Origin of the sequence: Shewanella sp. ZOR0012, assembly GCF_000798835.1 — a bacterium.
GTDB lineage: Bacteria > Pseudomonadota > Gammaproteobacteria > Enterobacterales > Shewanellaceae > Shewanella > Shewanella xiamenensis.
Genome location: NZ_JTLE01000094.1, coordinates 3,933,283 through 4,048,625, shown reverse-complemented (window position 1 = coordinate 4,048,625; position 115,343 = coordinate 3,933,283). Strand labels below are relative to the sequence as shown.

Below are 115,343 nucleotides of genomic sequence, written 5' to 3'. Positions count from 1 at the left end.
GAACCATGGGATAAAGGTTGGGACAATGATGCAATCAGCAAGGCGATTGCAGCTGGTCCAAAAGAAACGACGGATGTCATTGTTGTCGGAGCGGGAAGCGCAGGGTTTAATGCTGCTATCGCAGCGAAAAAAGCAGGAGCGCAAGTAGTATTACTCGAAAAAGGCCCATTTAGTGGTGGTAACTCTATGCTTGCAGCTGGCGGTTACAATGCAGTAGGAACTGCTCAGCAAAAAGAACATAAAGTGGATGATAAAATTGAATGGTTTGTTGAAGACACAATGAAAGGTGGTCGCTATGCCAATGATCCAAAGTTAGTGCAAATATTAGCTGAGCAATCTGCTGATGGTATTAAATGGTTAGAATCTTTAGGTGCAAACATGGATGACTTAAAACGCTCAGGTGGCGCAAGAGTTGACCGCACCCATAGACCCACAGGAGGTTTAAGCGTTGGTCCACATATCATTGATGTATTGAGAAAAGCTTCAGTAAAAGAAGGGGTCGATACTCGGCTTAATTCTAAAGTTGTCAAACTTGTGATTGATGAAGACCAAAAAATTGTCGGCGTAGTCGTCCATGGAAAACATTCTGGCCACTATATGATTGCTGCTAAATCAGTTGTTCTAGCAACCGGTGGATATGGTTTTAATAAGGAAATGGTCGCATTTTATCGTCCAACGTTTAAAGGGATGACTAGTTCTAATAACATTACTTCCACTGGTGATGGTATTGAGCTTGCCAAAGCAATCGGAGCGAGTATGACCGATATTGATTGGGTACAAGCTCATCCAACTGTGGGAAAAGATAGCCGCATTTTAATCTCCGAAACTGTTCGAGGGGTAGGTGCAATTATGGTTAATAAAGATGGTAATCGTTTTGTCAGTGAATTAACGACTCGCGATAAAGCATCCGATGCCATTCTTAAACAGCCTGAACAATATGCTTGGTTAGTCTTTGATAATGAGCTTTATAAAAAAGCTAAAATGGTTCAGGGATATGACCATTTAGATATGCTTGAAAAAGCAAATACAGTTTCTGAACTTGCTAAAATTACAGGCATGAAAGAAAGCTCATTAGAAAAAACGGTTTCAAACTACAATCGTTATTTTAAACAAGGTAAAGATGAAGAGTTTGCTCGCGAACAAATGCCATTGCCACTAGAAAAGGCGCCTTTTTATGCCGTAAAAGTGGCTCCTGGTATCCACCATACTATGGGTGGTGTCGCCATTGATACCAAAGCTGAAGTGCTCGATATTCAAAGTAAACCATTAGTCGGCTTGTTTGCTGCTGGCGAAGTCACAGGTGGTGTACATGGGTATAATCGCTTAGGTGGCAATGCCGTTGCAGACACTGTGATTTTTGGAAAAATTGCAGGCACTAATGCGGCAAAACATGCGTTAGAAACTAAGTAACTCAAGCTCAGATGTACTAGTTCAGAGAGGCGTGGGAATCGCCTCTCGTCACATCTCATCGCAAGCTTTATTCATCATGATTATTGGCAATCAATTTATTGCCTGACTTCAAAAGCTCCCCAGCTATTTTTGAGAGGTTAATTTAACCTCTCTTTTTTTACTTGCTGGTATCAATTGGCTCGAAGGATTTGACTAAATCATCCATCGCTTTCATCTGCTTCAGATAATTTTCTAACTGGTGCAAAGGTAACGCACATGGACCATCACACTTAGCGTTATCTGGATCTGGGTGAGCTTCGATAAACAGACCTGCTAAGCCTAATGCCATGCCACTACGGGCTAATTCAGTCGCCTGAGCACGACGGCCTCCCGCTGAATCAGCACGGCCACCTGGGCGTTGCAATGCGTGGGTGGCGTCGAAAATCACCGGATAACCCGATTGCTTCATCTCGTCCATACCCAGCATATCTACTACTAGGTTGTTGTAACCGAAGCATGAACCACGTTCACACAGGATAATTTCATCATTACCCGCTTCATTAAACTTAGTGATGATATGGCGCATTTCGTGGGGGGCTAAAAACTGCGGCTTTTTCACGTTGATGATAGCGCCCGTTTTCGCCATCGCGACAACAAGGTCTGTTTGGCGCGCTAAGAAAGCTGGTAATTGAATAATATCAACCACTTCAGCTACAGGCGCACATTGGTAAGGCTCATGCACATCGGTAATGAGTGGTAGATTGAAGGTCTTTTTGATTTCTTCAAAAATCTTTAAGCCTTCTTCCATGCCTGGACCACGGTAAGAGTTGACAGAAGAGCGATTAGCCTTATCGAACGATGCCTTGAAAACATAGGGGATCCCCAGTTTTTGAGTCACTTCGGCATAGGTTTCAGCAATCGACATCGCGAGATCGCGAGACTCAAGCACATTCATGCCACCGAATAGCACAAAAGGTTTATCGTTTGCAATTTCGATTGAACCTAACTTTATGATTTTATTACTCATCGCAACATCTCTCTCAAATACTAGACTCTGTCCAGCGGAAAACTGAATATTGGCACTAGAGCGACTATACCGCAACTAGCTGTAAAATTTGGCCACAAATCCAAGCCATATACGTTCCTAACACATAACCAAATACGGCCAACAGCACCCCGACGGGAGCTAATGCAGGGTGAAACGCAGCAGCCACAACGGGCGCTGATGCCGCGCCGCCCACGTTAGCCTGACTACCTACCGCCATATAAAATAATGGCGCTTTAATTAGCTTAGCAATCAATAACATAAAGCTAGCGTGTACAATCATCCAAATAATACCCACTAAAAAATATAATGGTGTATCAAGGACTTTGCTTACATCCATATGCAAACCAATGGTCGCCACTAGAATATACAGGAAAGCCGATGCAACCTTAGATGCCCCCGCTGCCTCCAAATGGCGCAAAGGACTAAAAGACATTGCTAAACCTATGGTGGTCACAATCACCACTAACCAGAAGAACTTCGAGGTAAAACTGTAGTCCTCGGTCCAAGGATAATTGGCCTCAAAATACGGGCCGAGGAAATCGGCAGCAATATGGGCTACGCCCGTAATACCAAAACCAACTGCCACGATTAGCATAAGATCACGTAGGCTTGGAATGCGCGCATTTTCAGCGTGATACTGTTCAACTTTGTTCTTTAAAGTTTCAATCGCCGTCGTATCCGCACCAGTTTTAGCATCGATTTCCTTGGCCTTTGACGCCATAAACAATAATACCGCCATCCAAATATTGGCCACAATTACATCAACTGTCACCATCACGGAGAAGATATTGCCACCGACTTCATAAATTTCTTTCATCGCCGCTTGGTTAGCACCGCCGCCAATCCAGCTACCCGCAAGGGTCGTCATACCGCGCCACACAGCATCAGGGCCATCAACACCAATCAGCGATGGCTCGATCAATGACACCAGGAGTAAAGCAATCGGGCCGCCGATGACAATACCAATGGTTCCCGTTAAAAACATGATCACAGCCTTGGGCCCAAGTCCTAAGATGGCTTTTAAATCCACACTTAAAATCAACAACACCAAACAGGCGGGTAATAAATAGCGAGAAGCTACAGGATAAAGCTGTGATGTATGGCCATCAATCACCCCAAAGGTGTTTAGCAATGAAGGCAAGAAATAGCAGAGTAATAACGCTGGGATGAAACGGTAAAACTTTTGCCAAAATGGATGACTGCTCGTACTGGTATAAAACACAAATCCCAGAATCGTCGCTAAAATCCCCAGCGCTACCGCGTCATTGGTAACTAATGCCGTACTTGCCATGTGTGTTCTCCCTGTTTGGTACAGTTGTTATTGTATTTATGCTAAAAACTGCCGTTTGCAGTTAGTGGGCAAACTTCCCATTCGCCCGGTTAGTTATTGTTTTAGAAAAACAAGAAGAGCCTGTAAGGCTCTCCTTTAAGATTTAATGATAGATTTCAGCGTGTTCACTGAGTTCTTTGAGCTGCATCTTAACGATTTCGATAACAGGATCGTGTGGGCTGTTATCGACAAAATGTTGTAGATCGGCCGCAGCAACATTAATGCATCCAAGTTGCTGCGCAATAAAAGCGCGCTCACGGTTCAAATGCACATCATCGGGATGCCACTGAAGCAACAAGTTACAACACTCCATCGCCGCCTCAAATTGATGGGAGACAATACAACCCGCCTTAAGCTCATGCAGCATGCGCGAAATCAGCTTCTTTATTGACGCAGCTTTTAAATAACTTGGCTTAAGTTCAGCCGCATTACCCAACTCACCGCGCACTAACACATGCAGCTGGTGTTTCGTCAGCTCTTTGCCCGTCAGCGGATCGTGATAACGAACAACGCCACCAACGTTACTGCGAAGCACGGTATTACCCGGTAATAGCAGGGCCTCGAGCTCTAAATCGAGCTGCTTGGCCAGTAGCATCAATACCGTTGCCAGCGTGGTGCTATTACCCTGTTTAGTGATAAGACAAGTGCCTAAGTCCGCCGCTTCGGTGCTGAAGTAGTTGTCGCGAACACAGAACCCTAAATCCTGATAAAACCAACGAAACAAAGCCTTTAAGCGTTGCTGTTGATCTACCAGATAATGACTTAATACGGCTCCAGCCAATTCAAACCAAGCCCATTTCGCCGCTTCGAGGTTTGAAAAGCCAAGGTGAGCACCTACATCCAATGCCGACTCGGGCAAAGCAATGCCATCTTGCAGAGTGTATTTACCCATTAACCCAATAATACCGCTTGTTTAAAATGCGCCAATTTAGCCGCGTAGACCAACCAACCTATAGCGCCGAGAAAGGCGAATACTTTGAAAAGTTTGTTTCTGTTGGCTTTTATTGCAATTACACCCAAGGCAATATAAGCAACGACAGCGCCAATCTTTTCGGTCAACCAAGGATCCACAAAGGGATATTGCTTGATCATAAAGCACAAAGTTAAACCAGAAAGTAGCAAGAAAGTGTCAATCACATGGGGAGCGACTTTAAAGACCTTCTTGCCCATCAGTGCTGACTGACGTAAATGCAACACAAAACGAACGACAAAAAACAGCACACTCACGGCAATTAAGGTTAAGTGCAGGTGCTTAACAGCAGGATAAAGACTGTAAAAAGTTTCCATTGTGATACTTATGGCCAGTGACAAAGGCGCTAGTTTACCCTAATCATAACGCCAGACCAATGCCTAACACTCGAGATTCACAGACGGGCCCCGTCGCGCACTTTGCAGGAAACCATGATGAATTTAATGATAATTGACGATGAGTCCACCGAGTTTGCCGACACGGTAAAGCAAAAAATCGTCGAATTTAATCAGCAGCACTGGCAAACGCTGCAACGCCAAAACCTAGGCGTAAAGTTGCAGGATGAGCAAGACACCTTACTTGCGGGCTTAAGCGGCAAGACCTTCGGCAATTGGTTCTTAATCGACTATCTGTGGGTGGATGAAGCATTACGCCAGCAAAACATCGGCTCACGCTTATTACTCGAGGCTGAAAGCAAAGCCAAACAACGCGGCTGCCAATTTGTTCTGCTCGATACCTTAGATTTTCAAGCAAAACCTTTCTATGAGCGCCACGGATATCGTGTGCAGTGGGTACAGCAAGCCTATCCCGAAACCGGCAGTAAATTCTTTATGGTCAAGGAGCTGTAGCTTCTTAAAGATAAAATGTGATTTTAAGACGTCTTGTCATGATCTTATAAAGACTAATAATCTCAGCAGATACATAGACAACAACGCCATTGACGGGTAATCAATGGCGTTTTTGGGCACTCAGCTAGATTGGAGCAAATATTAAATTCCAATCAATCCCATCCACTTACCCATAGTGCATCTATCGTTGCTGCCAAAATCCCGCACGGTAGCGACATTTTGGTAACCTAGCTCAGTGAGTTTTGCCCTGAGTTTAACTGCTTGTTCAAAACCATGCTCAAGCAATATATAACCATTGGGCTTTAAATAATCTCGAGCAGTTTTTGCAATGTAGTAAAGATCAGCAAACCCTTCATCGGCGGCAGTAAGCGCACTTTGTGGCTCAAAACGCACATCACCTTGGTGTAAATGCTCGTCGGCCTCATCGATATAGGGCGGATTGGAAACAATTAAATCAAAGTCACGGGAAGTGATAGCGCTAAACCAATCGCTTTGTAGTATCTCAACCTGTTCAAGTTTCAGATTAGTGCGATTCGCCTTTGCCAGCGCGACCGCATCTTCCACTTTATCCACCGCGGTAATTTGCCACTCGGCGCGTTCAGAAGCCAAAGCCAGTGCAATCGCGCCGGTTCCCGTTCCCAGATCGAGCACTTTTGCATGGCTTTCAAGGGGTAGGTTGAGGGCGGATTCGACGAGGATCTCAGTATCAGGACGAGGGATCAAGGTCGTGTCATTCACAATAAAGGGCAGTGACCAAAACTCACGCTCGCCAACAATGTGAGCCACAGGTACGCCTTGCTGACGCCGTTGCACCATTTGCTGGAAGCGTTTCCACTGTTCTACGCTCAAGGCTTTTTCAGGCCAAGTGTACAGATAAGCACGATTCTTATTGAGGCAATACAATAATAAAACCTCTGCATCCAAATGGGCGGATTCAGAGGTTGAAGCTAGCTGTACATAGGCCCATTGCAGGGCCTCGGCGATACAGGATTGATCAGCCAAAATTACCCCTGCTCGTCAGCGAGTGCGGCTAATAAATCTGCCTGATGTTCTTGCATCAGCGGTCCTAAAATCGCATCCAAGTCACCCTCCATCACTTCGTTTAAGCGATATAGGGTTAAGTTAATACGGTGTTCACTCACGCGGCCCTGCGGGAAGTTATAGGTACGAATCCGCTCAGAACGGTCACCACTGGCGACCAGACTACGACGAGTTGACTCTTCAGCGCTGCGGCGTTTTTCATCTTCTACGGCTTGGATACGCGCCGCTAACACGCTCATTGCTTGTGCGCGGTTTTTATGTTGCGAGCGTTGATCCTGACATTCCACCACAATCCCAGTTGGAATATGGGTAATACGAATGGCAGAATCGGTTTTGTTAACGTGCTGACCACCGGCGCCCGATGAGCGGAAGGTATCAACCTTAAGATCGGCAGGATTGATGGAAATCGCCTCAGCTTCAGGCACTTCATGCATTACTACCACAGTTACTGCGGAAGTGTGAACTCGGCCTTGGGACTCGGTTTCAGGTACACGTTGAACGCGGTGACCACCGGATTCAAATTTGAGTTTACCGTAGGCGCCTTCACCACTGACTTTAACGATGATTTCTTTAAAACCGCCATGCTCGCCTTCGTTCGAGCTCATGATCTCGAGCTGCCAACGGTTGGCTTCAGCATAACGGCTATACATACGGAATAAGTCGCCCGCGAAGATCGCCGCTTCGTCGCCACCCGCACCGGCACGAATTTCGATAAAGGCGTTAGTGTCGTCGTTAGGATCTTTTGGTAGTAACAGAATTTGCAGTTCGGCTTCGAGACGTTCAAGTTCAGCTTTAGCAGCCTTGATTTCTTCCTGCGCCATTTCACGCATTTCAGCGTCATCTTCTTCCAGCATTTCCTTAGCAGACTCGAGATCCGCCTGTGCCTGCTGGTAGGCTTTAAAGCCTGCAACTACTTCTTCTAACTGAGAATATTCTTTGGATAACGCACGAAAACGATCCTGATCGGCAATGACAGACGCATCACCAAGCAAAGCTAAGACTTCTTCGTTGCGCTCGAGCAAGCCTTCCAGCTTGCGGATAACGGATTCCTTCATTTAACTCGCTAACCTTAGTTTTTATCTAATCCGAGCGCTGTTCTTAACTGACCTAATGTATTCAAATCCCCCTGACGGCTCGCCACCGTGAGGGCTTGGGTGGGTGCGTGAATGAGTCTATTGGTCAGGCGATTGGCTAGTTCAATCAATACCTGCTCAGTGTCGCCCCCCTGCGCTAATTTATTCAGGGCGCGTTCCACTAACTCATCCTTTATCGCCATGCTCTGGCTGCGATACTCGCGAATACTATCGACCGACTCTAAAGAACGCACCCACTCCATAAAGAGGTGAGATTGTTCTTCAGTAATTAATTCAGCTTGCTCGGCGGCCTCCTTACGGGAAGCCTTATTCTGTTCAATAATGCTATGCAGGTCGTCCACTGTATACAGAAACGCATCGTCCAAATCGGCGACTTCCGGCTCAATATCCCGGGGAACTGCTATATCAACCAATAACATAGGTTGATGGCGACGCTGCTTTAGCGCTTTTTCTACCATGCCTTTACCAAGGATTGGTAGCGGGCTGGCGGTAGAGGATATCACGATATCGGCTTTAGGGAGAAAATCTGGTATCTGTGCCAGCGTAATAGCCGTAGCATTGAACTCTTCACACATGCTTTGAGCGCGCTCTAAAGTACGGTTTGCCACCACCATTGAGGCAACACCGTTATCTTTAAGATGCTTAGCTACTAGCTCTATCGTTTCACCCGCACCGATTAACAGTACCTTAGTGGTCGACAGCGAAGAGAAGATATGCTTTGCCATGCTCACGGCCGCAAAAGCGACCGATACAGCAGCGGCACCGATTTCGGTTTCGGTACGCACTTTTTTAGCAACAGAGAAAGTATTTTGGAACAAGCGGTCAATAGTTAAGGCGACAGTGCCGGCTTCTTTGGCTTTGACAAAGGCTTGTTTAACTTGACCAAGAATCTGCGGCTCACCCAGGATCAACGAGTCAAGACCCGAAGCAACGCGCATCAAATGCCTCACAGCCTCTTGTCCGTGATAATTGTAGAGGCAGGGCGCGACATCTTTATGCTCTAGGCCATGAAATTCTTCAAGCCATTCAATGATATCGGCCTCATCGCCATTGTTACAATACAACTCAGTGCGATTACAGGTCGAGACGATAACGGCTTCACCGGAGCGCGTACGACTGGCCAGACTCTTCATGGCATCATGAATTGTGTCTGGAGAGAAGGCGACTTTCTCACGCAGGTCTACCGTGGCTGTTTTATGGTTAATACCGATTGCTACAAGGCTCATCTGACTCTTTTCTAGATTCTTGGCGTCTATCTTAATAAGGGCATTCTACTGAATTGGCCCAACTAAAAACAGAATACGCTTAACAAAACCGAATAAAGGTCTAACTTCTTACCTAAATTTTCTATCAATGATAGACAATTACCGATTAGCACGACTGAAGTTATCCCAAGTGACTGCCAATGGAAATTTTTACAAATGGCATTGGTATTCTTTCCAAGCCCTCGTATCATAAGGACTTTGGTATATCAGTTATAGATGAATAATTTGAAGCGCTTCACAAAATCCATTTTCTCTTGTATCGCCTTGAGCGGACTATTGTTTTTAGGCGGCTGTGAAACACTGCCGCCTATGACCGATCTCAGCCCTATTACGGTCGATAATGCAGCCCAAGCTAAAGCGTGGGAGCTACAGGGTAAACTCGCTATCCGCACACCTGAAGATAAGCTCAGTGCCAATCTCTATTGGCGCCACAGCGAGGAACGCGACGAGCTCACACTCACGACGATGTTAGGTACTACAGTATTGACTTTGGAGGCGACGCCTCACTCGGCTCACCTACATATTGATGGCAAAGATTTTCGTGATAATAACGCCCAAGCCTTACTTGAACGCGTCAGTGGCTGGTCCATCCCGATTAACGATTTGCCCCTGTGGATCACAGGGCAAGTTGGCAGTTTAGATCGCGTTATCGCCGTTGATAGTACAGGCCAAACTAAGCAACTGCAAAATGTGCAAACGCCACCGCCTTGGTTAGTCACATTTTTAAGCTGGCAATCCCAAAGTGGCGCTAAGGTGCCTTACCAATTAACGCTCGAACGCGGTGATTTACAGCTCAAGCTTCAGCTCAATCAATGGCAAGCCTTAGGTAAACCCTCAATACTGCTCGGAGAAAAACCTTAGCATGTCCCAAGAGATTTCACGCAATTGGCCAGCTCCCGCCAAACTCAATCTGTTTTTGCATATCAACGGACGCCGCAGTGACGGTTACCATGAGTTGCAAACCCTATTTCAATTTGTTGACTGTTGCGATCAACTCGACTTTCGAGTGACTGACACACCTGAACTGATTTTGCACTCGGACATGTCAAACGTTGTCGCGGATAGCGATAACTTAATTCTGCGAGCCGCAAAATCACTGCAACAATCTACAGGTTATCGTGGCGGTGCTGAAATCTGGCTCGATAAACGTCTGCCCATGGGCGGCGGTTTAGGCGGTGGCTCCTCGGATGCAGCCACCACACTTGTCGCCTTGAATCAGTTATGGAATACCCAATTGTCTCATGATGAATTAGCGGCAATTGGATTAAAACTCGGTGCCGATATCCCTGTTTTTATTCATGGTTTCGCTGCATTTGCCGAGGGAGTTGGAGAGTGTTTACAGACGGTTAATCCCGCTGAATTATGGTATTTAATCATTGCCCCTGACGCTCATGTTTCTACCGCAGCGGTATTCCAAGATCCGCAGCTGCCGCGTAATACGCCTAAGCTTGGCATTGACACTTTACTGAGCCAATCTTGGAGAAATGATTGCCAAGAACTGGTCGTATCTAAATACCCTCAAGTTGCCAAGGCCTTAGGCTGGCTGCTAGAATATGCGCCGTCGAGAATGACCGGAACGGGCGCATGCGTGTTTGGGGAGTTTTCGTCGCAGCAGCAAGCTCTCGCAGCCTTGGCGAAATTACCGTCTGATATGCAAGGATTTGTTGCAAAAGGGATGAATATTTCGCCGCTCATAGTGCGACTCAATCGTCCATAAACTACTTTCTTCTAGAGCAACTTTTTTCACGATCGCCCACGGGTCCGCTCCCGTCCCCGCATCGTCGTTGCTCTAGCCACTAAAATATAAAGCAAACGCCTGAGGTTCATACAGTGCCCGACATCAAGCTCTTTGCTGGGAATGCCACCCCCAGTCTCGCTAAGAAGATAGCCGATCGTCTATTTTGTAAACTCGGAGACGCAGTGGTTGGTCGTTTCAGCGATGGTGAAATCAGTGTCCAAATCAACGAAAATGTACGTGGTGCCGATGTGTTTATCATCCAATCCACCTGCGCGCCGACTAACGATAACCTCATGGAACTGATCGTGATGGTTGATGCGCTACGCCGTGCATCTGCTGGTCGTATCACTGCTGTTATTCCTTACTTTGGTTATGCTCGTCAAGACCGTCGCGTCCGCAGCGCACGTGTACCTATTACGGCAAAAGTGGTTGCTGACTTCCTGTCTAGCGTCGGTGTTGACCGCGTTTTAACCTGTGATTTACACGCTGAGCAGATCCAAGGCTTCTTCGACGTTCCTGTTGATAACGTATTTGGTAGCCCAGTGCTATTAGAAGACATGGTTGCGAAGAAGTTAGATAACCCTGTGGTTGTCTCTCCTGACATCGGTGGCGTGGTTCGTGCTCGCGCAGTGGCAAAACTGTTAGACGATTCTGATTTGGCCATTATCGATAAACGTCGTCCACAGGCAAACGTTGCACAAGTCATGCACATTATCGGCGATGTTCAAGGCCGTGACTGCATTATCGTTGACGATATGATCGACACAGGCGGCACTCTGTGTAAAGCGGCTGAAGCCTTGAAAGAACATGGTGCAAACCGCGTATTTGCTTACGCAACTCACCCAGTGTTCTCTGGCAAAGCGGCTGAAAATATCACCAACTCAGTGATCGATGAAGTGATCGTCACAGATACCGTACCTTTAAGCCCTGAAATGCTGAAAGTGGCGAAAGTGACTCAACTGACGATGTCGGCGGTATTGGCGGAAGCCATTCGCCGTGTAAGCAACGAAGAGTCTATCTCTGCAATGTTCAGCCACTAATCTTACGGCACTTGCATAAAAAAACGCACCTCAAGGTGCGTTTTTTGTTTGCGCGTTTTAGCTTTGGTCTTAGTTTACATTTTAGGATTGAATCGACTTCTGCCTTATCCATCCACAAACTGCGCCTCAAAATGCTATAGAAACGCTCCCCAAGGTGCGCCTCTAGCATAATCGTTTAGATCTTAAAATGGCTCACAGCACTCACCAAATACTCGGCTCGGGTTCTTAACTCGTCCGATGCCGAAGCATTAGCATCGGCGGCATGGGAAGATTGCTCCGCAATATCGCGGATCACCACAACATTCTTATTCACTTCAGCAGCCACCATACTTTGCTCTTCAATTGCAGCAGCAATCTGCGTACTCATATCCATAATGTTTCGAACGTCATTATTGATAAGCTTTAGTAATTCCCCCGCTGCTGCGGCCTGCTCAGCACTCTCTGCACCTTGTTTTTGGCTCGCATCCATTAATTGCACAATAGAACGGGTTCGGCTTTGCAAGGTTTGAATAATATTAGCAATCTCCTGTGTCGATGTCTGGGTTCGCATCGCTAGACTACGCACCTCATCAGCCACAACAGCAAATCCACGCCCCTGCTCTCCAGCACGCGCCGCTTCAATCGCCGCATTGAGTGCGAGTAAGTTGGTTTGCTCAGCAATGCCGCGGATCACATCAAGCACACTGCCAATGGTTTCGCTATCGCGCTCAAGCTCGTCCACCACTGAAGCACTCGTATTAATTTGCTCAGATAACTGTCTAATTTTAAGAATCGTCTGCTCTACCTCAGTTTGCCCCAACTGAGCGTTATCATGGGTTTTACCCGCTTTGAGTGCCGCAAGCTCGGTCGTTTTAGCGATTTCATCAATGGTGGCGCCCATTTCGGTAATCGCGGTAGCCACCATATCAGTTTCGTTAAGTTGCTGCGCAACACCTTCAGAGGCAAGCATGGCATTCTCTGAGACACTCTTACTTGAGGTTTTGATAGTAGAGGCAGACTCAATAACCTGCTCGATAAGCTGCTGGAAACTGCCCACCATGCTATTGAAATGCTGTGCAATTTTGCCTAACTCATCTTGCGTTGATACATCGCATCTTAGGGTTAAGTTTTTACTCACTTCGATGCGTGAAATAACCTGTGTAATGCGCTCAACGGGGTTAATAATGCTACGGATTATTAGGTAAGTAATTATGCCGAGGATTAATGCAATTATCAGAAAGACAGCGATTCCAATATTCCTGCTGCTATTATCAGTCTCATCAATTGCTTTCAATGCAAGGTTATGCAGTTCATCGGCGCTAGATTCTGTTAATTTATTCGCGGCGATTAACTGTGCCATCGTGCCCTGTTTTTCATCTAAACCCAGTTGCTGCTCTTTACTAACGAGGCTTTTAAAGTCTTTTTGATATTGTTCGATCAATGCAACAATTTTATTTTGCGCATCAATATCTAAACTTGATGCCCTTAAGCTGCTATTAAACAAAGCAATATTGGCATCGAAGGTCTCGACATAGCTCATTTCACGGCGCAACATAAAATCTTTTTCATTGCGTCTAAGCTGCAACATGGCAACTTGCAAAGAAAGTTGATCGTATTCCTTCAGCATGGATTCCACATTGTGCACCGCAGTTCTTAAGGTGCCATAGAGACCTGTTTTGAGTGTTAAGCCAATTTCTTGTTGCAGTTGAACAACCTCATTAAAGGCCTGTTGATATTGATTTAAATTGCGGTCAAAACTTTCGAGGGAAGTAATAGGTACATCGTATTTTTTAAAGATTTTTTCAAGCTTAGGAATCATGTCATCAATTGAGGCATGAACTTGTTTATGTTTTTCAACATATTGAATATCTTTACGGCCAAAAAAGTCCTTTTCATTTTTACGCAGTAACAACACGTCACGCTCAAGTTCGAGCACGTTTTGCGCCGCGTGGGAGAGTTCCGACTCAACTGAATTTGTATAAAGCTGCAATCCAAACATGGCTATCACGGCCGTAACGGATACAGCAGCACTGAGTAACAATTTCGAGCGGATTAACATAAAAAGCCCCTAATAAATAACATCTCTTAAAAAGATAGTTGGGAGTCACGTCTTTTACAGTAAATATAGCCTTGACATAAAAAGTTCATCTTTCATTTATTGTTTTATCCGCTTCGGAACTTTCTCCATTTTTCGATTTACATTGACAGCCAAGTATAGTGGCAACTATGAAAGTATAATCTGTGATTTTACTTTCATAGAGTTATCATTCAGAATACCAACTGGTATAAAACCTGTAAGTTCATAAACTTAACTCTAAATTTTTGCCGCTAATTTTACTATAAAACTCGAACAAGTGATGCTAAATGAACTGATAAAAAATTTATTTTTATCGGATACAAACCTTTTGTGCTTTTCAGAGCGTCCAATCTATAAACATTCACTCAGATGACAGGAAAAGGCTGTGACGGCAGGGAGACTCCCACTCAACAATGCAATGTCAGAATTTGACCTCATCACCTTGGCTAGCCAAGGTAATAGAGCCGCATTTAAGCAGCTGTATTTACACCATCATCCAAGGATATATGCCCTATCACTGCGATTATCTGGCCAAGCCTCGCAGGCAGAAGAAATCACCCAAGAGTGCTTTATTTTGGTGTGGCAGAAATTGCCGCAATTTAGGGGAGAGAGTCAGTTCTCCACTTGGTTACACAGTATTTGTGTAAATCAGGCACTGAGCTTTATCCGTAAGCAAAAGTCGTTTTGGGCACGTTTTATCCCAATGGAGAGTGACGATGAACATTCAAGCGCCGATGAACATTATCAAGGGTTAGACAAGTTGATCCTCAAACTGCCAGAACGGGCGCGTATCGTGTTTGTACTCTGCGCGATTGAAGGCTATCAACATGAAGAAATTGCACAATTACTTGGTATTGCCGTGGGAACCAGTAAGACCCAGTACCACAGAGCCAAGCAATTACTACAGGAGATGCTGTAATGTCCTTATCTAATAATGCTCGCGAGGCCAAGCTCCAGCAGTTGATTGATGATACCCCCAAAACACTAACGCCCGAACGGGATCTTTGGCAAGGCATCGAAAAACGTATGGATAAGCCATTGGCGTCGCAACCAGCGAGTCGCCAAGCGCCGCGACTACAAGGTGCGCAATGGGCGATTGCCGCAACTATAGTGCTGGCGGTGTTCTTCGGGTTCTACACTCAAGCTCCGGTAAAAACGTCGCTCCCAGAACAAATCGCCAGCCAAGCTGCGGATGATGAGCAAGTGCTGCAAGCTCTGCTAAGCCAAATAGCCCAGACACATCAAGCCCAGGTGACGAGCCTCGCACAGACCCCAACGGTAGTCGCTTGGCAAACGAGCCGCTTTAGCGCGCCATTAGAGCAAGGCTTAGCGGAATTACGTCGTGCCGGCGAACAGATTTATCAAGCATTACAGGCTAATCCAACCGACAAACAACTTTGGCAACTCTGGCTTTGGGTGCAACAACGTGAACTCGATTTGCTACAACAAGGCCAAAAACTTCCGATTCAAAACTCAACACAAGGAAATAGCATATGAGCCATTTTACCCTCACGAAAACCAGTCTATTAGTGTCAACACTTTACCTTGGTCTTATGGGCAGCGTGTTCGCCGCTGAAAGTGTGGATAAACAGTTACCCATTAGCAGCGATACTCTGCTGCAAATAAAAATCCAACGGGGCGACGTGCAAATTCAAAGCTGGGATAAAAATGAAGTCAGCGTGACCGGCACTTTGGATGAGCTAAGCGAAGGTTTTGTCTTTGAGCAGAAAGGTAACAATCTGAATATCGAAGATAAAATGCCACGCCACTATAACGGCAGTGACAACAATGGCTCAAAGCTCACCATTAAAGTACCTAAAACCGTTAAGCTCAATGCCGATACGATTTCAGCTAATCTACAAATCAGCCAGACTCAAGGCGAGCTTGAACTCAATACCGTTAGTGGCAATATCAGCGCCGATAATTTGGGGGGTAATCCGACGCTACACACTGTCTCAGGCGATATCACCACCAAAGGATTAACAGGTAAAGTGATGTTAGATACAGTTTCTGGCGAGATTAAAGATTCTGAAAGCAAAGGCGAAATTAAATACCGCTTAGTCAGTGGCGATCTCAGCAGCCAAACCTTAGCCGACAAAGTCAACGTCGAGCAGGTTTCAGGCGAAATTAATGGCGACTTTAAAACCGCTAAAGAAGTTAATGTACGTACCGTTAGCGGCGACACCCAAGTGTCGCTAGCCAAAGTCTTTAATAAAGTTAATCTTGAAAGTGTCAGTGGCGATATGACTTTAAGCTTTGCCGATGTGCCCGATGCCAGCTTCGAGCTCAATGGCGGCCCAGGCGGCAAAATCAAAAACGGCTTGAGCCAAGATGTGCCACAAAGACAAAAATACGTACCGAATGAATCCTTAAGTTTCCAAACGGGTGCTGGTAGCGCCAGTGTGAAGATGGATACAATTAGCGGTAATCTGATCCTGAAAAAACAATAGCCTTATCAGAAAACACGAATTAGCGATAAAAATAGCAATAAAAATGCCGCTCATCAGGAGCGGCATTTTTTTAGCCAAATGGTGTTAAATCGAGGCGATTTCTTCGCTCGTCAGATAGCGCCATTCGCCTAGGGCAAGTTCGGAATCTAATTCAATTTTGCCAATACTTTCACGATGCAAGCCAACCACATGGTTGCCCACTGCGGCAAACATCCGCTTTACTTGATGATACTTACCCTCGGTAATGGTTAAACGCACCAACTGTGGCTCAATGATTTCAAGCACCGCGGGTTTTGTCAGGCCGTCCTCGTTTCTAAGCTCCACTCCAGCGGCAAAGACGCCAATCAGACTCTCATCCACAGGCTCTGCTAACGTCACTAAGTAACGCTTGCCACAGTCTTTTTTCGGCGAGGTGATCCGATGCGACCATTGACCATCGCTAGTGATCAGCACTAAACCTGTGGTATCGGCATCTAAACGGCCAGCAATGTGTAATGTTTCAGGCTTTTCGATATCCAGCAAACTCAATACCGATGGATAGGCTTCATCTATGGTCGAGCAAATCGTATCAACGGGCTTATTGAGCATAAGATAACGTTCGCCAACGAGAGAAATAGGCTCGCCGTCGAGGCATACTTGCATCCCCTCAAGCACTTTAAAGCCAGAGTCTTTGACTACAACGCCGTCACAGGTAATCTCACCACGGTGTAAGGCTTTTTTAGCTAGGGAACGTGTAAGTGAGGTACTTTCACAGATAAATTTGTCTAAACGCACTTGATGACTCAACTTCAATAAATGAAAACTGACGTATTATGAGCCCAATCAATAAAAGGACAAAGCCTAAACTAAAACGACTTCAGTACGTCGGCGTAAATAAAATAAGTACCTACTAACTCGGTAATGCTTGCATACGGTATGTTTGCTGCTTTTTAGGTCAATTTAAGTTATGGTAATTTTTAGTTACAACTGCCAGATAATAAATCCATCTTTAAAAGTGTAATCACCTTGTTTCGATTCCCACTAAAGCATTAACATACGTTGCATTGCGCCTGAAGCAATCCCATTTAGAACCCAAATAGCCCCAGATATGGGCACAATAACAAACTCGAAGGAAACGACATGAGAAAAGTACTCATTGGGGGACTGTGTGCCTCACTTATCGCGGGCCTTACTGCCTGTAATGACAAACCAGCACAAGTTAGCGCGCCCGAAACCGCTAAAACCGCCACAGCTGCCGCTGTCACTAAAGCATTGGGTTCTGGTATCGAATTTGACAACTTTGATAAATCAGTACGTCCACAGGACGATTTCTATAAATATGTTAACGGTACTTGGCTAAAAAAATCTGAAATTCCAGCCGATCGCACTAGCATTGGAGCCTTCTACGATCTGCGTGAAAAATCCCGTGACGATGTCAAAGCGATTATCGAAGAAGTCGCAGCTACGCCAAACCTAGCCGAAGGCACTGACGAGCAAAAAGTGGCCGATCTTTATCGTTCATTTATGGACACTGCCACATTAAACAAACTAGGTGTAACACCACTCAAAGGCGAGTTTGATGCCATCAACGCCTTAAAAGATAAAAACGAACTGGTTAAATACTTCGCCCATAGCCAGATCATGGGCGCAGGTACACCAATGGCGTTCTACATCGATATCGATGCGAAAAACTCTAGCCGTTACGCGACTCACCTGTATCAATACGGCCTAAGCCTGCCAGAAAAAGACTACTACTTTAACGAGTCAGAGCGTTTCGTTAATATTCGTAAAGCTTACCTTGCTCATATCGAAAAAATGTTCACGCTAGCTGGCCTTGCCAATCCAAAAGCCAGTGCAGAATCTATCCTCGCACTTGAAACCGCCATTGCCGCTAAACATTGGGATGTGGTTGAAACCCGCGATAGCACTAAATCCTATAACCTTTATCAAGTTAAAGATCTGCCAAGCTTAGCGCCAGATATCGACTGGACAGGCTACTTAGCGGCATTAGGTGCTGACAAACAAACCGATATTATCGTTAACCAACCAAGCTATATCCAAGGCCTGAACGAAGTCCTCAAAACGACCGATCTAGCAACTTGGAAAACCTACATGCAATGGCAAGTGCTGACCCACGCGGCGAGCAACTTGAGCGAAGACTTCGACAACGAAAACTTTGCCTTCTTCTCTAAAATCCTTAACGGTCAAGAAGAACAAGAACCACGTTGGAAGCGTGGTGTTGCGGCAGTCAACGGTGTATTAGGTGAAGTGGTGGGTAAAGTGTACGTGAAGCGTCACTTCGCTCCAGAAGCTAAAGAGCGTATGCAAGCACTGGTTGAAAACCTGCGCGGTGCCTACGGCGACAGCATCAAAGATCTGACTTGGATGAGCGATACCACTAAGCAAGCTGCTGCCGAAAAATTAGCGAAATTCAACCCGAAAATTGGTTATCCAAACAAGTGGGAAGATTACAGCAAACTGACCATCAAAGCCGATGATTTGATTGGTAACGCGGTTCGCGCAAGCGAAGTTGAGCACGCTAAGTCACTGGCTAAGTTAGGCGCGCCAATCGATAAAGACGAGTGGCACATGACCCCACAAACGGTTAACGCCTACTACAACCCAACCATGAACGAAATCGTGTTCCCAGCTGCCATTCTGCAACCACCATTCTTCAACATGGAAGCGGATGACGCTGTCAACTACGGTGGTATCGGTGCAGTAATTGGTCACGAAATGGGCCATGGTTTCGACGACCAAGGTGCTAAGTTCGATGGCGATGGTAATATGCGTGACTGGTGGACAGCGAAAGACTTAGAAGAATTCTCTGCCCGTGGTAAGGCGCTGATTGCACAATACGATGGTTACTATGTGTTTGACGATCTGCACGTGAACGGCAGCCTGACCTTAGGTGAAAACATCGGTGACTTATCAGGCGTGACTATTGCTTACCGCGCGTACAAAAAGTCACTCAATGGTAAAGAAGCCCCAGTTATCGATGGTCTGACTGGCGACCAACGTTTCTTCATCGGCTTCACCCAAATTTGGCGTGCAAAAGCCAAAGAAGAAGCCCTGCGTAACCGCGTAGCGACAGATCCACACTCACCAGCGGAATTCCGCGCACTGGGTGCACTGTCTAACATGCCAGAGTTTTACACCACCTATGATGTGAAACCAGGTGATGCAATGTATATCGCGCCAGAGAAACGCGTAAAAATTTGGTAATGCCAAATTAATTCAAGATTGTAGTTAACGCGACATAATCATGAAAGCGCAATGGCGCCGCTCACAATAGCGGTGCCATTTTTTTAGGTGCGAAAAATGTGAACCTAAGCCAAACATGAACAAGTCTTCATCATTGATTCAGCTTTAATTAAGCAACGTCAGCCTATGGTATCCCTGTGATGTGTATCACTCCCATAAGGAAGTAGGCCGTTATGAATAAGTTGTTTCGTACCTTTTTTATCTTTCTACTCTTATTATCGACCCGCACCGGTGTAGCCAATCCTCTAGATATCAATGACAGCAGAGCCGAACGTAGCAGCTATAGTGCAAGGCAAGCTCAAAGCCATGATCTGCAAGGGCTATATGCACTAAATACCCAAACCTTCGACACACCACGCCAATCTTTAAGCTGTTTAGATAAACTGTATTCAAATGCCCCTATTGCCCAAAATGAGCTAGGTAACTTATTGCAACGAGTCACTGCGGATACACAGGCGCAGGTGATTTTGCCCGACGTAAAAAGCTATCAACGCGCCGCCGAGAAGGTCGCCAGCAAATTTAAGGGGGATGCAAGCCAGATCACCGACCTTGCCCGCGCCAGCATTGTCAGTAACAGCATCTCTGAGCTGATGCAAAGCTATTACGCATTAAGCGAGCAAGCTCAGGTCGTAAAACAGAAAAACCGTTTCGCCGAGCCTAAAGCCTCAGGTTATCGCGACCTTAACTTACTGGTACGTTTGCCCGAAAGCGGCATGATTGCCGAAGTTCAATTACACCTTAAGGATATTGCCGACATTAAAAGCGGCCCAGAACACAAGGTTTACGAACAGGTTCAACAAATTGAAGCAAATGCGATAAAACAGCAACGTGCATTAAGTGAGTTTGAAACGGCACAGATCGCTAAGCTGCGCCAAGAGTCCCATAAGCTGTATCACAAAGCTTGGCTTAACTACAAACGCGTCGATGAAGGACTGCTGCTCACTAACTCAGTTGCTTAATCACCCGTTTGTTTTATCGCTTAACCGTTTAACGCTGTACCACTTCCACTGTTGCGCTGGCTATTTGTGAAAACAGATGCCAGCGCTTTTTTATGGCGTAACCCCAAACTCAACCAAAGCGTCACTGCTGCAAATACGCAAACAAAAGCCGAACTATCCCTGCTACAAGCTCACAGCCCTTCCCTCGCATCCAGCCTTGTTTCCCTATATAATCCCGCGCCATAAGGCGACCCTTAAGGAAATTCCATGCACGACATTATTGAGCAACTCCAAGAACGCAGCGAAACCGTACCTGTGCCACTCGAGTTACCGACATTCGAGCAGTTAGTGGAGGTTGAGGAACAGATTTTGATCCCGCTGCCACGGGAATTAAAGGAATACCTACTCCATGCCAGTGATGTGATTTATGGCGCGATTGAGCCTGTGACCGCAGCCGATCCCTATTCACACACCTATTTACCCGAAGTCACCTGCTATGCTTGGTCAATCGGCTTGCCGAGGGACTTAATCGCCATCTGCCAATTGGGCGATGACTTTTACTGTATCGATCAGGATGGCCAAGTTCACTTCTGGCAAAATGGTGACTTTACCGATACTTATTGGGAATCCTTCTGGGAATGGGTCGAAGATATTTGGCTTAAAAACAAATACTGATTTTACCGAGATTGTATTTTTATCAACTTGAGAACCGCATTATGTCTAAAAATATTGGCTTGAACGCCATCGAAATGAGCTACTTACGCCAATCACTCAGCCTCAGTGCGGCTCAAGTTGGACAACTGACCAACCACAGCGAAGCCGATGTCTTAGCGTGGGAAAATGCTGAAACACAGGCCCCTGAACAGGCACAGAAAAAGCTGTTAGATCTCGACGATATTATCGAGATGCAAGTACTGAATACCACAGACGGAATCGAAGCCTTGTTTAAGAAAGAGCCTAAACGTCACCTAGCCTTCGTGGTGTATCCAACCCAAGCCGTTTACACCCAATATAATCCTGAATTTTTAAGCTCGCTGCCGTTAACTGAGCTGTACAACACAGCGGCGTGGCGCATTAAGAAAGAATGTAAACTGGTGCTCGAAGTGGATGTTAGCTTAGTCAATCTCGATGTCGAAGCCTACAAGGCATTCCGTGAGCAAAATGGATTAAGTGAGAGCCGTGAAAGCCGTGCGAAATGGGCGGCAACTCAGCTATAAACGCTAAACGACTTAAGCAAAAAGGGCAGAAGTAAATCTTCTGCCCTTTTGTTTTTAATGCCTAAATCAGATTAAACCTGCGCCGCAGCAGCGACAGCATCCATTTTGGCCAACGCCGATTTACGCGCAGGACGCGCTGCAATTCTATCGCGATACGCCGCCAATTTAGGCGGGATCTGCTGCTCAAATAAAGTGCCCCACATCAATGTATGTGCCAGCAGAATATCGGCAACCGACAAGGTGTCACCGAGTAAAAAGTCACTATCGGGCAGCATAGCTTCGGCCAAGGCCGCCGCCTTATTAAACTCCCACACAGCGCAAGGCATGATGGAAGGATGACGCTGCGCTTCCGGCAGCGCGAATTTATGCTTGCCTAGGGTCCATAGAGGCTGCTCGAGTTCGGTAATAATAAAGCTCACCCATTGATGATGCAGACCCGATGCCGCACTGCCCGCTTCAGGTAACAACTTGCCAAACTTCTCCGCCAGATACAGGCAAATAGCCGCAGACTCAGACAACACAAGATTATCATCGGTTAACACAGGCACTTTGCCACAGGGATTGAGCGTTAAGAAAGCGGCGCTACGGTGCTCGCCCTTATTCATATCCACAAACGAAAAGGCCCACTCGGCGCCTAACTCTTCTAGCACCCAGGCGACTCGTAATGCACGGCTGCGGGGCATGCCATATAAGGTGATCATATTAACGTCCTTTTAGTGATGACTGATTAACGAGAACGAAGATACACTCTGTCGCGGCAGAGTAAAATACAAAAACGGCGCCGAAGCGCCGTTTCAAATGACTCGGCCAATGACTCATTAGAAGTTCATTGTCAGTTTGGTATAGATATAACGTCCCATAGGGTTGTGTACAGAAATCACATAACCATAGAGGTCGGTATCACCGTCACCAATCGCAAACGGTGGCTCTTCATCGAACACATTGTTCACGCCTAATGTCAGCTTAAACATCTCGTTGAAACGGTAACTACCTGACATATCAACTAATAACTGTGCATCAACCATACGAGACTTGTTGGTTTCGAAGTCTAACACGCCATCAAAGTCGATATCTGGAGTATCTTCGAATTCACCGATATAACTCAGGTTTACGTTGGCCGCGAAGTTATCCATGGTCCAGTTCGTGGTGAGTAACCAGCGATGTTGTGGGAACTTGTACTCGCCAGTGTAATCGAGACCGTCTTTTTCGAAGTTATGTAAGTAGCTGTACTCTAGACCAAACTTCAAATCACCAAAGTTATCTAACTCAAGACCATAGTGGGTTGACAGGTCAACACCCTGCACATCCTGCGAGCTTAAATTGATAAAGCTTGAGTGAATAATGCTGATAGGACCTAAGGTTTGACCCACTTGCGGTGCTAAACGCTCACACACAGTACTGTTTTGATCATTACAGTTTGCGGTGTAAATATCACCCAATGGCTGCTTATCGATCTTGTTATCTTGAGTAATGCTGTAAACATCGAATCCGATATCAAACTTCTGGCTTGGTGCCCAAATCATCCCCAAGTTCCATGTTTCTGACTCTTCGGCATCCAACTCAGAGTTACCTTGGAATTCAGTGTTATAGTCGAGCGCTTCACAATCCACACCATCGGCGGCGCAGCGATAAGTATCGATAAAGAAGCTACTTTCGCGAGATGGACCTAAACCGATTTGTGCTAATGAAGGTGCACGGAAACCCGTTGACCAAGATCCACGGCTCGTCAGCTCATCGGTAATCCCCCATTGGAACGCCACTTTAGGGTTAGTGGTTGAACCAAAATCGCTGTAGTGGTCATAACGACCTGCAAGTTGAAGCTTAAAGTTATCTGTCACTGGAATAGAGAACTCCACATAACCCGCGTATTGGTCACGAGAGGCCGCCGCAGAAACCGCTTCGGTACCGAAAATCAGCCCACGTTGGAACTGTTCATCCGGCACGTCGCTCACGCTTTCTTCACGGTATTCTACACCCGCTGCCATCATAATATCGCGGTCCGCCAGCGTGAACGCTTGACCCGAAATGTTCGCCGCATATGAAGTCATGCTCGACAAACCTTGGCGGACAAGGCTAGTCGTGATGGCATCGATCACATCCTGCGAGTTCATCGTGCCACCAAAAGGATTGTAGCGGCCAGCATCGATCTCAGCTTGTAGATAATCGGTTCTGACCCAACCTTGGCTACGATCGCCAGTTTGCATCGATTCACTGCGGCCGCGTTGTACCGAGGCTTCCCAATCCCAAGTTTTGATAGTGCCACGTAATCCAGCAACTAAACGCAGGGTATCAGACTCAATATCCCAACGGCGTGCGCCCGCATCCACAGTACGGAAACGACCGATTTCAATATCTTTGCCCCAAGGATTATTAGGGTGGGTACCCGGTACAGTTAAGGCCGCATCTTCATCCAGAGGTGTGGGCGCACCACCCGCAATAGAGGAGTTATGTTGCGCCGCTAACTCGAGGAAAGCAGTCAAATCGTCATTGAAATGGTAATCGAATTGACCAATAGCCCCGATACGTTCAGCTTCAGGGATCACTAGGTTGTAAGGGCCGTAGTCGAATAGACAACTGCCACTAGCTGTTGCGCGATCGGGCGGACAGGATGGGTCGATAGTCTTCACGCCATCAACATAAAAATAACCGGGGAAACCACGGGAAGAACGAAAATCCTCACCACCATAAGGACTTTGATCCGCAGTGCCAAAACGGCCTAAATCGGTCGCTGACAGCGTTTCGTTTTTAAAGTAATCAAGGATAATAGATGCACTGCCCTTTTCGGATTTGGTTCCCCACACAACACTCGCCGTGGTTTCATCGTAACCCGTACCAGGGGTGTCGCCGTAACCTAAGTTAACCTCAATCCCTTCGATGTCTTTTTTCAAGACAATGTTGACTACGCCCGCAATCGCATCGGAACCGTAAATCGCCGACGCACCATCTTTCAGAATATCTATTCGCTCAATCGCTGAAACCGGAATGTTGTTAATGTCGACGAAGGAGTTAGTGATACCTTCAGCAAAAGCACTTGCCGCGACACGACGACCGTTGATCAATACCAGAGTGGCGTCAGGGCCTAAGCCACGTAAACTGATCGAGGCTCCGCCGTTAGCTGTTGAGTCTTGGCTGTTACCACGGGTAGAGAAAGCACCTGCACCGTTCGCAGGCATCCGCTCGAGTAACTGCTGCAGGTTGTCAAACCCCATGTTAGCAATATCTTCTTTGCCGATGGATTGTATCGGCGACGGTCCCTCAATATCGGTACGCTTAATACGAGAACCCGTCACTTCAATTCGTTCAACTTTATCAGCACCATTTTCAGCTGCATAGCTAACATTCGGGGCAAACGCCATTGCGATCGCGATAGCACAAGCATTGGGTAGAATCTGAGGTCTTTTCATTTGCATTCCCTAACTTTAGTATTGTTGGAATTAATTTACTTTAATTCAACTTTTTATTAACAATATTCAAGGTAATGTGTTGTGAAACAAAGTCAATGGCCCACTGAAAAAAGTTAAACTTTTGTTACTAATAAAAACCATGTATTTTTCAGCACAAACATCTCAAGATAGTTAACAACTCACTGCATAAAATAGGGACGAAAATGCAAGAACAAACGATTCATGAAGCCGAATTTGAAGCCAACTTAGGCATGTATTGGTTACTCGCAGGGGCCGCTTACTTCACCCTAAGCATTGTAGGTATACCTTTGTTATTGCTTTGGTTTCCTCTTGGCTTATGGGGGACGCGTCGCTATATCAACAATATGAGCGCGCGTCTCACCAGCAAAAAACTTATTGTGCGTAGAGGCATATTAACCCGCACCGAAAATACCGTTCCCTTAGATAAAATCACCGATATCGCCTTAATCCAAGGTCCCATAATGCGCCTAATGGGATTACATAAACTCACAGTCGAAACTGCTGGACAATCGGGAACGGGTGCCTTAATCAGTTTAGTGGGCATAGTCGATGCCCCTAGTTTTAGAGCACAGATTTTGGAGCAGAAGGAGCGCTTGAGTGACAAGCATCCACAATCTGAAGCATTACCAGCTACAAACGATAATGCGCTACTCGGCCAGCTTGTCGAAATAACCGCCAGTTTAAAACGTATCGAAGGCTTACTCGCATCCAAACACGATGCTTAACAGTTAATTCGATCCAAATTTAGAATGTATGCATTAATATCAAACAGATAAATTTTCACCGATAAGGAAGTACGCACCACGCCATGGACAACTCTGAAGTTAAACCACTCTCCATCAATTGGACTGCACAGCTCGCCCTTGGCATAAAAGCCATGGGACCTGGAGTGTTGATGGCCGCCGCAGCGATTGGGGCTTCACATTTAGTATCATCCACTCGCGCCGGCGCAGAATTTGGTTGGCAATTGGCTTGGGTCATTCTTGGCGTAAATTTGCTGAAATACCCCTTCTTTGCCGCAGGTGCGCGTTACACCGCCGCCACGGGCGAAAGTTTACTGCATGGATATCTTAAGCAAGGTCGGGGTTATCTATGGCTATTCACAGGCCTCAATGTGATCGCCTCTATTGCAAGCACCGCTGGGGTCTGCATGCTAACAGCCGCCATGCTCACCCAGTTTATTCCATTACCCATAGATATTTTGGCGTTACTGGTGCTGATAAGCTCACTGTTGTTATTGATTTTAGGGCATTATTCTCTGCTCGATAAACTGACCAAAATCATTATGTTTGCCCTGACGCTCACCACTTTAATTGCGGTCGCGCTGGCATTTGATCATATGAAAGCACTGGAAAGTCAGTTTGTGTCGCCCTCACCTTGGCAGTGGGCCCATGTGGGATTTTTAGTCGCGATGATGGGCTGGATGCCTGCACCGATTGAAGTCAGCGCATGGAATTCATTGTGGTTGCTGGAAAAACAAAAGACTTCGCTGGTAACACCATCACAAGCTCTGCTCGATTTTAACTTAGGCTATATCATCACCGCCCTGCTGGCAGTGGTCTTTCTGGCATTAGGCGCTCTGGTAATGCATGGCAGCGGCGAACATTTTTCTGAATCGGGTGCCCAATTTGCAAATCAGTTAATCAACTTATATAGCCAAGTCATGGGCGGTGAAAGCAGATATTTGATTGGCATAGTGGCGTTTTTATGTATTTTCAGCACCACTGTCACCGTCATCGATGGCTATAGCCGGACCCTAAACATGGGCTGGCAACTACTCTCCAAGTCAGTAGTGTCAGAAGTACAAGCGGATAAACTTCTGACAGGCATTATGCTCGGTGTCAGTGCGTTAGGATTGTTGTTAATCCTGTTTTTTAAGGGCGCACTGCTGCCATTACTGGAGTTTGTGATGATCTTGGCCTTTATGACCACTGTCGTCTTTGCATGGTTAAATTATCGCTTAATGACCAGCAGCCAACTCCCAGAAGCAGACCGCTACGGTACAAAGATGAAATGCCTCTCTTGGATAGGCTTAAGTTATTTACTTATTTTTGCCGTACTTTTTATTTACTGGTACTGGGTAAAGGCCTAGCAGGTGTTCAACACTAGCGTGATATTAATGATTAACACCACAAATACCGCTGAATCCTGCATCTTCAGGTTGTTTGGGTATATACTATCTGCTCTTAAACCAGACTGCGCAGCCGCGCCTAGAGATGACCATGATAAACAATGATATTTTGCGCCGTTTGCGCTTCGTATTCGATTTTAGCAACGCCAAAATGATTAAGATTTTTGCCAAAGTGGGTAGAGAAGTCTCCACCGAAGAGATGATTAACTTACTGCGCAAAGAAGAGGAAGAAGGTTATAAAGCCTGTAACGATACCACCCTATGTCAGTTTTTAGATGGTCTAATCATCGAAAAGCGTGGTCTACGTGAAGGTGCTGAAATTCCTAAACCTGTATCAAAATTAAACAATAACTTAATCTTCAAAAAATTACGTGTTGCCCTCGAAATGCGTGAGGAAGATATTGTGGCCACCCTAGCGCTCGCCGAAGTGCAAATGTCTAAATCTGAATTAAGTGCCCTGTTCCGCAACCCGGACCATAAAAACTTCAAAGCCTGTGGCGATCAGATCCTGCGTAACTTTATCCGCGGCCTCTCACTGAAATATCGCGGCGTCTAATCCTGCTAGCATCAATGCAAATCTTGCTAAGATTAGCCTGAAAACTAAAAATCCGAATATCTGTAAATATTCGGATTTTTAGTTTTCATACATCAATTTAACGCAAAGCACTATGTAAATGTAACGCTAGTAAAGCTCGAAGGTTCCCCGTTTAACGGCAATGCCATTATCAACAAGTAGTTGTCCCTTACCCCAGACTTTATTAATAGCAAGCTTATGGTCTAACAAAACAAAGTCAGCATCTTTATCAAGACCAATCCCTCCTTTGCGCTTTAACTTCAAATTACGTGCGGCATTGGATGTCACTAGTGGAAGAATTTGCTCTAAGGTAAAACCACTTATGATCAATGCCTGCATCGCATTGAATAAGCTACTAACCTTACCCACCTCAACACCAATACATTCACCCGCAGAGTCAAATACGGGTAAGCTAGCATTACCGTCGGAGCTTAAGCTTATCCGACTAAGTTCAACCCCTTGCTCAAATGCAAATTTGACAGCCGACACCACTGACACTTCTCCATGATTTAAGAAATGTTGATTGGTCGATGTGGTAAAATCAATGACACCACCTTTTTTAGCAAATTCAACTCCTTGCTCTAACAGCGGTTGTGAGCGATTGATATGCGTTGGATAAAACTGAGTCAGAGGAATATCCGATTGCTGTGCAACCTGATGTAATAATTTGAGCCCCGATGCGCCATCGCCCACATGAACAAATACAATACCCGCTTTACCACTGAGCATACCCCCCACTCGACTCTGCGCTGCCACCCGTGCGAGTTCTGCAACTGAAAGTTGCGAGCCTCGGTGATCTGCAATGGCGATCTCGCCAACCCCAATCACATTATCAATCATCATTAAATCTTGAGTGACGTCACCAGTAATGGTTTTAACCGGAAACTCATATGAGCCTGTGTAACAAAAAACGCTAAGGCCTTCATAGGTTAATGCTCGCGCCTTAATCACTAACTCATTTAAACTGCGGCTTACCGCGTCCGTCCCAAGCGCGGCTACTAAGGTGGTCACTCCGGCAAGTGTGGCATCCGTTAATTGCATTTCAGGCGTTCGAGTATGATAGCCCCCCTCACCACCGCCACCAGTAATATGCACTAAAGGATCAACCAAACCAGGAATAAGGATACAGCCATCGGCATCAACTTCTTTGACCCAAGCGGCATTGGGTAATTTAATCCCTTTAGCAATTTGCAGTATGTTCGACCCACAAAATAGGACATCCTGTAGCCCCAGTAATTGTGGAGAGTAGACCAAGGCATTGCGAATTAAAGTTAACATCAGTGATATCCCATAAAAATTGCAAATAAAACCACCGCACTCGCCATAATCGTCAATAAGAGTTGAAAGCGCCAAATCAGCGCGAGCCATTGACCATAAGACAGCTTGGCTACACCTAAACAGCCCATGAGGGAGGCGGATGTAGGGATGACCAAATTGGTTAAACCATCCCCTAATTGAAAACATAAAACCGCGATTTGTCGGCTAATTCCAGCAATATCAGCCAGCGGCGCCATAATAGGCATAGTCAGTGCTGCTTGTCCGGAACCAGATGCGACGAAAAAATTCATCACAGATTGAAACAGATACATCAGCAGTGCCGCAATAGCATCAGGTAAGGAGGCGAGCCATTGACCCGCATAATGCAGCACAGTATTCAAAATGGAAGGCTGCTGCGGATCATCTCCCCCCAGCAGTAACACCACCCCTTTGGCAAAACCGACGATCATGGCAGCCGGGAGTAATTCACTCGCCCCCCGTTGGAACGCCATTGAAATTTGGTTCAAACTGCGTTTGCGCCATAAAACGCTAATTAATCCAACCAGTAAGGCTAAGGTAAAAAATTGGCTGGCAATTTGGGGAATATAATATCCCTTGGCTACCACCCCCCAAATAACCCACAGGATGACGCCAAACAAGCAAAGCAACACTATGATATCAAAGGAAGAGCATTGAGTGCTTAAGGTGCTTTGCTCAAGTTGCTCTGTTTTAATTAACAAAGGAGTACGATGTTTGTTGGCATAATGCAGAGTAAAAGCCAGTCCTACCGCGGTAAACAAACACCAAATAGCTATTCTAAGTCCCGCACCTGACATTAAAGGTACATCGGCAATCCCTTGGGCAATAGCTACGCTAAAAGGGTTCATCCAAGAGGTGGCAAAACCAATTTGGGTCGACAGATAAGTCACCATCACAACCGTTGCCGCACTGTAACCCAGAGCGTTAAATAGGGGTAATAAGACAATGCAAAATGCAATCGCTTCTTCACTCATGCCATAAACAGCACCGCTCAGTGAGAAAATAACAAAAAGCAACGGGATTAATAATATTTGACTACGTTGTAATTGGTTTATCACGGCCATGATACAGGCGGTAATAGCCCCAGTTTCCATTACCACCCCAAAGGCGCCGCCCACAATAAGAATAAAAGCAACAACCCCAACGGCAGAGCCCATTCTGTCGCCCGAGGTCATACCATCAAAGGCAAAGTTAACTAATCCCGTTTTATCGGTTGAGGAAAACAAACTCACATGGTGGGCAGTATCTTGAGCAATAAAAAATTGCTGTGGGTCAATTCGCTTAACGGTATTTCCCGCAGAGTCTATGATCTCCGTCATCGCGAACCACCCCGCGGGGACAAGGTAGCTGCTGATTGCTGCGAGTAACACAATAAAAAATAAGATAACAAAGGCGTCGGGCATTTGCCGCGCTTGGGGTGATTTCATTGAGTAATACCTTCATCAATAGGATGACAAAGGGCTGGCTTAATCGCGATTAAGCCAGCCCACAGACTGATTAAAACTTGAAGGTGTAACTCATATTCCAGCGACGGCCGAGCCAATCATGTACTGAACTGGCATAACCATTCGTGGGGGATGAAGCATAAGGCGGCTCCTCATCGGTTAAGTTACGCACTGACAACAACAAGCTATGGTGCTCACTTAGCACATATCCCACGCTAGCGCTAAACGTCAGCCAGCTATCTACGGTTTCATTATCAAACTTAAAATCACCGTCACCTAATGAGCTGATATAGTGTCCTGCGATACTGACGCTCAAATCATTCAGCTGCCAGTCAGTACCGAGATCAATAACGCTTTCAGGGCGAGCAATTTCAGAGGCGCCACTTAAACGACCGAGTAGATCTTCCTTCGGTGTAGAAGGAGTCAATTGCCGCTCAAAGGAGAAGGTTTCGGTACCCGCGAGATAAAAGCTAAACTCGCCGGCCGCATCGGTTTCAAGACGATAGTCCACTTTATAATCTAAACCATCGGTCGATTGGTTACCGACGTTAAAGTAACCCGTCCGTAAGAAGCTAATATCTCCTTGGCTATCCACAACACAGCCAAAGTTGTCTCCTAATGCTGCGATACTATCGACAATATTTGCAGGATTTTTAATGCAGGCATCTAAGGTGGTGTTAGCATCAATATCGACAATATCATCGTGATCATAACGCCAATAATCGACAGTAAATTGCAAATTGTCAGTAGCATTCCAAGACATTCCTATATTCAATGCCTCAGATTTTTCAGCCTCTAACCCTTTGTTACCAATGGTTTCTTGATCAAATTCTAGCTCTCCAAACTCAGCACCCGCGACACCGCATAGACTATTGTAGGGTTCGTCAGCGCCGCAATTAATATATTGACTGCTAAGGGAGGTTCCCGCCCCAAGCTGGGAAAGCGATGGCGCCCTGAAACCTGTGCTCCATGAAGCCCTCAGCACCAATTCATCTATTGGGCGATAACGCAGCGATACTTTAGGATTCACATCGCCACCAAAATCACTGTAATGGTCGTAACGTAAAGCTGCGATCAGATCCAAACTCTCAGTGAGTGGAAAATTAAACTCGCCATAGGCAGCATATTGGGTACGGTCTGCTGCGGCATCACTTGCCCCTAAGCCAATAATCTCGTTATTGACCGCATTAACCGACGGTTTATCGAATATGTCCTCTTTACGGAATTCACCGCCAAATACTGAACTTACAGTACCAGCAGGTAAATTAAATAACTCGCCACTAATATTAAAATCGACAGAAAGCACCTCGGACTCACCCCGTCGAACTCCGGGATCTCTTAGCGCCGCTAGCTCAGCCTCTGTATTATCACGACCTAAATTGAAGGGATTAAATTTCCCCATCGCTACAGCATCGACCAATAAATTCGCATTCATATAACCAGATATGTTTTTGATTTCATTAGTCGACTTGCCGTAGCTCAGCGCACTTTCCCAGCTCCACTCCGCCAGTTCACCACGCAGGCCCGCAAGTAAACGGTAGCTTTGTGTATCGTATTCCTGAACTCGACGCTCAGGAAAGCGTGTTCTCACCGTGATAAAATCACTGACGCTGCCATCTTTAAGATCAATATCCTTCACATATTGCGGAATAAACGCCGCGTCACCAGCTACATCAACGGTATAGCCCGCAGGTGCTTCATATGCTGAGCCCGTATTTTTTTGATACATGCCCTCAGCAAATAGCTCTAAACCATTATCCAATCGATAAATATGATTGAAAGTCGCCCCCGCATTTTCGTAATCAGGCTGAATAGCCCGCTGGATCACATAGTCATAATTACAACGGGTGCCTGCCTTTTGGGTGTCGTTACCACACCAGGTTTCGGCATAATCGCTACCATCAATTGTCATGCGAGTATTCGATTCAAACGTGACGTTGACAGGTCTATCACTGTTAAAAATGGGGTTACGGGTTGCGTAATCTAATACGACAGTGGTATTGCTTTTCTCCGTTGCAAAACCGCCCGCATAGGTCAGATTTTTACGGCTGGCATCATGATCCGAGGTATCGTCACCATATTGAGCGGTCAGCTCATGCCCAACAAAATCCTTACGTAAGATAAAGTTAATCACACCTGCAATCGCATCTGAGCCATAAATAGATGAGGCGCCGTCGGTTAATACATCAATGCGCTCAATCGCAGATAAGGGAATCGCGTTAACGTTAACAAAGGAGTCCGAGCCATTTGAAAATGAATCCACAGCAACCCGTCGACCATTGACGAGCACTAAGGTTGAGCTAGAGCCTAATCCACGCAAACTCACACCAGAGGCTCCCGCAGGAGCGCCATCCGCGCCCCCCACTCCGCCAGTTTCGGAGAAGGTTCCGGCACTCGAAGCCTGAGGTAAATCCTTGAGAAACTCACTGACCGATGCATAACCGCGTTTAGTGATTTCATCCTGACTAAAACTTTGTAAGGGATTTGCCCCTTCCATATCCACGCCCTTAAGGCGAGAACCTGTGACGGCAACCCGTTCAACCTCAGATTCTGTCGCGGGTTGATTTGGCGAACTTTTTTCTAATTCATTTGCAACTGCAACTGCGATAGGTGACAAGGCCAAGCCAAAAATTGTGCATAAAAGTACTGAACTTCTCATGGTAAGCTCCCGAAAATCATCTTATTAGAATTTTGAGACGTGGCTTTGCTGTGCGTGAGTCAATACGCATGGCATTAGTTAATGTTTTACAGAAAGCCTTTCGTCTATCAAATCATTGATAGGGGAGTTAGACAGCAGAACAAAACTCCACTAAACACAAGCGTGTTCAGTAGGTTATTCGTCCCACCATTCGGACAGATACCACGTACGATAGTGATATCGTTGGAAAAGAGTTGCTGCAGAGTTCATGTTATAAAAAACAGTCTTTTGTTATTGACCTGTTAAGAGGCTATCCGTAACATAAGCTCCGAGTCAATACATGGCGCACACTTTTTTATTGAGTGCCACCATGAACCATCCATCATCAAAATACTTACTTTTTAGATCCAAGAAGTTGCTAGCGTTTTGCTGTTTTTTTGGCGTCTTAGTTTCTCCCAACCTCAATGCGTTACCTATTTTACAACCCCAAAAACAAGCTCCTCAGCAGCTACAATTTGACCTGATGCTCGTTGGTGGAGGAATAAAGACCTGTAGTTCAATGTCACCTGAAAATTGCAAAATCAACACCGCATTTTCGCCAACCGCCAAACGTGACATTCGCTATGATTTCAGTCCATTATGGCTAGAGCGGGCTTTGGCTCACCCAAGCCTTGAGATGCTCACTCAAGCACAACAGACCAATCTACGTAATGCCAGCTTAGCCGCAGAAAAATACCCCGCGCTAATTCCCTTAAACGAATTAAAACAGAAGATTGGAAAATTCGATCCAGCGTTACTCAACTCATTGGATGATAAAACGTATTTTGCCCTACTCGATTTACTCGAAGGACAACAGCAAGCGGATGGTTCAAGTAAACAAGAGCAAGTCATACTTGATGCCAGTCGTAGTTCACAGACTATTGAACTTTATCGATTGTTTGTTCAGCAAGCCTTAAAAAAGCGTCAACAAAGGCAACCGACTGCACAGCGGCCATTAATTGCTATCGTTACGGCATCGGCCAGAGATCCCTTTGAGAGTGCTCACTTTTATCTAAGTGTGTTTGAGCAAGCGGGCGCAGAGGTGATTTGGCTACCCATTGACGCTGCTCTGCAAAAGGGAATTGCCACTGGTGAATGTAATATGCTGCCATTGTTCCGTCAGCAACTCCAAGGAAACATTGATAAACAAAGGCTATATCCTGCAAAGACTCAACGTCAACATGATTACTGCGATAATCCAAACACACTTTACAAGTTTCTTGAACAAATGGATGGATTGTTCCTCAACGGAGGCGATCAAAGTCTAACCCTAAAAGCCTGGCTAACGCCTGAGGGTCAACCAAGTGACGCCTTAACACTGGTTAAAAAGCGCTTTGCTCAGCAACAAATCATTATCGGCGGCACCAGTGCTGGCACAGCAGTCATGACCCAACATAATATGATTACCGGTGGCACCAGCGAGGGGGCACTCACCTTTGGCACGTATGCCGCAAAGGCGCCAAGTGAACGTTGTGAACTCAATAATTGTGATGGTGCAATTCCAGCTACAGCAGTGACTTACCGACCTGAAGGGGGCTTAGGATTTTTCCCCTTTGGCATTCTCGATACCCACTTTACTGAACGGGATCGCCAGCTACGCTTGCTGATCTTGGCCGCAAATACTGGTACTGAGACGGCGTTTGGAATTGATGAAAACACAGCTTTACTGGTTGATACTAAATCACAAAAACTCACAGTTTCTGGACAACATGGCGTATGGGTTATCGAACAAGTTAAGCAGAAAACCGCACACAGTTTTCACTCTCAAATAAACGCTATATCCCATTATCTCACTAAGGGATCAGTGCTCACTATGGACAAAGAGGGCAATAAAATTGCTGAATTAACAATAAGGAAAACTGCAGTAACAGCCACCTCTAATTCACCCCAAGTAACTAAGCCAGTAGTGAATAATTTTACACAATGGGTGAAGAGTGCATGCTTAGATGAAGAGCAAAACCAAGTCATGGTAAATAAAGCCAGATTAACGATTAAACCTTTGCTAAATGATAGCTGCCAGCTAGCCCAAGGCGCTGTGGGATATCAATCCATCAATTTAGTGCTCGAAATGCAGTGATTCTATTACGCAGCCTAGGCTGCGTTTTTGTTTCAATAAAGCCGTTAAACAGCCATTTACTCGGCAAAAGCATTTACAACAATTTAACAGAAGCCTGTTTTAAACAGTAAGAATTGCCTGTGCTGCAAAAAAAGCCACAAATAGCGCACGACACAGGCAACAAAGATCACATTTCGTGATAACCTTACGTGACCTATAGCACGTCTCAAGCACGTACCGAACCACTTAAACAATAACTCAAAGGTTACCCATGGACGATAATAAACGCCCCCTCTATCTTCCGTTTGCAGGACCTGCCATTCTTGAAGCTCCCTTAATTAACAAGGGCAGTGCATTTTCGGAAGAAGAGCGTATTTTCTTTAACCTCGAAGGCTTAGTACCCTACGCCATTGAAACCATTGAAGAACAGGCTTCGCGCGCCTACGATCAGTTCAGAAGTTTCAATAACGATCTCGATAAGCACATTTATCTGCGCAACATTCAAGACACCAACGAAACCCTGTTTTATCGTTTAGTGCAAAATCATATCAGCGAAATGATGCCAATTATCTACACCCCAACGGTAGGTTTGGCCTGTGAGCGCTTCTCGAAAAACTATCGCCGTAACCGTGGTCTGTTCATCTCCTACCCAAACAAAGACAGAATTGACGACATCCTCAATAACTCAACTCGCCAAAAAGTAAAAATCATCGTTGTGACCGACGGTGAGCGCATCTTAGGCTTAGGCGACCAAGGTATTGGTGGCATGGGGATCCCGATTGGTAAATTGTCACTGTACACCAGCTGTGGTGGGATCAGCCCCGCATACACACTACCCATTACCTTAGACGTAGGTACCGATAATCCACAATTGCTGGAAGATCCTATGTACATGGGTTGGCGCCATCCACGTATTGGCGGCGAAGAGTATGCCGAGTTTATCGAAGCCTTTATGCAAGCCGTGCATGTACGTTGGCCAGATACACTGATCCAATTCGAAGATTTTGCCCAAAAGAATGCGATGCCAATCCTTGAGCGTTATAAGGATCGCTACTGCTGCTTTAACGATGACATTCAAGGCACCGCCGCTGTGACTGTGGGTTCATTACTCGCCGCCTGTAAAGCCGCGGGCACAGAGCTGAACAAACAACGAGTTGCCTTCTTAGGTGCGGGTAGCGCAGGCTGCGGTATTGCCGAAGCTATCGTTGCGCAAATGGTGTCTGAAGGTATCAGCGACGAGCAAGCCCGCAGCCAAGTCTGCATGGTTGACCGTTGGGGCCTGCTGCTCGACAACATGCCGAACCTGTTGCCATTCCAACAAAAATTGGCTCAAAAATGTGCCGATATCAGCAACTGGAATAATTTTAGCGATAATATTTCACTGCTCGATGTGGTCAATAACGCTAAGCCAACGGTACTGATTGGCGTATCGGGCGCACCGGGTCTGTTTACCGAAGAAATTGTTCGTGCAATGCATAGCCACTGCGAACGTCCAATTATCTTCCCACTGTCAAACCCCACCAGCCGTGTTGAAGCGACGCCAAAAGACATTCTGCACTGGACGTCTGGCCAAGCCTTAGTGGCAACGGGTAGCCCGTTCGAGCCTGTAGTTGTCGATGGCGAGACCTATGAAATCGCGCAATGTAACAACAGCTTTATCTTCCCAGGCATTGGTTTAGGTGTACTCGCCTCGGGAGCTCGCCATGTCTCCGATGCGATGTTAATGGCATCGAGCCGCGCGCTCGCCGAATGCTCACCGTTAGCCATTAATGGCTCAGGGCCACTCCTGCCAAAACTGGAAGATATTCACTCAGTGAGTAAGCATATTGCGTTCGCCGTCGGTAAAGTGGCGATTGAGCAAGGCCTATCCTTACCTGCGAGTGATGAGCTGCTGATGCAATCTATCGAAGATAATTTCTGGAAGCCAGAGTACCGCCGTTATAAGCGTACTTCGTTCTAATTTCAGACATTATTCCAATAAAAAGCCCGTCAATCGACGGGCTTTTTATTGGGTCAAACTCACAGCTTAAGGCGCCATCACCTGTTTAAAGCTATTGAGCATAGAGCGATCGGTGCGGGCCTTTTTCAACTTACGCAGGCTTTCCTTGAGCGACTCATCGGCCAAACGGGTAAATATCCCGTTGTATTCCTTCTCGTTAATCGCTTCGTCCGTATCCGCCAGCTCAGAAATCTCCTGTGCAACACGGCTGAGTTGCAACCAAGCGTTGGCAATATAGAAACCGTGAAACTCAGCCTGTGGCATTAAATTACGCGCACTGGCGGGTAACGCATCCCACGCTTGGCTAAATTTAGTTTCTCTGTCTTCTAACAGCTCGGCACATAAACCTTGATAGGCCGCTAATAGGCTCTCGGGCAATTTCGCCATAGGTAACACTTTATTGGCAACATTGTAAGAAATCCGCTCGGCAGTTTCGCGATACTCAACTGATACTTCAGCCATAATGACTCTCTTTTATAAACAACTTAAAATTGACCGCTAATATATAAACCATAAACCCCATTATGGGCTAACGGTGTCACTGTGATCCCTTTATAGGGCTCAGTAAAATACCAACCCGCCAGTGCACCAATCGCAGCGCCGGCGAGGACATCTTCTAAATAGTGCTTATCGCTCTCGACTCGGGTATAACCCACATAAGTCGCAGCAAGATACGCCGGCAGACCATATTGCCAGCCATAACGCTGCTGAATAAACGTGGCTGCCATAAAACTATCCGAGGTATGCCCGGATGGGAAAGAATCATCACCACTGCCATCGGGTCTATCCTTATTGACACCCAGCTTAAGCCCTTCGACTATGACTCGGCTCGAAACTGTTGCTTTAAGTAATTGCCACGAGCCTTCATTCCCCTCTTCATAGAATAGGGTCGCGCCCAAAGCCGTCGCCGGCAGGAGTAAATGAACCACATCGCCCGAGGTTTCGATATCATCCGAGTTTGCCCAACTCGCTCCCGTGAACAGTAACAGTGCGGCACAGAGTAATTTTTTCAAGGGTTTTCCTTATTGGGTGAGATCCAAGGCGACGTTTATACCTTGATAGCGGAATGAATGCAAAAATTGCCAATACACAATGTAAACAATTAGTGAAAAACTTATGTTAGGATAATAGTTAGCTATCTGTTTCAAAGTGAACAGGAAATCTATCTCTTGCGATATTGCCGACGATTCTTTGCCATAGCACTACTCCTCTTCACCGGGCAAGCATACCTAGCTTTAGCTGAAGAGCCGCCACAGGTCGAACAAATATTCAAATTATTTGATAGCGGCGAGACAATGTCCCGTGAAGCCATCGAGGAAAATATTGCTTTACTAGAGCAGTACATCTCAAGTGATGATATAGAACGTATTGAAAAACTTAACCAAATCAAGTGCTGGAGCCAACCTTCAGATGATGAAGGCCAAATAACTAACGCGCTTAATTATGCCGAGCAAATGCTCTCACATATTCCATCTACCGCTTCGGCCCATTTTATTACCGATATAACCCTTTGCCATGCTTGGTTTTTACAGCTAAGTGGTGATATTAGCGGAGCTATGGAAGGTTATAATAAAGGCGTGAAAAGCGCATACGCGCATGAAGATATAAAACTCATTGCCGATGCCCGCAGTCTTCGTGGAGCACTACACTCCTATATTGGTGACTTTTCAGAGGCATTAGACGATCTTGTCACCGCCCAAGGGCTTTATGAATCATTAAATCTCACAGGCTGGGCCAATATAAACTTGACCGATATTGCCACCAGCTTTAGACGCTATGGCGACCCTGAAAGCGCAATAAAATACTATCAAAAACTCAAAGAGTTATATTTAAAAAATGGCAATATGGATCAAGTTGCTGGTGTAACTTCAGATATTGGACTCGCCCTAGATGAAATAGGGGAGCATGAGCAAGCCATAGAGAACTTTCGCTTTAGTTACCAATACTTTAAAGACCACAAGTACAAGCTTGTGGCTGCAATAAATGCAACGAATATTGCCTACAGTCTTATTCAATTAAACCGGTTACAGGAAGCGGAAAACTATTTAAAGGAGGCTGCACTCGACATTACAGAGAAAGAGCCCGGAGCTTATAGTTTTATGAAGCTTTTTATGGCAAAAATCCTTTATCAACAAGCTCTTTACCCAGAGGCGCTAACTGAACTAGCCTCAGCCGAAAATGCTTTTCGGACCATGCATAATGACCGTGGTCTTATTCAACTGTTACAACTCAAGAGTGATATCTATGCTGCGATGGGGGACTTACAGCAAGCCTACTATACTCTGCAGCAATTTGTTGATCTAACGAAGAAAGTTGATAACAACTCCACGGCTCACCAGACAACTGAATTAAAAGTAAAATTTGATACCAGTAGGATCGAGTCTGAAAACAAGCGATTGATTGATAATCAAAAATTAAAAGAGCAAGAATTAGCCTTGCTCGAAAAAAATAAGTCACTACAGCTTATCATTCTGTTGTTGACGGGCTGTATTTTGGGCATAGTGTCGCTATTTGCCTATAAGCAAGTGCACAGAAACCGCCAACTACAAACCATCGCCTTAACCGATTATCTCACCCAATTGCCTAATCGCAGGCATATATATGCCCAAGCAGAGCAGTATTTTCAGCAAGCGCTTAAACAGCAAATGCCTTTTTCGATCATCATCTTCGATGCCGATCATTTTAAAAAAATCAACGATAACTTCGGCCACGAAATTGGCGACCAAGCACTTTTAACCATAGCCCAGGCCTGCAAAGAATTTGCCGCGGACCGCAATCAAATCGGCAGGATCGGCGGTGAGGAGTTTTTGATCTTATTACCCAATACCAGCGCTGAACGTGTTTGGGAGCTGGCCCATGAATTACAAAGCTTAATCAGCCGTTACGGCACCATTAATTTACCGGAAGAGTTAAAACTGACTGTTAGTGCAGGAGTTGCCACCTTATGTCCAGAGAAAAAGCCTCAAGATGAAAGCTTTGCCCGTTTACTGAAACGGGCTGATAGCGCGCTGTACGAAGCCAAAAATGCCGGAAGAAACTGTGTTAAAGCTGCGGAACTTACCTGCTAGCTGAATTATTTTTACGCCAAAAAATCTGATTTTCGAGGGGCGGCTGCAGTGCGCCAAACCATTTTTGATAGACCTTTGCAAACTCCCCTGACTCTTTTAGCTTTTCTAACTCAACTTGCCAACGCTGCACAGTCTCGGCAGGTGTCCCCTTCGAGAAAGCAAGATAAAGATGGATTTCAGCGATAATATAAACAGGTTTAATAGCCGAGTCCTTCGCCCCAACATCTTCAAGTATATGCTTTACCGCCAGATCAGCCTGACACCAGAATCGTATCCGCGAAAACAACAGCTGTTTAGCCGATTGCTGTGGAAAACTTGCCACTAAGAGGGCATTAACTCCCTGCTGTTGCAACAGTTGTGCCCCCACAGACTCTCGATACACACCAACAATTCCCGCCGTATTCACATCCAACAAGTGATTGATGCTGATAGGATCGTCCGCTCTGGTGTAAAGAGTAATGTTACTAGTCGCGATGGGACCAATAAAATCAAAATTGGCTTCCCGCTCATCGCTAATAGATGTCGCAAACAGCAGCACATTTGCCGTTGTACTCGCGATCGAATACGCCCGCGCCCAAGGCAATACTTCAATCTTTTCTTGCTGTCCAAGGCGAGCTTGCAGCATATTCACCAGTTCCACCCCAAAACCAGTGGGTACACCATCTTGCTCAAAACTCATAGGCGGCCAAGCTTCTGTGACTAAACGCACTGGAGCCACTATCGCAAAGCTTAGCCCTGAATAACCTAAGCTCACACCTAATAACAATCGATAGCAGTACTTGGAGATGGCGGATAACATAGGCAAGACCAAAGGGGAAGTTTAATCTTAATCATAGATCTGATTTACGCACAGAAGAAAGTAACAATTGCTGTTTGGCTTAAATGCCCTAAACACTAAACTCGTCCGCAGCGGCTTAAAACTGCTATCATAGCGCCATCTTATTAAGTTCAACGCAGCTTCCATGTCAACCACAGCAACCTCTCCCGCCAATATTCCCGATGCAGCCACCCTATCCCGCCTCGCTTTACAAATTAAAAACTGGGGAAAGGCGCTCGGTTTTACCCAAATAGGGATTTGTGACACCGATTTAACCGCGGAAGAAGCTAAGTTGGAAGCGTGGTTAGATAAAGGATATCAAGGAGAAATGGCCTACATGGCCACCCATGGCATGATGCGTGCCCGCCCCCACGAATTGCACCCAGGCACAGTTCGAGTGATTTCAGCACGGATGGATTATCTACCGCCTGAGGCGGGTTTTGCCACTAACTTAGCCTCGCCGAATATGGGCTATATCTCGCGTTACGCGGGCGGTAGGGATTACCACAAACTCATCCGTGCCCGCTTAAAAAAACTGGGGGATCAAATCAGTAGCGAGCTTGTCTCTCTCGGGTTCGATGCTGCCGACTTTAGACCCTTTGTCGATTCTGCCCCAGTGCTCGAACGTCCACTCGCCGAAAAAGCTGGCATAGGCTGGACAGGTAAGCACTCACTTATCCTTAATCACGATGCTGGTAGCTGGTTCTTCCTTGGGGAATTGCTGATCAACCTGCCCTTACCCGTAGACATTCCTATCCAGGAAGACTGCAACACCTGCGTGGCCTGCATCACCTCCTGCCCGACAGGCGCCATAGTCGAGCCTTATACCGTGGATGCACGGCGCTGTATTTCTTATCTCACAATCGAATTACAGGGTGCCATTCCCGAGGAGTTTCGCCCCTTAATGGGAAATCGCATTTACGGTTGTGACGATTGTCAGTTGGTGTGTCCGGTCAATCGCGAGGCGCCGCTGACTCAGGAGAGTGATTTCCACATTCGACCTAAACTCAAGCAGCCTGAACTGCTCACCTTGTTTGCGTGGAGCGAAACCGAGTTTCTTAAACAGACCGAAGGCAGCGCCATTCGCCGTATTGGTCATCAGCGCTGGCTACGCAATATCGCCGTCGCCCTAGGCAATGCGCCGAGTTCGCCGCAAATCATCGCCGCCCTTAAACAACGTAAAGCCCAAGCAGATGTCGATGAAATGGTGAAAGAACATATCGATTGGGCCCTAGTGCGGCAACGTGCGGGCGGCTCACAAACCAATAACCGTAAAACGGAGCGACTGGTTAGGGTCATCCAAAAAGGCTTACCACGGGATGCCTAGCATCTTAGCTTAATGCCTTAATTCATACTGGCAACAATCACTTGTGTGGCATCAAAGCAGGCAAAGCATGGCTCGCCTACGTTGAGCGTTTGAATATCGGCCAGTGGCATCACCGAATAGATAATCTCTTTGCCACCAATTTCTATGGCTAGTTCAGCCTTATCGGCAAGTTCAGTCACACTCAGTAAGTGCCCACTGACGCAGTTTTGCCCCGCACTCTGGCAGGCATCACGACTAGCAGTCACCGCAGGCGCCTTAAACAACAATAGAATCGATTGGTCCAAGGCTAACTGCAGACGCTCAAAACTGGCATGGGTCACTGAGATTTGGATCTGTTGCCCCCCCGCCAATGTCACCTTCAGACTGTCATTCAAACCGAGTGGCTCAATGCTGTGGATACGCCCCGTTAATTGGTTGCGAGCACTGGTTTTAAGGGAGAAATGCGCCATCACATCTAACAAACTGTGCATGTCGACCGAATCATCCAGCAACGCTGACAACGCCATTTCCTGCACCTGCGAGGTGATGGAATACACCTTAAGTAAACGCTCACCAAACTCGGTCAGTTTGGCACCACCACCGCCCTTACCACCCTTTTCGCTGCTGACGACAGGCTCGGGCATAGTGGTATTCATCTCATTTATCGCATCCCACGCGGCCTTATAGCTGATCCCAGCCAACTTCGCGCCCTGGCTGATAGACCCAGTGTTAGCCACTTGGCGCAGCAAAGCTATCCGCCGAGGATTGGCGAAGGGTTTGTCCCCCAATGACAATGTCAATAGTGCGTGTAAGTCCATGTTCCTGCGCGCCTTAGCTTAAGTGAATGTTATTCTCCCTGATCAATCTTGAGATACCAATACGTACGGTCGGAAATATCCACCAAGGTATTGCTGTTTTGGCAGATAAATCGAGCCGAGATCACTAATTTACACATCGGGGCTTGAATGATCGATATATAGATTGGTATATAACGATCACTTTTTATCACGGAGGAACACCATGAGCTCGCTCAAACACTTTTTACGCTTTACCACAGCCTCAGTCGTTGGCTTAGCCCTCAGTTGCAGCGTCACCTTTGCCGCAGACAAAGAGCAAGTGACTGTTTTTGCTGCCGCATCCCTCACGAATGCGCTGAATGAGATTGGCCAGCTGTATGAGAAAGAACATCAAACGAAAGTGATTTTCTCCTATGCCTCCTCCTCAACACTCGCCAAACAAATCGCTAATGGTGCGCCTGCCGATCTGTTTATCTCCGCAAACCAAAAATGGATGGATTACCTTGTCGATGCCAAGGCGGTGAATGCCGATAGCCGTATTACCCTGTTAAAAAATACCTTAGTGTTGATTGCCGAAAAAAATAGCCCTGTAGACCAAGTCACCCTAAACAGTGATTGGGATATTAAGGCCGCGGTCAATGGCAGCCGTTTAGCGGTAGGTGACCCTGACCATGTCCCAGCCGGACAATACGCCAAGCAAGCACTTGAAAACCTGAACCTTTGGAAAACCGCCGAGCCACTCCTAGCGAGAGCAAACAATGTGCGCGCCGCTTTAGCATTGGTAGAACAGGGCGAAGCCCCGCTCGGTATCGTGTACTCGACCGATGCCAAAGTAGCGCAAAAGATTAAAATTGTGGCGACCTTCCCCGCCACCAGCTATAGCCCGATTGAATATCCCAGCGCCTTAACTAAGCAAGAATCAACCGCCAGCGCTAAAGACTTTAATCAATACCTTCAAAGCTCTAGTGCAAAAGCAGTATTTGAAAAATATGGCTTTGGAGTGAACTAGTGCTGAGTGATGTTCTCTTGAGTGGCTCGCTGTTTAACGGGCCACTGCTCAGCGAATACGAAACCACCGCGCTGCTGCTGAGTCTCAAAGTCTCGGCGGTTGCCGTGCTCGCCAGTTTACCCTTAGGCATTTTATGCGCTTGGTTGCTAGCGCGCGTGGAGTTTCCCGGTAAGGCTATCTTCGACAGTCTCCTACATCTCCCACTGGTGTTACCGCCCGTGGTGGTCGGTTACCTGCTGCTCATCAGCATGGGGCGTCAGGGCGTAATCGGACAATGGCTCTATAACTGGTTTGGCGTAAGTTTTAGCTTTAGCTGGCGCGGCGCGGCACTCGCCGCCGCTGTGGTCTCCTTTCCTTTAATGGTCAGAGCCATACGTCAATCCTTCGAAACCGTCGATATACGCCTCGAACAGGCGGCGCGCACCTTGGGAAGCAGCCGCTGGCGGGTATTTTTGACCATCACCCTGCCGCTCACCTCGCCCGGAATAGTGTCGGGAATGATCATCGCCTTTGCCCGCAGCCTAGGGGAATTTGGCTCGACAATTACCTTCGTCTCCAATATTCCCGGCGAAACTCGCACCATTCCGCTGGCCATGTATTCCTTTATCGAAACACCGGGGGCGGAATATCAGGCAATGCGCCTGTGTATCATCTCGATAGTGATAGCGCTGGCCTCCTTACTCGCCTCCCAATGGCTCACAAAAAAAGCCCTCAAAAGAACGGCAAGCGTATGTTAAACATCAATATTGAAAAACAACTCGGCCAACTACAACTCAAGGTGTACACCCATTTACCATTACAGGGCGTCACAGCCGTATTCGGCCGATCAGGAGCGGGCAAAACCTCCTTAGTGAATTTACTCGGCGGATTAACCACGCCAGACAAAGGCGAAATTAGCCTGGGCGATACACTATTGTTCAAGCATAAAACCGTTAATCTGCCCCCTGAAAAACGCCGAATTGGCTATGTCTTTCAAGAAGCGAGATTATTTCCCCATTACAGTGTGAAGGGCAATCTCACCTATGGGATGCGTCATAAAGCACCTGAATTGTTTGATAAAGTTGTCTCGCTACTGGGTATAGAAAAACTCTTAAGCCGCTATCCCAGCACACTGTCTGGCGGTGAAAAACAACGGGTCGCCATTGGCCGAGCCCTACTCACCTCGCCGCAAATGCTATTGATGGATGAGCCCTTAGCTTCCCTCGATTTACCCCGAAAACGCGAATTGCTGCCTTACCTACAAACCCTAGCGCAGGAATTGAAGCTACCAATCGTCTATGTGAGCCACAGCTTGGATGAAATCCTACAACTTGCCGACCATATGTTGGTGTTACATCAAGGAAAAATGATCGCCCAAGGACCGCTAACACAGGTATGGAATAGTGAACAAATGCGCCCCTGGGTACCATTGCAGGAATTAAGTTCGCTGCTGAGCGCCAGAATCGCCGACAGACATCCTGATTATCCAATGACCAGACTGTTGATGGATGACGGCAATCAGCTCTGGGTCAGCGGCCAATTGCCCCCCACCCATAAACAGTTAAAGGTACGCATTCAAGCGAACCATGTTTCGGTTTGCACTGAAGAACCTAAAGGCTCGAGTATTCGTAACTTACTAAGAGGAAACATAAAAGAGCTCTACCCCAGCGATAATGGCGAGCAAATTCAGCTAAAAATTGCACTAGGCAAAGAAGAACTGTGGGCCAACATCACCCCATGGGCTTGTGACGAGTTACAACTCGCTCCAGGAAAGGCTATCTATGCCCAAATCAAAGGCGTGACTATGACACAAATGGATATTGCCGAGTCCCACTAAGTTGCATGTTTGGAGCAAATTTAAGACACAAAAAAACCGACTCTAGGTCGGTTTGAGTCCCTTTGAAAGGGATGGTACCAGAGGACGGACTCGAACCGTCACGCTTTTAAGGGCGGCGGATTTTGAAAAGATAGTGCTTAAAACCACTTTTATTTTTCAGCAAGTTACGACATCATTATCGCACTTTGCAAATTCTTTGCAAAACCCACATCAGACGCTGACCATGAGCAAACAACTCGAACGACACGATATTTCAGACGAATTATACGTCTATAAGCAGGATAATAGCGAGCGTTGGTACGCGCGGATTAAAGTTGCTGGCAAGTGGATTGCTAAAGCCACAAAGCAAAAGGAAAAAGAGAAAGCCATAGCCATGGCTCACCGCCTACAAGTGGAATTCGAGTTCATGGATGAACATAACATTATAGTTAGCTCTAAACGTTTTCGTGACGTAGCAGATAAAGTCATTCAAGTTATGAAGGATATAATCGAAAAGGATGAAGAAAAAGACAAAGACAAACAGAATCCAAAAAAGCACAAACTAACAACCTACATTCAGGTACTTCGCAAGTACCATATCCCCTTTTTCGACCGAACTTACATCACCTCTATCGACAGTGACAAGCTACGTGAATTTGATAAATGGCGAATAGAGCAATTCGGCCGTGAGCCAGCAAAGTCGACGCTACTGAACCACAATGCTGCCATGCAGTTAGTGTTCAAAGAAGCTGTCGACAACAAGTGGATGCTGGCAGCCCAAGTGCCATCTCTATCGACTAAAGGTGCTGAGTCACAGCGACGTGCACACTTCACACCAGAAGAGTATGAAAAAGCCTTTGATGCAGTGGTTGCCTTGGAGGAAAACAGCCGTAAAGAAAAGACCAGACAAATCCGTGAATTGCTCATCGATTATATGGAATTTGCTGTCTACACAGGTATCAGGGCTGGTACTGAAATGGATAATTTAACGTGGGGCGATATCCGCTTCCAGACCAATGGCATTGCTGTTCAGTTCTTTATCACCGTCACCAAGGGCAAAACCATAAAGCATACTGGCACTCGTGAGATTGTGTGCCGTGAAGAGGTCCTGTCGAGCTTACAATCATTGCGCGAACGATTCCCAAACCGGAAGCCCACAGACAAGCTCTTCCGTTTAGCCGATGGAAACACAACTAATGAGCTAACGAAGACCTTTGAAAAGGCGTTGAAAAACGCAGGTTTAAAGAACTCCCCACATGGTGATAGGTCACTTTACTCCTTACGTCACAGTTATATCACTTGGCAACTCTTAGCGGGGGTCAATATGGAAGTCTTGGCGAAACAATGTGGTACTAGTGTTGCAATGATTGAAAAACACTATAGCCATGTAATACCTAAGATGTTCAGTAAGGAGTTGTCTGGTGTTGATCTCGGTGAAGTAACAGTCAAAAAGTCGATTAGAAAACGCAGTGATAATCACCTTAATATATTGAAAGAAAAATATAAAGAGTGGGAAATACACTACAAAAAAGTGGGTTGTATCTAACTTATCGCTTTGAGACTGACCATCAACAATGCATCCATACAGCCGAATTTGGCGCGCCATTTGTAAAAGGTAACCGAACTTATACCATGCTTACCGCACAGCCCAGTAAAAAGCGTTCCAGCATCGGCTTGTTTAAGGATCACCATGATTTAGCTATCAGTAAGTTTTGATATTTTCATACCGAATATCCGGCGTTTATAGTACGAGAAAATTCTACTTTTGACGTCAGTTAATTTGAGGGGGATTACCGCAAGCCAATTACACAGAAAATTTTATAGTCTCTGGTTGAATGAACCATCTTGATTAAACAACGTCGGTAGTGAGCCAATATTTCCCGCTACAGGGCTACATTGATAGCTGCTATCAATGACCGATGACTCTGTCTGCTTGTAAACGTCGCTCGATTGTATGAGATACATAAATCCCCCAGAAAACCACTGACCATACACAGTACAGTCAGTGAATAATTGTTTTTCAGATTTATTTATGTGTGTAAGATGCTTTTCCTACATCAACCCGTCATAGTAAGAAACTTTATTCCTCTCCCACATCAGACGCTTCAATGTATTGCCAAAGAGTACGCTTCTCGTAGAAAACAGTTTAAAAAGGCCAAGTTGAACTGGCGCAAATCTGGCGGTGCTAAACGCTCACTTTGCTGGATACCAGTAAACACGGGGGCGGCAAAATGGAAAAATAGCCAAGTGTTTTTCAATGGTCGCTATTACAGCGTGTGGGATAGCTACGGCCTGAGTCAATACCAGTTCAAAACGGCCTCATTCAACGAGGATGCTCGCGGCCGCTGGTACTTTAATGCCAGTATATACATATCAAAGCTCAGGTACAGCCAGTGTCGGTATCGACCTTGGCTGTAAAGAGGCCGCAACGGATAGCAATGGCGACGGTGTCACTGGTCGGCAATATCGCAAGCTAGAGCGGCCATTAGGCATCGCTCAACGGGCGAACAAACAACAACGAGCGAAAGCGAACCACGCCAAAATCCACAATCGTAGAAGGATGACTTGCATAAATACAGTCGCCAGCTAGTCAATGAAAACGCGGCGATTTTCGTTGGTGACGTCAATTCCCTAGGTTTGGCAAAACCAAAATGGCTAAGTCCATTTTGGATGCAGGCTGGGGAATGATCAAAACAATGCTGGAATATAAATGCGCTCACGCAGGGGTTGTTTTTGAAGAAATCAACGAAAGTTACACAACCCAAACTTGTTCGTGCTGGGGGGAAATCCCCGCCAGCAGTCCGAAAGGTAGAGCAGGTCTGCGAATAAGAGAATGGGCTTGTAGCAGTTGTGGCTCTACGCATGATAGAGATATCAAAGCAGCGAAGAACATTCTTGCGGCTGTGCATGGCCGTCTAGCGGTAGGAATCCACCTCCTTTAGGGGGGGGGGAGGATGTCAATTACTAATAACCATATTGACTAACTGGTTGCCAGTGTTTCTTAACATCATTCTCAATAAACTTTTGTTTTTCTTTAATTAAATTGGCCTCAACTAATCCTATCGCTTGATGGGCCTTTTCTTTAGTGCTGATATCTGGATAGCTAACTTGGGTCACGTTAAGTTGCTTCAATATTCCAGCGAGCAGATGACGTGCTTCGCTCGCTTGTTCGATGGCTTTATCTAAAAGCTGCTTACCTTCCTCTGGATTATGTGCATACAAACCATGTGAAGACATCGCGAAGTCCCACCGCCACTGACTGTGGCGTATCGCCATAATAGGCTCATTCATGTTATCCCATTTCGCACCAGCATCCCATGCCGCTTTGGCTTCATAGTGGGCTTTGACGAGCAGAGCTTCAACTTCGCGGGCTTTTGTTTCAATAGTTAACTTATTCGCCGCGAGTTTAGTTTCGATTTTGGTTTTGCTGCTATGGCAGCCGCTGCAGCTACTATCAAAGTGCGGTAAGGCCTTATCAACTCTATGGCTCGTAAATTCAACACCTTTTGCATCCTGCTGGGTTGGCATATGGCAAGTAATGCAAGTGACACCGACTTCGGCGTGTTTACTACGACTCCAGTGCTCAAACTCAGGATGACGTGCTTTGAGTATGGGCGTTTTTGAAATGGGGTGGATCCATTCAAAAAAGCGGCGAGTGTCGTAATATTTTTCAATATCATCGGCGGTACTACCAAAAATCCAAGGAATATTAACGACATTACTTTTTTCTGGACGGAAATAATAAGTCACATGACACTGACCGCACACCTGTGCGCCTTGCATATTTTTATCTTGTTTATCGAATGGCAAGTGAACTTTGGCCATTGCATCTTGAGCATGTGGGCGAGGTAAGGCTAATTTCTGTGTACCAGACTCATGGCAATCGCTGCAATAGACGACACTTTGGATCTCTTTGCCCAAATCGGTAAAGTTTTTGGCAGAGTACCCTTCAAATCCCAATTGTTCTATCAATCTGGGCGCATCAGGTGTTTTACAGGTCCAGCAACTGGCGGATAAGCCCTTCTCTCCTGCTTTAGGGGGCACTCCTGTACGTAAAGTCTGTGTCACATCGGCAACGGCGAAATGGTGTCCCCGTGGGCTATGGTACTCTTTTGCATAGGAAGATCCTGCCCAGAGTATGATACTGGCAGGATAATTTGCGAGCATATCCTCGCGCTCAACTTGTTCAGATGTGGCTTGCCAAGATTGATATTGATTAGGATATTTTTGTTGATTGCTGGTATCAGAAGCCGCTACAGATGTGCATGTAGCAATAACGAGAAAGCCAATCAGCTTGAGTAATATGACTGTTTTTAAATAAATTTTCACTTTGTATCCTTTTGTCAGAACATCAATATTAACCTGGGCGCCCATCAATACGGGGGCGGGTGAGAATAGGCAGGTAATGCCATACAAATAGTGCAAATGCGATAAACCAGCAAGTGCCAGCCAACCATAACCATACTTGGGAGTGGGCCGGAAACCAGATGGGCATCAATGCCCTGAGCAGTGCCGCTAATGGTAGGCAGATAAATGCCAAAATCATTTTCGGGCCTTCATAAATATTTCGGCTCGTGTGTCCGAGTGACACTCTGGAGATCATCGAAAGACACAGGGTAGCCATACAACCAATAGCAAATAGGTGAAGCAGGCTGCGATAGGCATATTCATTATCGAGATACCAACTCATGGCTAACAGGCTAAGTGGCAACATTAAATAGGCAAGATGCAAGGACCACAGCATAGGTTCCGTCAGTGTTTTATGGGGTAACCAGCGTACAAATCGGACAAGCTGCAAAAGCCCGGCAATCAACAATAAGCCTCGTGCAACTTCAAGAGGGATGAAATGAATGAGTGATTGAATAACAAGCAAGATCATAGTCACGATAAGTGGGTACTCAATCCAAGTTAAGGGTTCAGCTTTGGTTGCCTTAATGCGCATAGCAGTAAAAAACGGAATGACGCGCCCACCAACAATTGTGATAAGTAAGGCTAACCACCATAACATGGCCTGCCAAATTTGATTGGCAAGGATGAAGTCACGTTCAAATAGAGCATAATAGCTGATGTTGTTAATCACGAGTGCAACAAACAACATAATTGGAAAACCAATATTACGCCATTGCTTAACCTTATAAATACAGCGCCATAGGGTAAGGCTTGCCAAGCCAAGAAACAATGAATCAAACAATGCAGGTAAGATGAGTGGAATTTGAATAGGGAGTAAAAGTAATAATCGTGCCAGCAACCAACAACTAAAGGTCAATGCAAGTGGCCATCCCTTTAATGTGGGTTGATTTGTCCAATTTTGAACAGCAGTAAGTAAAAAACCACAAACAATTGCGATTGCAAAACCGAACAACATTTCATGTGGATGCCACCATAGGGGCAATACTTTACTCCAAAATGACGAAGGAAAAAAACTATATTGAGGAGTAAACCAAGTTATTAACCACAAAGGGATATATAACGCAGCTACTATTGCTCCCCCAAGAAAAAAAGGTCTAAAGCCAAGTCGCCATAACGCATGAGTTCGTTCGGTTTGTGTAGGATCACCAATATTTAGCATAGTTTTCAGCCTAGTAGCAGATGATAAATAAGGTGCGTTTATTATACATATTAAGTTGAGCTGTTATGACCTTCAATTCAAACAAATCTTAAATTTTGGGACCAAGATCCCAAAGACAAACAAAATCGGTGGACTATAGATCCACTCAAATAGGCACGTTGCAGATTATCGGCTGTCAGTAATCGAGTTGAAACGAGACGCAAAAGCTTCAAGGCAAATACTCTGAATCGCCACTACTTCACTAGACGACTTTCAGCCCCACAGCACAGCTGCTAAACAACATTGCGATATCGCAGTTACTTTTATATTCGAACAATCACTTTTGCATTTTAAGATGTATTAACATACAGAAATCGTGTGTTTACGTGCAGTTTTGAGCTGTTTTAGCATAAATCAAAGTGAGTTAGCTGCTATTCAGCGCTTATGTATTGAATATTGAATATTGAATATTGAATAGTGAATAAATAGTCAAATTTTGTATATTAAGTGTTCAGAAGCATTTAAGACGCATCTTAAAATGGGCAAGACTATAATGAACTCAGGATTTATTTCAATAGCTTTGCTATTAGTATTTTTCAGTACGATTCAACGCGGATCCTAGCTAGTTCTATTGCAAAATTAGATATATGAGTGGAGTAACCATCATGAATTTCAGCAATACTGCCAGCAAAATCAGACAGTCGAATTGGCGCACTACCTAGGATTATGTTTAGCCTAAGATTGATCCCGTTCTCCATCGGCTCCAATAGTGTCTTCATTTGAGGTGTATAATGTGTACTTTTGCAAGGTAACCTCGAATCTTCTGTGTACTAGCTCAGACCTGTTGTCCAAAACAGCAACCTAAGTGTGCTTTTCGCTTTGCAAGGACGAGCTGGTGCGAACCTTATCATACAGCTGAGACACGAATATGTGTCTATTCAAGACTTTGAATATATTATCGAAAATCAACGCCTTATTTTCGTTTTCACTTGCAATAACGGGACGTAATATATCAACATATTCATAAGAACAAACCAAATGCTAAGCTCTACAAAAGCATAGCCCTACTTCACGGGCCATGCTTTAAGTGAGCAAAAATTAAATCACTAGAGATTTAACTTAATGAACAGATACCTTATAAATAAAAGTATTCCCCATATCACCCCTGCAACTATGGGTATCATTGTAAAAAACACCAACAATACCTTTGAAATCTCAACATCCCTTATTCTAGTACCCAAAGAAAAACCATATAGTTCAACCACTTGAACCCCAAAAAGAAAAATAATCAAACAGGCAAATATTAAGCCAATATATGCAATGATTGCTCTCTTCTTTTTGCTTTTTTCGGACTTTGCAGCAGTAATTTGTATTTTCATTTCAATATATTATCTACACGATGTGTCATTACAAGATTTTTGCTGATGAGCTGCCTCAGCAGCATATCCAGCTCCATATGCCCCCCCTAACTTAACTTCAGCGACAGCCCTATTCGAAGGCGTTGAACTCAACGTTTTTGAATCTGCTAATACTCGCTGTGAAGATGAGCCAGTCATATTATGAGAAGCTTGAGTTGCTGTATTATTTGGTAAATTTCTACTAGCAACAGCCATGTTCGCAGCCCCTTTAGCTATTGCACCACCCACAGCTCCAACAGCAGCAGCACCTACCACTTTACCAGGACTAAACTCCCCCTTTATAGTCTGATTTGCTACCTCACCAACTCCATTAGCACCCGCTCCAACCGCCATCGTACCGAAAAAACCTCCTCCAAATGTTGTCGCCACACCGACAGCAGCACCTACACTGCCAGCCATCATCACTGAACCAAAATTAGCATTATCATTTGTAATAGCTTCTGAAATTGCACCTATCGCAAATCCGATAATTCCTGCACCAATTTGGACACCAAATTCGCCATCAGGATCCACATATTTATAGGGATTATTATTAGCGTAAGTGTATCTGTTGTAGGCATGTATGGGACTTCCGCGATCAATATGCTCCATTACATCCACAGGATCATTAATGTAAAAACGGCCTATAAGTGGGTCATAATATCGTGCCTGCATATACGTTAAACCTAAGTCTCTATCATGTACATGCCCAGTATAGCCAACACCTTCTTTGTCTCCACCTATGCGTTTACCAAAAGGTTCATAATGGCTACGACTGATAATATTGCCCGCCTCATCAGATTCAGATATCACAGAACCTAGCATATCTGTGTGCTGATATCTCACAACGGTAGCCATAAGATTAAAAGAGATTACATAAACCAAACAAAAAAATATCAAATTTTTATATTTCATATTTACTCCTAACTAACAGGCCTACAAGCTATAAGTCGCTGTTATAGTTTGATTTGAATTTGTTAGACATGTAATAGTTACATTTAACGTAAAATTCTGCCCCAAATTCAAGCTGCCAGAAGTGCCTGAAATTTCGGTCGTACCAGATATATTTGTTCCAATTAAGCGTTGAACTTCCCCCGAACAAGAACTGGCATTTTGAGTTGTCCAACTAAATCCTTTTTTATCTTGAGTACAGATTGTCTTTGTCTTTTTTGAACCAAGTATTGGTTCTTGCCTACAAACTGCTGGAGGATTAGTTCTCTCAAACTTTATATAATGACTTTCTGCATTATCGACCTCCGCAATTAATTGCTTCCCTAAGAATACATTATCACTTTTTGTCCCATTCGCAGCTTCACGATACAACAACTGACCTGCCTGGCTGTAAACAGAATAGTGAGAACCATCTGCTTTAGTTTGTTTAACTCTTCGATTATGACCATCATAAACATAGCTAATCCCTTTAGCCGAGGTCATTTGTTGGCCTAAGTTATAGGCAAGGCTATAGCGTCCGTTATTGGTCACATTACCGCGAGTATCGTATTGGTAACCATAGGCATAGGCACCCGTTAGATTGTTTAAGCGGTTAAGTGAATTGTAATTGTAGGTAATGGTTGAGTTATTTAGACTGCGGCTGAGCACATTGCCCAAACCATCATAGTTATACAGACCGGTACCCCACTTGCCATCAGCAGATTTAAGTCTATCGACTCCGTCATAAGTGAGATTATCTACATCATTGTTGCGGTCTACCCAATCGATTAGACGGGCCAAATTGTCGTTATAGTCATAACTTGGGTCGAGACTATTTTTGACTGAACCGGCTTTGATATCTGTCAATGCATCGATACGGCCTGTCGTGTCTAACGCAACATTTCTGACAATCCCATTACCATACGTGAATTGCTTAATCTGTCCGTTCGGATGGTAACTTACTCCTGAAGCATAACTTCCGGCCTTAGTTGCTTGACCCAGGGCATTAGGTGCAAAATCAACTATTGCGCCAGATGGGTATTTAAGAGAGTTCAGACCGCCTAGGTTGTTATATTCCCAGTCCAGAACAAAATTCTTTCCATCGAGTGCAAGGTTCTCTTTTTCAATTGTATTCAAACTATTGTACAAATATGTCCAGTTTACAGAACCTGCCACTAAAGAGGTGAGGTTGCCATTGCCGTCATAGCTATAGGTTTTATCGGGCGTAGTATCAGGAAAGTTTTCGGTTCTTAATTGCCCTAAGTTGTCATAACTCAATAATACCTTGTGTGTCGCAGGGACAGTACTTGCATCACAAGCCGTGGTTGAGCCGCTAATCCCTTCTGCACGCCATATCTGTTGGCGCTGTCCATTGTAACCAAATGCCGAAATCCCTGTTTCAGGGCGCACCTGCTTACACAATTGTTGATAAGCATCGTAAATTCGTGTTTCAGTCACATTACCTTGTCGAATGCTTGTCACTTGGTCAAATACGTTATAATCAATTACGACATCATCGGTATCTGGCGCCTCAATTAAAGTTGGTTTATCAAATGAGGGTTCGCCGTAGGCGAGGTATGTCGTTGTCGTTGTATTGTTTTCTCCATCAGTCACGGCAACTTTATTACCAGAAAGATATTCACGACGATTGACACTTCCGTCGCTCGTTCGAGTCTGGGTAATCACTCGCCCTAAAGCATCATATTCAGTTTCCATTCCTATCCGGTTACTTGCATCAGCGCTTGGGAAACTGGCTAATGTTTGACGATTATCATGGTCGTATGCAAATGACCGATATCTGGTCGTTGATGGGTTGGATATATCACGTTCCTGAGTCAAAATAGGCCTCAACAAACCATCATGATAAATCCGTTTTTCGTAATTCCCTTGCGAAATAGTCTGACGCAAACTGCCGACGGCAACATCACTGCCGCCAACGCCATCACCAAGACTACTAACAACAGCATAACTAATAACTTTGTCAGCCCACTTAGGATCTGCATAGTCAATCTTTGTTAACCAGCCGATAGGGTTGTAGGTGTAAGACGTTTTATTGCCATTAAAGTCTGTGACACTTTTTGTGGTGCCATCTGAATTAACTTCCAGTAAAGCCATTATGGAGTTTGAAGTACTACCATTCGCAGTGTTACATCCATTCGTCGTTGAACAAGGAAGAGTTGTTTTACGAGCTTTTCCACGGAAGTAATCTTCCAATTTTTCAAACTTATTTGAATCTAAAAACCTAGTTACAAAAACATTTCCATCCTGATGATATTCAATCTTTTTAGACAGTTTCCCATAATTATGTTCCTCACTAATCATTGGTATTGATTTATTACCAACCTCCTTAAATACATATCCAACAATCGGCTTATATACATCATTGTCAGACACCTCAACTTTTAAAGTCTGGTTTAAATGCCAATTTTTAAAGTCATTAAAAAAAGTGGTTTTTACATCTTTATTAAAACCGAATGAGTTCAACTCTCTTTTATTAATTACGCCATCAAATTCATTATATTTGTTTTCTACAACATATGAATCTTCACCTAACAATGTTGTCATTTTTGTAACCAATGCTTTATGCCTAGAAAGATCACTATCTCGCATAAATGTCAGATTCTTGCCTTTTGAACTAGAACGACTATATTCATAAAATATAGTTTTTTTCAATCCACTTTCTAATTTATCATAAAACTCAGCCGCCAGAATACTGCCAATTAAGTAGGTATTTGACTTTCTACTAATGAAGTACTTAACAATCGATTCATTTGGATCTTTTATTGTTAATGTTCTAGTGTGCTGGCGATCAATTCCATTTGGCACAGCCCCTTTCAAATAACTACCTTCTGGACCTTTTCCATCTTCTATATCAAAAACACCTAAAGTATCAGAATAATTATAAGTCCACACATATTCATTGTCATTTGATGTGATTGATTTACTCTTTAACGCAAATGAATAATGACACCGTCTTTCTGGGGAGCCGAAATCATGTCCATTTTTACTTGTCTGAATATTAGACACATCACTTCTAATGTATCCAAAAAAAAGCTTCATCTCAGAACCTTGGGGATTTTTAATCACCATAGGCTGAAGCTTAGATACATCGGGGGTAAATGCTCTGAAACAAGTGTATTGACCATCTGAGTTCCCAGCCATGTGGACGTCGGTAGAATACAGTTTATATGACCATTGCTTAGAATCAGGTTGAGTAACAATTAAGTGATTTTTCAACTCTCTTGAATACTGATCAGTTGGTATAATAGTAGTATATTTCCAAACATGACCTGAAGAATTGACGATAGTTTCATTCTCGCCTCTAGTTACATTTAACTCTCTATTATCACTACTATGGATACGTCGCAAAGATAATAAGTCAACTGCATATACACCATGAGAACTAATCTCATTCCGGTCATATTCATACTTCACCCAATTACCGAATTTATCCTCAATCTTGCTAACAAATAACGACTTTTCAACATAATACATATAAAAAGGGTCATCATCATTATGCCATCTACCTGTCATCGTTTCGGACAAAAAAACACTTAACTTAGGGTTAGATTTATTGCTTTCTATTGAGCTTGGGAAACTGCCAATTTGATCAAAATAATATATTATTCCATTAGGAGAAGTTGCTTTAAATCCATTGACTCCATTTTCTGAGGAAAAACATTCAACTTTCCAGTTTGACTTTGTTGCATATTTTGCCCCATAGTAAGAACCATTAAGTGACTCTGAGATTAATAACGATTCATCATTTACCTTGCCTGGGACGCTTAACTTAGCTTGGGAGAATGCAAATCTATTATTAATTCCTTTTATCGATGTATCTGATGTTCCATCATAAGATTGTTCACTCCCATTACAATATTGCCCAATTTTCCATGATGGTGGCAAGTTACTTTTTTCATTACCATTTTGATAAAATGATGATGAAACAGCATAACTTAGCCATATCCTAGGTATATCCTCTACCCACCCATGTATCATAGGGAAATTTGTTGTATATTTAATTTTATAATTGACATCTATAGGGAAATTCCCCGGTATATTCCCATCTTCGCGAGAGAAGCCTATAGTTCCAGATGAAATATCAAACTCATCACCAAAACCGCCATTGATATTTATCTTATCAAGATTAAAAGTTTTTACTTGTTCAGTCGGAGATGATTGATTAGCATTTGATGAAAAACCACAAAAAATAATCATTAAAATAAAAATATTCCGTATACCCACCTTATATAACCTCCATTTAAGCAATACAATTAAAACAATTATTGCCAACTGAAGATGCATTTCATAGAATATTTACAATCTTTATATAACTGTTAATAACCTGTAACTTAATTACTCTATAAGGACTTAGGTAATTGACCTATTTGATAGAAACTATATGAGTTACAATGTACTTTATTGTTCGAAAAGGTCTGTATTTTAATAACTAAGCATGCAAAAAATGAGTATTAACGCTCATTTTTGAGCTATTTGAGAAGAAGTGTACAATGGTCAAAGAAAATTCAGCACTTACGCATCAATTTTGCATAAATAGTAAACTCCCTGATGTTACATCACTAACCTAGTTTAATAACTCCTGCCTTTTCAAGAAAATCTGTACCGACAAGATATGGTCTGTGATAGCCGGAAGGAGGCGTCTCACTTGGTCTAACAAACATTAGACATTGATTGACTGGGTAGTCTCCCCGATCTTCAGTAACATCCAAAAATGCCTCAGCAGTACAATCCAATATGCTCCCATCTGGCAGCGTTAACCATACATGTGCATTTATTGGTTTGCTGTGGTTAGGGGCTATCATCTCTGATTTGATATAGTCGTAAGACATCTTGCAATATATTTCATCGTCACTCCAATACCGCTCACCTATAGTAATATGGCTGCTTATATTCAATTCTTGTTTTAGCCAGTACTGAATGATTAGATGCACTGGAACACATTTGTTTGCCAGTTCAGAGGAACATCTAAATCCATTACCATTGAGGACGTCAGCCGTTAGTTTCAATATTGAAGCACGTACATGCTCAGGACACGGTTCACTAAATTCTTTTGGGTATGAATCTAAATTTAACCCTAGTTCTAACGTTTTATCGATAGCGTTTAAAAACGTCTCCTGATAATCCAATCGTTTTATCTCCATTATTTTAATCCCAATAATGCCCCAACATCCTAGCTAATAGCGCCACGATACCTCTGTGGCGGCGTTCCAGCGTCCCCATAAGAAAGTAGTTCCTCACACAGAAAAACAGTCCCACAGCGCCTGTAACGATGCCTAGATAGTGAAATAGCCGTATGCCACGGCTATACATCATTTCCACTGCGGGATAAACACGGCTTCCCGCTTCCGCAGCAAGCCTAGACTCAAACCAGTGTGGAACAACGTAGTAGAAGATGAGGAAGGAGATGAGACTAAACAACAGTGCACCGTACCAAGGCAATCGACTACCGATAACGACCGAGTCAGAGATTATCTGGCTGGCATTGCGTCTGCGTCTGTATCGTCGTCCCATGACAATTACTCCATGTGCATAATTTTTAGAACCAAAAAGATTTACATGTTGAATATCATTATTCACTATAAATCCATCTATCAGATAGGTCTACCGCCCTCATATAATTCGAGATTCTTATATGTTTTAATGGAGACCGACCCAGTGTATATTTGTGACATTTATCAGAAGTTATTTTCTTATTTTTTAATTTTTCTCTAAGTAATTTCACCCCATCAACAGTGTTATGCTCATTAATATCTGTAACTGTAATATATGAAAATCTATGTAAAGTTCTCAAAGAACCAGTTAGCCTAGGAAAGGAAAGGACCATATTTAAAACATCAAAAATTTCACCAGATAATATGCGTATGTCATTGAAGTTGTAAGGTTTTACATCAACATATCCATCACGAGACTTTAAATATATATTACCATCAGAACCATAATATTCTAAATTAACTTCATCCACTTCTGACCTTGAAACAACAAATATACTTCCTTCCTCATCTAATTTAGTGTATAAAAATAATGCCATTTTCACTAGGTTAGCGTCTAAATAAGGATTTGATATAACGTTTAATACATAGTTGCTCTCTTGAAAATCTCGATTTAGATCCTCAATATTTTGTCCTGTCATCCCAAGACGTGTGCATTCCAACAAAAAATCGCGCTTAGAATAAAGGTCGTTCATAGCCAAACTCGGTGATGAACTTTCCGGTGTCAGTATAATCGGATTGATTTCCGTACCTATATTGCTCATTCTCCCCCCTTGATTCCGCTAACTTCTAAACCCTTTATCCCACTTAGGTAACACGTCTTTCTTGATATCCCAATCATCTAGCCTCAAAACTCTGCGTCATTGGCAGCAATGATATAACAAACACAATACGTATCCAATACAAAACACCGGATATGTATCTTGCATTAGATACCATTTATGTATTCAATGATAAAAGAACGAAATAAGTTAATTAAATACAATAACGTAATAGCGATGATGGATAACTATCTTTCAAACTAAATCTTAACTTTTAAAAAATAATCTCATTTTTATATCTTGTAACTGGCTCGTAAGCCACAGCACAACAGGGTTTGTTAGAAATCATCAAAACAAATTTGAAATACGTCATACCAAATCGCAAAGTTCTTAGGATTAGGGGGTCTCATGAAAAAAGGAAAACACCTCATGTCAAACCTAAAGCGAATGGTAAATAGCAAGGCTAAAGTAGCATCACAAGCAACTATGAAAGCTAAACCAAACAATAAACAAAAGATCGGAAAGCCTAAACCCCCATCCCCAAAGGAACATAAGTCGAAGATGGCAACCGTGGATAAACCAAAGCTTTTCTCTATAGCTGATTTCAAAAATCGTGTTGTCTCTCAAACAAAACCGTTAAAGACACGCCTTGTGTTGCCAAAGCTTGGACAAGCAATTGCTCAAACAATAGCGGTTAAAACCGAGTCACGTATTGAGTTTACGGTTGTACCTCTTTTAGTAGTTTTGAGCGTAGCTATTGCTAATCGCTTTAAAATTCAACCTGATGTAGAAAATGAACTTCACGTCATAACACCTAACTTGTCTGGCATTGTGATAGCCAATCCTGGTAATCGGAAGTCTGCACCGGTATCTGCAATTGTCAGTTTCCTTAACCTTGTAGAGCAACATGCTAACGAAAAGTATGAACTTGATTGTGAACAGTTCAAAATCGAACAATTGAAGGCAAAATCACACAATAAGGCTGTTGAAAATACAGTCCAAAAGTTGAATGCGCAACTTGTCAACCTAAATAGCCAATCAGAGGATCTAGACGTACTTCAAATCGAACATCTAAGGCAGCAGATTGATGTATTGGTCAAAAGTTATCTACCAATCCCAAAGAATCCATTGCCAAAAATCTTCTGTGTACAAACAGTAACGATGAAAGGGTGTATTGGACTTGCGGCGCCAGTTTTGGTCTACAGAGATGAAATGACACCATTGCTGACAGATATGTACTCAAGCAAAAATGCGGAATTGCGACGTTTTGTGATAGAAGGAATGGACGGTAAGAACCATTACACGAATGTCACGGCATTTAACCATACACGCACAAAGCATCCGCCAATCATTAGTCTACTTGGAACGACACAACCTTCAACCATTGCAAAATCGATCAACAACATTGAGTCAGGGAAATGGCCTGATGATGGTTATCTTGACCGCATTCAGCTCATTGCATTTCCGAGCGAGCAGGAAGTGGTTGGCCCTAGAAAAGCTAACTTGAGTTTAGATTCGGATACTGACAACTGCCTTGAAACATTTGAAAAACTACTTTCTGATTTCTATCTCCACACAAGTGTCAGTACCGATTTTGTCAACGTCACACTGGATGATGATGCCAAAAGTAACTTCAAGACATATAAAGAAAAAATCATCAAAGCACAGCAATCAAACGCAATTCCAACCAGCATCAAGAACAAGCTATCAAAATACCCCGACATGATATTAAGTCTGGCGCTTATCATAGCTGTACTTCGTCAATATGAAGCAGATCCTAACTCCCTTTTCACACTCAAAACACTTATTGGGCAAGATCTAGACATGGCTTGGAAGTTGGCAATGCATTACTTCAGTCACCAGAAAAAACTTTGGGGTTCTAAAACTCCAAAAATGCAAAATGCACTGAAAATCTTGAAAAACCTCAACAAGCTCATGGATAAAGATCGCTGCTTCACTACTCGTGATATCACTCAACGTAATTGGGATGGGATCAAAAATGACAACGACAAAGCCAAAAAGGCACTGGAAGTGCTGGTCAATGAAGGGGTTATTAAATCTGTAAATATCAACAAGAAGACCGGACGTCCCTCTGAAAAATGGCAGGTAATTGCCAATATCGTTGATTAATTCGGTTTGTGATGGGGAGGGATCCCTCCCCTCTATTTAACAGTTTACAGAGAGAATTCTAATGAAACACAAATCATCTAAATCAATCATTAATAGTACTATGTCTAATAGTTCTAAGTACTTAGACCACACTAACAATGATATTCACATTACACCAGATAACTATCTAGAAGCCATCCCTCAGTATCGTGTTAGCCATAACGCGTTTGTCTCTAAGTCTATGCACCTACGTCTAGCCGAGCATACAGCGCTAAACGTGATGGACACAAAAGCGCTGAAATACGCATTGCAACATGCCACTGTAGGTTATGTCTCTGATAGCGCGAAAGGCCTGCACCTTCAGAGTATTTTGCTTGCATTTCAATTAGCCAATCCACAGGCATGGGCGTGTTATCCCATCATCGATAAACTGCATATTACTGTGGATGTGGCTGAAGATGAGATGAATGAGCTATACCGTCAATTACCGTCTATCTATGAAAGCACCCAATTCAGGTGCTCTAAGAAAAAAACTAAGCGCCAGAATGGCCAATTCTATAGTGATGTACTGACATTCTCATTAAAGACTGATAAGACCGCACAGATACGCATTTTCTTCGGTGATAACGCTAAAAGTCGTGCCACCCAGCACAATAAGCTAAGATTTGAGCTTATTCCTGCGAGGTTTACGCCCAAACAGATTAGTGAGTTTTTCTATCAACTTAAGCGTTCTAAGTGCATTAAAGACTATAAGGCAAAGATGCAAAACGCTAAGGTCACTCGTTGTGATGTCGCCATAGATTTGTTGTGTGTTTCAACACCCTTAGTGATTGTAGATAAGCCAAAGGTTAAACATTTTAGTAACCACAGTCAGCATGAGCATAAGGAAATGCGCTTTGTTCAAACGATGTACATCTGCAAGCAAGGTGATAGCCACATCGTTGTTTATAGTAAGTCAGAAAAGTTGTTAGAGAAGTCGCATAAACAGGCCAAGAATAGGCTATCGATGCTCATTAATGAAGATGGTAACCCCTTATCCATCTCACGATATGAAAACGTCTACCGCCCCCAGCAGTCTGGAAGTACTCTGTTGCTGCAAGACCTACATAAAATGAGTCACTTGTTTAAATCTGTCGAAATCTATAACCCTGACATACTCAGCAATTTAAATGAGGCAGAACGCAAATTGGCACTTAGAGATGGTCTAATGGTTTATTTGAAAAATGAGTACGATGAAACCGCCTTTATGGCTCGGAGTGAAATGCTTCAGCGTCATGCAATGTTTATTAATCGTAAACAGTTTAAGTTGATGCAAGAGAAAGTGCTGCGTAAGTTACGAAAGTGCATCATATCGCCCAAGGCTTAGCCAAGCTAACCGTGTCAAAAACAGCGGCTGAAAATTAACCGCACTTGTGATACCATACTCTTACAGTGTGGTATCACTATTCCCTTCTGTTTCAATCCCCTAGCAACATATCAATCTATTCTTACTGGAGTTATCTATGACTACAGCGACTGCTTATGCGCTCTATTTGAGCCGTCTTGCGCCCAATAGTCAGCGCTCAATTGCTTCGCAGATGCGCAGCATTGCACAGCTAATGGACTGGCCTGACGAAGCGATAGGCAAGCAACTCAGCAGCATTAACTATCAACAAGCGATGCAGATACGCGCATTGCTAATCCACGAGCAGTGGTCGGCGCGCTCGATTAACCGAGCGATGACCGCGATTAAGAGTATCGTTAAAGTCGCGGCCTTAATGGGTGAAGCTGATATGCAGCAAGTCGCGCATATCAATAGCATCGCAAACATGAAACACGGTGCCCATCAGGGTAATCCACTGAGTGCTGAGCAAGTCACTAAGCTACTCGCCTTACTTTCCAAACGCCAAGACACTTATGGACTTCGTACATTAGCTATCTTTGCGCTGTTCCTCGGAACGGGGCTGCGCCGTAGTGAGCTTGCGGCGCTGACACTCGCCGATTATGACAGTGCAACGTCAACGATTAAGGTGGTTGCAGGTAAAGGCAACAAGAGCCGTATTCTGTTCTTACCCGATTGGGTTGAACAGCATGTCATCGCTTGGCTCAACGTGCGCAAGATGCACTCAGGACCACTCATTTGCCACTGTCGCACGACTGGCATTATGGTCCATTACCGCCCCGTGAGTCGGGATGCGCTCTATCGGTTAGTCAAAGATAAACTGGAAGCGATTGGTGTTGTGGGTGCATCACCCCATGATTTACGCCGCACCTTTATTACTCGGCTACTGGAGCAAAACGTCGATATCAACACCGTGCGCCAAATGGCTGGCCATGCGGATATCAGTACCACCACTATTTACGACAAACGCGGTGATGCGTTTATGCGTGAAGCCGCTGCCACCCTGAACTATGTGTCAGCACCGAACGAACGGGGCGGGAAAACAAGATGCTAAAGCGTGCAAAATCCCCCCGTAAATGGCGCGCCAATCATTGCCACTACCTCGCCTCGCAGTTTAGTGAAGCATTGATTTTTGCCCTCATAACTGTCGATAAGGAAGTGCCATCCTCGATACTGGGCGCAATCACAGGCGAGCAGATAGAGCCGTTTCTTCGCCTGAGCCTAGAGGATGCATCACTCAAGCTACCGAGCAAGGACCGCGCACCGCTCAACACTGCAACGGTAAAGCATAACGCGCAGTTTCTTGGTCAGTTGTTTGGCTTAATGCCGCAGATGCAACCTGTAGTTGAGTTCTTGATTGTCATCAATGCCAATGCTGGACTCAGGGAGTTAACCGAGTTCCTGATTGATGATGACTTTGATGTACTTGAACGCATGCTACAGGCTAAGACAACCCTTGATTTAGAGGTCATCCTGTCGCAGTTAGCGGTGTTCGAGCGCTATCAACTCATTGCAGAAGCGACCTTGGATGCACCTTACAGATTGCTGTTCCCAAGCGTACTGGTATCCATTTTAGTGTCGCAGAAGTTAACCAGCGCGGTCGACTTCTTAGCCCCCATGCTCAGCAAAAGCCCCGAGCCACAATTTAGTCTGTCGCAATTTGGGCATGTGAACACTGACTTACTGGCTAACTACCTTGCGGCCATTACTCAAAAGCCCTCGGTAGGCATCAATATCCTGCTCTATGGCAAAGCAGGTACAGGTAAAACGGAGCTGGCTCGGACATTGGCAAAGACGATTAAGCGTAATCTACTGGAAGTCCAAAGCCAGCAGTTAATCGAGAGCCAATACCGAAATGACAACATTGCAAAGGCAACCAGCATACGCCTTGCTCACCTGAACTTGTTACAAGGTCTACTGGCTCACAGCAATGACAGCTTGTTATTGGTCGATGAGTGTGAAGCATTATTTGTGCAAGCCGATGAACAGTATTCCAAAGAACAATTGATGCAGGCGTTAGAGCAAAACCCTGTCCCTGCCATTTGGATAACCAACCATGTTGGCTTGTTAGAACCCAGCTTTATTCGCCGTTTTAAGTTGGTGATGGAAGTCCCTGTACCCGATGAACCCTTTGCCTATGCCATCAATCAGCACTTACTAACACCGCTTAAGGTATCACAGGACTATCACCTGCTACTGGCAGAGAAGCCTAATGTCACTCCCGCCATGGTTGGTAATGCTGCTCATGTGGCGATGACACTCAAACTCAAAGGTGCAAAGGCGGAAGTCCTGATTGATGAAGTGATTGATGCCACCTTAGAAGCCTGTGGTGAAGAAGCACCACCGCCAAAGTATCAAGGGGAACTGGCGTTCGACAGCAATATGGTCAACTTCAAAGGCGGTGATGATGCGGCAAGTATGACTACCGATGATATGCTGGCCTCGATTAATCATGCGGTTAAGCAGGCCATGCCGATTAGGGTGATGCTGAGTGGTCCCCCTGGTACAGGCAAGACAGCATGGGTACATCATTTAGCCGACACCCACGGCTTTGAGCTGATGCACATCAAATGCTCTGACGTACTCAGTAAGTATGTCGGGGACAGCGAGCAGAACATCGCTAGGCTCTTCAGAGAAGCGCACAAACAGCAAAAGCTGATGCTCATTGATGAAGTCGACAGCTTGCTCAGCAAACGCGATAGCGCTCAAGCGCTGCATGAAGTGCAGCTCGTTAATGAGTTGCTGTCACAGCTTGAGTGCAACACCCTGCCCGTGTTCGCTGCAACCAATGCGCTTGCCAGTATTGATAGTGCGGTCATGCGCCGCTTTGATTTCAAGTTGGTGTGTGACTATTTAACGAGTGACCAACGCCAAGCGCTGTATCGGCAAGTCCTTGGCATTAAACGCCTGACCCATGAAGAAGTCTCAACCCTAAGCAGCCTAAACCAATTAACGCCCGGCGACTTTGCCATCTTAGCAAGACGCCAACGTTTTGAACCCAAGCGCGACCACCGCGCAACAGCCCTTGCGCTACTCACCACTGAGAACAGCCGCAAACAAGGGCAACCCCGTATCGGATTTATCCGCTAACACCACTAAAGGAAACACACCATGACCACTGTATTGAGTTCTCTCAAGGTAATCGCTCGCCCTGAAATTGCCCCTAAGCCACCTGTGCTCGGCAAACGAATGAAGCTACTCGATAAGCTAGACCAGCAATTGTCTCTAGCCGAATGCATGATTGAAGGCCGTGAATTTGAAGCCTACAAAGAGCGCTCGGTTAAAGACCCTGAGACTGGTGAGCGTAAGAAAATTCGCCGCCGTTACATCGTCCGACCTTGGTTCTATGACAGCAACGAGCACTACTACTTTGAAGTGCGGATTAGTAACAAACCCATCGAACTGGAAAAAGGTTGCCCTGCTATTGATGTGGGTGCAAAGGCCAACTTGCCAGCGGTAATTAAGGTGGTGATTGATGCGGTGGAGAAAGGCGAGTTAGACGAGCAGTTACTCGCCCCTGCACCCAAGATAGGTAAGAAGGCCACCACTGATAAGCCCACCACCGATAAAGCCAGCTCGAAAGCCAGTAAGTGACAACTCACCTCACCCACATTCCATACCAACAACAGGGGGACACGATGCCCCCTTTGTTTTGCCACTTTTGAGGGTTAAATAATGAAAACCATTAATACCGACCTACCATTACCCGTGTCACCTGTCTTTGCCAAAGCACTGGCAGAACTCGTGAAAAATATTGATAGCAACGCTGTCACCATTAACTTTCGCGACCCTGATTACAGTCCACAAACGGGCGGCTTTCATCCCGTGGAAATCAGGCTAGAGAAAGGTGCTGACCAATGGCAGTTATGCTACATCACCGACTTTTGCTATGTCGGCTATGCGGGGCAATGGGAATTAGTAAAAGAGTTGGACTTTGATTTTAGCTGCGGCGTGTTTCAGTCCATTAGTGGCTTATTAGTCATTGAAGCGGCAGCAGAGCTTTACCCAATTTGGGAGCAAAACTTCTTGTGTTACTGGCAGGAAATGGACGTTTTTAATGTCAGCATTTCGACGGACTAACCTTCAAAACACTCAAAATGTGGCATCGGCACATATCAAATCAGTTAAAGTCGGCTAGACTGAGGCTCGAGCAGGAAATGGTTTCCTCGCTTGCGCTATGCAATGCCTTAAAGAAGAAGGAGCAATTCCATGTCAGGATGGTATGAATTAAGCAAAAGCAGTAACGATCAATTTAAGTTTGTGCTTAAGGCTGGTAACGGAGAAGTCATCCTCACCAGCGAACTCTACACGGGTAAGAGTGGTGCCATGAATGGTATCGAATCCGTTCAAACCAACTCCCCTATCGAAGCCCGATATACCAAAGAAGTGGCGAAAAACGATAAGCCGTACTTCAACCTAAAAGCCGCGAACCATCAGATCATTGGCACCAGCCAAATGTATTCGAGTACCGCAGCAAGGGACAACGGGATCAAGTCGGTAATGGAAAATGGGAAAACCACGACGATTAAAGATCTAACCTAATCGGTATGTGCGGAGTGGTGGATCTTGAAGGGCATATGTGTACCAACAAAAAGCTGGACATAAAGCGGTAAGTATCTAACAATGCTGAATTTTGGACACAAAAAAACCGACTTAATGTCGGCTATTTGTATGGTACCAGAGGACGGACTCGAACCGTCACGCTTTTAAGGGCGGTGGATTTTGAATCCACTGTGTCTACCGATTTCACCACTCTGGCACAACTTTGGAGCTTCAAAAACTTTGCAAATCTTTGCATCGTCTTTGCGTGTTAATCATTTTCAATTAACATTTTTAATCAACAGCTTAGTGAATTTGATATTGTAACACAGTGAATTTTGAATCCGCTGTGTCTACCGATTTCACCACTCTGGCATTATCAATACTTAGAGCTAATAAAAACAACTAGCTGGCTTTAGTGCTGGGAATTATACCTTTGCCAAAGACAATGGCAAGCCCTTTTAAAGACCTTGTTGGCAAATTAGTTTTAACCGCTCAAAAATCCGGCGTCTATTAATTTTACCTTGCATATTGCTCGATGACTCTTAAAACAGCATCTTAATCTACTCAGCGCCATGGGAAAGTAAAAACTGCGTATATTCCTTGTCACTTTTTTGAATATGGTTAACCAACCAAGATTTTAAGAATGCCATTAACTCGTCAGCCACATCTTCACCTCTACCAACCCGCTTTTGAAAATCAAGCACTTGACCAACAAGCTGCGCATGTTTCTCCTTATGGGCAATAGTTTGTGGGTATCCAAAACGAGCAAACAACTCTTCTTCATAGGAAAAATGATTCGCGGTGTAATCCACAAGTCCTTGAACAATCCGTTTAATCGCTTCGAGGCCATAGGCTTCGCTTAAGGTACGGTGCAATTCGTTAACAAGAGAGACTAAGCGTTGATGCTGGCGGTTAATCTCCGGCATACCGATATCAAGTTCTGGCCCCCATTTTACAAATAGTTGGCTTTGGGCTTGATTAGAGGTAAATAGCTGCTTATCCACATGGAAACGATGTAGCAGTGAACCAATCTCCTGAGACATATTATAAACCTTAAGACTAGATAGATTGGTTAGATTAGTATGATGTGCATTTTTCAACGCTAATTCAGTCATCGCGTTGATATTTTTGTTAATTTCCTCTGCAACTGCATGCTGCTCTTCCGATGCAGTGGCAATTTGATGAGACATATCCGTAATGCTTTCAACGTGAGTGACAATTTCACCCAAAGATTGATGCGCTTTCTCTACCATCAAGGCGGTTTCATCGGCGATAGTGACGTTTTTTAACATCACTTCAACCCCTTGTTGAGCGCCCTTTTGTAATGCGGTTATCTGCTGTTGAATTTCGGCGGTCGCCTCTGAGGTACGTTTTGCCAAATTACGGACTTCATCGGCAACAACCGCAAATCCACGGCCATGCTCACCCGCTCGGGCACTCTCAATCGCCGCATTAAGAGCCAATAAGTTGGTTTGTTCGGCCACTTGCGAGATAGTCTCAATAATGCTGCTAATGCTATTCGTATCGGCGGCAAGGTGTTCAATCACTGCTTTTGTTTGGTGAATTTGCGAAGTCATATCGCTGATTTTATTGACAATAGCGCCCATGACTTCATCACCATGTTTAGCTGAAGTCTGCGCAATATCAGCGGCTTGCGCGGTATTAGCCGCATTGTGTGACACTTCTTGTACGGTTGAAACCATCTGGGTCATGGCCGTTGCCGCAAGCTCGGTTTGACGTTCTTGCTCCAAAACGCCTTGTTTTGCCTGCTCACTAATCGTCTTTATGTCGGTGGCGACCTTCTTCATCCATTCGCTGGTATCAACTAGAGATAGAATAGTACGACTCACATCTTCGCCCATGCGATTGATGCTGTGAACGACAGTGTGAAACACTCCCGCATCTTTCTCATCAAGCTGGTAACTCAAATCACCGTCACCCAAGTGATGAGCCGCACGCTCGAGGTGCCTCAGATTACGGATAAGTTTGTTAATGTTAAAAAATAGAATAAGGGCAAGTGCGATTAAACATAAGGTTGCAACCCAATGCGCGCTACTAAGCAAACAATAAAGGGGATATAAAAGTAAGACCATAGGAGCGAAAATAATACCATATCCCATAGTGCCCTTTTTAACAGTGGTGCTAGCCATTTTTGGCTCCTTCAAAAATGCAGTCTAACTTCAATCAATGCTAAAACGGATTAGCAAATACCTTGTTCTTGGTATCACTTAATAGTTACTACTCTTAAGACTAGTCCCGAATGAAGTAAGAAACAAAGCCCAAAAGATTGAGTTTGATAAAATTTCATCACCCGCTAAATTTGAAGTAGATCACAGGGTTAATCTTTGGTTACAAGATTGTTTTAGGACGTCGATTTTTTATTGATCAGGATCAGTATTTGCTGACAGTAAGAGCGCTAGTGTATGGATGACTTCACAAGAAAGAGGATTTCAATCATGGCATTTTGGTTAGATTTAATGTTCGGTAACCCAATTGGTTTACTTTCAATGATCGTTATCTTTAGCACTATAGGGATAATTTCTTATATCACTTGGATGTTTATCGTGAAGTCAGCGCAACAATCGTAGTTTTTGCTTCCAAATTGTTATTCTGTTCATTGTAGCTTGTAAAAATTGCACGTTGTTATGGGGGTTCCATTAACCCCCATTTTTTATGCCTGTAATTTCGCGTTAGAGCCAACGCTACACTTAAGCTGCGTGTTTACGGTTTTGAACTAAGCCATTGAGAAACTGCGGGCGCGCTTTAATCAGATGTTGCATTTCTTCTTCACTTGGTTCCCCTGCTGGTAAACGTAAAACGCCCCGATTTAAGTAGATACGTGCTTTCATCGAAATTTTATAGTCTGCTGTGGGCCCTTGGATTGCGTAATGACGTTCATTACCTAAACATTCGAGGATACACGCACTGAGCAAACTTTTTACCGCGGGTTCGTTTTGCGGCAATGTCAAAATAGTGGCTCCTTGCAAAAAGAATTCTCGTAATAATGCTCGCTCTGCACGATCCAGCAAATTAACTTTTGCTTCAATGGTCTCGGTGATGCGCTTATCACTTAAATGACGAATCGACTCATCTAATCCCAAGTTCAATAACTGAGTTAAAAAATACGCGATCGAGATAATAAGTCCAAGCCCGACAAAATGTGCGTGCTCGGGTACAAACTTATCCAGTGCCAGCAAAGTAAGAATATTTGACGGCATCGCCAATAAAACCGCACAACTCACCATTAGCCACAGCATAACCCGAAACATTACCTTCTTAGGGTTAAACAACTTCACTGAATCGAATTTGAGTTTAATCATAGTGTTATCCCAGTGACAAAAAATTGAACTTAGCCAAGACCAAGCAAGTTTGATGCCATTGCTTTGTTCAATATTGAGGGATTTTTCACTGGGATAACATGCGAAATTTTTTAAGCTTGAGTCTATGCTTATAAGCATCCAACTTGCTATCAGATAAAGATTATTTAAGATGCTGACATTCTTCAGTCAATTTATAAAAAGCCCGATTGGTAGGCACCTCACCTTGTCAATTGTGCTATTCAGCTCCTTAATCACGCTAATGACGACAGCCTACCAACTCATTAGCGATTATCGGGGCGATGTTAGTCGGATTGATCGGGTATTTTCTAATATCGAGAAAGCTAACCTCGATGTATTAGCTGCAAGTATTTGGGTAATAGATGAAAGACTGATTAACACCCAACTGAATGGTCTCATCCAACTACCTGATATTAACTACATTTCAATCAAAGATGATAGTGGCCAGTCGTGGAACGGAGGAACCCCAAAACCAACTCATACTTTAAATAAAATCTTTCCTCTGGTGTATAAATCACCGACCGACAATATCAACGTTGGTACTTTAGAAGTACAAGTAGACATGGATGCCATTTATGACCGCCTTTACGATAAAGCCATCCTTATTTTACTCTCCAATGGCATAAAAACCTTCTTAGTCGCTGGATTTATTCTATTTTTAGTCTGGTACAACATCACTAAACATCTCGATAAACTCAGTAAATACTGCAAACGGATTAACTTAGACGCGGACTTCGAACCCCTTCAATTTGAACGTAAGGAGAAAATCGATGAGTTTAAACAAGTTGCTGATGCGATTAACAGCATGCAAGGGCAACTTCGCAGCTCATTTGAAGCACTGAAAAGTTCTAAAGCCGAGTTACAAACAGCATTAGAAGATAGAGAGCGTTTACTGAAACTCGAACGTAGTTATAAGGAAGAACTAGCAAGACAAGTTAAAGAGCGAACCCAAGAGTTAGAGCAATCCTTAGCCGCTCTAAAGCGCGCACAACAGGTGTTAGTTGAACAGGAAAAAATGGCCGCCTTAGGAGGGTTAGTGTCTGGTGTGGCGCACGAAATTAATACCCCCATTGGTATTTGCTTAACGGCGGCCAGCGCGCAATTAAACCATATAGAAGAACTCATAGAGCTTATCCATAGTGAGCACGCGACACTCGACGAAATCAATGCGATTTTGGACGAGTATCAACAAAGCTGTGAGCTTATAGTTCGTAATATCACCAAAGCCAGCAGCCTAATTCAAAAATTCAAGACTATTGCTATCGACCGCAGCCACGAAGAGCATCAGTGCATCAATCTGCAAAGGCAGCTTAAAGAGATTTTAGCGTCTAGCTTGATAATGCATCCTAAACTCAACGCAAAAACCGACCTACAAGTCGATCCCAACTTAAATATTCAAACTAATGTGAGTCTATTAAACCAAATCGTCAGTAATATATTGTCCAACGCTTATACCCATGCATTTCAAGACCGAGAAGATAATCAGATACAAATCTCCGCCAGTATTGAGCAGGGTTTTGTGAATATCAGCATCCAAAATAATGGCGTCGCAATCCCCCCCGAAGTCGCTGAACATATGTTCGAGCCTTTCTTTACCACCAATAGAAGTAAAGGCGGCACAGGATTAGGTTTATCCGCCGCCTTTAATGCAGTCACCTTGTTAAAAGGTTCAATGAGCTATCAAGCAGACTCTTCACTTGGCGGCGCGCAATTTAACATTCGCATTCCTCTTAACCAATGCGATGCGCCTAAGATAACCACTCACCACGAGTTCACTATTTGAAAATATTTAGAACAATAAAACATACAAATTGGATTATTCGTTAGCTAATTGTGCCAACCGAGAAAGGACACGGCTCGCCGCCACAAATCCAAAAGTACCAGTGACCATAGTCACAGCACCAAACCCCGAAGCACAATCCATCCGCATGCTACCATCGGCGGTGGCTTTAGTACTACAAACCGAGCCATCAGCTTGAGGGTAAACGAGCTGTTCACTAGAAAAAACGGCATCCACAGCAAAACGACGTTGTACATTTTTGGAGAAGTTATATTCACGGCGGAGAATATTACGCACTTTTGCAAGCAACGGATCTTGATAGGTCTTAGCCAAATCAGTCAGTTGGATCTGTGTTGGATCAACTTGCCCACCAGCACCACCTACGGTCACTATCTTGATTTTTTGACGTTTGCACCAAGCAATAAGCGCTGCTTTTTGTTTAACCGCATCAATACAATCAACAACATAATCAATATTGCCGCCTGACTGAGAACCTAGTAAATAGTCACCCAGATTGTCGACCGTAATAAAATCTTCTACTTCATTGACTTGGCAATCAGGATTAATCTCGCGGATCCGTTTGGCCATAACTGCAACCTTAGAATCGCCAATAGTTGAGGTAAGCGCATGAATTTGACGGTTAGTATTGGTCACGCAGATATCATCTAAATCAATTAAGGTAATTTGACCAATACCACTCCTTGCCAATGCCTCAGCCGCCCAAGTGCCCACACCACCAATACCAATTACCACGACATGAGATGCTGCAAATTTCGCAAGCGCTTTTTGCCCGTACAAGCGGCCTATGCCACCAAAGCGATTTTGATAGGCTTCAGTCATCAATACTTACCTTATTTATATCTAGCGAACCCGGCCGCAACGAGAAGGAGGAGAAACACTTACCAACGCAGCATAATGCATGAAAAATGCGCCGAAGATTCTAAACGATTTAAGCCAAAAACCGAAATCAAACTCAACCCATGAGCTAAAAGATGCAGCTAGATATTAAATTAAACCACTTGGCTTTCCTAAGGCACTGAGCAGACATGTTTGCACGAATGCAAATGTAAGCGCTAAACCCACGTTGATTGACGGCTTTACTCGTCAATAATCATTCCTCGTATCGCAAGCACAAGCTTGCCAGAACGAACAAAATTCACACTCAAAACCTCAATACGTCCTAATACTATGGTCTAGGATGATGGCTATCGCATTGAACTAATGCTTATGCTAGCTGAGTTAATACAATATCTAAATAATAGAACAGTAATATCAACTAAGCAATTGATTTTAAATATATTAAACAACAACCTCGCAGGTGTTTTGTTGCTAAAAAGTAACTTTACTTGTTTTTTTTATTGTACTCGGTACCCAATAACACCAACTCACGCGTATATGACAAACTTGCGACAACATTAGTATATGCTACAGTTAGGCCCGCCGGTCTGTATATGCTACGGCACTTCGCATACCTCTTTAGTAGTATGCCAAAAATACAGTTTTATCTCTTACACGCCGATTTTCGGTCAAGTGATAGGGAAATGTCCTAAAAAACCCCGAATACAGACAAGGAGAGCTAAAAACTTGATCTATGACACAGCCTGCAAGGCATAAAACTGTAAAAATCGGCGGCAACTTTGTTACTTATTTCTGTAACAAACGTGTTAAACCACACAAAAACCATGAAAAATGGATAAGAACTTAGGTTCGAGGGAGCACAAAACATGAAAAAGACATTCATCTCTGCATCAGTTGCATCAGTATTAGCGCTGGCTTCATTCGGTGCGCTAGCCGAAGGCCCAAGCTTCTATGGTCGTTTAGAGCTTGCAACAACCTATACTGATACTGGTGCGACTCTACAAACTGGCACCAACGGCTTAGCAGCAAGTTATGCTGATGAAAACAATGCTGGTACCTATTTAGAAAATAACTTCTCACTGTTAGGTGTTAAAGGTACCGAGAAGATCGCTGATGGCTATGATGTTGTTTATCAAATGGAATTCCAAGTTGAAAACACTTCTGGCTCAGGTGATGTGTTCAAAGCTCGTAACACTTTCCTCGGTTTAAAAACTAATGCAGGTACTGTATTAGTGGGTCGTAATGACACTGTATTCAAACAAGCAGAAGGTAACGTAGACGTATTTGGTAACACCAACGCCGATATCGACCGTTTAGTTAGCGCGCAGACCCGTAGCGCAGATGGTGTATCGTATTACTCTCCAAAAATTGCTGATCTAATCACTTTAAATGCAACTTATCTAATTGATGATAATGAAGCTGCAACTTCAGCTGAAGGTAAAGATAGTTCAAACGATTATGCATTGAGCCTTACTCTAGGTGATAGCAAGTTCAAAGATCAAAACTACTATTTAGCGGTTGCCTATAACAAAGGTATTGCGGGTGTTGACGCATACCGTGGTGTAGCACAAGTTAAATTTGGCGATTTCAAAGTGGGTGGTTTATTCCAACAATCTGAAGATGTCGTAAACAGTGACAAAGACGGTAATACCTACTTTGTTAACGTTGTTTATACCTTAAACGGTGTTAACCTGAAAGCTGAATACGGCTTTGATGATACTGGATTTGGTAGCTATTACAAAAACGTAAATACCACAGGCAAAGATAGTGCTGGTAAACCCATCATCACTCAAGGTACCGATATCAGCGTACAAAACTTCAACGTGGGTGCTGACTACCGTTTCTCTAAATCAACTATGGTATACGGTCAATACGCAATGTACCGTGGTGACCATGTCGTAGCAGGTAACAAAGTAGACCTACAAGACGACAACGTATTCTCTGTTGGTGTACGTTACGACTTCTAATATCCTTATTACGGATATTCGCTAATAAAAACCTACCGCAAGCGGTAGGTTTTTTTATGCCTTGTATTTAAGAAAAGTGACTCTGTAGCGCATAACTCTGAGAATAAAAAAGCCACTCCAGTGAAACTTGAGTGGCTTTGATTAACGGTTTTGATAACTTGTGCTGGCTACCTCTTACGCAGCCTCAAATTCACAGTTAAATGCTAGGCAAGACCTCAGCACCTTCGCCTAATTCCACACTATCAACACGCTGTAATCCACGTGGTAATTTTGCCCCACGACGTCCGCGCTCACCGCGATAATGCTCTAAATCACTTGGTTTAAGTGTGAGTTTGCGCTTACCCGCCCACAAGGTAACTGGAGTATCTGCTGGCACAAGTTGTAAATGTGTCATTAACTCTTCACGGTTTTTAGCGCGCTCGCTTGGAATACCGATAATCTTATTACCTTTACCCTTAGATAATTGCGGCAATGCTTCCAATGAAAACAGTAGCATACGACCTTCATTGGTGATGGCAAGGATAGACATCTCTCGATTACGATCAATCGGTTTGGGTGGTAAAGACTTGGCATTCGTCGGTAAGCTCAATAGCGCTTTACCCGCCTTATTACGAGACACCATGTCATTGAAAGTACAAATAAACCCATAACCCGCATCGGTTGCTAAGAGGAAGCATTGCTCGTCTTCCCCCAAAATAACATGCTGCATGGTCTCACCAGATGCCATATTAAAGCGCGTAGTAATGGGCTCACCTTGGGTACGAGCCGATGGCAGACTATGACTATCGGTGGCAAAGGCGCGACCGGATGAGTCAATAAACACTGCCACCTGATTACTGCGCCCGATGGCACTACAGAGATATTGATCGCCCGCCTTATAGGATAAAGACTCGGCATCAATATCATGGCCCTTAGCACAACGCACCCAACCTTTTTCTGATAACACCACAGTCACAGGTTCACTCGGGGTAAGCTCTTGCTCTGTTAAGGCGCGGGACTCATGGCGTTCTACAATAGGAGAGCGGCGATCATCGCCATAGGTCTCACCATCTTGGATTAATTCTTTCTTTATTAAGGTTTTTAAGCGGCGTTCAGAACCTAATAATTGCTCTAACTTTTCACGTTCAGCTTCCAGTTCGTCCTGCTCAGCCTTGATCTTAAATTCTTCTAACTTAGCTAAATGGCGTAATTTTAACTCGAGGATGGCCTCAGCCTGCTTGTCTGTCAGGTTAAAACGCGCCATCAACTCCGCTTTGGGCTCATCATGAAAACGAATGATCTCAATGACTTCATCAATATTGAGAAAAGCGATCATTAACGCTTCAAGGATATGTAAACGCGCCAACACTTTATCTAAACGATATTCTAGGCGACGTCTTACGGTATCGACACGAAACTCAAGCCATTCGGTGAGTAAGTCTTTTAGGCCCTTAACTCTTGGACGACCATCAAGGCCCAGTACGTTAAGGTTTACCCTAAAACTTTTCTCAAGATCGGTAGTCGCAAACAAGTGCGCCATCAGTTGATCGCAATCGACGCGATTTGAGCGCGGTACAATCACTAAGCGAACGGGATTTTCATGGTCAGACTCATCACGCAAGTCAGCAACCATAGGCAATTTTTTCGCCTGCATTTGAGCAGCAATCTGCTCTAAAATCTTACCACTACCCGCCTGATGTGGTAGCGCGGTGATCACTATTTCACCGGCTTCGACAGTATAAACCGCACGGGCTTTTAAGGAGCCCCGCCCAGTTTCATAGATTTTGGCAATATCGGCAGACGGGGTGATGATCTCAGCTTCTGTAGGATAATCAGGCCCTGGCACATAGGCCATCAACTGCGCAAGGTCGAGTTTCGGATCGTCCAAAAGCGCAACGCAGGCATTCACTAACTCTCTAGCATTATGTGGCGGTATATCTGTCGCCATGCCCACCGCAATACCAGTGATGCCGTTGAGCAAAATATGGGGTAAACGTGCAGGCAGCACTTTGGGCTCTTTTAACGTGCCATCGAAGTTTGCCCCCCAGTCAACCGTACCTTGTCCCAGCTCAGATAATAACAGCTCAGAAAACTTCGACAGGCGCGCCTCGGTATAACGCATTGCTGCAAATGACTTAGGATCGTCTGGTGCCCCCCAGTTTCCTTGACCATCTACGAGTGGATAACGATATGAAAATGGCTGCGCCATCAGCACCATCGCCTCATAGCAGGCACTATCGCCATGGGGATGGTACTTACCTAATACGTCACCCACTGTACGAGCTGATTTTTTATGCTTTGATTGAGCCGATAAACCAAGCTCGCTCATAGCATAAATAATCCGTCGTTGTACGGGTTTAAGGCCATCACCAATATGGGGTAAGGCTCGGTCCATAATGACGTACATGGAATAATTCAGATAAGCTTCTTCGGTAAAGCGCCGCAATGGCATCTGCTCTACGCCATCCAAGCTTAACTTGATTGCGTCACTCATTTTCTTCTAGTTCCTGTGGTTCTTCAGTATTATCGCCATCCCTATAGAACAGTCGATACAGGTTACCTTTCAAATCATCCGAGATGTACATGGCCCCATCTTCACCGGACAATAATCCATAGGGGCGGGCGACAGGAAACTCACCGTCGAGAAAACTCACTACGGTTTCGCGACTGACCACCTGTTGATTCTCAAGCTTCAACATGACGATTTGATAACCGACTTTGCTTGAACGGTTCCAAGAACCATTTTCAGCAACAAACAATTGGTTATGATAGATTTCTGGGAATTGCTTACCACGGTAAAATGCCAGTCCCGTTGGTGCAACGTGTGCAGGCAGTTCGTATATCGGTACAGAAATTTTTAAATTTTTTGGCTTTTCATAGGCAGGTTCGACCACGGATGATGCGTGTAAATACGGAAAGCCATAATGGCTGCCCGCCACATCGATGCGGTTAATCTCATCGGGGGGTAAGTTATCGCCCATCCAATCGCGTCCTTGATCGGCAAACCACAATTTGCCGTCTTGAGGAGACCAGTCAAAACCTGTCACATCGCGAATTCCTGACGCAATTTGCTCACTGGCGCCGGTATCCACATTAATCGCAATAATACTGCTATAGGGCGCGCTAGCTTCACACACGTTACAAGGTGCACCGATAGAGACATAGAGCCTGCCATCAGGACCAAAATTCATCGCTCGTGCACTTTTCTTATCTGACTCTGGTAAATCGCTATAAATCTCTTTAGGACGACTTGGACGGCGTAAGCGCTGCTCGATATCAATAAAGCGGACAATTCGGTTTTCAGTTGCCACAAACAGATCACCATTATGGAACGCGATCGCATCGGGAGACTCTAACCCCTTGGCGATGACATAACGCTTGTCTACACGACCATCTTGATTACTATCAACAAGCGCATGCACTGTGCCACTCTTATTGGAGCCGACAAATAAGGTGCCATTTGCCCCCATCGCAAGCTGTTTGGCATCCCCAAGATCGGAAGCATAGAGCGATAAACCAAATCCCTTTGAGACGGTAATCATGATCGACTGAGACCCTGCAATCGCCGTCTGGATCGGTAACAAAGCCAGACTCACCAGTAGGGTCCAATAGGCAGAGAACACCTTTAAACATTTATAATTATTCGTTTTAATATACAACATGGTAATTTTCTTTATGCCTAAGTGTTATTGTTATCGGCAATAGTGCACAACATTAAAGTACCGCCATGTCACCCTTATCTTCGAGCCAGTTTTTACGATCGGGTGAACGCTTCTTAGCTAACAGCATATCCATAAGAGAATCAGTTTCTTCCGCATCATCAATAGTTAACTGCACTAAACGGCGAGTATTAGGGTCCATTGTCGTTTCACGCAATTGCAGTGGATTCATTTCACCCAGACCTTTAAAGCGTGTTACTTGAACTTTACCTTTTTTATTCTCAGCGCTGATACGATCGAGAATACCTTCTTTTTCAGCCTCATCTAAAGCGTAATAAACATCTTTACCTATATCGATACGGAACAGTGGCGGCATGGCGATATAAACATGCCCCTGCTCAACCAACACTCGGTAATGTTTCAGAAACAGTGCACAGAGTAAAGTCGCAATATGCAATCCATCAGAATCGGCGTCGGCGAGGATGCAGATTTTGCCATACCTTAACTCAGAAATATCATTGCTATCGGGATCACAACCAATTGCCACCGAAATATCATGTACTTCCTGCGACGCTAATACCTGAGATGCATCCACTTCCCACGTATTTAAGATTTTACCACGTAGCGGCATAATAGCTTGAAACTCACGGTCTCTAGCCTGTTTAGCACTGCCTCCCGCAGAATCCCCTTCCACAAGGAAGAGTTCGCCGCGCATTGGATCTTGGCCACTACAATCGGTCAATTTACCCGGTAATGCGGGACCTGATGTGACTTTTTTACGGGCGACTTTTTTGGCTGCTTTTAAGCGTTTTTGCGCGTTATTAATACACATTTCAGCCAATGACTCGGCTAATTCGGTATTCGAATTTAACCAAAGCGAAAATGCATCACGCACGATACCTGAAACAAAGGCTGAGCTTTGACGGCTCGAAAGCTTCTCTTTGGTTTGTCCCGCAAACTGCGGGTCTTGCATTTTCACTGACAGAATGAAGGCTGCGCGATCCCAAATATCCTCAGGAGAGAGCTTAATCCCGCGGGGGATGAGATTACGAAACTCACAAAACTCACGCATCGACTCCAACAAACCTTGGCGAAAGCCATTCACATGGGTGCCACCCAATGGCGTTGGGATCAAGTTGACATAACTTTCGTTGATCGACTCCCCGCCCTCTGGCAACCAGGTAATAGCCCAATCTGCCGCCTCAATTTGCCCCTTAAAACTACCGATAAAAGGCTCTTCCGGCAGCATGATATTATCGCCTACCGCCGTCTTAAGATAATCGGTTAAGCCACTCTCGTAGTACCACTCATGCACTTCGTTAGTATGCTTATTAGTGAATTTAATTCTAAGACCGGGGCACAATACTGCTTTGGCACGCAGTAAATAAATAAGTTTGGAATTGGAGAAATTCGCCGAATCAAAATAACTCGCATCAGGCCAAAAATGTACTCGAGTACCGGTATTGCGCCGACCGCAGGTACCACTGACTCGTAGTTCTTCGACTTTAAAGCCATTTTCGAAAGCCATATCATACACTTGGCCATCTCGGCGCACAGTGACTTCAACTCTGCGAGACAGGGCGTTAACGACTGAAATCCCTACACCATGCAAACCACCGGAGAATTGATAATTTTTATTTGAAAATTTACCGCCGGCATGCAGTTTAGTCAGGATCAGCTCGACCCCTGGAATACCTTCTTCGGGATGGATATCCACTGGCATACCACGACCATCGTCAGTGACTTCCAGTGAGTTATCTGTGTGGAGCACAACTTCGATTTTAGTGGCATGGCCAGCTAAGGCTTCATCGACACTGTTATCTATGACCTCTTGGCCTAAATGGTTAGGTCGGCTGGTATCGGTATACATACCTGGACGGCGTTTAACTGGGTCAAGTCCGTTAAGAACTTCAATGGCGTCAGAGGTGTATTGATTAGTCATAGTGTACGCTATAGGTTGTTATATCCGGCCATGTTGCGGCTGTGGATGACGATTTGTCAAGGTAAGTGTAAAAATTGGCTTACAGTTTGCAGATATCGCTCATAACCCACAAAACTGTGATCACCACCGGATTCAATCCGTAATTGGCAATGATGATATTTATGTAGCGCTTCGCGATAATCCAGCACTTCATCGCCCGTTTGCAATAGTACCAAAAAACGATCGGGATTGCGGATAACAGCCGTATTAAATTCAGCCACTTCCTGCTTATGCTCTGGCAATACCTGATAATGCTCTTCGGTATAAGGGTTAAATTGCGGCCCCATAAATTCATCAAACAGTTCAAAGGGTTTTACTGCCGGATTCACCAACACGGCTCGGCCACCATAATGCTCAGCCAAATAACTGGCAAAATAACCCCCTAAGGACGAGCCAATATAGTTAAGCGGCTCACCCGATTGCAAAGCCTCCTCAACATAGCGCTGTAGTAAGGCCATCGCTGCTTTGGGTGTATTGGGTAACTGTGGCTGATGAAAAGTGAGGGACGGGTGATGCTCGGCCATATATTGTGCCGTCATCACCGCTTTATCAGAGAAAGGAGAACTGTTGAATCCGTGAATATAGAGCAGCATAGTTCCTCAAGCTGCGGTCACTCGCGTTAATAACCGCTGGAATCTTTATCGGGGGAAAACAGATTTCCCGGTACGCGATACACATTAGTGCTGATGCTACCATCGGCCTTGAGCTCCAGCAAACGATAACCGGGTTGCAGTCCATCGAGGGCAAAATAAGGCGATTGCGGTTTAAACTGGATACAAGTAGAAGGTGTCGCCATTAATTGCAACGCACCATGGGGACCATCGTAAAGGCTATCCAATTGTTGATGCACATGGCCCCAAAGCAAAGCTTTGACTTGCGGGTATTGAGCGACACGCTTTAAAAATTCCGTCCCATTATCCATGCAGTGTTGGTCTAACCAAGCACAATTAACCAAAATAGGATTATGATGCATCACCAGTAAGGTATGGCGGTCTGGATGTGCGGCTATAGCCTGTTCAATGAGTTCGAATTGACTCGCGGCCATATGACCACCAGGTTTTCCTCTCACGGTGGAATCCAGCATCAAAATTTGCCATTTACCAACTAAGATACGTTGCTGGCCAAAAATCCGCTCGCCCTGCATATGCAAAAACATGATCCGCGGATCATCATGATTACCCGGAAGATAATGGCAAGGTAAATTGAGCGGGGCGACCGCTGACACAAATTGGCGATAAGACTCAGGGGAATAATCTTGACTTAAATCACCTGTGGCAAGCATAAGATGCGCAGGGTAATTAACGGCACGGATGGTATTGAGTACCGCGGCCAAACTTTTGCTGGTATTAACACCAAGTAGCTGAGCTTCAGGATCGGCAAAGAGGTGCGGGTCAGTGACTTGCACTATGCGCACACTTTCATCAGCTACAGAGTAAGAGATAGCCTCTTTCAGCACATTGAATACCCAATTCTAAGACTGGCAAACCAAACGTTGTTGGCCACCAATCTTCAATAATTCTCCCAGGAATGCATTTACCTGGTACTTCTCATCACTATGATACATACGTAAATTGGGATAATCATACACTGGGCGCAGTTGGTAAATCTGTTGACCAGTTAACACTTCTGCTAATTTAGCATCATGATAAATTCTCACTAACACCTTGGGAATATTAACAAACTCCACTATTTGTAGTGGGCGTGAGATTTCAACTAATTGAGTATATTTGGTATTTTCTAAAATACGGATAACTAATACACCAAATTCACCTTCAAGTTGCCAAGATTGACCCACAGCAATATCCAGTGGCAACCACTTTTGCATGTAGCCATAGTTACGCCCGCATAGCGCTAAAAAGTCGCTCACGTTGGGTTGATAACGCGGTTTTTGATGTGATGTTGAATGCGCCAAACCTTTTCCAACCTAAACCAGTTGCTGATAGTTTAATTGCAACCACTGCAATCCAATAACGGTCGATGCATTGTCTATTTCGCCATTAACGACACCGTGATAGGCAACCTCACGGTCTACAACATGCAATCGAATATCTTCGTGTTCGTCAGCTAATCCATGCAAACCTTGGGCTTGTGATGAATCCACCTCAGCCCAATAAAAATAGAAACGTTCAGTACTGCCACCAGGGCTTGCAAGATAACTGCTCACAAAATGGATGTGGCGAGCGGTCAAACCAGTTTCTTCTAACAACTCGCGGTGCGCGACATCCTCTGGCGTTTCGTCGGGCGCAATCATACCCGCGACTAACTCCATAAGCCAAGGAGATTTAGTGGTTGCTAATGCAGGAAACCTAACTTGCTCAATCAACACAACCTTATCGCACTTAGGATCATAGGGCAGCACAACGACTGCATGGCCACGTTCAAAGACCTCACGGGTGACTGGCTGACTCCAGCCTCCAGCAAATAGCTTATGTTTGAAGGTAAATTGCTCTAAGGCAAAAAAGCCTTGATATAGCGATTTTTTTTCGAGGATTTCAATATCTGTTTGCGAAAAAACCTGAGGCTTCATATCTTATCCTTAACAGTTAAATTTTCGCCTATTATCAAGGCAATTTGGCTCATTTTTAAATAAAATCTGTTACACTTCGCAGTTGACTTGAACGTGTGGGAGTTTTTAGACTCTACGTCATTAAGTTTTAGCTGTATCGGGAAGCGTCGGGAAGCGCAAACCGCCTTGGTAAAGGCATTACTTAGTCTAAACGAAGTTATATATTTCTCCTTTTGGAGATTTTGTCTAATAAGGACAGCAAATGAAATTTAAGATCCGTTCTCTATGCGTAGCATTAACTCTAGCCGCTTCCGCTCCTGCGGTTCAAGCAGATGATTTACTGCAAATTTATCAACAGGCACTGACAAGTGACCCACTCGTGTTGCAAGCGCAAGCGCAACGTAACGCTTTGTTTGAAAAGATTGAACAAAATCGTGCGCCACTGTTACCGACTATCAGTGCAAACGTGGGCTATGACAAGGCATGGAATGATCCTCGAGATGATAGCAGCGGCCTGACTGGCAACCTAAAGCTCAATCAAGTCATTTATGACCATAGTGCTTGGGTAGGTTTAAGCCTTGCGGAGAAAGCCGCTTCTCAAGCTGACTCAACCTATGCATCGGCACTGCAAAATTTGATCACTCGCGTGACTAAAGCCTACTTTGATGTATTAACAGCCAAAGATAACTACGAGTTCCAAGGTGCAGAAAAACGCGCGATTGAGCGTCAACTTGAGCAAACTAAACAACGTTTTGCCGTTGGTTTAACTGCGATTACTGACGTTCATGAAGCTCAAGCACAATATGACTTAGCCTCAGCCTCTGAAATTTTGGCAGAAAATACCCTTGCCAATAGTTATGAAGCACTGCGCGAAATCACGGGTATCGATCACAAAGCCTTAAACGTACTCGACACTAACCGCTTCTCTGCAGTCACACCAGCACCGAGTTCATCTAGTGATTGGTTAAAAATTGCCGAGACCAATAGCGTCGATCTAATGACTCAACGTATTGGCAAAGATATCGCTCAAGAGACCATTAGCCTCTATAAAGCAGGCCATATGCCATCACTAAGCTTAAATGCTGGTTATAGCAAAGGTTTAGAGCAAAAATTAGGTAATTCGAATGAACCTGATTTTGACAACATGAGCGCAGGCATTAACTTAAGTATTCCGATTTTTGAAGGCTTTAAAGTCTCATCACAAGTCAAAGAAGCGCAGTTCCAATATGTTGAGGCAAGCGAGAAGTTGGAACAAACCTACCGTAGCGTAGTGAAAAACGTTCGTAATAACTACAACAACGTGGGGGCGTCAATCAGCTCTATCCGTGCTTACGAACAGTCTGTAATTTCATCTGAAAGTGCATTAAAGGCTACGCAAGCAGGCTTCGAAGTTGGTACTCGTACTATTGTTGACGTATTGAACCGTACACGCGATCTGTACGACTCAAAACGTAAATTATCAGATGCGCGTTACAGCTACATCAACTCGATTGTTGCACTGAAACAAGCAGCGGGTACATTAAACGAAGATGATGTTATTGCTATTAACAACGGCCTAAAAGCTGAATAAGTTAAGCAATATTGTCCAATAAAAAAACCGCCAAGATTGGCGGTTTTTTATTGTCAGAATTACGACTTAGAAGTCAATTTCGACGCCAGCGAAATAGCCATCAAACTTTGAGTCAGCACTAATGCCAGAGAAATTATTCACATCAAAGGCAAACTCACGATAGCCAACGCGCACACGGGTATCCACCGCAACACCATCAAACTGCCAGCCTAAACCGACCGCATAATCATGTACATTCGACTCATTCACCCCAAGCATTAAATCTGCAAAGCCAAATAAGCCTAAACCCGGCATGCTCACATGGGTACTGGCGTACCCCATAACAATTCCGCTATCTACGTCTTTCTCTTCTGGATGACCTGCATCTTGGACACGCAGAGAGCCATTCATCAACTTATAAGCTGCGCCCAAATCAAAAGATAAAATATCGTTATCCAGCAGTTCGTAATACAACACAAAATCGGTGTTGCTCAGATCGGTATAACTGGTCACATTACCTTTAAAATCATGACCATTAAAGCTGAAATCAGCGTTCGCCAAGCTACCTTTTTGATCAAGACTGTTTTCACGAATTTTCAGATTTGGCACAAAAGGCAGTGGGTGTTCAACGGCAAACCAATAGCTACCCTGCGCTGATGAGCTGTAGTCAAAACCTTGTTGTGGCTGACCTTTATCGGAAAAAGTACCGCTAGTATCGGCGCGCCAATAATCGCCACCTATTTTAAAACCAACCACAGTGGCCGCGTGAGCTGATGTAGCCATTATGCAGCCTAATACTGCACTGGCCAGGAGTATTTTTTTCATAATTAACCTTGAGATAGCAAGTTCGTTAAATCAATCACCGCGGCATTTGCACGGGATACATAGTTAGCCATAACCAATGAATGATTAGCGACTAGACCGAAACCACTGCCATTAAGCACAACAGGGCTCCAAACCGTTTGCTGAGTTGCCTCTAGTTCACGAATGATCTGTTTTAGGCTCACTTCAGCATTTTTCTTTTTCAGCACGTCAGCAAAATCGACTTCAACTGCACGCATAAAATTCAGTAATGCCCATGAGGCGCCACGGCTCTCATAAAACACATCATCAATTTTCCACCAGCTGGTTTTCACCTGATGGCTGGCTAAATTAGGGGTTGATTGACGCGCAGCATTATCCCCCGCTAAATCGGTGTTAAGACGTTCTTGACCTACACTTGCAGATAACCGTTGCGACATACTGCCTAAACGTTTTTGCACTTCTTTGAGCCACTCATTAAGGTTATCTGCGCGGGCATAAAACTGTGCATCTTGATTATTCGGGTCCATCATTCGCGCCCGGTACAACTTAAGTAGCTTAATACCATCGCGGTATTCGCTTTCAGCACTCGGCACTAACCAACTGGTATGGTCGATGTTTAACTTAGCCTGCGCTTCACTCAAATCTTTATCAGCGGTAGATTGCGACTGTGAACGGCTAAACTCTTTACGCATAATCAGCGCCAAATCACGCGCTTGCTCTAAAGCGCCATACTCAAAGGCGGGCATGTTATCCATAAAGATTGAGGGTGGCATAACATCATTCGATAGCCAACCACCTTGCTTATCCAGCAGCGTTTCAACGGTCATAATCAAAGAGGTTGTGGTCGCATAACCAACAACATTCTTTTCTGTGGCAGTAAGCTGTTGTGGCGTCAGCGGATCAGGCTCGATACTCCACCAGACACTCACAACATAACCAATTAAAACAACGCATAAACTAACTCCAGTAACCTTCTTCCATGTGATTTGCATCAAGCGACTCCTTAATGATGGTGATGATGCTCGGGTTCAGCAGCATTCTCGGCCTGCTTAGCGACAGGCAATGTAATCGTCATTTTTTCGCCATCGTTAAACTCTAATTGCAGCTTAACTTGCTGATCTAACACTAATGGAGCCTTAAGCCCAATTAGCATGACATGCTCCCCCGATGGCATCAGGGTTAATTTTCCATGGGATGGAATATCAAAGCCTTCAACATGGCGCATTTTTACCATACCTTGCTCTTCAATAATGGTATGCAATTGCGCTTCGTTCGCTACGTCGGTTGTCACGCCAATCAAGCGTACGGCTTTATCGTTGTGATTTTCGAGCGTAAAGTAAGCGGCAGTATTTGGAACGGTATCAGGCATTGCACGTACATGACCTTCAGTCATCACTACGTTGGCGAAAACAGAAAATGAAGCACAGGATAAGGCAACACAATTAAACATCTGTTTGAATATCGGTTTCAATGTCTTAAACTCCATGTCTACCCAATGTCGTCGTAAAGGAAAACAACCCATGAGTCATATACAGGTTCGGGATGATCAGGGCGTTCGTGTTATCAGCTTTAATCGCCCAGATAAACGCAATGCACTTGATCTTAATATGTATAAACAACTGACAGAATACCTGATCGAAGGTGAAGCAGACAACGACATTCGTGCCTTTATGCTCCATGGTGAAGATAATTGTTTCACCTCGGGCAATGATGTTGCAGACTTTTTGAAAAATAGTGACTTAGGGCCAAACCATCCTGCGGTACGCTTCTTATTTTGTTTATTAGAGCTCAAAAAACCACTGGTCGCTGCCGTTTCTGGTGCGGCTGTTGGTATTGGTACCACTGTGCTACTGCATTGCGATTTAGTTTACGCAGACAATACAGCTAAGTTTCAACTGCCCTTTGTTAATTTAGCCTTGGTCCCTGAAGCGGGCGCGAGTTTACTCCTACCCGAATTAGTGGGTTATCAAAAAGCAGCTGAATTATTGCTGCTCGGAGAAAGTTTTGATGCTGATACCGCCCACAGACTGAACATCATTAACGATGTGATCGCCCAAGAAGAGTTATTGGTTTATGCCTTTAACCAAGCGAAAAAACTAGCCAATCAACCACCGCAGGCGCTGCAAATTACCCGTCAGTTGATGCGACCACATAAAAACCGTGTGCAACACCAAATGCATCAAGAATTAGAACAATTTAGTGCAAGACTTAAAAGTGATGAAGCAAAAGCCAGATTCCAGGCTTTTCTTAAAAAGTGATACTCACTTAGCAAGTGCTCATTATTGGCATGAGGGTCAATGTGCCCTCTTGTTGATAGCATCTCGCTAACGATTGTGGCCATAAACGTGTATAGGCTGTCCCATTAATGTCCCACAATCTAGAGTACAAAAACTTGGCTTAAATCGGTCTTTTCCATTGTTCTACAAGCAAAGCCAACACAAAATACACCAGTAGACTCACGCCTGGCATAAACAGAATTGCCCCCGCCCATACCACTCGCGTCCAAAAACAGGACCAACCAAATTGCCACGCCATACCTGATGCAACACCACAGACCAAACGTTGTGAATTGTTCATTCGTATTTGCGCTCGTTTCATTTTGAACTCCAAAATTTTATGAGTTACTTATCGCTGACACTATGCCACTGAAACCAGCAGATAATGCCTGAAAACAACGCGAGGCTAATCACTGGTAGCAGTAGCAAAGTCATTAGAGGTGCTACAAACCACATAGGCAGATCCTTACTTATTCGCGCTCAATTCACCTGTGGTTGCCGAATCAGTTTGGGTATCCGCGCTCAGTGTTAGTTGACTATTAAAGTCATAGATACTTTCAGCCAGTTGCGTTTGTAGCGATAACACCAATTCACGCTTTGTATTCACTAACAACTCCTGCGCTTGGGTGCTAAGAGTTTGCTCAATGGCGCTCATAACATCAGATACAGGAGCCGCTTCAGCATGTGCTGTAACACTCGCCATTAATGCACCGAATAACACACTTGCTTGAACTGATTTTTTAACATTTGAAGTAAACATGATGTCGTCCCTTTCGATTGATTAACTTGACATAGGGACTATTACAAAGGGCGTGCCAACTTATCAAACAAACCCTAACATACTAATTTAATTATATTTAAAAATTTATTTTAAGCTAGAACGAGATAAGCGAGATATTTAGGAAAGGTAAAGTGGTGAAAAATACTACAACGTTTAGTGAATCTCACCACTTTTTAAATCGAATGATTATTGAGCAATTATTTCTGTTTGAATACTCAAATAAGCCTGCTTTACCACCTCTATGCCCGCACCGTTTTTATGGGCGTTTTCGCTTAAATAACGACGCCACGCACGGGCACCAGGCAAACCTTGGAATAAGCCAATCATATGGCGAGTGATATGATTTAGGCGTCCGCCCGCCTGCAAGTGAGCCTCAATATAGGGCACCATCGCCTCAATCACAGCCTCACGGCTAATCACCGCCTTTTGGCTGCCGCAGAGCAGTTGGTCAACCTGCGACAACATATAAGGATTCTGGTAAGCCTCACGTCCAACCATCACACCATCTAAGTGCTGCAAGTGGGTTTGGGCCTGTTCAAGGCTAGTGATGCCACCGTTAATGCTGATATTAAGCGTCGGATAATCACGTTTGAGCTGATACACACGTTCGTAGTCTAAGGGCGGGATCTCACGATTCTCTTTCGGGCTTAAGCCTTGCAGCCAAGCCTTACGCGCATGGATAATAAACTCACCACAGCCCTTAGCCATGACAGTATCAATAAAGTGAGTCAAAAACTCATAGCTATCCTGCTCATCGATCCCGATGCGCGTTTTTACCGTCACAGGAATATCAACCACTTGCTTCATGGCATCGACACATTCAGCCACCAGCTCAGGTTCAGCCATCAAACAGGCACCAAAGCGACCATTTTGCACCCGATCCGAAGGACAGCCCACATTGAGGTTCACTTCATCATAACCGCGCTCGGCGGCAAGTTTGGCGCAGCGAGCAAGTTCAGCAGGATTCGAGCCACCCAACTGCAATGCCAGAGGATGTTCCTCTTGGTTATAGGCAAGATAATCGCCACGGCCATGCAAAATCGCGCCGGTGGTCACCATCTCGGTATACAGTAAGGCATTGGCCGACATTAAACGCGCAAAATAACGGTAATGACGATCCGTCCAATCGAGCATCGGTGCAATGGAAAAGGTGCGGTCGAGCTGTAGACCATCATTAAGATTATTTTTCAACACGTGACTATCGACTCAAGTAATTAAAATTTGCGAATAAGTTGCCACTCAGAGGAGCAAAGAGTCCTAATTTGAGTCGCAGATTGCCAATAAGCCTTAAGCTTAAAAATGGAAAAACAGTAAACGAGTTAACGTTTACTGTTTTATTGCCCCTCAGAGCAAGCGGGATTATACCCTAAACCGCCTGCTTTGTGGAGATTAAGCAGGGAGAGAAGCCTAGCTCGATATCACTACAACTCACTCCAACGCCTGAGCAAGTTATGATAAACACCCGTTAGATTAAACAGCTCTTGTTCAGGCGCGGCCTGCGACGTCAAAGATTGAATCGATTGATCGAGTTGAAATAACAAGCGGCGCTGCCCCTCATCGCGCACCATGCTCTGTAGCCACATAAAGGCGGCGGTTCGCTCACCTGATGTGACAGGCGTAACCTGATGTAAACTCGTTGACGGGTATAACACCAAAGATCCCGCCGCCAGCTTAATGCTTTGCTGGCCATAGGTATCTTGGATGACCAACTCACCACCCTGATAAGTGTCTGGTTCGCTTAAAAATAAGGTGGCTGACAGATCGGTACGCACCATACCGTCACTCGTCGAGCGAATTGCATTATCGATATGATAGCCAAAGGTTTCTCCACCTTGATAACGATTAAACAAGGGCGGATAAAACTGTAATGGAAGTGCTGCCGAGACAAATAAAGGATGAGCTAACAAGCGCTCCATAATCAATTCACCGATGCCAATCGCAACAGGATCGTCTTTATCCAACTGCTGATTGCGCTTACGGGTACTCGCCATCACGCCTGAGGTTTGATTGCCATCAATCCAAGTGCGAGCATCGAGTTGTTCACGTAACTGATTGACTTCTTGTTTAGAAAAAACATGAGGAATTTCAATAAGCATCTTCAAACCTTAAGGAAAGCATAAACATCAAAGGCAGCCCTAGGGCTGCCATTCAAATCGTCATTCACTGATATTAAAAGTGCATATCGGCACTTAACATCACCAAACGTCCAGGCGCCATATTGGCAAAGTGCGCGGTGTACGCTTTATCGTAATAACGCTCATCCGTTAGATTTTGAACGTTCAGGCGTAAGGTCAAGAATTCGCTCATCTTATAGGATGAGGTCAAATCAAAACGCCAGTAAGACGGAATTGACAGCGTATTAGCCGTATTGCCATACACTTTGTCCATATAATAGGCACCCGTGCCGACCGTTAACTGCTCGGTAATATCGTAAGTTGTGAATAAGCTAAGACTATTTTTGGCTGTATTAGGGAAGCGATTACCATTAAGCGCAGCGTTGTAACCATTGCTTTCGAGGGTAGCGTCCAAATACGTATAACCACCAAAACCATGCCAATCTTTAGTAAAGTCACCGGAAAAGCCGATTTCAAAGCCTTTGACTTTTTGCTCGCCGACGTTTTCCTGTGGCGCATTACGATCGCCAGAGGTTGCAACGCGGGCATTGTTTTTCTCGATTTGGAATACAGAGCCATTCAGAGATAAACGACCCTCCCAAAGATCCCATTTAGTGCCTAACTCGTAGCTTTCGGTATCTTCTGGTTCTAAATCGGCGTTAGTGCTGCCAAGACGATCTGCCCCATCTCCGTTAGACGTGCCAGGTGGATTAGAGGAAGTGCCCCACGCAGCGTAGATACTGCCATTTTCTGCGGGCTTATATAGCACCGACAATTGGTAGTTGAAGAAATCAGCATCATTGCTGAATCGAGAGGTTGAGTTCTCAGCACTGGTGTTATAGTCATCCCAGCGGATACCTGCGTTAACCATCCATGCTTCAGTTAACTCAATCGTATTAAAGGCATAGATAGAGCGAGTATCAGTTTCAGTCACTGTCGCATCGGTACCGAGTGTAATCGTACCAACCCAAGGATCGTGGGGATTCGGATTATCCAGCAACGTACAGTTGTAGTTATCCAGCATTGCCTGATTACAACCCGCGTTGCGACCATTGCCCGTATCGACGGTGTAACTCAAATTGCTAGTACGTTCGTTACTGAGTTCAGTCCCGACTGCAAAACGGTTAGTCATTCCTGCAAGTTTTGCTTCACCCGAGAGTTGCAATTGAGTCGCTAGGGTCTTTGTCACCGAATGGCGCGACTTAGTGTTTCGCCAAACATAACCATTAGCCACGTTGCCAGTGGTGTCGTCTGGGTTAGTCACAATATAGTCATTGCTGTTACGGCTATAGATAGACGTCGAAGTGAACTGCATGTCGTTGTTAAAATCATGGCTGATCAAAACCGAAGCTGTATCGTCCATCGTATCGCGAAAATCCCGCGATAATAAGCCATAGAAATTGTCGGGATCGACATCGGCAGGTTTGCCTGTCGCCTGATCGTAGGGAATACCATAATCAGGAATATCATGGTTTTCAAAATGATAATATTCAAGGGTCACTTTAGTTGGCGTTGTTAACCCAAAGGTAACAGACGGTGCAACGCCCCAACGATTACCTGTGACCTCATCACGCCCAGGAGTGTCAGCATCGTGAGCCATCATGTTGACACGAACCGCAGCTTCATCGGTAATCACATGGTTAATATCAACATTGGCACGTTTGAGGGCATCTGTCCCCACGGCAACATCGGCGTTAATAAAATCTTCAGCCTGAGCTTTTTTGGTCACAATGTTAATGCTACCGCCAACCGCGCCACGGCCGTTATAGACAGAGCTTGGGCCTTTCAGGACTTCAATTTGTTCAATGTTAAAGGTTTCACGGCTTTGTGAACCCACATTACGCATACCATTGATAAAAGTAGAGGATTGAGCATCGTATCCACGAATAAACGGCCTATCACCGTAGGGGTTCCCCCCTTCGCCAGTACCCAAGGTAATACCAGGCGTCGCTCGTAGCGCATCAGTAAAACTCTGCGCGCCCATATCTTTGATCAGATCTTGATTGATGACTGTTACAGTTTTCGCAGTATTGAGCAGGTCTTCGGTAAATTTACCCGATTGTACTTTGCGGGTGTTATAACCCAAGTACTCACCATTGACCTCAATATGTTCAACTTTTTTATCTGCGACTTGTGCCTGCTCCGCGGCCATAGCAGGGATAGCAGAAACCGCCATCCCTATGGTTAACGAACCTAAAACATGGGCACCAAGCGTGACTCGACCATTGCGACGTTTTGCAAATTTCATTTAAAGCATTCCTGTTGCGGACTAAACCCTGTAACAGATGTCCCCCACCTGTTAATCGCCCGCTAATATATGTAAAATTATTTTTGTGATCAATAATTATTATCATTTACATTATAATTTAATGTAAATCACAGTTTAAGCCGTTTATAGTTGTTAGGCACAGCAAAACGACTGTAGCTACATTGGTAGGGTTAAAGATACGCCTATGATAGAAATGAAAATTTCCTTCAAAAATCTTTCGCATACATTCAAGCTATCGCACTATAGCCTAACGGCATGCTCATTCGAATCATCAACCTTTCGGTGGAAACGTGCCTTTGGACTCATTGAGGGGGCATGCAGAATACGCGACTCTTTTACCGCTTGTAGCGTGGCTTTTGGTAAAAAGACTTTTACGATAAATAACAAGAAAATCGTGAAATTAACCTCACATTTCCATTTGTGTCATCTAAGCTGATAGAGTGTGATTAAGATTGCTGTGGTCAAGCCACTTTTCGACTACCCTTAATTACGTGGTGACCATAAGGCTTAAGTTCATAAGAGGACACACTGAAGCATGAACGTCAATTTTATTAATCCTTTTTTGCAGTCGCTGCTCAATGTTATTTCGACCATGGCCAGCCTAGAGCTCACGCCAGGTAAACCCCAAATCAAAACTGACAACTTAGCCAAAGGCGATGTATCAGGTTTGATTGGTATGGTTGGGCCACAAACCAAAGGCTCACTTTCAATTACGTTTGAGCAAAAACTGGTACTGCAAATCATGCAAAATATGCTGGGCGAAAACCCCGGCAAAATAAATGAAGAAGTAACCGATCTGGTGGGTGAAATCACTAATATGGTTACGGGGGGCGCAAAAAATCTTTTAGGACAAAAGGGTTACGAATTCGAAATGGCAACACCAATGGTCGTTTCAGGTCAAGGGCATACAATTTCCCATAAAGCCAACGGCACCAAAATTATCATGCCATTTACCAGTTCTTACGGAACTGCATTTATCGAAGTTTGCTTCGAAAATTAATTAAATATCATAAGTTTGTAGGAAAATATTGGATGTTTGGTTGGCTGTAACGGGTACGCTTTGCTCCACAAGAGCGAACCTGATAGCCAAATCAGTAAATCGATTAACTGTATGCTAGATAAAGAAAAACGGCGCATTTGCGCCGTTTTGTCATTCTAATTTGAGCAAACTATGCTAAGCAAACAGCTACTCTTGGAGTCAGTTTAGTCACTAATTCATAGGCGATGGTACCAATGTGTTCGGCCACCTCCTCTACGGGTAAAGCCTGCCCCCAAAGTAGCACATCATCACCGACTTGATCCGCCGCATCTTGGCCTAAATCTACGGTTAACATATCCATAGATACCCGGCCAACAATCGGCACTCTGCGGCCATTTATCCATACAGGCGTACCTTCCGGCGCATTCCGCGGATAGCCATCACCATAGCCAATAGCGACAACCCCAAGGCGAGTATCTTGCTTGGCTGTCCAATAACAACCATAACCTACGGGTTGACCCGCTTTATGATCGCGCACAGCAATCAAACGTGAGACTAAGTTCATCGCGGGGATCAAACCATGGTTCGCACCGCAATCTCCTGTGACAGGAGATACGCCATAGAGCGCAATGCCTGGACGGATCCAATCCCCTTGGCTTTTAGGCCAATAAAGCGCACCCGCCGAGTTGGCTAAGGTTCTAAACCCAGGTAAATCCGCAGTTAACTGGTTAAAGGTTTGCATTTGTACTTGAGTGTAATGATTATCCGGCTCATCGGCACAGGCAAAGTGGGTCATCAAATGAACAGGTTTGGCAACATTTTCGCAGGCGGCCAAACGCGCATAAACCGCAGTGAATTGTTCAGGCGTGACCCCTAAACGATGCATCCCCGAATCGACTTTTAGCCACACGGTGACAGGCTTCGTTAAGTTTGCCTGTTCTAACATCTCGATTTGCGATTCGTGGTGCACCACAGTATCGATATCGTGCTCCACCAACAAAGGTAAGTCGGTGCTGCGAAAAAAGCCCTCCAGCAATAATAAACGCGCCTTAATACCACCTTCGCGCAGTTCTAATGCCTCTTCCAAACGGGCTAAGCCGAAGCCATCGGCAGTATGTAAACAATGAGCGACATTTAATAATCCATGACCATAACCATTGGCTTTCACCACCGCCATCACTTGGCTGCTGCTCGCCTGCTGGCGTAAAACGGCGAGGTTGTTTTGCAGTGCAGTACTGCTAATTTCTGCTCGAGGAAAAGGTTTCAAAATTTGCCTTGTCTATTTGGAAAAGTCTGGAAATAAAAAGAATACATAAGCTTTGCTTATCTTCTAACACCGGGAATTAATCTTCTTCAAACTGAGGACCTGCATAGTTATCAAAACGGGAAAACTGGCCTTGGAAGGTCAAGCGCACACGTCCAATTGGGCCGTTACGCTGTTTACCGATAATGATTTCCGCCGTGCCCTTATCGGGAGAGTCGTTGTTATACACCTCATCACGGTAAATAAACATGATGAGATCCGCATCCTGCTCAATAGAACCTGATTCACGTAAGTCCGAGTTCACAGGGCGTTTATCGGCACGTTGTTCGAGCGAGCGGTTAAGCTGGGAAAGTGCGATAACGGGGATTTCTAATTCTTTAGCTAATGCCTTAAGAGAACGAGAGATTTCAGCAATTTCAAGGGTACGATTGTCCGATAATGCCGGCACTTGCATCAGCTGCAAGTAGTCGACCATGATCATCGATAATCCGCCATGCTCGCGGGCAATACGGCGGGCACGGCTGCGCACTTCGGTCGGCGTTAAGCCTGAACCATCATCGATATACATCTTACCTTGCTCAAGCATAATGCCCATGGTCGAGGATACCCGCGCCCAATCCTCATCATCGAGTTGTCCGGTACGGATTTTGGTTTGATCAACCCGCCCTAAAGAGGCCAACATACGCATCATGATCTGTTCTGAGGGCATCTCGAGGCTGAAAATAAGCACGGGCTTGTCTTCATTCATCGCCGCCTGTTCGCACAGGTTCATCGCAAAGGTCGTTTTCCCCATCGACGGACGCGCCGCCACGATGATCAAGTCGCCGGATTGAAAGCCTGCTGTCATTTTATCGAGATCAGTAAAGCCACTCGATACCCCGGTTACACCATTGTGTGGATTGTTGTAGAGCTGCTCAATCTTATCAACGGTTTTTTCCAGAATGGTTTTGATGCCTTCAGGGCCTTCGTTAGCATTGGTGCGCTGCTCAGCAATTTTAAAGACTTTGCTCTCAGCTAAATCGAGTAGAGCGCTGGAATCGCGGCCTTCAGGGTTATAACCCGCATCGGCAATCTCATGAGCAACGCGGATCATCTCGCGTACGACTGCGCGCTCACGGACAATTTCAGCATAGGAAACAATGTTGCCGGCACTCGGGGTGTTTTTGGCAATCTCGCCCAAGTAGGCAAAGCCGCCCGCTTCTTCGAGTTGGTTTTCAAGCTCAAGCTGTTCAGAAACCGTAATTAAGTCGATAGGTTGGCCTGTTTCGACTAAACGGTGCATGGCGGCGAAAATCATCCGGTGCGAGCGAGAATAAAAATCCTCTTTCACTACGGTTTCAGCCACTTTATCCCAAGCGTCGGCGTCTAACATGAGGCCGCCTAATACCGATTGTTCAGCCTCAATTGAATGCGGCGGTAGCTTGAGGCTATCGACCTGCAAATCCCTTGGCTTACTCTTAGGCTTAAAAGCACCTTGTTGTGACATTAACACTCCCGATTTCCAACAACTTAACAAAATATGATATAAAACCCCGTCAAGCAAACAGGTGGTTTCACAGGCCTGTTATCTCACCCAACGGATACTCAAACTAAAAATAAGGAAAGAACATGCGTATTGCATTGGTTGCAGCCTTAGTACTGACCTCTGGCATTGCAACAGCCGATGAAGGGCAATGGCAACCTTATCAAATGCCTTCTATTGCAGACAAACTCAGCGCGCGTGGAATCGATATTCCCGCAGATAAGCTGGCCGATCTCACCAGTTATCCAATGAACGCCGTTGTCGGGCTGGGCTATTGTACCGCCAGTTTTGTCTCGCCCCAAGGGCTAGTTGTGACAAACCATCATTGTGCCTACAAGGCGATACAATATAACACTAAGAAAGAGCATAACTATCTCGAACAAGGCTTTTTAGCCACGTCAATGGATAAAGAACCGTCGGCCGGTCCCAATGAGCGTTTATACATCACCGAAGCCGTGACTAATGTCACCGCTGAGGTAACTAAAGACTTAAGCCAAGATCCACTAAAACGCTACGAAGAGATTGAGAATCACAGTAAAGCCTTAATCAAAAGCTGTGAAGCCGATGATAACTACCGCTGTAACGTTCGCAGCTTCCACAATGGCTTGGAATATTACCTCATCAAGCAATTGATGATCCGCGATGTGCGCCTAGTGTATGCACCACCTGAAAGTGTTGGTGGTTACGGTGGTGATATTGATAACTACGAGTATCCACGCCACTCGGGTGATTTTGCCTTCCTACGGGCTTATGTGGGTAAAGACGGAAAACCTGCGGCTTTCAGCGAAGATAACATTCCTTATACGCCCAAAAGCTATTTAAAAGTGAACGCCGATGGCGTCAAAGCCGGCGATGGCGTGTTTGTGGCAGGCTATCCTGGCACGACCAACCGTTACAATCTCACTAGCGAGCTTAAATTTGCCAGTGATTGGTTGTATCCAACTCAGGCAAAACGCTATCAATTACAGATTGATACTATCGAAGCCATGGGTCAGGAAGATGCCGACATCGCGATTAAATATGCGGGCAATATGGCGTCTATGGCGAACCGGATGAAAAAGCTCAACGGTCTGCTGGCTGGCTTTAAAGCCACGGATATCGTCGGCATTAAGCAGCAACGTGAAGATGACTTTCTGGCTTGGTTAAAGAAAAACTCTAGCCTTAATCAAAATCTTATCAGCGAACTAGAAGTGTTACTGGCCGAGCAGCAACTGCAAACCCAAACCAATTATTACTTCACCAACGCCCAATCGAGCACACTGCTCACCGCGGCCAACAACCTCTACCGCTTAGCGAAAGAAAAGCAAAAGAGCGATGCCGAGCGTGAAATCGGTTACCAAGAGCGCGACTTAGCCATGTTCAGCTCACGCTTAAAACGTATCGACTCTAGTTTTGATGTCAAAGTCGATAAAACCCTCTGGTTACAAGATTTAAATGCTTATTTATCGCAGCCAAACCGTGTTGCGGCCTTAGACAATATGCTGAATTTGGACGATAAAAACGTCAGTTTAGCTGCTAAACTCGATGGTTTATATTCGCTGACCACTCTGACAGACCAAGCGCAACGTTTGGCTTGGATGGACGCCGATGCCAAGGCCTTCGAAACCAGCAGCGATCCATTTATCCGCCTTGCCGTCGCGCTGTATGACACCAATATGGCGCAGGAAAAGGCAGAAAAAATCCTAGCGGGTAAACTGTCTACCGCTCGCCCTGCATATATGGCCGCCGTTATCGACTACTACAAAGCCAACAACTGGCCAGTGTATCCCGATGCTAACGGTACGCTACGCATCAGCTACGGTATGGTCGATGGTTATCAATCCCGCGATGCGCTGTACAAACAGCCATTTACACGTCTTGATGGGATAGTAGCTAAGCACACAGGTGTTGAGCCCTATAATGCCCCGAAAAAATTGCTCGATGCGATTCACGAGCAACGTTTTGGCGATCACTTAGTGAAATCTGTCTACCAAGATCCCCGTGGCTGGATTTGCCGTCTGTTCTCTTGTTTGGACAAGCCAGAAGAATTCAACTCAGTACCAGTTAACTTCTTATCGAGCGTAGATACCACAGGTGGCAACTCAGGCTCACCCGTATTTAACGGCAAAGGGGAACTTGTAGGACTTAACTTCGACTCCACCTACGAAGCGATTACTAAGGATTGGTTCTTCAATCCCACCATCACCCGTGCCGTGCACGTGGATATTCGTTATATCCTATGGATGATGGATGAAGTTGACCATGCCGATAATCTGATTAAAGAACTGGATTTAGTAAGAAACTAATTATTATTAATCTGTCATGATTAATGATAATGGAATTAACTAATATGAACCGTTTAATTTAATCAATATAAATTAAGCATCTTTCAAAACCGTCCCAGGAATATTCCTTGGACGGTTTTTATTTTATGTAATTTATCAATTTGTGATCTACCGCATTATCAATTCACCAAAAACTCAATCAAAGCGTCTTAATTAGTATTATTTAAAGCAAGACTACACATGGACAATTTGTCCAACCTAAAAATAAAATCCAGTGATAAAAGCCACATTAACCAACAAATTTCAATCTAAGCCTTTAAAACATCACAAATAGTGGTAGGCAAACACAAAAAGAAAAATAACACACTGTATTTAAATAAAAAATATAAAAATCACCACTATAAAACTAACCAAGATTGTTATTTTTATTTCTCAAAAAAACTCAAAAAACGCAAATAAAACTATTAAAAACACCTGTTTTATCAAAAACCATAAAACTTGATCACCATCATGTTTTTCATAGGTTCAATTTCCTATCATCCAACCGCCTAAAATTTCACAAATTAAATGTAACCGTCAACATAAGCACTTAACAAACACATTAAATAACACTGAAAATATAATTCAGGTTGAAAATGAGGAACGCAAAATCCTATGACAGCGACAACTTATCAACCAGGAGAAATCCAAGGGCTGATCAAGATTAATGCATCCAAATGCAAAGGATGTGATGCTTGCAAACAGTTCTGCCCAACCCACGCCATTAATGGAGCCTCGGGTGCAGCGCACTCTATCGATGAAGATAAATGTTTAAGTTGCGGACAGTGTTTAATCAACTGCCCCTTTAGCGCCATTGAAGAAACCCACAGCGCCCTTGAAACCGTGATAAAAAAACTCGCCGATAAGAATACCACCGTCGTTGGCATTATCGCCCCTGCGGTACGGGTGGCGATTGGTGAAGAATTTGGCTTAGGCACGGGCGAACTGGTGACGGGTAAACTCTATGGCGCCATGAATCAGGCGGGCTTTAAGATTTTTGATTGTAACTTTGCCGCCGATCTCACCATTATGGAAGAAGGCAGTGAGTTTATTCATCGCCTCCATGCCAATGTGAAAGGTGAAGAAAATGCAGGTGCATTGCCGCAGTTCACCTCTTGCTGCCCGGGCTGGGTACGCTACCTCGAAACCCGCTACCCTGCACTTTTACCTAACCTGTCAACCGCCAAATCGCCCCAGCAAATGGCCGGAACGGTTGCCAAAACTTACGGCGCCAAGGTGTATCAAATGCAGCCGGAGAATATTTTCACCGTCTCTGTGATGCCTTGTACCTCGAAAAAACTCGAAGCCTCACGCCCCGAATTTAACTCTGCTTGGCAATATCATCAGGAACACGGGGCTAACACGCCTTCGTACCAAGATATTGATGCCGTGCTCACCACAAGAGAAATGGCACAGTTACTCAAACTGCTTGATATCGATCTCGCTAATACCGCGGAATATCAAGGTGATAGTTTGTTCTCTGAATACACTGGCGCGGGCACTATCTTTGGTACCACAGGTGGCGTGATGGAAGCGGCATTACGTACCGCCCACAAGGTGCTCACTGGTACTGAAATGGCCAAATTAGAATTTGAACCCGTACGCGGGCTAAAAGGCGTCAAATCTGCTTCCGTCAGCCTGTTTGATACTCAGCTTAAGCAGAATGTGACCGTAAATGTCGCCGTAGTGCACGACATGGGCAACAACATCGAACCCGTGCTACGCGATGTGATGGCAGGCACCTCTCCCTACCACTTTATTGAGGTGATGAACTGCGCAGGTGGTTGCGTTAACGGTGGAGGTCAACCTATTGAGGGTAAAGGCTCTTCATGGCTTGGTAACATTTAACGGGAAACAGAAATGAACAAGAAAAAACACCTATTTGCCGAGGACAGTTTCTTTCTGTCACGCCGTAAATTTATGGCTGTCGGCGCCGCGTTTGTGGCTGCGCTCGCGATCCCTATCGGCTGGTTCACCAGCAAGCTTGAGCGCCGTAATGAATACATTAAGGCCAGAAGCCAAGGGTTATATAAGGACGATAGCCTAGCGAAAAAACGTGTCAGCCACGCCAACCCCGCAGTTGAAAAGTACTACAAAGAGTTCGGTGGCGAGCCATTAGGACATATGTCCCACGAGCTGCTACACACCCACTTTGTCGATCGCACCAAATTAAGCTCTTGATTGGAGATGAGAAATGCATCAAGAACATGATATGAGACCCATTTTAAAACATCCGCTAAACGTCAGGATCTTCCACTACATCCTGCTGCTCAGCTTTTTGCCATTAGCCGCGACAGGTTTGTTATTGTTTTTTAAACCGCTTTCCCAAGAAGGTATGCAGCTAACCTATGATGTGCACATTATTGCAGGGATTGTTATGGCCCTCGATGCCGTGGCATTTACCATCATGGCATTCGATCGAGTGGTACTGTTTATCGCCCGTGTGTTTAGCTTCTCAGGGCGCGATGTGAAATGGTTTATGGTGTTAGGCGGCTATCCACAGAAATTCTTACTGGGTAAAAAAGTGCCTATTCCACCGATGAACAAATACAACTCAGGCCAAAAACTCTTTGGTGCCTGCGTACTGATTGGCGGCACACTATTAATCCTCTCCGGTTTAGTGCTGTGGCTTATTCCCCATGCTGCGCCGCGGGATATAGTGTGGTTTTTAGGTCAGGCCCATTTAGTGTCAGGCTTAGTGTTAACCGCCTTTTTACCCGTGCATCTTTTCCTCGCGGTATACCGCTTTGATGATTTCAAGGCCATGATGATCCACGGTAATGTGCCCTACCATGATGCCGCTGAGTACACCCCTCTGTGGGTTAAAAATGAAATTGCCCCCGTCGCCACTAATGGTGAACAGCTGACAAGCAAATAGCTAAGTCTCCAGCGGCAGTTGCTCACAACTGCCGCATTTTCACATTCATACTCAAGGGCATAGATAACCATGAGCACACACGAGCATCATTCCATTACCGTCTCCGACTATAATCCCAACGTCAGCTTTATCGACGATCAAGCGATTTGGCAGGCCATTGAAGACGCTAGCAATCCGAGTCGCGAGCAAGTCCTCGCCATTCTCGACAAAGCGCGCCAATGCGAAGGCTTAAGCATTCAAGAAACCGCTCTCCTACTGCAAAACCAAGATAAAGCCTTGGATGAAGCACTCTTTGCCGTTGCCCGTGAGATTAAGAACACCATTTACGGCAATCGGATTGTGATGTTTGCGCCGCTGTATGTATCCAACCATTGCGCCAACAGTTGTAGTTATTGTGGCTTTAACGCCGATAACCATGAGCTCAAACGTAAAACCTTAAAACAGGATGAGATCCGCCAAGAAGTTACGATCCTTGAAGAAATGGGTCACAAACGGATCCTTGCCGTTTATGGCGAGCATCCACGCAATAATGTGCAAGCCATTGTTGAAAGTATTCAAACCATGTACAGCGTTAAGCAGGGCAAGGGCGGAGAAATTCGTCGAATCAATGTCAACTGCGCGCCAATGAGTGTGGAGGACTTTAAGCAACTTAAAACCGCGGCGATAGGCACTTATCAATGCTTCCAAGAAACCTATCATCAAGACACCTACAGCCAAGTCCATCTTAAAGGTAAAAAAACCGACTTTTTATACCGCCTCTACGCCATGCACAGGGCGATGGAAGCAGGAATTGACGATGTCGGTATCGGCGCCCTTTTTGGCCTGTATGATCATAGATTCGAGCTGCTCGCCATGCTCACCCATGTTCAACAACTCGAAAAAGATTGTGGCGTTGGCCCACACACTATCTCCTTCCCGCGGATTGAACCTGCCCATGGTTCGGCTATCAGTGAAAAACCGCCCTATGAGGTCGATGATGACTGCTTTAAGCGCATTGTTGCCATCACTCGCCTTGCCGTGCCTTATACCGGGCTGATTATGAGCACGCGGGAAAGTGCGGCGCTGCGCAAAGAACTGTTAGAACTCGGGGTTTCACAAATCAGCGCAGGCTCGCGTACCGCACCGGGTGGTTATCAAGACAGCAAACAAAATCAACATGATGCCGAGCAATTCAGCCTTGGAGATCAACGAGAGATGGACGATATTATTTATGAGCTAGTGACTGATTCAGATGCTATTCCCTCTTTCTGCACGGGTTGTTACCGCAAAGGACGAACTGGCGATCACTTTATGGGATTAGCCAAACAGCAGTTTATTGGCAAATTCTGCCAGCCCAATGCCTTGATCACCTTTAAGGAATATTTGAACGATTACGCCAGTGAAAAGACTCGCGAGGCTGGCAATGCGCTGATAGAGCGAGAACTGGCTAAAATGAGCCCGTCACGGGCGCGCAATGTGCGCGGCTGCTTGCAAAAAACCGATGCGGGTGAACGGGATATCTATCTATAAATGGCATCTTATCTATTCTCAAATCTCGGCGTGCAGTTGCATTTCGGCCTTAACACTAGCGCCTTACTGAATGCGATAGAACGCGCTGATGAAATCGTGCTACACGCGGCCATTTACAGTAATTTTGCCGATAATGCCGTAGGGCAGTTGTTATTGCAGCGGCTACAAAACGCCAGCTTAAAGCAACTCACCCTCATTAAACTTGAGCCCACTCGTCTATGGCGGGATGAGTTTGCCACCATCCTAAGGCCCGAGATGCCGCTGCAAGAGGTTGAGCAGCTGTATGATATTTCCCGCCACTGGTGCGCCGAGCTTAAAACGCAGTTTCCTGAGACAGTCAATTTAGTGTCGACCCAAACGCTACCACTGCAACCTATATTGCTGATTGGCGATAGACTCTTTGTCGGCCACTACGCCCATAGCCATACCACTTCAGCTCAGGGGCTTTGGCTGGAGTTTGACATCCTTGCTTTAGGTCTTGCGCCAAACAGCTTAATCGATTGGTTTGATACAGGCATCCCCAGTGAGCAAAACTCAGCGGTAGAAGTGGCCCTAGGCCGTTATGTTGATGAATGCCGCCGCGCAGTGGGCGATCTTTGGTATCAAAGCTTGATTGAGCTAGATAAAGGGCGTAACTAATGATCACTCGCCCTAGCCAGCCAGCGCCAGTCACTCAGCCAACGTCCGTTAAACCGACCTTGCTTAAGCCCACAGCATTTTCCTATGCCGAAATCCTTTCGCTACTTCAGGGGCAAGACGATGAATGGTTGTTTAGTCGCGCCCAGCTCGCCACTGAATTGCAATTTAATCAACAGGTGTATTTACGCGGCATTGTCGAGTTTTCGAATCACTGTCGTAACCACTGCCATTACTGTGGTTTACGCACCGAAAATCGGCAGGTAACACGCTATCGACTCTCGAACGAAGAAATCCTTAACGCAGTGGATAGCATTGCCGCGCAGGGACTAGGCACAGTAGTGCTGCAATCGGGGGATGATTTTAGCTACAGTTGCAAGCGCATCAGTAGCCTTATCAGTGAAATTAAGCAGCGCCATAACCTAGCAATCACCCTCTCCCTCGGTGATCGCAAACATCATGAGTTGGAAAGCTGGCGAGAGGCGGGTGCCGATCGCTATTTACTCAAGATGGAAACCTTCGACCGCGCCCTCTTTGCTCGGTGTCGCCCTAAAGCCAATTTTGACGAGCGCATTGCAAGGCTCAATTATCTTAAGTCTCTGGGATATCAAACTGGCTCAGGGATTATTGTCGATTTACCGGGAATGACGGATGCGATTTTAGCGTGTGATATTCAGCATTTATCGGAGTTGCAGCTCGATATGCTGGCCTGCGGCCCCTTTATTGCCCATCACCAAACACCGTTTGCGACTTCCCCCAATGGCAGCGCCCTTAAGAGTCATAGGGTTAGCGCTATTTTGCGACTGATGAATCCGGGGGCGAATATTCCTGCCACCAGTTCCCTCGACGCCCTCGAAAAAGGCGCAAGGGAACTGGCACTCAAACGCGGATGTAATGTGCTTATGCCCTCCTTCACCCCAGCACAAGTCAGTGGCGATTACAGCATCTATCCAGGAAAAAACCAGCAACAAAACCCAGCAGCAGAGCGACTTAACCAAGTCTGCCAGCAAATTCAACGCCACGGGCTAATCCCCTCCTTTAGCCGTGGTGATTCAAAAAGGACCCAATATGTGTCAAGGCATTAATCCACAAGAGCATAGCCAAACCCAATCGGCACCAAGAGGAATGCGCTACCATATCGCCTTGGTCGGTCGGCGTAATTCGGGGAAATCCTCCCTACTTAATATGATCGCAGGGCAACATATCTCGATAGTATCCGATATTAAAGGCACAACCACAGATGCCGTGGCCAAGGCCTATGAATTACAGCCCTTAGGGCCTGTGACCTTTTACGATACCGCTGGCATAGACGATGAAGGGACATTAGGTGCAATGCGAGTGAGCGCCACTCGCAGAGTGTTGTTTCGCTCCGATATGGCACTCTTAGTCGTTGATGAGCACGGGCTGTGCCCCTCAGACATGGCATTAATCGATGAAATACAGCAATTAGAAATGCCAATACTCGTGGTATTCAATAAAGCCGATATCTGCCTCCCCAAAGCTGAGGATATTGCCTTTTGCCAGACTCAATCCTTACCCTTTATTGTGGTCTCAGCCGCAACAGGTCTTGCAGGTAAACAGCTTAAGCAGTTGATGGTCGAATTAGCACCTGCGGAGTATAAGCAGGAGCCGCTCCTAGCGGGCGATCTCTACCAAGCGGGGGATGTCATTCTCTGTGTCGTCCCTATCGATATGGCCGCACCTAAGGGACGATTGATCCTGCCACAGGTGCAGATACTGCGTGAGGCGCTTGATCGCAGCGCCATCGCAATGGTCGTCAAAGAAACAGAACTAACGCAGGCATTATCAGTGGTTACGCCTAAGCTGGTGATTTCTGATGCTCAAGCGATTAAGCAAGTCGCCGCCACAGTGCCAGACGCAGTCCCTCTCACCACCTTCTCAACCTTATTTGCCCGATTTAAAGGCGATTTAGCCGTTCTCGCTGCGGGAGCTGATGCTTTAGATAAATTGCAAGATGGTAATAAAGTGCTCATCGCCGAAGCCTGTAGTCACAATGTGCAGGAGGACGATATTGGCCGAGTTAAACTTCCCCGCTGGATAAATAGCTACACCGGCAAACAACTCCAGTTTGTAGTCACATCTGGGCACGACTTTCCCGATGATTTAGAACAATATGCCCTCGTCATCCACTGCGGCGCTTGTATGTTTAACCGCAATGAAATGCTCCGTCGCATTCGTGAATGTCAACGGCGGCAGGTGCCTATCACTAACTATGGGGTGGCGATTTCTAAATTACAGGGCGTGCTACCGCGAGTGCTTGCGCCTTTTAACCGCAATCCACAGCAATAGCGTATGTGTTTTAGCGTCTGGCTTGGCTGCACTCAAGTGGCTAAGCCTGATTAGCGTTAATACGTGACAAACAGCCACTCACACAGCAATGCTAAATCGCGCCCATAAAAAAACACCGCCGAAGCGGTGTTTTTCATTTAAAGCAGTTGGTAATTAAGCTTCTGCAACGATAGAAACTTTAACAACAGCTTTAACTTCAGTGTGTAATTGAACTTCAACTTCGAAGTCGCCAGTAGTACGCAGAGCGCCTAATGGTAAACGAACTTCTGATTTAGCCAGTTCAACGCCAGCAGCAGTTACTGCATCAGCGATGTCACGGTTGCCAACTGAACCAAACAGTTTGCCTTCATCACCCGCTTTAGAAGCAATAACAACAGCTTCCAGAGCAGCGATTTTCTCAGCACGTTGGTTAGCAGCAGCCAGATCAGCAGCGATTTTAGCTTCTAATTCAGCGCGACGAGCTTCAAATACTTTAACGTTGCTTTCGTTAGCAACAACAGCTTTACCTTGTGGCAGCAGGTAGTTACGAGCGTAACCAGCTTTAACTGCAACTTGGTCACCCAGGTTACCCAGGTTAGCGATTTTATCAAGCAGAATAACGTTCATTATCAAATCCTCTATATTCGATTAGGAATACTGCAATTACTGATGTAAATCAGTGTATGGCAGTAGAGAAAGATAACGAGCACGCTTGATAGCGCGAGCTAGTTGACGCTGATATTTAGCACTAGTACCAGTGATACGGCTTGGAACGATTTTGCCGCTTTCAGTGATGTAGTTCTTTAAAGTAACGATATCTTTGTAATCAATTTCTGCAACACCTTCAGCGGTGAAACGGCAGAACTTGCGACGACGGAAATAACGTGCCATTTGACAGTCTCCTAAGTTTTCAATTCGACATTTTCGGCATGGATGACTAAGCGATTTTGGCCATTTCGCCCCTGTTGAAGCGTCATAAAACCTTGTACTTGTACTTCCACACCTGCTTTCAGATTATCTGCCACGCTTTCAAAACGTGGTCCACTCAATATCACTTGTATTTGAACGTAGACATTGCGGAGCATATCTGCTTCATAACGCTGCGATTTGTGTTCTAGCATGATCACACTATGTGCAATGCCTGCCGGGCTTTTAAAGCGTCTGGAACGGGTTATGGTTCCTGACAACACCAAGTTATTGGTGGTCACAGAAAAACTTACTCAGCGATTTCTTCAGCGTTAGCTTCATCATATGAGCGGTCGCCAGCTGGGCCACGACGTGAATCGCGCTCATCTTTAGCTTTCGCCATTGGAGATGCTTCAGTAACGGCAACTTTAGTACGCATTACCATGTTACGCAGAACTGCGTCGTTGAAACGGAAAGCAGTTTCTAGCTCTTCAATCGTCTCTGCTGGTGCTTCAACGTTCATCAGAACATAGTGAGCTTTATGCAGATCTTGGATTGGGTAAGCCAGTTGACGACGGCCCCAATCTTCTAAACGGTGGATTTTGCCGTTAGCTTCGGTGATAACACCGGTGTAACGCTCAATCATACCTGGTACTTGTTCACTTTGATCTGGGTGAACCATAAATACGATTTCGTAATGACGCATTTATTGCTCCTTACGGTTATGTAGCCTCGTTATTGGCTCAGTCAAACCAAATAGAGGCAAGGAACGAAAATAGTGACTGATTTGAGCGCGAGATAGTACAGAAAGCAGACGCGAAACTCAAGCAATAACTTTGCCTCAACACCCAATACAGGTATGATGACGCCTCACCCCTATTCGGATATCAGACATCAACCTCTCAAGAACCCATTATAATGCTAAAAGTTATCGCACCAGTTAGTTTGTTTTGCCTATCTTTTCCTGCACTTGCGCTTGTCCCTCCCGATTATCAGGAACCACCAAGTGATTTGACTGCAGAAGTCGAAGCCGGCTTACAATTGAACACAGGCAATACCGAATCGAGCAGTTTTAATGGTCGAACCCAACTGATTTACGATACTAAACAAACTAAGCAGGAAGCGACGCTAAAAGCGTATTTTGCTTCTGAAAAAAATCAAACCACCTCCGAAAAGTACGAACTCCAGCTTCAAAGCAACTATAAACTCAACAAAGGTTATATCTTCGGCCGTGGCGACTTCACTTGGGATCAGTTTGGTAGTTATACCCAAATCTCAACTCTTTCTTCGGGTTATGGTTTTAACGCAATTAGTAGCTACAAGACCAAACTCAGTCTCGAAATCGGCCCAGGTTATCGATACAACTTGCCTGCCGAGTCAGTCGCAGAGCCAGACCCCGCTCCCGAAAAGGATGTGATCCTACGTACTGCGGCAAAGTTTTCTCAAAAATTACAGGAATACACCAGTATCAATGCCGATCTCACCGCCGAAGTGGGCGAAAATAACAATACCCTGACTCTCGATATGAACTACAAAAATTTAGTATTTCAGGATTGGGCCTTTAAAATCGGCATGAACATCAAGTTCACCGAAGTGGTTCCTGAGGGCAGCCAGCAGACGGATACCATCACCACCTTTAACTTGCTGTATACCTTTAGATAAACAAGCAATAAAACGATTTGGCTGGCACAACAATTCCCCCACTCAGCCAAATCCCATTTCAGCACAATTTAGTGACCCACACATAAAAACGATAAATTAGTCGATAAATTCCAACATTTTGCAACACGGAATAAACACCGACTGCTGATATACTCTCCCTGGCAATCATACAAGGAGCAGTTAATGACAAACCCGCTACGTACTTTCGCCTCTTTATATAGCACGACGTTATTAACAGTGCTGGCTGGCGGTTTACTCACCACATATTTAGGCCTTAGGCTCTCGGTGATGCACGTTCCGCAGTTGTGGATAGGTAGCATGATGTCGGCCTACTATGTCGGCCTTGTCGCAGGATCTAAGATTGGCCACCGGCTAATCGCCCAAGTCGGACATATCCGTGCCTTTGTCGCTAGTGCTGGGATCGTTGCCGCCTCCGCACTTGGTCACGCACTCGTAGATGAGTTAGCTATTTGGATCCTGCTAAGACTTATCGTCGGTATGGGGATGATGTGCCAATACATGGTGCTCGAAAGTTGGCTCAATGAACAGGCTGAAAGCAGCCAACGCGGCACTGTGTTTGCCAGCTACATGATAGTCTCTTACTTCGGTTTGATCTTGGGCCAAGGTGCCATCAGCCTCTATCCTGAACTCGGTCTAGAGCCGCTGTTACTGATCGCCATCTGCTTTGCCCTGTGTATTGTCCCGATTTCTTTAACGCGGCGTATTCACCCAGCACCACTGGTGCCCGCCCCCTTAAAAATTGCTCACTATTGGCGCAAAGCGCCGCAGGCACTAACGACCATTGCCATTGGCAGCATGATTGTAGGCTCCTTTTACGGTTTGGCGCCTGCTTATGCGAGCAACTTAGGTTTACCGCCCGAGAAGGTGGCCACCTATATGACGGCAACCATTCTCGCGGGCCTACTCGCCCAATGGCCAATGGGAAAATTATCTGACATTATGTCCCGCAGTCGCCTGATCCGAATCAACTGCGTACTGCTTGGGATCTTAGCATTAGCTATCGCCCTCACTCCCTATCATCCGACACTCTCACTGGTGATGACGTTTTTGTTCGGCATTCTTGGCTTTACCTTCTATCCCTTGGCAACCGCACTGGCTAACTCCCGTGTCGAGCAAAGTGAAAGGGTAGGACTATCGGCAACCATTTTGCTCACCTTTGGCATGGGCGCCAGCATCGGCCCATTAATCGCCTCGACTCTTATGCAATGGTTTGGCAACAGCATGCTCTATGGCTTTATGTCGGCCTGTACCTTAATCCTGTTTTTACGGCTACGTTATGTTCACTCACAGCAAAAAACCGAAACCAGTGTCACCCAAGACTACATCATGGCGACCGGTGACTTAGTCTCATCACCACTGGCTGCGGCACTTGACCCGAGGGTGGATGTTGAATCGGTGCAGGAACACATGACACCAACACAGCAGGAAGATGAAGAAGATTTAGGTGCCGATGCCCTTGTTGAAGATGCAGAGAATGATAATGAGCAACAGCTAACATTCGAGTTTGAATTTCACCCAGCGCCCAGCTTTATCCACGATGAGACAAACGAGGTGGACGAATCCAACCTCGATGCTATTAAAACCAATTAAGGGTTGATTTAGGCAATAAAAAAAGACGGGCTCGCCCGTCTTTTTTATTGATATATATCAATTAGCTACGGCGTTGACGCACGGCTTCGAATAGGCAAATACCCGTGGCGACCGACACGTTTAAGCTAGAGACGCTTCCCGACATAGGAATCGAAACTAAAGTATCGCAACACTCACGGCTTAGGCGGCGTAAACCTTTGCCTTCGGCGCCCATCGCAATCGCTAATGGCCCTTTAAGATCGGCTTGATAAAGCTCGCAATCCGCTTCACCCGCCGTCCCCACAATCCATACGCCCTTTTCCTGCAGATGGCGCATAGTGCGGGCGAGGTTAGTCACTTGGAATAACGGCACGGTTTCAGCTGCGCCGCAAGCGACCTTACTAACCACAGCCGTTAAGCCAACGGAGTTATCCTTTGGCACAATAATGCCCTGCACGCCCGCCGCATCGGCGTTACGTAAGCAGGCACCTAGGTTATGCGGATCGGTAACGCCATCTAAAATCAATAAAAACGGTAAGTCGGTCTTTGCTAACAGCTCATCTAAGTCATGCTCACCAAGGATTTTAGCCGCTTTCACACGGGCAATAATACCTTGGTGCTGAGTACTTTCGGCTTTCTCGTCCAACACTTTGCGTGAAGTCACTTGAATGCTCGTGCCAAAGGCTTTCGCTTGACGGATCAGCGGGGTTAAACGCTCATCCTCACGGCCCTGCAACAGCCAAAGTTCAATAATGCGCTCAGGGCTGTGTTTTAACAGCGCTTCAACCGCGTGGATCCCAAAAATAATATCTTGTTTTTTCATTTACTTCTTTCTCGTGCTCCGCTTCGCGGCCTTTGGCTTTTTCGCCGTATCTTTTACACTTTTCTTAGGCTTAGTGCCCGCTTTAGACTTAGACTTACTCGCCGCTTTGTCTGAACCCGCTTTCGCTTTAACGCCAGTCGATTTAGCCGTTTTCGCCATTTTCGCGCCTTCGCGGTTTACCCGCTCACGGGCTGTCATGGGTTTGTCGCGACTAGGTGCCGCCTTGCGGCGACCGCCTTTACCACTGTCGCCAATCATGACTAAGTCAATCTGTCTATCATCCAAGTTTACCGCGGCCACTTTTACCGTGACAGGGTCACCCACTTGATAGATTTGACCTGTGTGCTCACCAATCAAACGCTGACGCATAGGATCGAACTGGTAATAATCGCTGCCCAGGCTAGAAATATGCACTAAGCCATCGATAAATAAGTCATTTAAGCGAACGAATAAACCAAAGTTAGTGACAGAGGCTATCACGGCCTCGAAGGTGTCACCCACATGGTCCTGCATAAATTCACATTTAAGCCAGTCGCTTACATCACGTGTTGCTTCATCGGCGCGGCGTTCAGTCGTAGAACATTCTTCGCCTAATTTATCTAATTCATCGAGTTGATAGTGGTAGCCACCATCGGGAGTCCATTTCTCATTGGCTTCACCTTTTTCTTTCGCCAACAAATAGCGGATCACTCGGTGCAGCACTAAGTCAGGATAACGACGAATAGGCGAGGTAAAATGCGCGTATTCTTCCAGTGCCAAACCAAAATGGCCTTCGTTATCAGGCGTGTAGATTGCTTGGCGCATAGAGCGCAGCAACATCACTTGAATAAGTTCAGCATCGGGACGGTCGGCAATCTGCAACATTACATTTTGATAATCTGCAGGCGTTGGCTCAAGCCCTCCGCCCATGCTCAAACCACGCTCAGCTAAAAACTCTTTAAAGTTTGCCAGTTTCTGCTCAGAGGGTGACTCATGCACGCGATAGAGGATTTCACCCTTATGCTTTTTCACAAACTTAGCAGCAGACACGTTCGCCAAAATCATACATTCTTCAATGATTTTATGAGCTTGATTACGCGCTCTTGGCACAATCTTATCGATCTTGCGCTGTTCGTTAAAAATAAACTGCGTTTCTATCGTCTCAAATGCTATCGCACCGCGCTCTGCGCGCTGTTCATCAAGCGCTAAATAAAGCGACTGTAAGCATTGAAGATGTGGAAAGAGTGCTTCATGCTCAGGCGCAATCGGCCCACCTTCGAGCATCGCAGCGACTTGGGTGTAGGTAAAGCGCGCGTGTGAATGCATCAACGCCGGATAAAACTTATAACCCGATAACTTACCGCGGGCTGAAACCGTCATCTCTGCAACCATACACAGGCGGTCAACATGAGGATTGAGTGAACACAAGCCGTTAGAGATTTTCTCCGGCAACATTGGGATCACTTGCGATGGGAAGTACACCGAGTTACCACGGGCACGGGCTTCAGTATCTAAGGCCGAATCGGTACGCACATAATAGCTTACATCGGCAATCGCCACCCACAGACGCCAACCACCACTGGGTTTAGCTTCGGCATAAACAGCATCGTCAAAGTCGCGGGCATCTTCACCATCGATGGTCACTAAGGGTAGATCACGCAGATCGACACGACCCACTTTATCTGATTCAGTCACTTCATCGGGAATACGGCGCAGTTTCTTTTCAATGGCGGCCGACCACGTATGGGGAAGATCGTAATTGCGCAGGGCTATTTCGATTTCCATTCCCGGTGCCATTTGCTTGCCAAGCACTTCGGTCACTTTGCCTGCGGCTTTAACAAATCGACCGGGACGGCGGGTTAATTCTACCACCACCACATCGCCTTGACGGGCGCCATTGCGATCTTCACTAGCGATTAAAATTTCTTGGGTAATGCGCTTATCATCGGCAATCACAAATGCCATGCCACTGTCGACATGGAATCGACCAACAATCGCAGCACTACGGGGCTGGATCAAACGGACAATACGGGCTTCACGACGACCTTTACGATCCATACCGGCTTTTTGTGCCAGCACTTTATCGCCATGGAAATACATCAGCATATCGCGATTTGAGATAAATAGATCGTCGCCACCTTCGTCAGGTTTAAAGAAGCCGTAGCCTTCTCGGTGCCCAAGAACAATGCCGGGGATCAGATCCATTTTTTCAGGTAAGCCGTAGCTTTGACCGCGGGTAAATACCAATTCACCGTCGCGCTCCATCGCCCGTAAACGGCGGCGCAGGGCTTCTAATTGCTCTTCATCATGGATCTGTAGTGCAGCAGCGATGCTGTCACGGGTAATAGGTGATTTTTGAGAACGTAAGTACTCGATAATATACTCACGACTTGGGATAGGGTTTTCGTACTTATCCTGTTCACGCTCGAAATGAGGGTCTTTGATCATTCAATATCCAATATTTTTGTCTCAATCAGTAGAGACAACTCAACGGGTTCGCAAGTGCTCTTGCTGGGCCCGCGCCACTGCACTGGCGGGCATTTTAGCGGCTAACACCTGCAGTAATGACAAGGCTTTTTTCTTAGTCGCCTCATCGGTAAATACATTGTTGTATAACCAGTTATAGGCCATTTCATAGTCTCTTGGACTACCATAACCTTCACCGTATAAACGGACCAGCATCATCCGCGCGGCTAAACTACCGCTCGCTGCCGCTGGCAATAAATAATTGACCGCACGGTCTTTATTACGAATAACAAACTTACCATTTTGATAATATTCGGCAAGTTTCACCATGGCCTCGGGGCTGCCCTGCTCAGCTGCATCACGCAATAACCCCATCCCTTTGACCGCATTGGCTTTTACACAGATTCCGTGGTTGAGCATTTCTCCCCACAAAAAC

99 protein-coding genes, 1 tRNA gene and 2 pseudogenes (1 of these 102 running past the window's edge) are annotated in these 115,343 nt (G+C 45.2%); 48 read left to right on the top strand and 54 right to left on the bottom strand.

Annotated elements, in window-relative coordinates; translation table 11 throughout:
• A protein-coding gene (locus tag L976_RS19425) for a flavocytochrome c (protein ID WP_047539441.1) crosses the window boundary here: on the top strand, positions 1–1,410 show its 3' portion. The gene continues 360 nt to the left of window position 1, outside the view; only the last 1,410 of its 1,770 coding nucleotides appear in the window; its start codon lies off the left edge, out of view; the stop codon is at positions 1,408–1,410.
• Positions 1,411–1,567: 157 nt separating this feature from the next.
• Here L976_RS19425 and kdsA read toward each other — a convergent pair whose 3' ends face one another.
• The 4 genes from kdsA to L976_RS19405 all read right to left on the bottom strand — a co-directional run bounded on the left by kdsA (position 1,568) and on the right by L976_RS19405 (position 5,054).
• A complete protein-coding gene (kdsA, locus tag L976_RS19420) occupies positions 1,568–2,416 on the bottom strand; it encodes a 3-deoxy-8-phosphooctulonate synthase (RefSeq protein ID WP_037422272.1) in 849 nt (282 codons plus the stop codon).
• A 64-nt stretch (positions 2,417–2,480) separates the two neighbouring features.
• Positions 2,481–3,728 (bottom strand): DUF819 family protein, encoded by a 1,248-nt coding sequence (locus L976_RS19415; protein ID WP_037422269.1) that lies wholly within the window; start codon positions 3,726–3,728, stop codon positions 2,481–2,483.
• 142 nt (positions 3,729–3,870) lie between these two features.
• A complete protein-coding gene (locus L976_RS19410) occupies positions 3,871–4,659 on the bottom strand; it encodes a transglutaminase family protein (protein WP_047539438.1) in 789 nt (262 codons plus the stop codon).
• The gene (locus tag L976_RS19405; protein WP_037422264.1) at positions 4,659–5,054 is read right to left on the bottom strand and encodes a SirB2 family protein; all 396 of its coding nucleotides are present in this window, start codon (positions 5,052–5,054) and stop codon (positions 4,659–4,661) included. The genes L976_RS19410 and L976_RS19405 overlap by 1 nt, the downstream gene beginning before the upstream one ends.
• A gap of 117 nt (positions 5,055–5,171) precedes the next feature.
• Between L976_RS19405 and L976_RS19400 the strand changes: the two genes are divergently transcribed.
• Entirely contained in the window at positions 5,172–5,585 is a 414-nt protein-coding gene (locus L976_RS19400; protein ID WP_047539436.1) for a GNAT family N-acetyltransferase, read from the top strand.
• Positions 5,586–5,726: 141 nt separating this feature from the next.
• Here the strand turns inward: L976_RS19400 and prmC are convergent, their stop codons facing one another.
• Genes prmC through hemA form a run of 3 tightly spaced genes read right to left on the bottom strand, consistent with a single transcriptional unit; the run spans position 5,727 to position 8,946 of the window.
• Positions 5,727–6,587, bottom strand: coding sequence for a peptide chain release factor N(5)-glutamine methyltransferase (prmC, locus tag L976_RS19395; RefSeq protein ID WP_037427846.1), 861 nt, complete (start codon positions 6,585–6,587; stop codon positions 5,727–5,729).
• A 2-nt stretch (positions 6,588–6,589) separates the two neighbouring features.
• Complete coding sequence (gene prfA, locus L976_RS19390; RefSeq protein WP_037422256.1) at positions 6,590–7,681, bottom strand: peptide chain release factor 1; 1,092 nt, start codon at positions 7,679–7,681, stop codon at positions 6,590–6,592.
• 14 nt (positions 7,682–7,695) lie between these two features.
• Positions 7,696–8,946 (bottom strand): glutamyl-tRNA reductase, encoded by a 1,251-nt coding sequence (hemA, locus tag L976_RS19385; protein WP_037422253.1) that lies wholly within the window; start codon positions 8,944–8,946, stop codon positions 7,696–7,698.
• A 255-nt stretch (positions 8,947–9,201) separates the two neighbouring features.
• Here hemA and lolB point away from each other — a divergent pair, with 255 nt between their 5' ends.
• The 3 genes from lolB (at position 9,202) to L976_RS19370 (ending at position 11,763) form a co-directional block, all read left to right on the top strand.
• Positions 9,202–9,846 (top strand): lipoprotein insertase outer membrane protein LolB, encoded by a 645-nt coding sequence (gene lolB / locus L976_RS19380; protein ID WP_037422250.1) that lies wholly within the window; start codon positions 9,202–9,204, stop codon positions 9,844–9,846.
• 1 nt (position 9,847) lies between these two features.
• Positions 9,848–10,702 (top strand): 4-(cytidine 5'-diphospho)-2-C-methyl-D-erythritol kinase, encoded by an 855-nt coding sequence (gene ispE / locus L976_RS19375; RefSeq protein WP_047539434.1) that lies wholly within the window; start codon positions 9,848–9,850, stop codon positions 10,700–10,702.
• A 113-nt stretch (positions 10,703–10,815) separates the two neighbouring features.
• Positions 10,816–11,763: a ribose-phosphate pyrophosphokinase gene (locus tag L976_RS19370; protein ID WP_037422243.1), complete on the top strand. Its 948-nt coding sequence runs from the start codon at positions 10,816–10,818 to the stop codon at positions 11,761–11,763.
• A gap of 175 nt (positions 11,764–11,938) precedes the next feature.
• Here L976_RS19370 and L976_RS19365 read toward each other — a convergent pair whose 3' ends face one another.
• Complete coding sequence (locus L976_RS19365; RefSeq protein WP_047539432.1) at positions 11,939–13,801, bottom strand: methyl-accepting chemotaxis protein; 1,863 nt, start codon at positions 13,799–13,801, stop codon at positions 11,939–11,941.
• Between the two features lie 403 nt (positions 13,802–14,204).
• Here L976_RS19365 and L976_RS19360 point away from each other — a divergent pair, with 403 nt between their 5' ends.
• From L976_RS19360 to L976_RS19350, 3 genes are read left to right on the top strand one after another with little or no spacing between them, the layout of a single operon-like run.
• A complete protein-coding gene (locus tag L976_RS19360) occupies positions 14,205–14,738 on the top strand; it encodes an RNA polymerase sigma factor (protein ID WP_037422238.1) in 534 nt (177 codons plus the stop codon).
• Positions 14,738–15,316 carry an anti-sigma factor gene (locus L976_RS19355; protein WP_037422236.1) on the top strand — a complete coding sequence of 193 codons (579 nt, stop codon included), beginning with the start codon at positions 14,738–14,740 and terminating at the stop codon, positions 15,314–15,316. Before L976_RS19360 ends, L976_RS19355 begins: the two co-directional genes overlap by 1 nt.
• Positions 15,313–16,269 (top strand): DUF4097 family beta strand repeat-containing protein, encoded by a 957-nt coding sequence (locus tag L976_RS19350; RefSeq protein ID WP_047539429.1) that lies wholly within the window; start codon positions 15,313–15,315, stop codon positions 16,267–16,269. The genes L976_RS19355 and L976_RS19350 overlap by 4 nt, the downstream gene beginning before the upstream one ends.
• Before the next feature lie 84 nt (positions 16,270–16,353).
• On the opposite strand, the gene rsuA is transcribed toward L976_RS19350, so the two are convergent.
• Entirely contained in the window at positions 16,354–17,043 is a 690-nt protein-coding gene (gene rsuA / locus L976_RS19345; protein ID WP_047539426.1) for a 16S rRNA pseudouridine(516) synthase RsuA, read from the bottom strand.
• Between the two features lie 345 nt (positions 17,044–17,388).
• On the opposite strand from rsuA, the gene L976_RS19340 reads away from it, so the two are divergent.
• The 4 genes from L976_RS19340 to L976_RS19325 all read left to right on the top strand — a co-directional run bounded on the left by L976_RS19340 (position 17,389) and on the right by L976_RS19325 (position 21,667).
• A complete protein-coding gene (locus L976_RS19340; RefSeq protein WP_047539424.1) occupies positions 17,389–19,473 on the top strand; it encodes a M13 family metallopeptidase in 2,085 nt (694 codons plus the stop codon).
• 212 nt (positions 19,474–19,685) lie between these two features.
• The gene (locus tag L976_RS19335; RefSeq protein ID WP_037422229.1) at positions 19,686–20,471 is read left to right on the top strand and encodes a RelA/SpoT domain-containing protein; all 786 of its coding nucleotides are present in this window, start codon (positions 19,686–19,688) and stop codon (positions 20,469–20,471) included.
• A gap of 246 nt (positions 20,472–20,717) precedes the next feature.
• Positions 20,718–21,125, top strand: coding sequence for an SMI1/KNR4 family protein (locus L976_RS19330; RefSeq protein WP_011623923.1), 408 nt, complete (start codon positions 20,718–20,720; stop codon positions 21,123–21,125).
• A 41-nt stretch (positions 21,126–21,166) separates the two neighbouring features.
• Positions 21,167–21,667, top strand: a complete 501-nt coding sequence (locus tag L976_RS19325; RefSeq protein ID WP_047539418.1) for a DUF4447 family protein — start codon at positions 21,167–21,169, stop codon at positions 21,665–21,667.
• Between the two features lie 71 nt (positions 21,668–21,738).
• Here L976_RS19325 and L976_RS19320 read toward each other — a convergent pair whose 3' ends face one another.
• Both L976_RS19320 and L976_RS19315 read right to left on the bottom strand, forming a co-directional pair.
• Positions 21,739–22,368: a glutathione S-transferase family protein gene (locus L976_RS19320; protein ID WP_047539415.1), complete on the bottom strand. Its 630-nt coding sequence runs from the start codon at positions 22,366–22,368 to the stop codon at positions 21,739–21,741.
• 117 nt (positions 22,369–22,485) lie between these two features.
• Complete coding sequence (locus L976_RS19315; protein ID WP_047539412.1) at positions 22,486–25,071, bottom strand: TonB-dependent receptor plug domain-containing protein; 2,586 nt, start codon at positions 25,069–25,071, stop codon at positions 22,486–22,488.
• Positions 25,072–25,274: 203 nt separating this feature from the next.
• On the opposite strand from L976_RS19315, the gene L976_RS19310 reads away from it, so the two are divergent.
• The 3 genes from L976_RS19310 to L976_RS19300 all read left to right on the top strand — a co-directional run bounded on the left by L976_RS19310 (position 25,275) and on the right by L976_RS19300 (position 27,779).
• Entirely contained in the window at positions 25,275–25,817 is a 543-nt protein-coding gene (locus L976_RS19310) for a PH domain-containing protein (RefSeq protein WP_047539409.1), read from the top strand.
• 83 nt (positions 25,818–25,900) lie between these two features.
• Positions 25,901–27,184 carry an Nramp family divalent metal transporter gene (locus L976_RS19305; RefSeq protein ID WP_047539405.1) on the top strand — a complete coding sequence of 428 codons (1,284 nt, stop codon included), beginning with the start codon at positions 25,901–25,903 and terminating at the stop codon, positions 27,182–27,184.
• Between the two features lie 130 nt (positions 27,185–27,314).
• Positions 27,315–27,779 (top strand): DUF1456 family protein, encoded by a 465-nt coding sequence (locus L976_RS19300; protein WP_037422212.1) that lies wholly within the window; start codon positions 27,315–27,317, stop codon positions 27,777–27,779.
• 126 nt (positions 27,780–27,905) lie between these two features.
• Here L976_RS19300 and iadA read toward each other — a convergent pair whose 3' ends face one another.
• The 3 genes from iadA to L976_RS19285 form a co-directional block, all read right to left on the bottom strand.
• The gene (gene iadA / locus L976_RS19295) at positions 27,906–29,075 is read right to left on the bottom strand and encodes a beta-aspartyl-peptidase (RefSeq protein ID WP_037422206.1); all 1,170 of its coding nucleotides are present in this window, start codon (positions 29,073–29,075) and stop codon (positions 27,906–27,908) included.
• Positions 29,075–30,520 carry a putative basic amino acid antiporter YfcC gene (gene yfcC / locus L976_RS19290; protein ID WP_047539402.1) on the bottom strand — a complete coding sequence of 482 codons (1,446 nt, stop codon included), beginning with the start codon at positions 30,518–30,520 and terminating at the stop codon, positions 29,075–29,077. The genes iadA and yfcC overlap by 1 nt, the downstream gene beginning before the upstream one ends.
• A gap of 70 nt (positions 30,521–30,590) precedes the next feature.
• Positions 30,591–33,197 (bottom strand): TonB-dependent receptor, encoded by a 2,607-nt coding sequence (locus L976_RS19285; protein ID WP_047539399.1) that lies wholly within the window; start codon positions 33,195–33,197, stop codon positions 30,591–30,593.
• A 538-nt stretch (positions 33,198–33,735) separates the two neighbouring features.
• Between L976_RS19285 and L976_RS19280 the strand changes: the two genes are divergently transcribed.
• Positions 33,736–35,292 (top strand): cyanophycinase, encoded by a 1,557-nt coding sequence (locus L976_RS19280; protein WP_173944666.1) that lies wholly within the window; start codon positions 33,736–33,738, stop codon positions 35,290–35,292.
• Positions 35,293–35,542: 250 nt separating this feature from the next.
• A complete protein-coding gene (locus L976_RS19275) occupies positions 35,543–37,231 on the top strand; it encodes an NAD-dependent malic enzyme (protein WP_023268525.1) in 1,689 nt (562 codons plus the stop codon).
• Positions 37,232–37,297: 66 nt separating this feature from the next.
• Here L976_RS19275 and L976_RS19270 read toward each other — a convergent pair whose 3' ends face one another.
• Both L976_RS19270 and L976_RS19265 read right to left on the bottom strand, forming a co-directional pair.
• Positions 37,298–37,732: a DUF3069 domain-containing protein gene (locus tag L976_RS19270; protein ID WP_047539396.1), complete on the bottom strand. Its 435-nt coding sequence runs from the start codon at positions 37,730–37,732 to the stop codon at positions 37,298–37,300.
• Between the two features lie 23 nt (positions 37,733–37,755).
• The gene (locus tag L976_RS19265; protein ID WP_047539393.1) at positions 37,756–38,283 is read right to left on the bottom strand and encodes a phosphatase PAP2 family protein; all 528 of its coding nucleotides are present in this window, start codon (positions 38,281–38,283) and stop codon (positions 37,756–37,758) included.
• A 114-nt stretch (positions 38,284–38,397) separates the two neighbouring features.
• On the opposite strand from L976_RS19265, the gene L976_RS19260 reads away from it, so the two are divergent.
• Positions 38,398–40,338 (top strand): GGDEF domain-containing protein, encoded by a 1,941-nt coding sequence (locus L976_RS19260; protein ID WP_052184038.1) that lies wholly within the window; start codon positions 38,398–38,400, stop codon positions 40,336–40,338.
• Here L976_RS19260 and L976_RS19255 read toward each other — a convergent pair.
• Complete coding sequence (locus L976_RS19255) at positions 40,328–41,137, bottom strand: substrate-binding periplasmic protein (RefSeq protein WP_047539388.1); 810 nt, start codon at positions 41,135–41,137, stop codon at positions 40,328–40,330. The two genes, L976_RS19260 and L976_RS19255, sit on opposite strands and share 11 nt — an antisense overlap.
• A 163-nt stretch (positions 41,138–41,300) precedes the next feature.
• Between L976_RS19255 and queG the strand changes: the two genes are divergently transcribed.
• Positions 41,301–42,482 (top strand): tRNA epoxyqueuosine(34) reductase QueG, encoded by a 1,182-nt coding sequence (gene queG / locus L976_RS19250; RefSeq protein ID WP_047539385.1) that lies wholly within the window; start codon positions 41,301–41,303, stop codon positions 42,480–42,482.
• Between the two features lie 17 nt (positions 42,483–42,499).
• On the opposite strand, the gene L976_RS19245 is transcribed toward queG, so the two are convergent.
• Complete coding sequence (locus L976_RS19245; protein ID WP_047539382.1) at positions 42,500–43,279, bottom strand: TOBE domain-containing protein; 780 nt, start codon at positions 43,277–43,279, stop codon at positions 42,500–42,502.
• A gap of 202 nt (positions 43,280–43,481) precedes the next feature.
• Between L976_RS19245 and modA the strand changes: the two genes are divergently transcribed.
• The 4 genes from modA (at position 43,482) to L976_RS19225 (ending at position 47,608) form a co-directional block, all read left to right on the top strand.
• Entirely contained in the window at positions 43,482–44,267 is a 786-nt protein-coding gene (modA, locus tag L976_RS19240; RefSeq protein ID WP_047539380.1) for a molybdate ABC transporter substrate-binding protein, read from the top strand.
• On the top strand, positions 44,267–45,004 hold the full coding sequence (gene modB / locus L976_RS19235) for a molybdate ABC transporter permease subunit (protein ID WP_156143211.1): 738 nt from the start codon (positions 44,267–44,269) through the stop codon (positions 45,002–45,004). The genes modA and modB overlap by 1 nt, the downstream gene beginning before the upstream one ends.
• A complete protein-coding gene (modC, locus tag L976_RS19230; RefSeq protein WP_047539378.1) occupies positions 44,998–46,083 on the top strand; it encodes a molybdenum ABC transporter ATP-binding protein ModC in 1,086 nt (361 codons plus the stop codon). Before modB ends, modC begins: the two co-directional genes overlap by 7 nt.
• Positions 46,084–46,306: 223 nt before the next feature.
• On the top strand, positions 46,307–47,608 hold the full coding sequence (locus tag L976_RS19225) for a tyrosine-type recombinase/integrase (protein ID WP_047540763.1): 1,302 nt from the start codon (positions 46,307–46,309) through the stop codon (positions 47,606–47,608).
• A gap of 2 nt (positions 47,609–47,610) precedes the next feature.
• On the opposite strand, the pseudogene L976_RS23695 reads toward L976_RS19225, so the two are convergent.
• Positions 47,611–47,754 (bottom strand): annotated as a pseudogene (locus L976_RS23695) (transposase); the annotation flags it as partial.
• Positions 47,755–48,418: 664 nt separating this feature from the next.
• Between L976_RS23695 and L976_RS22505 the strand changes: the two are divergent.
• Together L976_RS22505 and L976_RS23785 are read left to right on the top strand one after the other, a co-directional pair.
• Positions 48,419–48,652: a hypothetical protein gene (locus L976_RS22505; RefSeq protein ID WP_146128711.1), complete on the top strand. Its 234-nt coding sequence runs from the start codon at positions 48,419–48,421 to the stop codon at positions 48,650–48,652.
• 61 nt (positions 48,653–48,713) lie between these two features.
• On the top strand, positions 48,714–49,004 hold the full coding sequence (locus tag L976_RS23785; protein ID WP_052184036.1) for an RNA-guided endonuclease InsQ/TnpB family protein: 291 nt from the start codon (positions 48,714–48,716) through the stop codon (positions 49,002–49,004).
• A 22-nt stretch (positions 49,005–49,026) separates the two neighbouring features.
• Here the strand turns inward: L976_RS23785 and L976_RS19210 are convergent, their stop codons facing one another.
• The 7 genes from L976_RS19210 to L976_RS19175 all read right to left on the bottom strand — a co-directional run bounded on the left by L976_RS19210 (position 49,027) and on the right by L976_RS19175 (position 60,211).
• Entirely contained in the window at positions 49,027–50,436 is a 1,410-nt protein-coding gene (locus tag L976_RS19210) for an ammonia-forming cytochrome c nitrite reductase subunit c552 (protein WP_047539376.1), read from the bottom strand.
• Positions 50,420–51,631 carry an NnrS family protein gene (locus tag L976_RS19205; protein ID WP_047539373.1) on the bottom strand — a complete coding sequence of 404 codons (1,212 nt, stop codon included), beginning with the start codon at positions 51,629–51,631 and terminating at the stop codon, positions 50,420–50,422. Before L976_RS19205 ends, L976_RS19210 begins: the two co-directional genes overlap by 17 nt.
• 1,367 nt (positions 51,632–52,998) lie before the next feature.
• Positions 52,999–53,922, bottom strand: coding sequence for an RHS repeat domain-containing protein (locus L976_RS22495; protein WP_052184035.1), 924 nt, complete (start codon positions 53,920–53,922; stop codon positions 52,999–53,001).
• A 21-nt stretch (positions 53,923–53,943) separates the two neighbouring features.
• Positions 53,944–58,182 (bottom strand): RHS repeat domain-containing protein, encoded by a 4,239-nt coding sequence (locus L976_RS19190; RefSeq protein WP_156143210.1) that lies wholly within the window; start codon positions 58,180–58,182, stop codon positions 53,944–53,946.
• A 335-nt stretch (positions 58,183–58,517) separates the two neighbouring features.
• Positions 58,518–59,099, bottom strand: a complete 582-nt coding sequence (locus L976_RS19185) for a hypothetical protein (protein WP_231570520.1) — start codon at positions 59,097–59,099, stop codon at positions 58,518–58,520.
• Between the two features lie 4 nt (positions 59,100–59,103).
• Positions 59,104–59,469: a hypothetical protein gene (locus tag L976_RS19180; RefSeq protein ID WP_156143209.1), complete on the bottom strand. Its 366-nt coding sequence runs from the start codon at positions 59,467–59,469 to the stop codon at positions 59,104–59,106.
• A 58-nt stretch (positions 59,470–59,527) separates the two neighbouring features.
• Positions 59,528–60,211 (bottom strand): hypothetical protein, encoded by a 684-nt coding sequence (locus tag L976_RS19175; RefSeq protein ID WP_047539367.1) that lies wholly within the window; start codon positions 60,209–60,211, stop codon positions 59,528–59,530.
• A 405-nt stretch (positions 60,212–60,616) separates the two neighbouring features.
• Here L976_RS19175 and L976_RS19165 point away from each other — a divergent pair, with 405 nt between their 5' ends.
• From L976_RS19165 to L976_RS19135, 7 genes are all read left to right on the top strand, one after another.
• Positions 60,617–62,338: a DUF3987 domain-containing protein gene (locus L976_RS19165; RefSeq protein WP_052184033.1), complete on the top strand. Its 1,722-nt coding sequence runs from the start codon at positions 60,617–60,619 to the stop codon at positions 62,336–62,338.
• Between the two features lie 61 nt (positions 62,339–62,399).
• Positions 62,400–63,683 carry a hypothetical protein gene (locus tag L976_RS19160; protein WP_047539359.1) on the top strand — a complete coding sequence of 428 codons (1,284 nt, stop codon included), beginning with the start codon at positions 62,400–62,402 and terminating at the stop codon, positions 63,681–63,683.
• Between the two features lie 136 nt (positions 63,684–63,819).
• Positions 63,820–64,752 carry a tyrosine-type recombinase/integrase gene (locus L976_RS19155; protein ID WP_047539357.1) on the top strand — a complete coding sequence of 311 codons (933 nt, stop codon included), beginning with the start codon at positions 63,820–63,822 and terminating at the stop codon, positions 64,750–64,752.
• The gene (locus tag L976_RS19150; RefSeq protein ID WP_047539356.1) at positions 64,746–66,788 is read left to right on the top strand and encodes an AAA family ATPase; all 2,043 of its coding nucleotides are present in this window, start codon (positions 64,746–64,748) and stop codon (positions 66,786–66,788) included. The genes L976_RS19155 and L976_RS19150 overlap by 7 nt, the downstream gene beginning before the upstream one ends.
• Positions 66,789–66,809: 21 nt before the next feature.
• Positions 66,810–67,292 carry a hypothetical protein gene (locus L976_RS19145; protein ID WP_047539354.1) on the top strand — a complete coding sequence of 161 codons (483 nt, stop codon included), beginning with the start codon at positions 66,810–66,812 and terminating at the stop codon, positions 67,290–67,292.
• An 81-nt stretch (positions 67,293–67,373) separates the two neighbouring features.
• On the top strand, positions 67,374–67,778 hold the full coding sequence (locus L976_RS19140) for a DUF2787 family protein (RefSeq protein WP_047539351.1): 405 nt from the start codon (positions 67,374–67,376) through the stop codon (positions 67,776–67,778).
• A 129-nt stretch (positions 67,779–67,907) separates the two neighbouring features.
• Entirely contained in the window at positions 67,908–68,240 is a 333-nt protein-coding gene (locus L976_RS19135; RefSeq protein WP_025007863.1) for a YegP family protein, read from the top strand.
• A gap of 130 nt (positions 68,241–68,370) precedes the next feature.
• Here the strand turns inward: L976_RS19135 and L976_RS19130 are convergent.
• Positions 68,371–68,457, bottom strand: a tRNA-Leu gene (locus L976_RS19130).
• 343 nt (positions 68,458–68,800) lie between these two features.
• Entirely contained in the window at positions 68,801–70,390 is a 1,590-nt protein-coding gene (locus L976_RS19125; RefSeq protein ID WP_047539348.1) for a bacteriohemerythrin, read from the bottom strand.
• A gap of 306 nt (positions 70,391–70,696) precedes the next feature.
• Here L976_RS19125 and L976_RS22490 point away from each other — a divergent pair, with 306 nt between their 5' ends.
• On the top strand, positions 70,697–70,828 hold the full coding sequence (locus tag L976_RS22490; RefSeq protein ID WP_011715898.1) for a DUF3149 domain-containing protein: 132 nt from the start codon (positions 70,697–70,699) through the stop codon (positions 70,826–70,828).
• Positions 70,829–70,948: 120 nt separating this feature from the next.
• Here L976_RS22490 and L976_RS19120 read toward each other — a convergent pair whose 3' ends face one another.
• Positions 70,949–71,560 (bottom strand): superinfection exclusion B family protein, encoded by a 612-nt coding sequence (locus L976_RS19120; protein WP_047540754.1) that lies wholly within the window; start codon positions 71,558–71,560, stop codon positions 70,949–70,951.
• Between the two features lie 169 nt (positions 71,561–71,729).
• Between L976_RS19120 and L976_RS19115 the strand changes: the two genes are divergently transcribed.
• On the top strand, positions 71,730–73,361 hold the full coding sequence (locus tag L976_RS19115) for a sensor histidine kinase (RefSeq protein WP_047539347.1): 1,632 nt from the start codon (positions 71,730–71,732) through the stop codon (positions 73,359–73,361).
• A gap of 33 nt (positions 73,362–73,394) precedes the next feature.
• Here the strand turns inward: L976_RS19115 and tcdA are convergent, their stop codons facing one another.
• Positions 73,395–74,198, bottom strand: a complete 804-nt coding sequence (gene tcdA / locus L976_RS19110) for a tRNA cyclic N6-threonylcarbamoyladenosine(37) synthase TcdA (protein WP_047539345.1) — start codon at positions 74,196–74,198, stop codon at positions 73,395–73,397.
• A gap of 884 nt (positions 74,199–75,082) precedes the next feature.
• On the opposite strand from tcdA, the gene L976_RS19105 reads away from it, so the two are divergent.
• On the top strand, positions 75,083–76,183 hold the full coding sequence (locus L976_RS19105; RefSeq protein ID WP_047539343.1) for a porin: 1,101 nt from the start codon (positions 75,083–75,085) through the stop codon (positions 76,181–76,183).
• A gap of 196 nt (positions 76,184–76,379) precedes the next feature.
• Here the strand turns inward: L976_RS19105 and parC are convergent, their stop codons facing one another.
• Genes parC through nudF form a run of 7 tightly spaced genes read right to left on the bottom strand, consistent with a single transcriptional unit; the run spans position 76,380 to position 84,329 of the window.
• A complete protein-coding gene (parC, locus tag L976_RS19100; protein ID WP_037428012.1) occupies positions 76,380–78,656 on the bottom strand; it encodes a DNA topoisomerase IV subunit A in 2,277 nt (758 codons plus the stop codon).
• Complete coding sequence (locus tag L976_RS19095; RefSeq protein WP_037422162.1) at positions 78,649–79,824, bottom strand: PQQ-dependent sugar dehydrogenase; 1,176 nt, start codon at positions 79,822–79,824, stop codon at positions 78,649–78,651. Before L976_RS19095 ends, parC begins: the two co-directional genes overlap by 8 nt.
• Before the next feature lie 52 nt (positions 79,825–79,876).
• A complete protein-coding gene (parE, locus tag L976_RS19090; RefSeq protein WP_037422159.1) occupies positions 79,877–81,763 on the bottom strand; it encodes a DNA topoisomerase IV subunit B in 1,887 nt (628 codons plus the stop codon).
• Between the two features lie 56 nt (positions 81,764–81,819).
• Entirely contained in the window at positions 81,820–82,395 is a 576-nt protein-coding gene (locus tag L976_RS19085; RefSeq protein WP_047539340.1) for a YqiA/YcfP family alpha/beta fold hydrolase, read from the bottom strand.
• 26 nt (positions 82,396–82,421) lie between these two features.
• A complete protein-coding gene (gene cpdA / locus L976_RS19080; RefSeq protein ID WP_037422153.1) occupies positions 82,422–83,258 on the bottom strand; it encodes a 3',5'-cyclic-AMP phosphodiesterase in 837 nt (278 codons plus the stop codon).
• A gap of 15 nt (positions 83,259–83,273) precedes the next feature.
• A complete protein-coding gene (locus tag L976_RS19075) occupies positions 83,274–83,714 on the bottom strand; it encodes a DUF1249 domain-containing protein (RefSeq protein ID WP_037422150.1) in 441 nt (146 codons plus the stop codon).
• A gap of 12 nt (positions 83,715–83,726) precedes the next feature.
• On the bottom strand, positions 83,727–84,329 hold the full coding sequence (nudF, locus tag L976_RS19070) for an ADP-ribose diphosphatase (protein WP_037422148.1): 603 nt from the start codon (positions 84,327–84,329) through the stop codon (positions 83,727–83,729).
• 241 nt (positions 84,330–84,570) lie between these two features.
• Here nudF and tolC point away from each other — a divergent pair, with 241 nt between their 5' ends.
• Positions 84,571–85,878, top strand: coding sequence for an outer membrane channel protein TolC (gene tolC, locus L976_RS19065; RefSeq protein ID WP_037422145.1), 1,308 nt, complete (start codon positions 84,571–84,573; stop codon positions 85,876–85,878).
• Between the two features lie 66 nt (positions 85,879–85,944).
• Here tolC and L976_RS19060 read toward each other — a convergent pair whose 3' ends face one another.
• Genes L976_RS19060 through L976_RS19050 form a run of 3 tightly spaced genes read right to left on the bottom strand, consistent with a single transcriptional unit; the run spans position 85,945 to position 88,147 of the window.
• Positions 85,945–86,682 (bottom strand): TIGR04219 family outer membrane beta-barrel protein, encoded by a 738-nt coding sequence (locus L976_RS19060; protein WP_037428021.1) that lies wholly within the window; start codon positions 86,680–86,682, stop codon positions 85,945–85,947.
• A 2-nt stretch (positions 86,683–86,684) separates the two neighbouring features.
• Positions 86,685–87,653 (bottom strand): DUF2333 family protein, encoded by a 969-nt coding sequence (locus tag L976_RS19055; RefSeq protein ID WP_037422138.1) that lies wholly within the window; start codon positions 87,651–87,653, stop codon positions 86,685–86,687.
• Positions 87,654–87,664: 11 nt separating this feature from the next.
• Positions 87,665–88,147: a copper chaperone PCu(A)C gene (locus L976_RS19050; protein WP_037428023.1), complete on the bottom strand. Its 483-nt coding sequence runs from the start codon at positions 88,145–88,147 to the stop codon at positions 87,665–87,667.
• 34 nt (positions 88,148–88,181) lie between these two features.
• Here L976_RS19050 and L976_RS19045 point away from each other — a divergent pair, with 34 nt between their 5' ends.
• On the top strand, positions 88,182–88,919 hold the full coding sequence (locus tag L976_RS19045) for an enoyl-CoA hydratase-related protein (RefSeq protein ID WP_037422131.1): 738 nt from the start codon (positions 88,182–88,184) through the stop codon (positions 88,917–88,919).
• A gap of 139 nt (positions 88,920–89,058) precedes the next feature.
• On the opposite strand, the gene L976_RS19040 is transcribed toward L976_RS19045, so the two are convergent.
• The 5 genes from L976_RS19040 to L976_RS19020 all read right to left on the bottom strand — a co-directional run bounded on the left by L976_RS19040 (position 89,059) and on the right by L976_RS19020 (position 94,080).
• A complete protein-coding gene (locus L976_RS19040; RefSeq protein WP_037422129.1) occupies positions 89,059–89,259 on the bottom strand; it encodes a PspC domain-containing protein in 201 nt (66 codons plus the stop codon).
• 144 nt (positions 89,260–89,403) lie between these two features.
• Positions 89,404–89,697, bottom strand: coding sequence for a hypothetical protein (locus L976_RS19035; RefSeq protein ID WP_037422125.1), 294 nt, complete (start codon positions 89,695–89,697; stop codon positions 89,404–89,406).
• 207 nt (positions 89,698–89,904) lie between these two features.
• A complete protein-coding gene (dusA, locus tag L976_RS19030; protein ID WP_047539336.1) occupies positions 89,905–90,912 on the bottom strand; it encodes a tRNA dihydrouridine(20/20a) synthase DusA in 1,008 nt (335 codons plus the stop codon).
• A gap of 227 nt (positions 90,913–91,139) precedes the next feature.
• On the bottom strand, positions 91,140–91,814 hold the full coding sequence (locus L976_RS19025) for a Fe2+-dependent dioxygenase (protein WP_047539335.1): 675 nt from the start codon (positions 91,812–91,814) through the stop codon (positions 91,140–91,142).
• 73 nt (positions 91,815–91,887) lie between these two features.
• A complete protein-coding gene (locus tag L976_RS19020) occupies positions 91,888–94,080 on the bottom strand; it encodes a TonB-dependent receptor (RefSeq protein ID WP_047539333.1) in 2,193 nt (730 codons plus the stop codon).
• Between the two features lie 556 nt (positions 94,081–94,636).
• On the opposite strand from L976_RS19020, the gene L976_RS19015 reads away from it, so the two are divergent.
• Positions 94,637–95,101 (top strand): chemotaxis protein CheX, encoded by a 465-nt coding sequence (locus L976_RS19015; RefSeq protein WP_037422113.1) that lies wholly within the window; start codon positions 94,637–94,639, stop codon positions 95,099–95,101.
• A 169-nt stretch (positions 95,102–95,270) separates the two neighbouring features.
• On the opposite strand, the gene alr is transcribed toward L976_RS19015, so the two are convergent.
• Positions 95,271–96,347 (bottom strand): alanine racemase, encoded by a 1,077-nt coding sequence (alr, locus tag L976_RS19010; protein ID WP_037422110.1) that lies wholly within the window; start codon positions 96,345–96,347, stop codon positions 95,271–95,273.
• Between the two features lie 76 nt (positions 96,348–96,423).
• A complete protein-coding gene (gene dnaB / locus L976_RS19005) occupies positions 96,424–97,830 on the bottom strand; it encodes a replicative DNA helicase (RefSeq protein WP_037422109.1) in 1,407 nt (468 codons plus the stop codon).
• Positions 97,831–97,952: 122 nt separating this feature from the next.
• Here dnaB and L976_RS19000 point away from each other — a divergent pair, with 122 nt between their 5' ends.
• From L976_RS19000 to hydF, 8 genes are all read left to right on the top strand, one after another.
• Positions 97,953–100,151, top strand: a complete 2,199-nt coding sequence (locus L976_RS19000; protein WP_047539329.1) for a S46 family peptidase — start codon at positions 97,953–97,955, stop codon at positions 100,149–100,151.
• 633 nt (positions 100,152–100,784) lie between these two features.
• Positions 100,785–102,017, top strand: a complete 1,233-nt coding sequence (gene hydA, locus L976_RS18995) for an iron hydrogenase large subunit HydA (RefSeq protein ID WP_047539326.1) — start codon at positions 100,785–100,787, stop codon at positions 102,015–102,017.
• 12 nt (positions 102,018–102,029) lie between these two features.
• Positions 102,030–102,350, top strand: coding sequence for an iron hydrogenase small subunit HydB (hydB, locus tag L976_RS18990; protein WP_023268564.1), 321 nt, complete (start codon positions 102,030–102,032; stop codon positions 102,348–102,350).
• Positions 102,351–102,363: 13 nt separating this feature from the next.
• On the top strand, positions 102,364–103,047 hold the full coding sequence (locus tag L976_RS18985; protein WP_047539320.1) for a cytochrome b/b6 domain-containing protein: 684 nt from the start codon (positions 102,364–102,366) through the stop codon (positions 103,045–103,047).
• 69 nt (positions 103,048–103,116) lie between these two features.
• Positions 103,117–104,556, top strand: a complete 1,440-nt coding sequence (gene hydG / locus L976_RS18980; protein ID WP_047539317.1) for a [FeFe] hydrogenase H-cluster radical SAM maturase HydG — start codon at positions 103,117–103,119, stop codon at positions 104,554–104,556.
• Positions 104,557–105,195 carry a hypothetical protein gene (locus L976_RS18975; RefSeq protein ID WP_047539314.1) on the top strand — a complete coding sequence of 213 codons (639 nt, stop codon included), beginning with the start codon at positions 104,557–104,559 and terminating at the stop codon, positions 105,193–105,195.
• Complete coding sequence (hydE, locus tag L976_RS18970) at positions 105,195–106,277, top strand: [FeFe] hydrogenase H-cluster radical SAM maturase HydE (RefSeq protein ID WP_081990936.1); 1,083 nt, start codon at positions 105,195–105,197, stop codon at positions 106,275–106,277. The genes L976_RS18975 and hydE overlap by 1 nt, the downstream gene beginning before the upstream one ends.
• The gene (hydF, locus tag L976_RS18965; RefSeq protein ID WP_047539311.1) at positions 106,261–107,502 is read left to right on the top strand and encodes a [FeFe] hydrogenase H-cluster maturation GTPase HydF; all 1,242 of its coding nucleotides are present in this window, start codon (positions 106,261–106,263) and stop codon (positions 107,500–107,502) included. The genes hydE and hydF overlap by 17 nt, the downstream gene beginning before the upstream one ends.
• Positions 107,503–107,655: 153 nt before the next feature.
• Here the strand turns inward: hydF and rplI are convergent, their stop codons facing one another.
• From rplI to rpsF, 4 genes are read right to left on the bottom strand one after another with little or no spacing between them, the layout of a single operon-like run.
• Entirely contained in the window at positions 107,656–108,108 is a 453-nt protein-coding gene (gene rplI, locus L976_RS18960; RefSeq protein ID WP_037422085.1) for a 50S ribosomal protein L9, read from the bottom strand.
• A 36-nt stretch (positions 108,109–108,144) separates the two neighbouring features.
• Positions 108,145–108,372, bottom strand: coding sequence for a 30S ribosomal protein S18 (gene rpsR / locus L976_RS18955; RefSeq protein WP_006083042.1), 228 nt, complete (start codon positions 108,370–108,372; stop codon positions 108,145–108,147).
• 11 nt (positions 108,373–108,383) lie between these two features.
• Complete coding sequence (priB, locus tag L976_RS18950) at positions 108,384–108,689, bottom strand: primosomal replication protein N (RefSeq protein ID WP_011073673.1); 306 nt, start codon at positions 108,687–108,689, stop codon at positions 108,384–108,386.
• Positions 108,690–108,697: 8 nt separating this feature from the next.
• Positions 108,698–109,093 carry a 30S ribosomal protein S6 gene (rpsF, locus tag L976_RS18945; protein WP_011623998.1) on the bottom strand — a complete coding sequence of 132 codons (396 nt, stop codon included), beginning with the start codon at positions 109,091–109,093 and terminating at the stop codon, positions 108,698–108,700.
• Between the two features lie 212 nt (positions 109,094–109,305).
• Here rpsF and L976_RS18940 point away from each other — a divergent pair, with 212 nt between their 5' ends.
• Together L976_RS18940 and L976_RS18935 are read left to right on the top strand one after the other, a co-directional pair.
• Positions 109,306–110,049, top strand: a complete 744-nt coding sequence (locus L976_RS18940) for a DUF481 domain-containing protein (protein WP_047539304.1) — start codon at positions 109,306–109,308, stop codon at positions 110,047–110,049.
• A gap of 183 nt (positions 110,050–110,232) precedes the next feature.
• Positions 110,233–111,660: an MFS transporter gene (locus L976_RS18935; RefSeq protein WP_047539301.1), complete on the top strand. Its 1,428-nt coding sequence runs from the start codon at positions 110,233–110,235 to the stop codon at positions 111,658–111,660.
• A gap of 61 nt (positions 111,661–111,721) precedes the next feature.
• On the opposite strand, the gene rlmB is transcribed toward L976_RS18935, so the two are convergent.
• The 3 genes and pseudogenes from rlmB to motX all read right to left on the bottom strand — a co-directional run.
• A complete protein-coding gene (rlmB, locus tag L976_RS18930; RefSeq protein ID WP_037427160.1) occupies positions 111,722–112,462 on the bottom strand; it encodes a 23S rRNA (guanosine(2251)-2'-O)-methyltransferase RlmB in 741 nt (246 codons plus the stop codon).
• The gene (gene rnr, locus L976_RS18925) at positions 112,463–114,889 is read right to left on the bottom strand and encodes a ribonuclease R (RefSeq protein ID WP_047539298.1); all 2,427 of its coding nucleotides are present in this window, start codon (positions 114,887–114,889) and stop codon (positions 112,463–112,465) included.
• Between the two features lie 39 nt (positions 114,890–114,928).
• Positions 114,929–115,343, bottom strand: a pseudogene (gene motX / locus L976_RS18920) (flagellar protein MotX); the annotation flags it as partial.

Bases quoted from the DNA above. Each gene is read 5' to 3' on its own strand.
- ispE (WP_047539434.1), top strand. From the start codon at position 9,848: ATGTCCCAAGAGATTTCACGCAATTGGCCAGCTCCCGCCAAACTCAAT.
- L976_RS19140 (WP_047539351.1), top strand. From the start codon at position 67,374: ATGAAAACCATTAATACCGACCTACCATTACCCGTGTCACCTGTCTTT.
- L976_RS19325 (WP_047539418.1), top strand. From the start codon at position 21,167: ATGTCTAAAAATATTGGCTTGAACGCCATCGAAATGAGCTACTTACGC.
- L976_RS19330 (WP_011623923.1), top strand. From the start codon at position 20,718: ATGCACGACATTATTGAGCAACTCCAAGAACGCAGCGAAACCGTACCT.
- L976_RS19150 (WP_047539356.1), top strand. From the start codon at position 64,746: ATGCTAAAGCGTGCAAAATCCCCCCGTAAATGGCGCGCCAATCATTGC.
- L976_RS19085 (WP_047539340.1), bottom strand. From the start codon at position 82,395: ATGCTGCTCTATATTCACGGATTCAACAGTTCTCCTTTCTCTGATAAA.
- modC (WP_047539378.1), top strand. From the start codon at position 44,998: ATGTTAAACATCAATATTGAAAAACAACTCGGCCAACTACAACTCAAG.
- prfA (WP_037422256.1), bottom strand. From the start codon at position 7,681: ATGAAGGAATCCGTTATCCGCAAGCTGGAAGGCTTGCTCGAGCGCAAC.
- hydB (WP_023268564.1), top strand. From the start codon at position 102,030: ATGAACAAGAAAAAACACCTATTTGCCGAGGACAGTTTCTTTCTGTCA.
- rpsR (WP_006083042.1), bottom strand. From the start codon at position 108,372: ATGGCACGTTATTTCCGTCGTCGCAAGTTCTGCCGTTTCACCGCTGAA.
- L976_RS19040 (WP_037422129.1), bottom strand. From the start codon at position 89,259: ATGAAACGAGCGCAAATACGAATGAACAATTCACAACGTTTGGTCTGT.
- L976_RS22495 (WP_052184035.1), bottom strand. From the start codon at position 53,922: ATGAAATATAAAAATTTGATATTTTTTTGTTTGGTTTATGTAATCTCT.
- hydA (WP_047539326.1), top strand. From the start codon at position 100,785: ATGACAGCGACAACTTATCAACCAGGAGAAATCCAAGGGCTGATCAAG.
- L976_RS19400 (WP_047539436.1), top strand. From the start codon at position 5,172: ATGAATTTAATGATAATTGACGATGAGTCCACCGAGTTTGCCGACACG.
- L976_RS19280 (WP_173944666.1), top strand. From the start codon at position 33,736: ATGTCACCTGAAAATTGCAAAATCAACACCGCATTTTCGCCAACCGCC.
- L976_RS19105 (WP_047539343.1), top strand. From the start codon at position 75,083: ATGAAAAAGACATTCATCTCTGCATCAGTTGCATCAGTATTAGCGCTG.
- L976_RS18940 (WP_047539304.1), top strand. From the start codon at position 109,306: ATGCTAAAAGTTATCGCACCAGTTAGTTTGTTTTGCCTATCTTTTCCT.
- hydE (WP_081990936.1), top strand. From the start codon at position 105,195: ATGATCACTCGCCCTAGCCAGCCAGCGCCAGTCACTCAGCCAACGTCC.
- parE (WP_037422159.1), bottom strand. From the start codon at position 81,763: ATGACTAATCAATACACCTCTGACGCCATTGAAGTTCTTAACGGACTT.
- L976_RS19160 (WP_047539359.1), top strand. From the start codon at position 62,400: ATGAAACACAAATCATCTAAATCAATCATTAATAGTACTATGTCTAAT.
- L976_RS19095 (WP_037422162.1), bottom strand. From the start codon at position 79,824: ATGTTGTATATTAAAACGAATAATTATAAATGTTTAAAGGTGTTCTCT.
- nudF (WP_037422148.1), bottom strand. From the start codon at position 84,329: ATGAAGCCTCAGGTTTTTTCGCAAACAGATATTGAAATCCTCGAAAAA.
- L976_RS19365 (WP_047539432.1), bottom strand. From the start codon at position 13,801: ATGTTAATCCGCTCGAAATTGTTACTCAGTGCTGCTGTATCCGTTACG.
- L976_RS19175 (WP_047539367.1), bottom strand. From the start codon at position 60,211: ATGAGCAATATAGGTACGGAAATCAATCCGATTATACTGACACCGGAA.
- L976_RS19285 (WP_047539399.1), bottom strand. From the start codon at position 33,197: ATGAGAAGTTCAGTACTTTTATGCACAATTTTTGGCTTGGCCTTGTCA.
- hemA (WP_037422253.1), bottom strand. From the start codon at position 8,946: ATGAGCCTTGTAGCAATCGGTATTAACCATAAAACAGCCACGGTAGAC.
- L976_RS19060 (WP_037428021.1), bottom strand. From the start codon at position 86,682: ATGAAAAAAATACTCCTGGCCAGTGCAGTATTAGGCTGCATAATGGCT.
- queG (WP_047539385.1), top strand. From the start codon at position 41,301: ATGTCAACCACAGCAACCTCTCCCGCCAATATTCCCGATGCAGCCACC.
- L976_RS19000 (WP_047539329.1), top strand. From the start codon at position 97,953: ATGCGTATTGCATTGGTTGCAGCCTTAGTACTGACCTCTGGCATTGCA.
- L976_RS19145 (WP_047539354.1), top strand. From the start codon at position 66,810: ATGACCACTGTATTGAGTTCTCTCAAGGTAATCGCTCGCCCTGAAATT.
- L976_RS19315 (WP_047539412.1), bottom strand. From the start codon at position 25,071: ATGAAAAGACCTCAGATTCTACCCAATGCTTGTGCTATCGCGATCGCA.
- iadA (WP_037422206.1), bottom strand. From the start codon at position 29,075: ATGTTAACTTTAATTCGCAATGCCTTGGTCTACTCTCCACAATTACTG.
- L976_RS19020 (WP_047539333.1), bottom strand. From the start codon at position 94,080: ATGAAATTTGCAAAACGTCGCAATGGTCGAGTCACGCTTGGTGCCCAT.
- L976_RS19180 (WP_156143209.1), bottom strand. From the start codon at position 59,469: ATGGGACGACGATACAGACGCAGACGCAATGCCAGCCAGATAATCTCT.
- rlmB (WP_037427160.1), bottom strand. From the start codon at position 112,462: ATGAAAAAACAAGATATTATTTTTGGGATCCACGCGGTTGAAGCGCTG.
- L976_RS19415 (WP_037422269.1), bottom strand. From the start codon at position 3,728: ATGGCAAGTACGGCATTAGTTACCAATGACGCGGTAGCGCTGGGGATT.
- L976_RS18935 (WP_047539301.1), top strand. From the start codon at position 110,233: ATGACAAACCCGCTACGTACTTTCGCCTCTTTATATAGCACGACGTTA.
- L976_RS19335 (WP_037422229.1), top strand. From the start codon at position 19,686: ATGAATAAGTTGTTTCGTACCTTTTTTATCTTTCTACTCTTATTATCG.
- kdsA (WP_037422272.1), bottom strand. From the start codon at position 2,416: ATGAGTAATAAAATCATAAAGTTAGGTTCAATCGAAATTGCAAACGAT.
- L976_RS19270 (WP_047539396.1), bottom strand. From the start codon at position 37,732: ATGGCTGAAGTATCAGTTGAGTATCGCGAAACTGCCGAGCGGATTTCT.
- L976_RS19340 (WP_047539424.1), top strand. From the start codon at position 17,389: ATGAGAAAAGTACTCATTGGGGGACTGTGTGCCTCACTTATCGCGGGC.
- L976_RS19115 (WP_047539347.1), top strand. From the start codon at position 71,730: ATGCTGACATTCTTCAGTCAATTTATAAAAAGCCCGATTGGTAGGCAC.
- rplI (WP_037422085.1), bottom strand. From the start codon at position 108,108: ATGAACGTTATTCTGCTTGATAAAATCGCTAACCTGGGTAACCTGGGT.
- L976_RS19355 (WP_037422236.1), top strand. From the start codon at position 14,738: ATGTCCTTATCTAATAATGCTCGCGAGGCCAAGCTCCAGCAGTTGATT.
- yfcC (WP_047539402.1), bottom strand. From the start codon at position 30,520: ATGAAATCACCCCAAGCGCGGCAAATGCCCGACGCCTTTGTTATCTTA.
- L976_RS19155 (WP_047539357.1), top strand. From the start codon at position 63,820: ATGACTACAGCGACTGCTTATGCGCTCTATTTGAGCCGTCTTGCGCCC.
- L976_RS19245 (WP_047539382.1), bottom strand. From the start codon at position 43,279: ATGGACTTACACGCACTATTGACATTGTCATTGGGGGACAAACCCTTC.
- parC (WP_037428012.1), bottom strand. From the start codon at position 78,656: ATGAGTGACGCAATCAAGTTAAGCTTGGATGGCGTAGAGCAGATGCCA.
- L976_RS19320 (WP_047539415.1), bottom strand. From the start codon at position 22,368: ATGATCACCTTATATGGCATGCCCCGCAGCCGTGCATTACGAGTCGCC.
- L976_RS19055 (WP_037422138.1), bottom strand. From the start codon at position 87,653: ATGCAAATCACATGGAAGAAGGTTACTGGAGTTAGTTTATGCGTTGTT.
- L976_RS19015 (WP_037422113.1), top strand. From the start codon at position 94,637: ATGAACGTCAATTTTATTAATCCTTTTTTGCAGTCGCTGCTCAATGTT.
- rpsF (WP_011623998.1), bottom strand. From the start codon at position 109,093: ATGCGTCATTACGAAATCGTATTTATGGTTCACCCAGATCAAAGTGAA.
- L976_RS23785 (WP_052184036.1), top strand. From the start codon at position 48,714: ATGGCTAAGTCCATTTTGGATGCAGGCTGGGGAATGATCAAAACAATG.
- L976_RS19210 (WP_047539376.1), bottom strand. From the start codon at position 50,436: ATGGGCGCCCAGGTTAATATTGATGTTCTGACAAAAGGATACAAAGTG.
- L976_RS19300 (WP_037422212.1), top strand. From the start codon at position 27,315: ATGATAAACAATGATATTTTGCGCCGTTTGCGCTTCGTATTCGATTTT.
- tcdA (WP_047539345.1), bottom strand. From the start codon at position 74,198: ATGACTGAAGCCTATCAAAATCGCTTTGGTGGCATAGGCCGCTTGTAC.
- dnaB (WP_037422109.1), bottom strand. From the start codon at position 97,830: ATGTCACAACAAGGTGCTTTTAAGCCTAAGAGTAAGCCAAGGGATTTG.
- L976_RS19255 (WP_047539388.1), bottom strand. From the start codon at position 41,137: ATGTTATCCGCCATCTCCAAGTACTGCTATCGATTGTTATTAGGTGTG.
- L976_RS19035 (WP_037422125.1), bottom strand. From the start codon at position 89,697: ATGTTTACTTCAAATGTTAAAAAATCAGTTCAAGCAAGTGTGTTATTC.
- tolC (WP_037422145.1), top strand. From the start codon at position 84,571: ATGAAATTTAAGATCCGTTCTCTATGCGTAGCATTAACTCTAGCCGCT.
- L976_RS19205 (WP_047539373.1), bottom strand. From the start codon at position 51,631: ATGCTAAATATTGGTGATCCTACACAAACCGAACGAACTCATGCGTTA.
- L976_RS19185 (WP_231570520.1), bottom strand. From the start codon at position 59,099: ATGGAGATAAAACGATTGGATTATCAGGAGACGTTTTTAAACGCTATC.
- L976_RS19025 (WP_047539335.1), bottom strand. From the start codon at position 91,814: ATGCTTATTGAAATTCCTCATGTTTTTTCTAAACAAGAAGTCAATCAG.
- L976_RS19305 (WP_047539405.1), top strand. From the start codon at position 25,901: ATGGACAACTCTGAAGTTAAACCACTCTCCATCAATTGGACTGCACAG.
- L976_RS19125 (WP_047539348.1), bottom strand. From the start codon at position 70,390: ATGGCTAGCACCACTGTTAAAAAGGGCACTATGGGATATGGTATTATT.
- L976_RS19275 (WP_023268525.1), top strand. From the start codon at position 35,543: ATGGACGATAATAAACGCCCCCTCTATCTTCCGTTTGCAGGACCTGCC.
- L976_RS19225 (WP_047540763.1), top strand. From the start codon at position 46,307: ATGAGCAAACAACTCGAACGACACGATATTTCAGACGAATTATACGTC.
- L976_RS19310 (WP_047539409.1), top strand. From the start codon at position 25,275: ATGCAAGAACAAACGATTCATGAAGCCGAATTTGAAGCCAACTTAGGC.
- L976_RS19045 (WP_037422131.1), top strand. From the start codon at position 88,182: ATGAGTCATATACAGGTTCGGGATGATCAGGGCGTTCGTGTTATCAGC.
- L976_RS19050 (WP_037428023.1), bottom strand. From the start codon at position 88,147: ATGGAGTTTAAGACATTGAAACCGATATTCAAACAGATGTTTAATTGT.
- L976_RS19120 (WP_047540754.1), bottom strand. From the start codon at position 71,560: ATGATTAAACTCAAATTCGATTCAGTGAAGTTGTTTAACCCTAAGAAG.
- lolB (WP_037422250.1), top strand. From the start codon at position 9,202: ATGAATAATTTGAAGCGCTTCACAAAATCCATTTTCTCTTGTATCGCC.
- modA (WP_047539380.1), top strand. From the start codon at position 43,482: ATGAGCTCGCTCAAACACTTTTTACGCTTTACCACAGCCTCAGTCGTT.
- L976_RS22490 (WP_011715898.1), top strand. From the start codon at position 70,697: ATGGCATTTTGGTTAGATTTAATGTTCGGTAACCCAATTGGTTTACTT.
- L976_RS19135 (WP_025007863.1), top strand. From the start codon at position 67,908: ATGTCAGGATGGTATGAATTAAGCAAAAGCAGTAACGATCAATTTAAG.
- L976_RS18975 (WP_047539314.1), top strand. From the start codon at position 104,557: ATGGCATCTTATCTATTCTCAAATCTCGGCGTGCAGTTGCATTTCGGC.
- L976_RS19410 (WP_047539438.1), bottom strand. From the start codon at position 4,659: ATGGGTAAATACACTCTGCAAGATGGCATTGCTTTGCCCGAGTCGGCA.
- hydF (WP_047539311.1), top strand. From the start codon at position 106,261: ATGTGTCAAGGCATTAATCCACAAGAGCATAGCCAAACCCAATCGGCA.
- L976_RS18985 (WP_047539320.1), top strand. From the start codon at position 102,364: ATGCATCAAGAACATGATATGAGACCCATTTTAAAACATCCGCTAAAC.
- L976_RS22505 (WP_146128711.1), top strand. From the start codon at position 48,419: ATGCCAGTATATACATATCAAAGCTCAGGTACAGCCAGTGTCGGTATC.
- L976_RS19350 (WP_047539429.1), top strand. From the start codon at position 15,313: ATGAGCCATTTTACCCTCACGAAAACCAGTCTATTAGTGTCAACACTT.
- hydG (WP_047539317.1), top strand. From the start codon at position 103,117: ATGAGCACACACGAGCATCATTCCATTACCGTCTCCGACTATAATCCC.
- L976_RS19165 (WP_052184033.1), top strand. From the start codon at position 60,617: ATGAAAAAAGGAAAACACCTCATGTCAAACCTAAAGCGAATGGTAAAT.
- L976_RS19405 (WP_037422264.1), bottom strand. From the start codon at position 5,054: ATGGAAACTTTTTACAGTCTTTATCCTGCTGTTAAGCACCTGCACTTA.
- rnr (WP_047539298.1), bottom strand. From the start codon at position 114,889: ATGATCAAAGACCCTCATTTCGAGCGTGAACAGGATAAGTACGAAAAC.